This is a genomic window from Streptomyces sp. MJM8645 (genome assembly GCF_001625365.1).
In the GTDB taxonomy this organism is placed as follows: Bacteria; Actinomycetota; Actinomycetes; order Streptomycetales; family Streptomycetaceae; genus Kitasatospora.
The window spans coordinates 6656123-6771465 of record NZ_LJJF01000001.1; the positions used below are offsets into that span (position 1 = coordinate 6656123).

Consider the following 115343-nt stretch of genomic DNA (forward strand, 5'->3'; position numbering starts at 1 on the left):
CATCTCCCGCTTCTCGCGGCGCAGTTCCTGCTCGGCGTTGCGCACGTTCTTCTCGGCGGTCTCCCGCTCGGCCCGTACGGCTTCCTCGTACGCGGTGAAGTTGCCGCCGTGGAAGCGCAGTTCGCCGCGGTCGAGTTCGGCGATCCGCTCCATCCGGTCGAGCAGGGCGCGGTCGTGGCTGACCAGGAGCAGGCCGCCGCGGAAGTCGTCCAGGGCGTCGTGGAGACGGTGGTGGTTCGAGCAGACGACGAGAGCGCCGGACATGGAGGTGGCCTCACCGGGGGGCAGGGCGCGGCGCAGCAGACAGCCGGCGCCCGGGGGCAGACGGATGGGAGGAGGGCACGACGACGGGGCCACGCCGACGGTGCTTCCACGCACCGGTCGGTGGCCTGCCGGGTCCGGGACTCACCCGGAGATGTCGTCGTCCACCACCACGTCTGGTCTCCTCGGCATACGGACGGTCGAAGTCCGCGCAAGTGTAGCCACCGGCTGCCAGGCACGCACGGCATTTATCCGGCGGCCGCCATCCCTGTGCCACCGGTGATCGTGCTGCGCAGGAAGTCGGTGGGGTCGACTTCCTGTGCTCATGGGCGGGTGGCTTGGGCTGCTTGGGTGGCTTGGGTGCGGCAGTGGGTGAGGGCGCACTTGAGGCGGGGGTCGGGGTTGGTGGTGGTGAGGAGTTCGCCGGCGGTGGTGAGGGTGGTCCAGTAGGCGGTGGGGTCGCCGGTGCGGGGGAGGGGTGGGGTGGTGATGAGGGAGAGGTAGGCGGTGGTGAGGTTGCCGGTGGTGAACCAGCGGTTGAGGCCGTGGTGGTGGCCGGGTCGGATGTCGCCGTGGGCGTTGACGGCGGTGAGGAGGTGGTCGATGACGGTGCGTTGGGTGGGGGTGAGGGTGGCGGGGATGTCGAAGATGCCGAGGGCTTCGAGGAGTTCGCCGGTGTCGGTTTCGGAGTCGGGGCGGGGGTTGGCGAGGAGGGCGTCGTGGCAGTCGTCGAGGCGGCGGGTGGTCTCGGTGTGGGGGATGGCGAGGGCGAGGCAGACGGCTTGGGCGGCGGGTCGGGGTTGGTGGCCGAGGCGGGCGAGGAGGGCGTAGGTGGCGGCGGGGGTGGCGCCGCGGGAGAGGGTGTGTTTGGCGAGGTTGGTGAGGTGCATGGGTGGTGCGGCTTTCAGACGGTGGCGGGGGTGACGGGCGACGAAGGTGCGGGGCGGCGGGTTGTGAGCATGGCGGGTGCCTCAAGAAGGATTGTGCGGGGGAGTCCTGGTGGGGAGAAGGGCCGGGCTTGATCAGCCGATCGGGACCGGGGCGCCCTGAAGGAGAAGGGGGATGCCGTCGCCATGCTCCCAGGAGTCCCAGGCGTCTTCGACCGCTTGACCAGCGGTCGGGGCCGCGTCTGCACTCGTCGTCGTCGCCGTCCGCAGCGGCGAGTTCGGCGACGTCTGAAACCGCAGGCCCGGACCGCTCACCGGTCCGGGCCTGCGCGCCGTCACGAGCCGGCGGTGGCCGCCTCCAGCGTGGTGGCCATCACCGGGCTGGTGAAGGTGTTCGTCGCATCCCCCGTGGAGGGGTGGTAGGAGCCCCACTTGAGGTAGTTGCGGTCACCGTCCCAGGTGGTGCCCTTGAAGGTGTCCGAGCCGGTGGTGAAGGTCTGCTTCACGCCGTCGAACCAGAAGTCGATGGTGCCGTCGGTGCGGCCCAGGCGGATCTTCAGCGCGTACGAGTGCCACGTGTTGTTGGTCGTCTGCGCGGTCCACAGGGAGTGCGCGACGTGGTCGGTGTCCCACTCCTGGAGGCGGACGCGCCCGTTGACGATGTCGATCTCGATCGGGTGGTTGGCCGTGCCGGTGCTCGGCGAGCACTTGAGCTGGAAGACGTACCGGCTGTTGGTGTCCTTGATGTCCACCTTGGACGACCAGCCGAGGTAGAAGGTGTCGCCCTCCTTCAGGTCCGGGCTGAGCGTCTCGCAGCGCTCCTCGCCGGCGGCTTGGAAGGCCCGCCACACGCTGCCCTTGACGGAGTCCTTGACGACGCCGAAGTTGCCGGCCGCGCACTGGACCGCCTTGAACGAGGACGGGCCGGTGCTGGTGCTCGGCGTCCACAGGACCTTGCCCGCGTCGGCGGCGGAGGCCTGGCCGCCGCAGGTGAGCGCGAACGTGGCGAGGGCGGCGGCCGCGGCGGCGGTCTTGCGGCGCTGGGTCAGAAGGGACATGCCTCTCCCGGGGGGATGAGTGGCGCGGGGCGGGGGACGGGTGTACGCGGCGATTCGACCACCGCCCGGCCCGTCCGGCCAGACGGAACGGCCGACGGAAGAGCCTTTTCGGACACTTCCGCCGGCCGTCCTGTCGACCTGAACCCGAACCCGGGCCCGTCCGTTACGGGTTGCGCGGCCCCTCAGCACCCTCGGAGCCCTCGTCGTAGGAGGAGGTGCCCTCGTCCAGCAGCGGCTCCTGCGTCTTGAGGTGCGCGGGGGCCAGCGCCCGCAGCGTGTGGTAGCCGGTGATGACGACCAGGGTGCCCAGCGCGATGCCGCTGAGGCTGAAGGTGTCGGTGAACTTCAGGGTGACGTTGCCGATGCCGATGATGATGCCCGCGGCGGCCGGCACCAGGTTCAGCGGGTTGCGCAGATCCACCTTGGACTTGATCCAGATCTGCGCGCCGAGCAGGCCGATCATGCCGTACAGGATGACGGTGATGCCGCCGAGCACCCCGCCGGGGATCGCGGCCACGACGGCGCCGAACTTCGGGCAGACGCCGAACAGCAGCGCGAAGCCGGCCGCGGCCCAGTAGGCGGCGGTGGAGTAGACCCGGGTGGCGGCCATGACGCCGATGTTCTCGGAGTAGGTGGTGTTCGGCGGGCCGCCGAGCGCGGTGGAGAGCATGGAGCCGACGCCGTCGGCGGAGATCGCGACGCCGAGCTTGTCGTCCAGCGTCTGGCCGGTCATCTCGCCCACGGCCTTGACGTGCCCGGCGTTCTCCGCGACGAGCGCGATCACCACGGGCAGGGCGACCAGGATCGCGGACCACTGGAAGGAGGGGCCGTGGAAGTCGGGCAGGCCGATCCAGTCCGCCTTGCCGACGCCCGACAGGTCCAGGCGCCAGTGGTCGGTGAGGTGGCCGCCCGCGTCCACCGAGTGGATCTTGCCGAAGACCCGGTCGAACAGCCAGGAGATCCCGTACCCGAAGAGCAGCCCGAGGAAGATCGCCACGCGCGACCAGAAGCCCCGCAGGCACACCACGGCCAGACCGGTGAACAGCATCACCAGCAGCGCCGTCCACTGGTCCTGCGGCCAGTAGGTCGACGCGGTGACGGGGGCGAGGTTGAAGCCGATCAGCATGACGACCGCGCCGGTCACGATCGGCGGCATCGCCGCGTGGATGATCCGCGCCCCGAACCGCTGGACCGCGAGGCCCACCAGGAACAGTGCCGCGCCCACCACGAACACCGCACCGGTCACGGTCGCGCTGGTGCCGCCCTGCGCCCGGATCACCGCGGCCACGCCCACGAAGGACAGCGAGCAGCCGAGGTAGCTGGGCACCCGGCCGCGGGTGGCCAGCAGGAAGATGATCGTCGAGACGCCGGACATCATGATCGCCAGGTTGGGGTTGAGCCCCATCAGCACGGGCGCCACGAAGCTCGCGCCGAACATGGCCACCACGTGCTGGGCGCCGAGCCCTGCCGTGCGGGGCCAGGAGAGCCGTTCGTCGGGGCGGACGACCGCCCCCGGCGCGGGCGTACGCCCGTCACCGTGCAGCTTCCAGCGCACGCCGAGATCCATGGTGGGGGTTCGCTTTCTCTGTACTTCCGGTGAACTGTCCGCACCATTCTCCCGGTCACCGGGCCTGCCGCGCGCACCCGGCCCGGCCTTGACCTGCGCACTCACGCGGCCCGGGGGCGGCGCAGCCGGCTCACAGCAGCTCGGCCCGGGCGGCCTGGATGCCCGCCTGGAACCGGGTCCGGGCCCCGAAGCGGTCCATCAGCTCCCGCACCCAGCGCTGCACCGTCCGGGTGGACACCCCCAGCTGGCGGGCGATCGACTCGTCGGTGAGCCCCGCCGCGAGCAGCGGGAGCAGTTGGCGGTGCCGGTCCTCCGGATTCTCCTCCGGCAGGGCGGGCAGCCGCATCGCCTGCGCCCAGTACAGCTCGAACAGTCCGGCGAGCGCGTCCAGCAGGGTGGAGGGCCGGATCAGCAGCACGCTCTGCAACTCGGTGCCCGCGCTGACCGGCAGCAGCGCCCAGCGGTCGTCCAACAGCGCCAGCTTCAGCGGCAGTTCGGTGTGCACCCGGGCCTGCTCCCCGGCCGTGGCGAAGGAGTGGATCTCCGCCAGGCGCTCCGGATCGCGCAGCACCCGGCTGTGGTACACCACCCTGGTCGTCACCCCCCGTGCCAGCAGGGCCAGTTCGGTCTGCGGATCGCTGCGCCGGATGTACGGGGGCCGGTCCAGGACCCGCAGCCGCTCGCGCACCCCGAACTGGAGGGTGCGCCACAGCTCGGCGACCGATCTGCGCCCGCAGATCACCTCGACCGGCGCGTCGGAGCCGGTGCCGTCCCGGCCCTGCCGGTAGGTGCGCATCAGCTCGCCCATCCGGCCCCGGGCGCGCCGCAGTTCGACCTCGCGCCGCAGCAGCAGCTCCTCCACCGCCACGTCGGGCGGCACCGCCGCCCAGGCCCCGGCCGCGCAGGCCTCCACCAGCCCCTGCGCGGCCAGCGAGACCAGTGCCGCGAGCACGATCGAGGCCTGGAGGTTCATCTGGGCGGCCAGCCACTGCGGGTCGGCGGCCTGGACGCCGAGCAGCCGCAGGTAGAGCTGCTCCTCGACCGCGCCGAGGCCGAGTCCGCCGAGCATGCCCGTCCCCGACACTGCGTCCTCCTCGTCCTGCACCGCCAGTGGACGAGCCGACTGTGCGCCACTCGGTGCCCGAAATCAAGGGATTGATCGGGCGACATGTTCCCGCCATGTCGGGTTCCTGCCCACGCGGCTCCCTTCCCGGCCCGCCCGCGGCGCCCGCAAGCTGGGCGGCACCCCCTCAACTCCCAGTGAAGGAGCCCCCCATGGCCCTTTCCCGCACCGGCCGGCTCGTGCTCGCCGCCCTGCTGGCCCTCCCGGCCGCCGCGGCCGCGACCCCCGCGACGGCCACCCCCGCCACCCACGCCGCCGCGCACGGCTACGGCTCCGCGCACCGGTTCGGCCACGGCGCCCGCTACGACGGCGGAGTCTGGGGCGGCTACGTCGCCCAGGGCAGCGGCTTCCAGAGCGTCTCCGGCTCCTGGACCATGCCCGCCGTGCAGTGCAACACCGCCAACGACCTGTTCGCCCCCTGGGTCGGGATCGACGGCTACGGCTCGCAGACCGTCGAGCAGACCGGTGTCCAGGCCGACTGCTCCAGCGGCTCCCCGGTCTACTCGGCCTGGTACGAGATGTACCCGGCCCCGCCGCAGTACTTCAGCGACCCGGTGGACGCCGGTGACAGCTTCACCGCCTCGGTGGTCAACAGCGGCGGTTCCAGCTACGCCCTGCAGATCACCGACAACACCAAGGGCTGGACCGAGACCACCACCCAGCAGCTCGACGGCCAGAACGTCAGCGCCGAGGCCGTGATCGAGTCCCCGAGCCAGAGCTACCCCTCCTTCAGCCGCCTGGACTTCTCCGGCGTCACGGTCAACGGCCAGGTCTTCGACGGCTACTCCCCGCAGGCCATCGACAGCGGCCCCTACACCGAGACCCCGCTCAGCAACGGCTCCTTCGCGATAGTCCCCGCCTGACCCGCCCCGCCTGACCCGCCCGGCCTGACCCGCCCGGCCTGACCCGTTCCACTCGACCCGCCTGCGAGCCCGTCTGCGAGCCCGCCCCGGCCCCCGCCTTCCCGTGGGGGCCGGGGCGGGCTCGTGTCCCAGAGGGACTCATGTCCCAATGGGACATTTCCGGGTGTACGGTGGCTCCCGTGACCACCGAGAAGGCCGAGCACACTACCGAGGGACGGCGTGACCGCAAGGCGCGCCGCACCCGCGAGTCACTGGCCGCCGCCGCCCTCCAGCTGGTGCTGGACCGCGGCCTGGCCGCCGTCTCCGTCGAGGACGTCACCGACCGGGCCGACGTCTCCCGCCGCACCTTCAGCCGGTACTTCGCCTCCCGCGAGGACGCCGTGCTGGACTGCCTGCGCGCCGACTTCGGCCGGATCAACGCGGCGCTGGCGGCCCGCCCCGCCGCCGAGACCCCGGTGGCCGCCTACCGCGCGGCGCTGCGGATCTGGCTGGGCGACGAGCGGGACCCGGCCTGGCACCGGCGCCCCGGTGTGCGGGAGCTGTTCGGCCTGATCGCCGCCGAGCCCTCGCTGACCGCCGCCTACCGGCGGATCTGCGTCGACGAGGAGGAGGCCTCCATCCGGATCGCCGCCGCCCGCCTCGGCCTGGACGCGGAGTACGACCTGCGCCCGGCCGTCGCCGTCGGCCTCGGCGTGGCGGCCCTCCAGGCCGCCTCCCGCGCCTGGGTCCGCCACCCCGTCGGCGCCGACGAGCCGGATCTGCCCGACCTCGTGGAACGGGCCTTCGACCTGCTCGCCGCCGAACCGCCCCCCGACGGCCCGGCGGCCTGAACCACCGCGCCCACCCGGCGCACCCGCACGAAAGGACGTACGCCATGACCGGCACCGACCACCCCCAGGAGTTCACCGGCAAGGCCGCACTGGTCACCGGTGGCGCCTCCGGCATCGGCCTCGCCGTGGCCCGCCGCCTGGCGGCCGGCGGCGCGGCCGTCGCCGTCGCCGACTTCGACCTGGAGGGCGCCCGCAGGGCCGCCGCCGAACTGGAGGCCGCCGGCGCCCGGGCCCTGGCGATCGGGACGGACGTCACCGACCCGGAGTCGGTGCGGGCCGCCGTCCAGGCCGCCGTGGACGGCCTCGGCGCCCTGCACCTGGCCGTCAACAACGCCGGCATCAGCGGCGCGAAGGCCCCCACCGGCGCGTACGAGCCCGAGCAGTGGCGCCGGGTCCTGGCCACCAACCTCGACGGCGTCTTCTACTCGCTGCGCTACGAGATCCCCGCCATCCTGGCGGCCGGCGGCGGCGCCGTCGTCAACATGGCCTCGATCCTGGGCACCAACGGCTTCGCCGGCTCGCCCGCCTACGCGGCCGCCAAGCACGGCGTGGTCGGCCTGACCAAGACCGCCGCCCTGGAGTACGCCGCGCAGGGCGTGCGGATCAACGCCGTCGGTCCGGGCTTCATCGACACCCCGCTGCTGAGCGCGGCCGACGAGGAGGCCCGTCAGGCGCTGGTCGCCCTGCACCCGGCCGGCCGGCTCGGCCGCGCCGAGGAGGTCGCCGAACTGACCGCCTTCCTGCTCTCCGACCGGGCCTCCTTCATCCATGGCAGCTACCACCTGGTCGACGGCGCCTACGCGGCCCGCTGACCGGCCCGCTGCCCAGGCCCGTCCGGTGGCCGGGGCAGCGCAACCGGGGGGACAGTCGAGTCCGGGGGCAGAGAGAGGGAGTCCGAAACCCATGAAGGCAGTCCAGTACCGCAGCGTCGGCGCCGCCCCCGAGGTGGTCACCGTCCCCGATCCGGAGCCCGGCCCCGGCCAGGTCCTGCTCAAGGTCACCGCGGCGGGGGTGTGCCACTCCGACATCGCCGTGATGAGCATGCCCGCCGAGCGGCTGTCCTTCCCCCTGCCGCTCACCCTCGGGCACGAGGGCGTCGGCACCGTGGCCGCGCTCGGCGCGGGCGTGACCGGCCTGGCCGAGGGCGAAGCGGTCGCCGTCTACGGGCCGTGGGGCTGCGGCAACTGCGCCAAGTGCGCGGAGGGCAAGGAGAACTACTGCCTGCGCGCCGCCGAACTGGGCATCCGCCCGCCCGGCCTGGGCGCCCCCGGGGCGATGGCCGAGTACATGGTGGTGGACAGCCCCCGGCACCTGGTGCCGCTCGGCGGCCTCGACCCGGTCCGGGCCGTGCCGCTGACGGACGCCGGCCTGACCCCGTATCACGCCATCAAGCGTTCGCTCGGCAAGCTGACGCCCGGCAGCACCGCCGTGGTGATCGGCACCGGGGGCCTGGGCCACGTCGCGATCCAGCTGCTGCGCGCGATGACCGCGGCCCGGGTGATCGCCCTGGACGTGACGGAGGAGAAGCTCGCGCTGGCCCGCAGCGTCGGCGCGCACGAGACGGTCCGCTCCGACGCCTCCGCGCCCGCCCGGGTGCGCGAACTCACCGGCGGCATCGGCGCCCAGGTGGTGCTGGACTTCGTCGGCGCCCCGCCCACGGCAGCCGCGGCCGGCGCGATGGTGGCGGTGGAGGGCGACGTGACGATCGTCGGCCTCGGCGGCGGCACCCTGGCCGTCGGCTTCGGCGCCCTGCCGTACGAGGTCTCGGTGTCCTCCCCGTACTGGGGCACCCGCGCCGAGCTGATCGAGGTCCTCGACCTCGCCCGGGTCGGCGCGGTGGACGTGCACGTCGAGACCTACGGGATCGACGAGGCGCCGCTCGCCTACGAGCGTCTGCACAGCGGCCGGATCAACGGGCGCGCCGTCATCCTCCCCAACGGCTGACGGCTGACGGCTGACGGCTGGGGCCCCGGTCCCGCCGCCCCTGGTCGGGGGCGGCGGGACCGGGGCCGTCAGTACGGTGCAGCGGTCAGGACCGTCAGAACTGGACGTCGGTGCAGGAGTAGAAGGCGTTTCCGGTGTCGGCGACGTCCCAGACCGCCACCACCACCTGGTGGCCGGTGCGACCGCTGGGGAGGGTCGCGGTGTGGGTGGTGGTGGCGGCGGGCTGGCGGCCGTTGTAGGGGACGGTCAGGAAGGGGGTGAGGTCCAGGCTGCCCCGGGTGATCGGCTGGCTCGCGTCGTAACCGGGCTTGGTGAGGTAGTACCTGAAGTTCGTGGTGGAGTGCCGGGCCTCGATGTACCAGGTGAAGGTGAGCTGCTGGCCCGCCGTCACCCGGGTGGTCGGCCAGGTGCCGTTGCGCGGGTCGTCCAGCGGGGCCCAACGGGCGTCCCCGCCGGCGCAGATGGTGCCGTCGGCCGGGCCCCGGCCGGGGAAGCCCTTCGGGCCCTCGACGCTCTGCGGTTCCCACTGGATGTCGCCGCAGTCCCACGGCACCCCGCCCGCTCCGCAGAGCGCGGACCGGCTGGGCGGCAGGTTGATGTAGCCGTGCGACTGGGCGGGCAGGGCCAGCACGAGCGGGAGCGCGATCGCGGCTGCGGCCGCGACGGTGAGATGACGTTTGCGCATGGTGCTCCTCCGTGGGGGTGGATGGAGTGTGCGCCCGACGTAGGGCGCGCGCGTGGGGGCGCGGCCGAAGATCGTGGCATGCCTGCGTCAGGTCGGTGCTGACACCGTAGAAGCCCCCGTCCGGGCCGTCAATGGTCTGAACCATTGCCGGGTCATTGCCAGGCCATTGCCGTGCCCCGCGCCCTCGCGCCCGCAGGTCAGGGAATCAGGACGATCTTGCCGCTGACGGTCCCGGACTCCGCCAGTCGCAGGGCCTCGGCCGCCCGGGCGAGCGGGAGCCGGGCGGCGATCCGGGCGGTGACGTCGCCGCGGGCGACGGCGGCGAACACCTGGGCGAGGTCGGACCGGAGGCGGGCGCGGAAGCGGTCCCGGCCGAGGGCGCGGCCCGCCCAGATGTTGTAGAAGTGGGCGCGGCGGCCGTTGGGCAGGGTGTTCCAGAGCCAGGTGCGGGCGAGGATCTTCAGCACCGGCCACTGCTTGGAGCCGGTGTCGTCGCGGGTGGAGGCGCTGCCGTAGGCGACGAGCGTGCCGCCGGGGGCGAGCAGGTGCCAGGAGTCGATCACGCTGCGCCCGCCGACGTGGTCGAACACGGCGTCCACCCCGCCGGGCGCCAGCTCCCGGACCCGGGCCGTCACGTCCTCCGTGCGGTAGTCGACCGGGGTCACGCCGAGCTCCCGCAGGGCGTCGTGGTGCCGCGCGGACGCCGTGCCGATCACCTGCACGCCGGCCGCGCGTGCCAGCTGGACCAGGACGGAGCCCACCCCGCCGGAGGCGCCGTGCACCAGGATCCGCTGCCCGGCGCGCACCCGTGCCCGGCGGTGCAGCAGCTGCCAGGCCGTGATGCCGTTGACCACCACGGTCTCCGCCTCGGCCGCGGTGAGGCCGTCCGGGACGGGCACGGCGTCGGCGGCGTCGACCGCCACGTGGCTGGCCCACCCGCCGACCTTCATCAGCGTGGCCACCCGCTGCCCGGCCAGCCCCGGGTCGACGCCCTCGCCGGTGGCCAGCACCCGGCCGACCAGGTCGTAGCCGGGGACGAACGGGAACGGCGGCTGGTCGTAGTACCGGCCGCGGCGCATCTGCTGCTCGGCGAACGAGACGCCGCTCGCCTCCATGGCGATCAGGACCTGCCCCCGGCCGGCCTGCGGCACGGCTCCGTGCCGGATCTCCAGGCCCTCCGGCGCCACGATGCCCGGCAGTACGACCTGGACGAGGCGTTCGGTGTCCATGACGCCCTCCTTCTCGATAGATGTTATTGCCTTCGTTAGAAGTTATAACGGCAGGCGTCGGTGAGAGTCAAGAGGGAGAGTGATAGCCTCTAACGAGATGGTGATGTCATCGTCGTGAGGTCTGGAGGCGGCCATGGGTGCGTCGGATGTGAGGACTCCCCGGGAGCGCTACCGCGCCCAGGTGCAGGAGGAGATCAAGGAGCGCGCCTGGGAGCAGATCGCCACCGCCGGGGCCTCCGCGCTGTCCCTCAACGCCATCGCCAAGCGGATGGGCATGAGCGGCCCGGCCCTCTACCGGTACTTCGCCAGTCGCGACGAGCTGATCACCGAACTCGTCCGGGACGCCTACCGGAGCCTCGCCGACGCCTTCCAGGCCCGGGCCGCCGCGGGTGCTGACCTGGCCGGACTGGCGCAGGCCCTGCGCCAGTGGGCCCTGGACGACCCCCAGCGGTACCTGCTCGTCTACGGCACCCCCGTGCCCGGCTACCGGGCGCCCGAGGACACCACCCGGATCTCCGTCGAGATCATGGCCGTCCTGCTCGACGCCTGCACCGCCGAGCTGTCACCGGCGGAGCAGTCACCGGCCGTGTCGCCGTCCCTGTTCGACGCCCACCTCGCCGAACACCGGGCCTGGGCCGGGGAGCACCCGGCCCCGCCGGCGGTCCTCCACCTCGCCCTCGCCGTCTGGACCAGGCTGCACGGCGTGCTCTCCCTCGAACTCGCCGGCCACTTCACCGGCATGGGATTCGACCCCGCCCAGCTCTACGCCGCCGAGCTCCGCTCGCTCACCGGCCGCTGACGGCGCGGCGCAGGCCCGTGTTCACGGACAGGGCCCCGGGCGGCCGTGTGGCGCGCCCGGGGCCTGTCGGAGGTCAGGCTCGGAGGTCAGGCGTCGGAGTAGCTGAGGTCACCCACCGTCCAACTGCTCACGTCCTCGATGGCGATCCGGTACATGCCGCCGGTGTGGGGCAGTCCGAAGTCGCCCTGGAGGATCCGCGCCCGGTGCAGGTGCAGGTGCGTCGGCCGTGCGGGCACGCTGGCGGAGGGCGGGGAGAAGAGGGCGGCGAACGGCTTCAAGTGCTGTGAGGTGTGCAGGACTTCCGACACCCGCTCGAACCAGAGGGCCATCGGTGCGAGCCGGCCGGTGATGACCGCTCCGGGGACCACCACGGTCAAGGACATCTGGTTGCTGTGCTCGGACTCCACCATGGCGGCGATGTCAACGAGGAGCTCATCAGAGTTCGACATGCACCCAGACTATTGCGCCGCCGCCGGCTTCGGTGGCGTCGTGCACGGTTCGGTGCAGGCCGGGCGCGTGACCGTGCGCGCGGCCTGTCCTACGGCCTACGCACGGTCCGGCGTCCTGGGGAAGGTCTCGTGGATCTTTCCGGGGCCCGGGCCCTGGTGTCCCGGGAGGGAGCCCCGGGTCAGAGCTTCCACATCTCGGCGTACGGAGGGGTGAGTCGCTCCTGGCGGGAGCCGAAGTCGACGAGGACCGCGATGTCGCTGCCGTCCTCGACGTCGACGACCCGGCCGAGGCCGTGCTTGTCGTGGGTGACCCGGTCGCCCGCGGCGAACCGCTTGCGGGGCACCTCGGCCGGGGCTTTGAAGGGACTGGTGGGCAGGTGGCGCCGGACTGCCGGTGATTTCGTCATCCCGATCAGTATGCTCCGAAAAACCGGGGAGCGGACCCTTCCGGAGGGCCGGAACCCCGCCGGGTGACAGGGCAGGACCAGCCGGCCCCGGCTCGGCGGACCCGCCCGGCCCGAAAAATTTACCCGCCCGACCGGGCCCCGCCACCGACCTCCCAACTGCCCTGGCGGCGCCACCCGTTGCCGATCCCGTCGGCGGGTGAGCCGCCCCCGTGGGGGAGGGGTCGGAAAGACCGGCTGCGGAACATCCACCGCGACGAGCCAGGGCCTGCTACAGTCGATTTAGTTGCAGTAGTGGTTCCCATGAACTTTGTGTGCGCCTGCTGATGTATTGCAGGCGCATTTTTTGTTTTCCGGCTCTTTCCCCGGCGGGTGCTCATCGCGGCGACTCGACGTCCGCACGGTGCGGACTTCGTACGTCTCTCGAAGGAGATTTTTTTATGGCTACTGGTACCGTGAAGTGGTTCAACGCGGAAAAGGGCTTCGGCTTCATCGAGCAGGAGGACGGCGGCGCTGACGTCTTCGCCCACTACTCGAACATCAACGCCCAGGGCTTCCGTGAGCTGCTCGAGGGCCAGAAGGTCGAGTTCGACGTCACGCAGGGCCAGAAGGGCCCGCAGGCCGAGAACATTCGCCCGCTGTAGTTCTCTGCCACGGCACTCGCCTGGTAGCGAGGGGCCCGCACCGTGCACTACGCCCGGTGCGGGCCCCTCGGCCGTTCCACCCCCCATCGCCTCCGGCCGTCCTGGCCGCCAGGCCGCCCCGGCCGTACCGGGCCCTGTGGATCCGCCTTCGGCCGTCGTCCGCCGTCCCGCGCGGGCCGTGTTGCGCCGACCGCGCACCGGCGCCCGCCCACCGGTGGCTGCACCGTCCATGCCTCGCCCGGCCGCATCGTCCGCGCCCCGCCCGGCACATCTCCGGCCCGTTTCTTGTGATCTCCGCGCGCCCGCGCAGCGGAGCCGACCTCGCGACGTGCCGTCCTGAGGAAGGTTCCGTATGAACCGCTCGAACCGCCCGTCGCACCGCAGCCCGCACCGCCGGACCGGAGGCCCGAACCGGGCCCAGGGCCGCTCCTCCCAGCAGGAGTTCGAACTCCCGGCCAGCACCACCCCCGCCCTGCCCGCCGTCGAGTCGTTCGACGAACTGGACATGCCCGCGGCCCTGTTGAAGACGCTGACCCGCCAGGGCGTCACCTCGCCGTTCCCCATCCAGGCCACCACGCTGCCGAACTCGCTGGCCGGCCGCGACGTGCTCGGCCGGGGCCGCACGGGCTCCGGCAAGACCATCGCCTTCGGTCTGGCCGTGCTGGCCCGCACCGCCGCCCGTGCCGCCGGCCGCAAGACCGAGCCGGGCAGCCCGCTGGCCCTGGTGCTGGTCCCCACCCGGGAGCTCGCGCAGCAGGTCACCGAGGCGCTCACCCCGTACGCGCACTCGGTGCGGCTGCGGATGGCGACCGTGGTGGGCGGGATGTCGATCGGCCGCCAGTCCCAGGTGCTGCACCGGGGCGCCGAGGTCGTCGTCGCCACCCCGGGCCGGCTGAAGGACCTGATCGAGCGCGGCCACTGCCGACTGGACGACGTCGACATCGCAGTCCTGGACGAGGCCGACCAGATGGCCGACCTCGGCTTCCTGCCGCAGGTCACCGAGCTCCTCGAACAGGTCGCCGAAGGCTGCCAGACGCTGCTCTTCTCCGCGACCCTGGACCGCAACGTCGACCGCCTGGTGCGCCGCTTCCTCAAGGACCCGGTCACCCACTCGGTGGATCCGTCGGCCGGAGCGGTGACCACCATGGAGCACCACGTGCTGCATGTGCAGAACCACGACAAGAACACCCTGATCGTCCGCATCGCGGCCCGGGACGGCGGGGTGATCATGTTCACCGACACCCGGGACCGGGCCGACGCGCTGGTCGAGGACCTGCTCGCCAACGGGGTGAAGGCCGCGGCCCTGCACGGCGGCAAGTCCCAGCCCCAGCGCACCCGGACCCTGGAGCAGTTCCGCACCGGCCAGGTCACCGCGCTGATCGCCACCAACGTCGCCGCGCGGGGGATCCACGTGGACGGCCTCGACCTGGTCGTCAACCTGGACCCGCCGGTCGACCACAAGGACTACCTCCACCGGGGCGGCCGCACCGCCCGGGCCGGCGAGTCCGGCACCGTCGTCACCCTCGTCCTGCCCAGCCAGCGCCGCCAGATGGCCCGGCTGGCGGCCACCGCCGGGATCGCCCCCACGGCCACCCGCGTCCACTCCGACGACGACGAACTCGCCCGGCTCACCGGCGCCCGTGTCCCGACCGGCATCCCCGTGACGATCCCCGACCCGGTCGTCGAGCGTCCCCGCCGCTCCGCCCGGGGCGCCGTCGGTGGTGGCCGCCGCCGTCCTGCCGGCGCTGCCGCCGCCCGTCATCCGCGCTCCGTGAAGTCCGCCGCGCGGTCCTGACCCGGTTCGCGCCGGTCCCGGTGCGAACCGGCCCGGTACGACGGCCCCGTGCTCCCCGCCCCGACGGGCGGTGGAGCACGGGGCCGCTCGCGTTCAGGCCCGGGGCGGGCCGCCTTCCTCGGCGAGGAGGAAGTCGAGGGCCGGCCGGGTCTGGTCCCTGAGCAGATGGCCGACCTCGGGGAGGAAGGTGACCGAGACCCGGGGTGCGGCCCGCTGGAGCCGGCGGCGGGTGCCGTGGGAGTCGATGAGCCGGTCGCGGCCACCGATGGTGACCTGCACCGGCATCTCCAGGCCCGCCAGGTCGCCGTCGGTGACGACCGGCAGCCTCTCCCGGCGCGGCCGGAAGTGCTGGTGGATGAGCAGCACGTACTCGCCGAAGGCGCGTTCCTTGGCCGTGGGCGGGACGGGGGTGGGGGCGGGGCCCAGGGCCAGTCTCAGCATCGTGCGCCGCCCCCAGTCCCCGAACGGCAGCACGAACAGCGCGGCGACCAGCACCCCCCGCTTCTGGCGGCCGATCCCGCAGGGGCAGCGCAGCGCCAGCCGGTCCACCCGCTGCGGGCGGCGGATCGCGTAGTCGAGTGCCAGCAGCCCGCCCAACGACGTCCCCACGAAGGCGGCGCGCTCGACGTGCAGCGCGTCCAGCACGTCGTCGAGCCACAGCGCGTGCGCGTCGGAGTGCAGTTCGGGGCGCACGGGGGCGCTCAGACCGGGCTCGCCGATCACGTCGACGGCGTAGACGCGGAAGTGCCGGGCCCACAGGGCCACGTCGTCCGCCCACATCGCCGCGTTCGCCCCGGAGCCGTGCAGCAGGACCAGGGGCGCCACGTCCTCGGGGCCGCAGGCCAGGACGAAGGTCGAACCCTGACGGGTGGGGACGTGCAGCCGTTCGGCGGGCACGGGCCAGCGGTCCAGGAGGGCGGTGTACTCCCGGGCGAGGACGCGGGCGCCCTCGTCGGAGGTGTAGATGGTCATGCCGTACTCCACTCGCTCGATAGGGTGGTATCTATCCTTAAACTACTGCGAGGAGTGAAGTAAAGGTAATTTTAGGGAGTGATGGGGAGTGCTGCCTCAAGCGGAAACGACTCCGGCCCGGCCGCCGTGGGGGCGACCGGGCCGGGAGGCGGGAAGGCTCAGGAACGCTTGGGCGGCAGCACGGCCAGTGCGAGGAGGAGCACCAGGACGCCGCCGCAGGCGTTCCAGAAGCCGTTCTCCAGATTGCCGATCCCGAGCGAGGTCGGCTTCAGCTCCCGCCCCTTCTGGTACACCCAGAGCACGCCGGTGACCACCGCGACCACGGCGGCCAGGAGCAGGCCCGGGCGTGAGCGCACCAGCAGCGCCAGCACCGCGATCGCCGCGGCGACGGCCAGCAGCAGGAACATCGACATGCCGGTCGACGTGGTGCGGGTGGGTGACATGCCCCGGAACAGGTCGGCGACCGGTACGGACCTCGGATCGCTCTTGGCGTACCAGGGTTGGAACGAACTGAGCACCAGCCCTGCCGCGCCGGCCAGGGCCAACAAGCTTGCTACGGCGGTTCGCATGGGACGGGACCCCCACTTTCCTCTTGGTCGTATGCCTCATGGCCGGCCGATCGTCATCACGATCGGCGCCCCCGCCTGGAGCATGCCATGGACGACCGGCCGGTCGGTGCCCAACAGCCGGATCAACGCCACAAGTTAGGCGACGGACGGGTGCGGCGCGCGAGCCCTCGGAACGCCGGGGCGGCAGCCGACGGGTCAGAAGATCGAGCAGCCGGAGAGGGTGGTCAGGGCGTCCAGGGCGGTGACCGCGGCCACCGAGTTGCCGGCCTGGTCCAGCCGGGGGCCCCAGGCGCAGACCGCGGCCCGCCCGGGCAGTATGGCGAGGACGCCGCCGCCCACGCCGCTCTTGCCCGGCAGCCCGACCCGGAAGGCGAACTCGCCCGCCGCGTCGTAGGTGCCGCAGGTGAGCAGGACGGCGTTGACGCGCTTGGCCTCGCTGCGCGACATCAGCCGGGTGCCGTCGGTGCGCACCCCGTAGCGGGCCAGGAAGGAGCCGGCCAGGACCAGGTCCCGGCAGCTGGCGGACACCGCGCAGTGCGCGTAGTAGTGGTCGAGGACGGTCTCGACCGGGTTCTCCAGATTGCCGTGGCTGGCGATGAAGTGGGCCAGGGCGGCGTTGCGGTGGCCGTGTTCGGCCTCGGACGCGGCCACGACCGGATCGGTGTCGAGCAGCGGGTTGCCGGACTCCCGGCGGAGGAACTCGCGGACCGCCCCGGCGGCGTCGCCCGTCATGGTCTGCAGGCGGTCGGTCACCACGAGCGCGCCGGCGTTGATGAACGGGTTGCGCGGGATGCCGTGCTCGCTCTCCAGCTGCACCAGCGAGTTGAAGGGATTGCCGGACGGCTCCCGCCCCACCCCGCGCCAAACCGTGTCCCCGCCGTGGGCCAGGGCCAGCGCCAGGGTGAACAGCTTCGAGACGCTCTGGACGGAGAACGGCTGCTCCCAGTCCCCGATCCCGTACAGCTCGCCGTCGACGGTGGCCACCGCCATGCCGAAGGCGTCCGGGTCGACCGTGGCGAGGGCCGGGATGTAGTCGGCGACATGCCCTTGGTCGCCCGTCGCCCGCGCGGCCGCCGCCGCGGCATCCAGCAGCAGCCGGTAGTCGAGCTTCTCTCCGGCGGGCATACCGTTCAACGCTGTTCCTCCATGAGCACGATCAGGACCACGACCTGGTCCGATACAGGATTATCCGTGCTCCGGGGTGTGCGAAGGATCGTCGGTGGCGGCGTGGGGCCGCTTCACGGCGGGCCGCTTTGCGACCCAAAAGGCAATCAAGTCATATTCTTGACCGGGTTCATCCGTCAGGGGGCGGAGGTGGGGGCCTGGACGGGCGGGCCGGTGAGGAGGGTGCCGGTGTCGGAGTAGGGCCAGCCGTTCGGGACGCAGCCGTGCAGGCCCTTGATCTGCTGCATCATCACCGGTGCCGGCTCGCCCGCGCCCGGGCAGTCGACGTGGCCGTTGCCGAGGACGTGGCCGACCTCGTGGTTGACGGCGAGCGCGTGGTAGAGCTCGGGCTTGCCGACGTAGAACTCCGACAGCTCCGTCCAGCGCTTGAGGTTGATGACGACCTGGTGGCCCACACCGCAGTTCACCGTGCCGCCGGTGTCCAGGCCGTACTGGCCGCAGATCCGGTCGGTGGTCTCCGGGGTGGCCAGGTAGACGGTGAAGTCCACCGGGTCGGCGGGCATGCGCTGGAAGGACGCGGTGCCACCGGCGGCCCAGCCGTGCTGGACGTTCCCGAGGACGGCGTCGACCTCGGCGGCGAACTGCCCGGGGCTCTCGGCGATCCCGTTCTCCGCCCGCACCTTGTAGCGGTACAGGTGCTCGCCGGTGCCGAAGCGGGGCGAGCCGCCGGCGGCCGTGGTGAACTCCATCGGCTTCGGCCCGTCGCCCGGGGCCCACGGGTGCCACCACAGCAGGCCGCCGGTCACGGCGCCGGCCACCACCAGGGCGAGCGCGCCGTGCCAGAGCCTCAGGCGCCGGAATCCGGTGAACTTCCTCATCGGCTGCCCCCGGTTGCGAGGCGCGCCCTCGCTCCGGTGGTCGGGTCGGGTCCGGTGGACCCGCCGGGTATGGAGGTGTGGGGCGTCGGGGTGGGCATGGCGGTGACAGGCTCCTGGGCGGGTTCGGTCGGGATCAGACGAGTCTAGGCGGCGTTCGAACAAGTTTCGGACGAGTCCAGACGGGTTCGGACGGGGTTCGGTCGCGGAAAGGAAGGGCGTTATGGGGAGGAACGGGCGAAAGCGGACCACCGGTTCAGCCGGTCGATGACGGCCCGTCGGTCGCGCGGCCCGATCGGTTCCCGGAACCACTCGAAGGTGCCACCCGTGCGGCGTGTCCCTCGGCGTCGGCGGCGCTTTCCGCTGTCGTGGTGCACGTTGATCATCGGCCGCGTCCGAGCGGGCCCGGCCGGGCTTCCCCACCCCACCTCACCCCACCTCACCCCACCGGAGGCACCGCCATGTCCATCACCACCGTCCTCACCGTCGACGGCATGAGCTGCGGCCACTGCGAGAAGACGGTCAGCGCCGGGCTGGCCGCCCTTCCCGGCGTCACCGAGGTCAGCGCCGACGCGCCGACCGGCCGCGTCACCGTGGCGTCCGCGCAACCGCTCGACGACGCCGTGCTCCGTGGCGCGGTCGGCGGGGCCGGTTTCACCTTCGTCGGCCGGGGCTGACCCGCCCCCGGCAACCGACCGAGCGGGAGGGCCGGCCCCGGGCCGGTCCGGCAGATCCGCCGGACCGGCCCCGGGCACCCGGGCCGTAGACCGGCGTCAGCCCATGCTCTTCGCGCCGTCCAGGGCCTCGCGGATGATGTCGGCGTGGCCCGCGTGCTGGGCGCTCTCGGTGGCGATGTGCATCAGCACCCGGCGGGCCGACCATTCGGCGCCGGCCTCGAACCAGGGGGCCTTCGGCAGCGGCTGGGTGGCGCCCAGGTCGGGGAGGGTGGCGACCAGGTCGTCGGTGCGGCGGGCCACCTCGGCGTACTCGGCCAGGACGCCGGCCAGCGTCTCGCCGGGCAGCAGGCGGAACTCGTCGGCGCGGCGGGCGAAGTCGGCCTCGGTGAAGCTGCTGAAGTCGGGCATCGCGGACGGGCCTTCCACGATGAAGTCCACCCAGAACCGCTCGACCGTGCTCACGTGCTTGATCAGGCCGCCCAGGCACAGTGCGCTGACGGTGGTCCGCAGGCCGGCCTGCTCGTCGGTGAGGTCGCGGGTGGTGAAGCGCAGGAAGTGCCGCTGCTTGGCCAGGGCCGCCAGCAGGTCGGCGCGCTCGCCGGTGGCGGTGCTGTTGTTCGGGGTCGTGGTCATGGTGGTGGCCTTCCGTTCGGTTCCTGCTCCTTCGGACAAGGTCCACGCTAAACGCGATAGCGGCCACTTTCTGTCCTGAATTCCGGGATGATGGGAGTCATGGCGAACACCAGCACCCGGACGCTGCGACTGCTCTCCCTGCTCCAGACCCACCGTTACTGGCCCGGCGAGGAACTGGCCGACCGGCTCGGGGTCTCGATCCGCACCCTGCGCCGCGACATCGACCGACTGCGTGAACTCGGCTACCCCGTGGAGGCGCAGCGCGGCGTCGACGGCGGCTACCAGCTCGCCGCGGGCGCCGCGCTGCCCCCGCTGGTGATCGACGACGAGGAGGCGGTCGCCCTGGCCGTGGGCCTCCAGGCCGCGGCGGAGAGCCCGGTGGAGGGCATCGCCGAGGCCTCGGTACGGGTGCTGGCCAAGGTGGTGCAGGTGATGCCCGCCCGGCTGCGGCGCCGGGTCGAGGCGCTGCGCGCGGTGACCGTACCCGTCGGCGGGGGCGCCCCGGCCGGGTCGGGCGTCGACCCGGACCGGCTCACCGTGGTCGCGCTGGCCTGCCGGGACACCGAGCGGCTGCGCTTCTCCTACACCGCCGCCGACGGTCGGCACGCCGAACGGCAGGTCGAACCGCACCGGCTGGTCTGCCTGCACCGCCGCTGGTACCTGGTCGCCTACGACCTCGACCGGCAGGACTGGCGCACCTTCCGGCTCGACCGGCTGAGCGCGCCGCAGGGCGGCGGCGTCCGGTTCGGGCCCCGTTCGCTGCCCGCCGCCGACGCCGCCGAGTTCGTCCGGGCCGGTCTCAACGGCGTGCCGCGCCCGTACCGGGTGACGGCGCTGGTGGACGCCCCGGCCGCGACCGTCCGCGCACGGGTCGGCCGGTGGGGCACCGTCGAGGAGGTCGACGCCGGGCGCTGCCACCTGGAGATGACCGCCGACTCCCTGGACTGGCCGGCCATGGCGCTCGGCTCGCTGGGCGCGGACTTCCGCGTCCTCGGCCCGCCCGAACTGCTCGACCTCGTCGGGGAGTGGGGCGCGCGGTTCTCCCGGGCCGCGCGGGGCGGCGCGGGGGAGTAGGGAGCCGGAGCAGGACGTCGGAGCAGGGCGTCGGAGCAGGGCGTCGGAGCAGGACACCGGAGCAGGACGTCGGAGCAGGACGTCGGAGCAGGGCGTCGGAGCGGGACGTCGGGCGGGCCGACTTCTCGTGCGGGTGGTGCTGCGGGTGCGGCGGGTCGGTCCCACAGCGGGCAGGCCTGCGGGCCGTGCGCCGCGAGAGTCCTCACGGCGGGATCGCCTCGACGGCCGCGCGCAGCCGCCCCAGCACGCCCGCCAACGCGTCCAGCGGCGGCGTGGCCAGCGCCAGCCGGACGGCCCGGGGGCGGTGCGGGCCGGTGGCGAAGGCGTCCGCCGTGGACACCAGGATCCCCTCGCCCGCGAGGACGGCCGCGACCTGGTCGGGCCGCTGGTGCTCCGCCAGGCCGAGCCACACCAGGTACGAGGCCGGGTGCGCCGTGACGTCCAGGCCGGCCAGGGCGGTGGCGGCGATGCGCTGGCGGGCGGCGGCGTCTGCGCGGCGGTGCCGCTCCAGGCGGGCGACCGTGCCGTCCGCGAGCCAGCCGGTGGCCAGCGCCGTCACCAGCCCGGGCGCACCCCAGGCCGCGGCGCGCAGGCTGCTGGTCGCGGCCCGCAGCAGGCGCCCGGGCAGCACGGCGAAGCCGAACCGCAGGCCCGGGGCCACGTTCTTGGACAACCCGGCGACGTAGCAGGTGTGTTCGGGCGCCAGCGCGTGCAGCGGCGCGGGCGGCGAGGTCTCCAGGAAGGCGTATGTGCCGTCCTCGATCAGCACGCAGCCGCGGGCGGTGGCGATCGCGGCCAGCCGGTCGCGCTGCGCCCGGTCGAGCACCCAGCCGAGCGGGTTGTGGACGGTGGGCATGGTGTACACCGCGCGGACCGGCCGGGCGCGGCACAGCCGCTCCAGCGCGTCGAGGTCCGGTCCCGTCGCGGTGACCGGGACGGGCGCCAGGTCGAGGCCGTGGGCGGCGGCGAGCAGCTTCACCCCCGGGTAGCTGAGCGCGTCGACGGCGAGGACGTCGCCGGGCCGGGTGAGCGTGCGCAGCACGCAGTCGAGCGCCTGCTGCGCCCCGCTGGTCAGCAGCACGTTCTCCGGGGCGGTGTCGACGCCGCGCCCCAGCAGGTACCGGGCCACCACCGCCCGGTCGTGCCGGTGGCCGCCTGGCGGGTGCTGGCGCAGCAGCGCCTCGGCGTCGCCGGAGGAGGCGAGTGTGCGCAGGGCCTGCCGGAGCAGGTCCCCCTGCCCGGGGGCCAGCGGCTGGTTGAACGACAGGTCCGCGACCCGGGGCACCGGGAGGGCGCGCGAGGGCTCGATCCCGTCGTAGCCGGAGCGCGTCCGGACGAAGGTCCCCCGGCCCTGTTCCCCCACCACCAGCCCGGCGGCGGCGAGTTCGGTGTAGACGCGGGTGGCGGTGGCTAGGGCGATCCGCCGCTCGCGGGCGAGCGCCCGGTGGGTCGGCAGCCGGGTGCCGGCCGGGAGCGCGCCGGAGCGGATGGCCGCCGCGTACTCGTCGACGATGGCCTTGTAGGAGGGCGGTCGCATGCGGCACCTGCCGTCGTGGGGCGATGAGGGTCCAGGGTGTATCCAGGACAATAACTGGATTGTCCTGGAGGGTTGTTCCTAGCCTCGGTGCCGTCCGCAACCGGGCGGGCGCCGTGGGGGCGCCCGCCATCGCGCGGGCGTCCGCCGGGTTGCGGGCGTCCGCGCCCAGGCGAAACGGAGCACCCGGCATGACCGTCCGCAGCGAGCGGGACCAGCACGTCGTCACCCTGACCATCGACCGGGAGCAGAAGCTCAACGCCCTCGACTACCTGACCATCGACGCGCTGCTCGCCGAACTCGACCGCGTCGACGCCGACGACACCGTCCGAGCGGTCGTGCTGACCGGCGCCGGGCAGCGGGCGTTCAGCGCGGGCGCCGACATCCCGTCGCTGGCCGGGAGCATCGCGGGCGGGCCCGAGCGGGCGCTGCGCGAGGTCGTCCGGCGCGGCCACGCGCTGACCCGGCGGATCGAGGAGTTCCCGAAGCCGATCGTCGTCGCCGTCAACGGCCTCGCCTACGGGGGAGGGTGCGAGCTCACCGAGGCCGCCCCGCTGGCCGTCGCCGCCGAGCACGCGACCTTCGCCAAGCCGGAGATCTCGCTCGGCTTCCCGCCGCCGTTCGGCGGCTCCCAGCGGCTGCCGCGGCACGTCGGACGCAAGCGCGCCCTGGAGCTGATCCTGACCGGCGACCCGATCCCGGCCGCCCGCGCCGCCGAGATCGGACTGGTCAATGCCGTCGTCCCGGCCGGCGAACTGCTCGACGCGGCACGGGGCCTGGTCGACCGGATCGTCCGGCACGCGCCGACCGCGGTGTCCGCCTGCCTGCGGGCCGTCACCCGCGGCATCAACCTGCCGATCGACGAGGGCCTCGCCGTCGAGGCGGCCTGCTTCGCGGCCACCGTGCCCACGGACGGGGTGCGGGAGGGGCTCCGGCGCTTCCTGGACCGCCCGGCCGCCGGCTGAGACCGGCTCGCGCCCCTGGTGCCGGTGGTTCCGGGCTGGACTCGGCGTTCTTCGGCCAGGACGACGGCAACGCGGACGGCCGGGCCATCCGATCGGATGACCCGGCCGTCGCGGCTCACGGGCGCGGCTGGCAGTCGCGGCTCACAAGGGGGGTGCTCAGCGCTTATTGGGGGCGTGCGCGCTCACCAGGACACCGGGTAGCGGACGGGGTGCCCGCCGATCCGGCCGGGGAGGAGGCCGATCGCCACCAGGATGCCGGTCGAGAGGACCAGCAGCGGCAGGAACGGCAGGGCGGGCGGGGCCTGGAGCACCACGACCACGGCGCTCGCGACGGCCGGGGAGTGGGAGAGGTGGGTGAGCATCATCGCGCCCAGTGCGAGACCGGCGGCTATCGCGGCTCCCCAGGCGGTGCTGCCGGTGACCGCGAGGGTGGCGTAGCCGATCAGGGCGGACAGCAGTTGGCCGCCGACGACGTTGCGCGGCTGGGAGATCGGAAGCCCGGGGGCGCCGTGCACCAGGGCGGCGCTGGCCGCCACCGGCGGGATCAGCAGCGGTTGGTGGACCACCATGCCGATTCCGGCCAGCAGGAGCAGGGCGCCGACGGCGAAGACGGAGGCCCGCAGGGCGTGCAACGGGTGCGGCCTGGTGGTGTCTGCGGGCTGTGAGGTGGGCATGCGTGGGCGACTCCGGATGGGTGACGGGGGACCACGGGATGATAGGCGCACTGTCGCTCGAAAGGTGGGATGTTTCGTCTGTTGGACAACCACTGAACACTCCGTGGACGGACAGGCAGGCGGACGGACAGGCAGGCGGACGGGCGGCTTCGGTGGGGCGGTCAGAGCGACGGGGGCTGTATGAGCGTCGCCGGGAGGTAGCCGGAGGAGAGGCCGAGCTGCCAGCCGTGTGCCTGGACGGCGAGTGCGGCCAGGGCGATCGGGATGACCGGGAGCAGGCTGCGCGGGGCCGCGTCCGGAGCGCTGCTCTCGCGGTGCTGGTCGAGGCGGGCGGCGAGGGCCCGCTCGAAGGTGCTCTGGTCGTCGTCGAGCAGGACGCGCAGCAACTGCTGGTCCGGCGTGAGCCGACCGGCGGCGTCCAGCGCCCGGGCGGCCGCGGTGCGCTCCTCGGCGTCCGGTTTGCGCAGGGGCACGGGGCCGGGGGCGACCCAGGGTGAGACGGCGGTCGGTACGACGTAGAGGTAGGAGCAGAGCGCGTCCAACTCGGCGAGGCTCGCCGGATCGGAGGTCGAGTCCAGGTCCGAGTAGGGCAGGCCCTTGCGGACCGAGGGCCCGTAGTCGTCCTTCAGCAGTGGGCCGAGCATGCGGTGGCGCTCCTGGATCAGGCCGCTGATCACGCACATCGCGAAGGCGTCGACCCAGGTGGCGGCCGTGGGGGCGAAGTCGACGGTGTCGCCGAAGCTGGTCTCTTCGCTGGTCAGCGTCTCGCCGATGAACGGGAAGGGGACCTCGAAGTCGCCGCGGGGGAAGCAGCCGAGGGCCAGCACGCCGAGGGAGCACTCGGCCGCGGTCTCCAGGATGACCCGGGCGGGGTAGCCGCTGAGCGGCCGGCCCCCCAGGGTGAGCGCGCCGATGTGGTCGAGGAGCTCCTCGCCCATCGTCCGGATCTCCTTGATGGCCAGGCGGCCGTAGTGGATCCGGTACCAACTGGCGAGGGCCCGGTCCTCGATGCCCTCCAGGGCCTGGGTGATCCGCTGGGGTGCGACCTGGTGGCGCGTGACGTCGACGTCCACGATCCGATGCCGCCTTTCCTTGATCGTCTGTTGACGGAACGGCACGCTAGCACCGGCCACCGACAGTCGATCACCCGTACGGGGGAGGGGTGGCGGCCCGGCCGCCGCCCCTCGTCCGGGCAGGTCAGAACGCCGAGTTGGCGCACCAGTGCGCGAGCAGTTCCTCGTCCCCATGCACGTCGAGGCGGGCGGAGGCCAGGTCGAGCCGGCCGTACAGGAGCAGCAGCAGATCGGCGGCGCTCGCGCGGACCGTCGCGTCGGCCTCCGGGCCCGGGCCGTCCGCGTCGAGCCCGAAGCCGTCGGGCCGCAGACGGATCAGCCAGTCGCCGCCCGCGGCGGTGGCGTTGCCGTCGGTGGCGTTGCCGTCGGTGCGGGTGAAGCGGATGGTGCGGTCCGCGCCGCGCAGTTCGGCGATCCCCGGGGCGAAGAAGGCGGCGAAGGGCAGGTTGGTGAGGAATTCGGACACACCGTCGGTGGCCAGCTCCGGGTCGAGCACCGGGGTGCGCCCGAGGGCGAGTTCCGCGTCGGCGCGGTGCACCAGGGTCTCGAACAGCATCCGCCGCACCCAGAAGCGGGCGTGCTGGTCGGCGCCCCAGGCCCACATCGGGGCGTCGAGGTCGGTCTCCGCGAACGCGGCGCCGGCCTCGGCCGCGGCCTCCGCCAGCCAGGCGGGGTAGCCGTCCGGCCCGGCGGGCAGCCGCAGGTCGACCTCGCGGCTGCGGGGCGGCTGCTGGATCCGCTGCCGGAGCAGGACGGTGAACCAGCGCTGCACGCTGCCGGTGTGGCGGGTGAGGTCGGTCAGTGTCCAGCCGGGGCAGGTGGGCACCGGGGTGGTCGGGTCGGCGTCCTGGAGGGCGGCGACGAGGCGGGCGGTCTCCGCGGCGACGGCGGCGCCGTGGTCGATGGTGGTCATGAGGGTGCTCGCTCGGTGTCGGGGTGGCGGGGAGAAACGGTCGGACCAGGGGAAACGGTCGGACGAGGGAGAAACGGTCAGGCGAGGGGCTTGTCGACGACGGCCTTGGCGTGGCTGAAGGTGTCGAGGGAGTACTCGCCGTGGTAGCGGCCCATGCCGCTCTCGCCGACGCCGCCGAACGGCAGCTCGGGCATGGCGAGGTGGGAGACCGGCAGTCCGAAGGTGAGCGCGCCGGAGGAGGTCTCCTCGGTCAGCCGCTGCTTGGTGTGCGCGGACTCGGTGAAGGCGTAGAGGGCGAGCGGCTTGTCGCGCTCGTTGATGAAGGCGATCGCCGCGTCGAGGTCGGGCACGGCGACGATGGGCAGGATCGGGCCGAAGATCTCCGCCCGCATCACGGGGGCCTCGGGGGAGACGTCGGCGAGGACGGTCGGGGCGAGGTAGCGGTCGGCGCGGTCGTGGGTGCCGCCGGTGACGGTCCGACCGTCGCCGAGCAGCGCGGTGAGCCGGTCGAAGTGGCGCTCGTTGACGATCCGGCCGTACTCGCCGCCGGCCGCCGGGTCGTCGCCGTACAGCTCTCGGACGGCGTCGGCGAGGTGGGCCTCCAGCGCGGGCGCGCTCTCGCCGATGGCGAGGACGTAGTCGGGGGCGACGCAGGTCTGGCCGGCGTTGAGGAACTTGCCCCGGGCGATCCGCCGGGCGGTGACCGCGAGGTCGACGTCGGGTTCGACCACCACCGGGCTCTTGCCGCCGAGTTCCAGGGTGACCGGGGTCAGGTGCCGGGCGGCGGCCGTCATGACGATCCGGCCGACGGCGCCGTTGCCGGTGTAGAAGATGTGGTCGAAGCGCTGCTCCAGCAGCGCGGTGGTCTCCGGGACGGCGCCCTCGACGACCGCGACGGCCGCCGGGTCGAGGTAGCGCGGGAGCAGCCGGGCGAGCGCGGCGGAGGTCGCGGGGGCGAGCTCGCTGGGCTTGAGGACGGCCGCGTTCCCGGCGGCCAGTGCGCCGACCAGCGGGGACAGGGCGAGCTGGAGCGGGTAGTTCCAGGGCGCGATGATCAGGACCACGCCGAGCGGGTCGCGCACCACGCGGGCCGCGGCGGGCTGGAAGAACTCGGGTACGGCGGCGGGCTTCGGCCGCAGCCACTGCTCCAGGTGGGCGACGGTGTGGTCGAGCTCGTTGAGCGTGAAGCCGATCTCGGTGCGGTAGGCCTCGGCGGTGCTCTTGCCGAGGTCCTCGTGCAGGGCCTGGAGGAACGCCTCGGACTGCTCGGTGAGCAGCGAGCGCAGCGCCGCCAGCTGGGCCTGGCGCCAGGCGAGCGGCTTGGTCCGGCCGGTGTCGAAGGCGGCGCGCAGGCGGGCGACCGTGGCGGCGGCGGTCTCCGGGGCTTCCGGGACGGCTTCCGGCGTGGCGGCGGGGGTGTGGTTCATGAGGGTCTCGCGGTCCTTCCAGCTGGCTTGAGGACGTCGATGGTTTATGACCTCAAGCATTCTTGGACGGTAAACCTCAATGGTTGAGGATGTCAAGCAATGTGCCTATGCTCGACACCGTGCACCAGAACCCCCACCCGGACCCACCGGCCACGCCGATCGAGCTGATGGATCAGCTCGCCCGGGTGGCCGCGGCCTACTACCGCCACTTCGCCTCCGCCGCGGCCGGGCACGGGCTGACCCTGATGCAGGGTAAGACCCTCAGCCTGCTCACCCGGCCGCGCTCCATGCGCGCCCTCGCCGGTCTGCTGTCCTGTGACGCCTCCAACGTCACCGGAATCGTCGACCGGCTGGAGGGCCGCGACCTGGTCCGCCGCGAGCCCGACCCCGCCGACCGCCGGGTCAAGAGCATCGCCCTGACCGACCGGGGCGAGCAGACCGTCCGGCTGATCCGGGCCGACCTGATGTCCGGACTGACCGCGCTGGAACAGCTCTCCGGCCAGGACCGGGCCGCCCTGGGCGCGCTGCTGGACCGGGCGTTCCCCGAGACGGCGGCCCCGCCGGCCTGAGGCCGGGCCGCCGGTCCGAGGCGGGGCCGCCGGTCCGAGGCGGGGCCGGAGTCAGGTCAGAGCTTCTCGGCCTCGTGGACCTGGTGGAGGTGGATGAGGACGTCGTGGGCCCGCCCGAGGGCGACGGAGGGCAGCGGGTCCTTCGTGAACGTGGACCCGGCCTCGTAGACGGGTCGGGCGGTGTCCAGCCAGTCGCGGACCACGCGCGGGGCGGTGCGCAGGTCGACGTAGTAGTCCTGGCGGCGGACCTGGTCCAGGGTGTACTCGTTCATGCCAGGCGTGGCCGCGGGCACGGTGTTCTTCTCCCAGTCGGTGCCGAGGGCGGCGCCCATGGTGAGGAAGGAGCCCCGGTCGAAGGTGAACCCGATGTTCAGGTACTCCGGGCCGAGGGTGTCGCGTAGGATCGCGCCCTGCGTCTTGGGGTACATCTCGGGATCGCTGGCCAGGTAGCCGACGTGCCCGTTGTGGGCCGAGAGCAGCATCCGGTCGCCGGTGTGGCGCTGCCACCACGCGGTGTTGTCGGCCATGGCCTGGTCGCGGAGGACCTCCGCGGCGTTCACCGAGGCCTTGTCGGTGAGTTCGAAGGTGGCGAAGGCGAAGGTCTGGGCGATGATGCGGGCGTGCTGCACGGCCCAGTCGTACTCCTCGCCGCCGGCGCCCTTGGCGGCGGTGACCAGGTCCAGCGCCTGCTGCGCCTTGGCGGCGTTCTCCTTCCGCTCGGCCACCGGCCGGTTCATCAGGTAGGCGACGGTGTCGTCGAGCGGGCGCAGGCCCGCGTACAGCCCGTCGACGCGCGCCAGGGCCGCGGGGTCGGTCTTGCGCAGGTAGGCGTCGACCCGGGCGAAGACCTCCTCGCCGAGCTTGGGGGCGCCGACGTCGTCGCCCATGAAGTGGACCGGGCGCTCCGGGTGCTGGCGGTTGTACTCGCGCATCCAGCTGATCAGGTCCACGAACTCCTGGCGCTCCCACGGTGATTTGCCCAGCTCGTCCTTGACGATCTGCCGGGCGTCGCCCTTGCCGTCCTGGAGGTACTTGTCGATCTTCAGGCCCGCCGACCAGCTCATCTCCAGGGCGAAGGTGGTGAAGCCCTTCTCCTGGACCAGGTAGCGGAAGACCCGCTCCTTCATGGTGAAGAACTCGTGCGAGCCGTGCGTGGCCTCGCCGAGGCCCACCACCTTGGCGTCCCCGACCATCGCGCCGAGCGCCCGCAGGTCGCTGGTGCTGCCGCCGGGCTCGGTCGACCGCAGCGGGTGCGCGGACCGCTCCAACGCGCGGACCACCGTGCCCCGCTGGCCGTCCGCCGCAGGGGCGGCGGAGGCCACCGGGGCCAGCAGGGCGGTGGTGGCGGCCGCCACCGTCGCCGCGATCAGCCCGCGCCGGCCGATCATCCGCTTGTTCGCCGTGGTCATGATCTCTCCTCAGTTTCCTTGTCCCGAAAGCTCGGTGAGATGATCATCGTCCGCGGCGGGGGTGCGGCGCGCTGGGGCCGACCGCCGGGTTCTTCGGGGGGATAACCCCCGACCTGCGTCGATGCGGGCTCCGCCCGGTGGGTCAGAGCGCCGCGGCGCGGTGCGTCGGGCGGCCGTCCAGGACGGTGAGCAGCACGGGGACGTCCGGCAGTTCGGTGGCGGGGGTGGTGAGCGGGTCGGCGGCCAGGGCGGTGAGGTCGGCGCGGTGCCCGACGGCGATCCGGCCGGCCTGCTGCTCCTCCCCGGCCGCGTGCGCGGCGTTGACGGTCATCGCCCGCAGCGCCTCCAGCGCGGTGAGCGCCTGCCCGGGGTGGTGCGGCGGCTGGGTCAGGTCGCGGCTCGGGCGGCGGTGGCGGGCGCCGGCCAGCACGCCGAGCGGCGGGTAGGGGGCGATCGGCCAGTCCGAGCCGAGCACGACGGTGGCGCCCGCGTCCCACAGGTCGCGGCAGCGCCAGGCGCGGTCGGCGCGCTCCTCGCCGAGGCGGCGGGACCAGTTGTCGGTGTGGTCGGCCCGGGTGAAGTCGCAGCAGTGGGTGGGCTGCATGGAGGCGGTCACGCCCAGCTCGGCGAAGCGCCGTACGACGGAGTCCGGGACGGTCTCGATGTGTTCGATCCGGTGCCGGACGGTTCGCGCCCCGGCAGCGGCCGTCCCCGGGGCCTGCGCCGAGGCCGCGGCCACGGCGTCGAGCGCGTGGCGGACGGCGGCGTCGCCGATGGCGTGGGTGGCGGTCGGCACGCCGGCGCGGTGCAGGTGCGCGATGACGCGGGTGTACTCCGCCGGGTCGGGCCAGAACGCGTGGGTGGACTCGCCGTGGCAGTCCGGGCGTTCCAGCCAGGCGGTGCCGTTGTCGATGGTGCCGTCCATGAACAGCTTGACGCCGTCGACCCGCCAGAGCCGGCCGCCCCGGTGCTGCTGCTCGACGAGGGCGCGCAGCCCGTCCGCGTCCACCCCGGGCTGGCACCAGGGGGCGACCCGCAGCCGCAGCGGCAGGTCGCCCGCCTCGTCGAGTTCGGTGTAGAGGTCGAGGCTGTCGCCGTTCGCGTCCATCGCGTGGCCGCCGGTGAGGCCGGCGGCGGCCATGGCGGCGAGCGCGGCGGCCAGGCGGGCGCGGCGTTCGGCCCGGGTGGGCTGGGGGGCGGCGCGTTCGACCAGTTCGCAGGCGGCGTCCTCCAGCAGCAGGCCGGTGGGGCGCCCGGTCGCGTCGCAGACCACCTCAGCGGCCTGGGCGAAGCTGCGCGGGCCGTCGACGCCGGCGAGTTCCAGGGCGCGCGGGCTGGCCAGCATGGAGTGGGCGTCGAAGAGTTGGAGCAGCGCCGGGACGCCGTCGAGGACGGGCGCGAGTGCGGCGGACTCCACCGGCCGGTCGCCGAAGACGTTCGGGTCCAGGCCCCAGGCGTGCAGCCAGGCGCCGGGGGCGAGGGTGCGGACCTCGGCGGCGAGGGCGGCGCGGACCCCGGCGAGGTCGGTGCAGCCGGAGAGGTCGAGGCCGTGGGTGAGTTCGGCGCCGGTGACCGGGTGCAGGTGCCCGTCGACCAGCCCGGGGGTGACGACGGCGCCCTTCAGGTCGACCACCGTGGTGGCGGCGTCGGCGAGCCGGCGGATCTCCCGGTCGTCGCCGAGGGCGGCGATCCGGCCGTCGGCGACGGCCAGGGCGGTCTGCGGGAGGGGGCCGCCGGTCGCCGGGTCGAGCAGGCGGGCGGACAGGAGGACGAGGGAGGTGCGCACATCGGCTCCAACGGTGCTGCGGGGCGGGGGAGTTGAGGGGTGGAGTGGTCAGTCTTTCCAGGTGAGGGAGCCATCGGGCAGGCCGAGTTCGCGTTCGGCGGTGGCCACGGCGAGCCGGGTGACGGCGGAAGGGTGGTCGCGCAGGCCGGTGTTGGCGTGGGCGGCGAGGCCGTCGATCACGACCAGGATCTGAAGAGCCGTCACGTCGACGTCATCGGTGCGGAATTCACCCTGGGTGACGCCCGCTTCGATGACGCCGCCGAGTCGTCCGCGCCAGCCGGCCTGCTGCTCCAGGACCCGGTCGCGCAGGACGGGCCGGTAGCGGCTGAGGTGGCGGGCGTTGATCCAGAGCCGGCTCATGTCGTCGTAGGCCGGCCCGGTGGCGCGGGCGAAGAACCGTGCGAGGTGGTGCAGCGGCGACCCGTCGTGCGGGTCGGCGGGCAGCAGCGTCTCCAGTTCGGCGGTGGCGGCGCTGCCGAAGGCCTCGGCGACGAGGTCCTCGACGGCGGGGAAGTAGTGGCTGATCAGACCGGGTCTGACGTCGAGCTGCTCGGCGATCCTGCGCAGCGTGATGCACTCCAGGCCCTCGGTGAGGGCGACGGCGGCGGCTGCCTCGACGATCTCCGCCCGCCGGTCGTCGGCGGATTTGCGGACCCGTTTGCGCTGAACGCTTGACGTCATGTGCCGGATGCTATTGAGTGTGCGACCAATAAGCAAGTAGGTGGGCACGACACCCCCACGGAGGGCCCCCAATGGCGTCCACGCTCCCGGACCACCCCCACCCCGACACCCGCGCCGCCGCGCCGCTCCAGCAGGAGCGGGCCGGCCGGGTCGAGGTCCACGGCATCGACCACATCCCCGAGACCGAACGGCGCGGCCGCGCCCGCGAACTCTTCCCCGTCTGGGCGGCGGCCAGCGTCAACTACCTCAACCTGGTCGTCGGCGGCGCCCTCGTCCTGGCCGGGCTCGACCTGCCCCAGGCGTTCGCGGTGGTCGTCGTCGGCAACCTGTTCTGGCTGGGCACCGGCCTGTTGGCGGTCTCCGGACCGGCCGCGGGCGCGCCCAGCGAGGTCATCACCCGCGCGATGTACGGCGTCCTCGGCAACCGCGTGAACAACGCCGTCACCGGCTGGATGATCTCCGTCTGCTACTTCGCGCTCAACCTCGCCGCGGCCGCCGTCGCCGCGTTCTCGCTCGCCGAGCAGGCCGGGATCACCCCGACCACCCCGATCAAGATCGCCATCGTGGTGGCCATCGTCGTGGTGACGCTCACCATCAGCGTCTACGGCCACGCCGCGATCCTCCGGCTCTACCTGCCGATCACCCTGGCGCTCGCCGCCGCCTTCGCCGTCGTCGGGTACGTGGTGCTCCGGCACGCCGACTTCGGCTACACGCCCGCCGAACCGCTCTCCGGCACCCGCCTGTGGTCCGCCGTCCTGGCCGGCGTCACCCTGATCGCCTCCGGCCCGCTGTCCTACACCACCAGCGCCGACTTCTCCCGCTACCTGCCGCACACCACCTCCCCGCGCGCCGTCCTCGGCTGGACGGCCCTCGGCGGCTTCCTGCCCAGCGTCGCCGTCGGCGGCCTGGGCGTACTCGCCGCCAGCGCCGTCGACATGACGGACCCGCAGGCCGCCCTCCAGCGGATCCTGCCCGGCTGGTTCGACCCGGTCTTCCTGCTCGCCCTGGTCGTCGGCACGATCGCGGTCAACGCGCTCACCGCCTACAGCGCCGGACTCGCCCTGCAAGCCGTCGGCATCCGGATCCGCCGCACGCTCAGCGTGCTCGTCGACGGCACCGTCGCCGTCTGCCTCACGCTGTACGCGCTGCTGGTCTCCAACTTCCTCGACACCGTCAGCAACGTGCTCCAGCTGACCGTCGTCCTGCTCGGCCCCAGCACCGCGATCTACGCCACCGACATCCTGCTGCGCCGCAACCGCTACGACGGCCGCGCGCTCACGGACGAGACCCCGGGCAGCCCCTTCTGGTACCGGGCGGGCGTCAACCCGGCCGGTGCGCTCGCCCTCGCGGCCGGGGTGGCCGGCGCCGCGCTGTGCGTGGACACCCTGTACACCGGGCCGGTGGCCGCGCTCGTCGGTGCGGACCTCGCGCTGCCGGTCGGCATGGTCGTCGCGGCGGCGGTGTACGCGGTGCTGATGCGCGGGAAGCTGAACCGCCGGGGCGCCTGAGCGCGGCCGTCCGACGGCCCCCGTCGAACTGCCCTTCCTCCGAAGGGTGCTGAGGACGCCCGGCCGGGACGCTTCCGGGGGGCCGCCGGTTGTCAGTGGCGTCCGTTAGGGTGCGGACCGGCGGCCCGGCCACGCGGGCCGGCGCGAGGTGAGGGGGCGTCATGACGGACGGTACCGAAGGGGCGGGGGGCGAGGAGGGCATCCGGTGGCTCGCGGACGCCGGGCGCTCCGTCGACGGCGTCCTGTTCGCCCGGGGGATACCGCCGCAGGAGCTCGCCCGCCGGATGGGCGCCGATCCGGCCGCCGCGGCCGGGCCGCTCAGCGGCACCGAGGTGTGGGACCTCGACATCGAGGTGTTCCGCCCGAGCGACGACGGCGACGGCGTGATCCGGGTCGGCGAGTCCGGTGAGTGGTCCTTCGCGGTCGAGTACGGCGACTCCACCGGCGGCGAACGGCTCACCGAGATAGCGTGCGACGGGGTCGAGGTGGTCCACTTCCGCCCGATGCCGGACCACCCGCCGGCGCTGCTCGACTACGCCCGCGACGGCGCCGTGCTGTGCGGGTTCGGCCTCGCCGAGGAGCGCTGGCGCTGGGGCCGGGAGCCCGACCTGCTGGTCCCCGAGCTGGTCGCCGCAGGCGTCCTGGAGCCCGACGGGATCACCCGCGGTCCCGGGGGCGAGCCGCCCGCGGCCGTCCGCCGCCGCACCCTCGGCGCGGTCGGGCGGCGGTTCGGGCTGAGCCTGCCCCGGGCCGTCCTCGGCGAACTGCGGCTGCCGACGTACGCGGTGCGGGGCAGGCCGGGGATGGAGCCGCCGGGTCGTTGAGCCGGGGCCGGCCCCGGGCCCGCCCCGGCCGCGCGCTGGACGTTTTGGACGCCCCGGACGCGTGTTCAGCCGGAGCGTGGCCCGGTCCGGGCGGCCCGGGCCTCCAGGTAGCGCCGCTCGGCGAGGCTGGCGGTGGCCTTCGCGGCGCGCCGGTAGTGCTCGTGGGCGCCGGCCGGGTCGCCGGCCTTCTCCAGCAGGTGCGCCCGGACGGACAGCAGCCGGTGGTGCCCGGCCATCCGCCCGTCACCGTCCAGGGCGGACAGCAGGGCCAGCCCGGCGGCCGGGCCGTCGGTCTCGGCGAGCGCGATCGCCCGGTTGAGGGTGATCATCGGGTTGGGCGCGATCCGTTCCAGGATCAGGTAGAGGGCGTGCACCTGGGGCCAGTCGGTCTCCTCGGCGGTGGCCGCGTCGGCGTGCGTGGCCGCGATGGCGGCCTGCAACTGGTAGGGCCCCAGGGTCGGGCCGGCCAGCGCCGCCTCGGCCAGTCCGACGCCCTCGTCGATCAGCGCCCGGTCCCAGGCCTTGCGGTCCTGCTCGTCCAGCGGCACCAGGTCGCCGGCCGGGGTGGTCCGGGCCTCCCGGCGGGCGTGGGTCAGCAGCATCAGCGCGAGCAACCCGGTCACCTCGTCGTCCCCGGGCAGCTGCGCGTGCACCGTCCTGGTCAACCGGATCGCCTCGCGCGCGAGGTCGGGGCGGTGCAACTCCGGTCCGGAGGTGGCGGTGTAGCCCTCGTTGAAGATCAGGTAGAGCACGTGCAGCACGACTCGCAGCCGTTCCTCGCGCTCCGCGCCGTCCGGCAGGGCGAACGAGCTGCCGGCGGCCCTGATGCGCTGCTTGGCCCGGCTGATCCTGGCCGCCATGGTGGCCTCCGGCACCAGGAACGCGCGGGCGATCTCGGCGGTGGTCAGACCGCCGACCGCCCGCAGCGTCAGGGCGGTCCGGGAGGCCGCGGTGAGCGTCGGATGGCAGCACAGGAACAGCAGGACGAGCGTGTCGTCGGTGTCCGGCACCTCCGGCGGCACCGCCTCGGCGGCCGTCGCCGACTCCCGTTCGCGGCGCGCGCGGTCGCGGCGCAACTGGTCGATGAGCCGCCGGGCCGCGACGGTCACCAGCCAGCCGTGCGGATTGTCCGGCACCCCCTCGGACGGCCACTGCACGGTGGCGGCGAGAACGGCCTCCTGGACGGCGTCCTCGCACCCTTCGAACCGGCCGTACCGGCGAACCAAGGTGCCGAGGACCTGCGGCGTGAGCGCACGCAGCAGGTCCTCGAAGTCCGGTGCTGTCATGCCTCCAAGTGTCCGTCGGCGAACATCACCTGCCGCACCTCGACCCCCAGGCCCTCGATCGCGGTGTCCGGGATCAGCGCCGCCAGCGCGATCGCCCGCTCCTTGTCCTCGCAATCGATCAGGTAGAAGCCGCCCAGGTACTCCTTGGCCTCCAGGAACGGGCCGTCGGTCACCACCGGCTGGCCGTTGCGCACGGTCACCACGGCGGCCTGGGTCGGATCGACCAGTGCCTGGGTGGTGATCAGCTCTCCGGACGCCTTCAGCGCCTCGATGAACTCGCCGTGGCCGTGGCCGATCGCCGCCTTCTCCTCGTCGGTCAGCGCGTCCATCACGGCCGGGTTGATGTGCAGGCTGATCAGGAACTTCATCTCGTGCTCCTCGTGGTTCGCGGGCCCGGCTGGGCTCCTCGACCGGTGGTCGGAGCCGTCGCCGCGGTCTTGACGTCCTCCGCCGGAAGATCGGATGAATCTTCGCGGCCGCAGCGCCACCTCGCACCTCGCACCCCGCCCGCATCGGGAGGGCCGGGGGCCGGGGACCCCGCCCCGCCGTCACCCGGGAGTGTGGTGGCCACGTCACATCGGGCGCCGCTACTGTGACCCGGTGGCGGAGCGTCACATGGAGCGGGTGGGCCGTCCCGGCCCGGTCCCGTCGGGAGGGGCAGTCATGAAAAGCACTCGTCGTGTGTTCGGATCGGTGCTCGCGGCTGCCGCCCTGGCCGCCTGCGCCCCGTCGACGTCACCCGCCGCGGCCTCGATCGCCGCGCCGGCCGCCTCGGGGTCCGAGGGAGCGAGGGGAGCCGCGCCGGCCGCGGTGGCGAGCGGGAAGACGGCCTGGACCGGCCAGTTCCGCGGTTACGGGACGGACCAGTGGAAGCACGCCTGGGGCGCGGCCGACCAGGGGACGTGGGGCGGTTCGGACTTGAGCGCGGTCGACGACGCGGCCGCTCCCGGGGGCGGCTCGGCGCTCCAGGTCGTCTACGGGGCCGGGTCCTCCTCCAACCAGTGCGCCGACTGCCCGAACCCGGGCGGCGGCCAGTTCTACACGGATCTGACCAGCCTGGGCCTGTCCGCCCTGGCCCAGGGCAAGACGCTGGACCTGAAGTACTCCCTCAAGTTCCCGGCCGGCCGGGACTGGGGCAAGGCGGGGAAGCTGCCCGGACTGTACGGCGGCAGGATCGGTGAGGAGTCGGGCGGCAACCACGGCGCAGGCTGGTCGACGCGCTACATGTGGCGCGGCGCCAAGGGCGTGCCGGACAACGGCGAGGTCTACCTCTACACCCCGACCAACTCCGGCCCGACCGGCTACGGGGTGGACGAGGGGCTCGGCGACTGGCGGTTCCAGGCCGACGGCGCGTGGCACAGCGTCGAGCAGCTGGTCGACCGCGGCACCGGGGACGTCACCGTCTGGTACGACGGCCGCCAGGTCTACGCGGCGCGCGGGGTGGCCTCGGGCATCGGCGGGATCCCCTTCGGCGGCGTGTTCTTCTCCACCTTCTACGGCGGCCACGACACCAGTTGGGGCCCGGCGAGCACCCAGCGCGCCTACTTCGCGGACTTCTCGCTGTCCTCCGGCGTCCAGCACTGACCCGTCAGCCGACTGTCACCGTCACGGTGAAGGCCCGCTGGCCGGGCGGGCAGGCCAGTGCCTCGCCGCAGGTGGTGCGGTGGGCGGAGAGGCGGGCCGTGCCGGGGGAGGCGGCGAGGAAGCCGGCGGTGACCTGACCGCAGCCGCCGCCCGGCCGGCAGGAGGGGGCGGGGGTGGTCGCGGTGGCGGTCGGACGCAGCGTCCGCGGGCTGTCGCCGGCGGCCGGGGACCAGTAGGTGCTGTGCAGCTCGACCCGGATGACGGTGCCGGGTGCCACCCGGACGGTCGTGCCGTCGGCGTGCTCGTCGAGCACCAGGGCGGGCGGGCCCGGCGCGGCGGGGCCGGGGTTCGACGAGCAGCCGGCCGCCAGGGCGAGCAGGGCGGCTGCCGCGAGCTTTCGCACCGTCACGGCTCTCCTCCTTCACAGGGCGCGATGTTGTCGGGGCGCGGTGTCCTTGGGGCGCAGTGTCCTTGGGACGCGGTGCCGCCGGGGCGGGCCGTGGTGGCCCGCCCCGGCGGCGTCAGGGGCGTGGACGGGCGGCCGTCAGGAGACGGTCACGTCGTCGTAGTAGGTGTAGGTCGGGTCGCCCGGGTAGTTGTCGTCCACGTTGGTGAGGGTGAGCGTGTAGCTGTGGCCCGGGGTGACGGTGCCGGAGGCGGACTTCCAGCCGAGGCCGCTGGTGCAGGTCTTGGCGAGCACCGTGGCCGTGGTATTGGTGGTGTTGTCCTTGAGGGTGGCGGTCGCCCAGTCGTAGGTGACGGTGTCCGGGCAGGTGACGTCGTACCAGAAGGCGACCTTGCTGCTGCCGGTCGGGGCGGTGAAGGTCTGGCTGGCCGTGGACGTGGTGGTGGGGCCGGTGGAGCCGAGCATGGCGCCGTAGCCGCCGGTGTGCTTGGCGGCGCTGGAGGCGGCGGCGCTGCCGGTGGAGGCCCAGCCGCTCAGGGTGCCGGTCTCGAAGCCGCCGTTGGTGAGGCCGCCGCCGCCCGTGGAGGTGACGGTCCAGCCGAAGGCGGCGGAGCCGGAGGCGCCGGTGGCGTCCTTGGCGGTGACCGTGACGCTCGCCGTGCCGGCGGTGGTCGGGGTGCCGCTGATCAGGCCGGAGGCGGAGATGGACAGGCCGGCCGGCAGGCCGCTCGCCGTGTAGGTGAGGGTCTGGCCGGAGGCGCTGTCGGTCGCCGCGATCTGCAGGCTGACGGCCTTGCCGGTGGTGCCGGTCTGGGCGCCCGGGTTGGTGACGGTGACGGTGTTGCCGGTCGTGCCGCCGACGATCGGGTGGGACATCTCGCAGCCGCCCGCACCGCTGTTGAAGTCGTTCGCCCAGGTCGACTGCATGGCGAAGCTGCCGGTGGTGAAGCCGACGTTCGCCGAGGCGCCCTGGCCGCTGCTGACCCAGGCGCACTTGTCGCCGTTCTCGGCGCCGCTGCTGTCGGTCCAGCCGCCGGCCGGGTTCTGGTCGGTGATGGTCTCGGCGTACTCGTGGCCCTCGACGATGGTGACGCCGTCCAGGGTGCCGGCCGTCCCCGCGTTGACGAAGCTCTGGCCGCAGCCGGAGCCCGCGTCGGTCACGTACGGCAGGTTGGTGAAGGCCAGTTCGCCGTACGGGGAGGAGACGGCGCCGCCGGTGAGCGTGGTGTCGCCGGTGTAGTCGTGCCAGGCGCAGAAGTTGCCGGACGCGGTGTTGAAGCCGTCGGGGGTGGTGCCGGTGGGGGAGACGACGACGTACTGGTCGTTCCGGTTGGCCGCGGCCGTGGTGTTGCCGAAGTGGCCGGACGCCTTGACCGCCTCGGCGCCGATCTGGTTGCCGGTCGCGGAGGCGGGCGCCGCGGCGGAGGTGTCCACCCAGACGCCGGCGAGCGCGCCGCCGGTGGGGTAGGCGACGTGCGCGGAGTTGCCCGGGCAGGTCTGGGAGCCGGCGGCGACGCCCTCGCAGTACTGCGTCATGACGCCGGACCAGAGCTCGCTGCCCGCGCCGATGCCCTTGAACAGCTGCTGGAGGCGCGGGGCCATGCCCTTGGCGTCGCCGCTGAGCGTGGTGTTGCCGTTGGTGTCGGTGCCGGAGCTGCCCCACTGGGAGCCCCAGAACACCAGGTAGACGTGCTCCGGTCCGGTGGTCACGCCGATGCTCGGACTGCCCGCCCCGCCACCGTAGTTGAGGTTGTTGGCGGAGGTGGCGTTCGGTGCGGCCTGGTGGCCGCGCAGCGGGACGGCGCCGTGCCGGTACGGGTGGTTCGCCGACGCCGCGGGGTGCGCGGCGTCGTCGGGCTGCGCCTGGGCGGGTGCCGCGGTGAAGCCGGCCGCCGCGAGGGCGAGCGCGGCGACGCCGGTGAGCGCCGCCCGTCCGGCGAGACGGAACGTGGGGGTTCGGCCCATGTGAGGGTTGCCTCTCTCATGCCGACCGCCCGGGCACCGGTGGGTGACGGGTGGTCGCGAAGGACAGGGAGAGGCCGGAGGCGGTGGAACGCCTGGATGACCCGCCGCACAACGGATCACCGGGGGGAAACAGGCCCGCCTCGGCCGCCGAGAAGCAAAGCAGCCGCCGGAGAACGGGGTCAACGAGCCTGACGGTAAAGTGAGTTGCCTTGATTCCCGCGTAATGGAAAAGCCCCCAGACGGAGGGGGTGGCGGTTCGGGTTCCCCAGGTCCGCACACTGTATGCGGGTTTTCGTTAACCGTATGAACGGCCTTGGCCGAAAAGGGATTTGATGGTGAGAAACAGGTAAGACATTAGCCGCCGGGCAGAGGCGCGCGCAAGCGCGAGCCTCCGACGTGCGGAGGCCGCCCCCCTTGTACATGGGGGCGGCCTCCGGCATCACCAGGGGGGGCCGGTGAAACGTCAGTGTTCTTTGGTGAAGCCGGTTCAGGCCGTGAGTGCGGCGTTGCGCAGCCGGGCGGCGGAGCGGGCCAGGAGGAACGCCGCGAGCAGGGCGGGGCAGAAGCCCACCACGCAGGCGGCGAGGACGGCGGTCGCGGTCAGGCCGAACGGGGACACGACGGCGGCGGCGATGCCGGCCAGCGGAGTGACCAGGACGGGGGAGAGCAGCAGCAGGGCTGCCAGCCGCTTCTCCCGGCGGCTCCACTGCGTGGACCGCCACACCCTGCTCGCGGCGATGACGGCGGCGGCCAGTGCGAGCGGGGGCCCGATGGCCGGGACGAACGACAGCGGAACCGGCAGCACCGCGAAGACCAGGGTGCGGGCGGTGCGGCCGCGGCTCTCCGGCTCCGGTCGGGTGCCGCCCTCCTCGTCGAGCGCGGCGTCGGCGATCCGCCGGGGGCTGCCCAGCTGCTCCAGGACCCGCCGGACGGCGGCCTCGTCGGCGGGGTCGCACTCGGCGAGCGAGACCTCGATGTGCTCGCGCAGGTCCGCGAGCAGTTCGCGGCGGCGAGGCTCGGGCAGCGGAGCGGTGTACCGGGCGACCGCGGCCAGGTGGGTGCGGACCAGGGGGTGCTCGATGGGGTTGTTCACGGGTTCTCTCCCGGGGCCAGGACGTGGTCGACGGTTTCGCGGAAGGCGGGCCACAGCGTGGCGAACTCCTCCAGTGCGCTGCGGCCGGTGTCGGTGAGGGTGTAGTACCGGCGGGACGGGCCGCTGGCCGAGTCGCGCAGGAAGGTGTCGGCGAGGCCGGCCCGGCGCAGCCGGGACAGCAGGGGGTAGATGGTGCCCTGGCTGGTCGCCAGCATCGGGAACCGGCCGAGCTCCTGCAGCAGCTCCACCCCGTACCGGGGGCCGTCCCGCAGCAGCGCCAGGACGCAGTACTCCAGTACGCCCTTGCGCAGTTGCGTCGCCACCGGCCCGTCGGCCGCGCCGGCGTCGCCGTCGTGGTGTGTGATGCCAGGTACCATGCGATGCAAGATAGCATGCGACGCCAGGTAGTGGGCGGTCCGGACGAGGGCCACGGGAGCGACCTCACCCGGACGGCGGGTGGCAGCCGGACCGCCGCACGCCCCTCCACCGGCCCTTCCGGCGGGCGCAGTCGCACCACCGCCCCTAGGGTCTGTGGTGCGTTGACCGTGCCGAGCGCCGGGGCGTACGCCGCCCCGCCGTCCGCCGGGGCGCGCCCGGCAACCCGAGAGGTGGACCGCTCCATGCACACCGTCGTCCGCGGCGCCGGCGCTTTCGGCCTGGCCGCGCTGCTGCTCGCCTGTGCCGCCGGCTGCCAGGGCGACGCCCGCTCCGCCGTCGAGCCCGCGCCGACCTCCCCGGCCGGCTCGCCCGGCTCACCCGCCGCGTCCGCGACCGGACTCGCGGCCCAGCATCTCGACTGGCAGGCCTGCCCGGCCCCCAGCCCCGCGCAGGGCAGCGGCACCGCGCCCGCCGGTGACTGGCAGTGCGCCACCCTCAAGGCGCCGCTGGACCACGGCAAGCCGGACGGCGAGACCATCGACCTGGCCATGATCCGGAGCCGGGCGAAGGACGAGAAGCACCGGATCGGCTCGCTGCTGTTCAACTTCGGTGGCCCCGGCGCCTCCGGCGTCGCCACGCTGCCCGCCCTCGCCGCCGACTACGCCTCCCTCAACGCCCGCTACGACCTGGTGAGTTTCGACCCCCGCGGGGTCGGCGCCAGCGCCGGGGTGAGCTGCCTGGACGACAAGGCGATGGACGTCAGCCTGGCAATCGACAACACCCCCGGGACCCCCGACGCGGTGAAGGCGCTGGACACCAGCAACGCGCAGTTCACCGCCGCCTGCGAGCACAACTCCGGTCCGGTGCTGCCCTACGTGGACACCGAGAGTGCCGCCCGCGACCTCGACCTGATGCGGCAGGTGCTCGGCGACCAGAAGCTCTTCTACTTCGGCATCAGCTACGGCACCCAGCTCGGCGGCGTCTACGCGCACCTGTTCCCGCACGAGGTCGGCCGGATCGTCCTGGACTCGGTCGTCGACCCGACGAAGGACCCGCAGCAGTCCGCGCTCGGCCAGGCCAAGGGCTTCCAGCTCGCCTTCGACAACTTCATGAAGGCCTGCGCCGCCGAGGAGGCCGCCGTCTGCCCGACGGGTGCCGGCGGCGTCGAGGGCACGGCGGCGGTCACGGCGCTGCTGCAGAAGCTGGAGCAGTCCCCGCTGCCCACCACCGGCGGGCGGCAGCTCACCGAGACCCTGGCCGTCACCGGCATCGCCGCCGCCCTGTACAGCGAGGAGACCTGGCCCGTCCTGGCCGCCGGGCTCACCGAGGCGTTGCAGCAGGGCACCGGCAACACACTGCTCCAGCTCTCCGACGCGATGTTCGGGCGCGACCCGCAGGGGCGCTACACCAACCTGAGCGCCGCCAACCGGGCGATCAACTGCGTGGACGCCCGGCAGCGCTACTCCGACCAGGACGTCGAACAGCAGCTGCCGCAGTTCCGCGACGCCTCCCCGGTGTTCGGCCCCTACTCCGCCTGGGGCCTGACGAGCTGCACCGGCTGGCCGGTGCCGGGCAAGGCCGACCACCCGGACGTCTCGGCCGCCGGCGCGGCCCCGATCGTGGTGGTCGGCACCACCGGCGACCCGGCCACCCCGGTCGAGGGCGCCCACGCGATGGCGCAGCAGCTCGGCCCGGGCGTCGGCGTCAACGTCACCCTCCAGGGCGAGGGCCACGGCGGCTACAACACCGGCGACCCGTGCCTGAAGCAGGCCGTGGACGCCTACCTGCTGGATGGCACGGTGCCGGCCGACGGGAAGACCTGCAGCTGAGAAGTGGCCCACCGCAATGGTGATCGATTGGCCCTGGAAAGCGGTCCACTCGGCGTCTAGGCTCTTCACCGTGACCACCAAAGTCGATTTCTACTTCGATCCGATCTGCCCGTTCGCCTGGATCACCTCCCGGTGGATCCGTGAGGTCGAGCGCCACCGCGAGCTCGACCTCACCTTCCGGGTGATGAGCCTGTCCGTCCTCAACGAGGGCCGCACCGACCTGCCCGAGCGCTACCAGCGCCTGATGACCACCGGCTGGGGCCCCGTCCGGGTCTGCATCGCCGCCGCCGAACAGCACGGCGAGCACGTGCTGCGCGACCTGTACACCGAACTCGGCACTCGCCTGCACGACCAGGACCGGCCCGCCGACGACGCCGTCATCCGGGAGGCCCTGGTCGCGGCCGGACTGCCGGAGGAGCTCGCCGCCGCGGCCGACAGCACGGCGTACGACGTCGCGCTGCGCAAGAGCCACCACGAGGGCATGGACCCGGTCGGCGAGGAGGTCGGCACGCCGACCATCCACGTCGACGGCGTCGCCTTCTTCGGCCCGGTGCTGAGCGCCATCCCGCGCGGCGAGGACGCCGTCCGGGTCTTCGACGGGGTGCGGCTGCTGGCCGGCTACCCGAACTTCTTCGAGCTCAAGCGGACCCGGACCGGCTCGCTCGACTTCTCCTGACGGCGCCGCCGGCCCCCGCGCCGGGGCCGGCCGGTTCGTCCTGGACCTCCCGTCCGGGCCCTTCTCGCCCCACCATGGAGGGGAAGGCCCGGCGGCGGAGAGGTGGTGGGCGCGGATGATCACCCGAATCCGGCTGCGCGCCGCCCGCCACCCCGCGACCCCGCCGCCCCCGGGCGGGGGCCCCGAGCGGCCCCGCACCCCCGGCGGCCCGCCGCCGCCCAAGCCGCCCCCGCCCGCGATGCGCCGCTGGCTGCTGCCCGTCGCCGTCCTGGTGACCCTGCTGCTGCTCATCCTGTTCTCGCGCTCCGGCTCGACCGGCGCCAACTACGGCTACACCGACTTCCTCAACCGGGTCGGCGCCGGCCAGGTGCAGACCGTGGACATCACCGACACCGGCGGGGTCACCGGCACCCTCAAGGACGGCACGCACTTCACCAGCCAGATCCCGACCGCCCTGGACACCTCCCAGCTCAGCGGCGAGCTGGCCGGCCAGCACGTCGACATCACCGCCAGCCACAGCGGCGGCAGCTCGATCTGGTCGACGCTGCTGCTGTTCCTGCCGCTGCTGCTCTTCGGCGGGCTGTTCCTCTGGTCCGGCCGGATGGCCGCCCGCTCGCTCGGCGGCGGCCTGAGCGCCATCGGCCGCTCCCGCGCCAAGATCATCGAGGCCGAGCGGCCCGCCACCCGCTTCGCCGACGTCGCCGGGTACGAGGGCGTCAAGCAGGAGGTCAGCGAGGTGGTCGACTTCCTGCGCAGCCCCGAACGCTACGCCGCCGCCGGCGCCAAGGGCCCGCGCGGGGTGATCATGGTCGGCCCGCCCGGCACCGGGAAGACCCTGCTCGCCCGGGCCGTCGCCGGAGAGGCCGAGGTGCCCTTCCTCTCCGTGACCGGCTCCGGCTTCGTCGAGATGTTCGTCGGCGTCGGCGCCTCCCGCGTCCGCGACCTCTTCGACGAGGCCCGCAAACGCGCGCCGTCCATCATCTTCATCGACGAGATCGACGCCGTCGGCGGCCGCCGCGCGGGCGGCACCCGGCTCGGCGGCAACGACGAGCGCGAGCAGACCCTCAACCAGCTGCTCTCCGAGATGGACGGCTTCGACCCGACCACCGGCATCGTCGTCATCGCGGCCACCAACCGCCCGGACGCCCTCGACCCGGCCCTGCTGCGCCCCGGCCGGTTCGACCGCCAGGTCACCGTCCCGCTGCCCAACCAGGCGGAACGGGCCGCGATCCTCGCCGTCCACGTCCGCGGCAAGACCCTCGCCCCCGATGCCGACCTGAACCGCATCGCCCGCGGCACACCCGGCTTCTCCGGCGCCGACCTCGCCAACCTGGTCAACGAGGCCGCCATCAACGCCGTCCGCGCCGACCGCGCCACCCTCACCGCCGACGACCTCGACACCGCCCGTGACCGCGTCCTGCTCGGCCGCCGGGACTCCTCCAACGCGCTGCTGCCCGAGGAGCGCCACGCCGTCGCCGTCCACGAGTCCGGGCACGCCCTGACCGCCGCGCTGTGCGAACACGCCGACCCCGTCGCCAAGGTGACCATCCTCCCGGCCGGCGTCTCCCTCGGCGCGACCGAACAACTCCCCGAAGCGGAACGCCACCTGTACACCGAGGGCTACCTGATCGACCTGATCACCGTCCAGCTCGGCGGGCGGGCGGCCGAGCTGGTGGTCTTCGGGGAGGGCTCCACCGGCGCCGCCAACGACCTCGCCCACGCCACCGGCGTCGCCACCCGGATGGTCCGCGAATTCGGCCTCTCCCCGGAACTCGGCCCGGTCGGCTACTCCAGCGGCTCCCCGAACTACCTCGGCGACGGCCCCGAGGACCTGTTCCGCCGCCCGTACTCCGAGCAGACCCAGCGCGCCGTCGACGAGGCGGTGGCCCGTCTGCTGCGCCGCGCCGAACGCCGTGCCGTCGACCTGCTCCGCGAACACCGCCACCACCTCGACGAACTGGCCGCCCTGCTGGTCGCCCAGGAGACCGTCGACGGCGCCGTCGTCCTCGACATCCTGCGGCACCCCGCGTAGGCGCTCGCCCCGGCCTGCCGCAGCACCGCCACCACCTCGTCGAACGCGCGGAACCCGCTGGTAGCGTCCAGGGCGGGCACCCACCGTGTCACCTTCACCCGGGAGTCGATATGACCGAACCCCTGTCCGCCGACCTCCAGCGGGAGATCGCCCGCACCCTGCGGGTGGCCCCCGTCCCCAGCCCCGAGCAGGAGGCGAAGCGCCGGGCCGACTTCCTCGCCGACCAGCTCCGGGCGGCCGGCGCCCGCACGCTGGTGCTCGGCATCAGCGGCGGCGTCGACTCCACCACCGCCGGGCGGCTCTGCCAGCTCGCCGTCGACCGGCTGCGCGCCGCCGGACACCAGGCCGAGTTCTGCGCCATGCGGCTGCCCTACGGCACCCAGGCGGACGAGGCGGACGCCCGCCGCGCACTCGACTTCATCCGGCCGGACCGGACCCTGACCGTCGACATCAGGCCCGCGACCGACGCCGCCCTCGACGCGCTGACGTCCGCCGGCCTCACCTTCGCCGACCGCTCCCACGAGGACTTCGTCCGCGGCAACGTCAAGGCCCGCCAGCGGATGGTGGCCCAGTACGCGGTCGCGGGTGCCACCGGCGGCCTGGTCGTCGGCACCGACCACGCCGCCGAGGCGGCCGTCGGCTTCTTCACCAAGTACGGTGACGGCGCCGCCGACGTGATGCCGCTAGACGGGCTGACGAAGCGTCAGGTCCGCTCCCTGGCCGAGGCCTTGGGGGCCCCGGCGGACCTCGTCCACAAGACCCCCACCGCCGACCTGGAGACCCTCGCCCCCGGCCGCCCCGACGAGGACGCCCTCGGCGTCCCCTACGAGGCCCTGGACGACTTCCTGGAGGAGCGGCCGGTGAGCGAGGACGTCTTCCGCACCGTCCTCGGCCACTACCGCCGCACCGAGCACAAGCGCCGCCCGCCCGTCACCCCGGCGTAGCAGCCGAACCGGCCTGACGGTGCGCGGTGCGCGCACCGTCGGAGCGGCGGGCCCTACTGCGCCGCGATCCAGTCCGTGACCAGCGTGTCCAGCACTCCCAGCGGCAGGCTGCCGTGCCCGATCAGCTCGTGGTGGAACTCCCGGATGTCGAACCGGCCGCCCAGCGCCGCCTGCGCGCGCTCGCGGTGCCGGACGATCTCCCGGCGGCCGATCAGGTACGCGGTCGCCTGGCCCGGCCAGGCCAGGTAGCGGTCGATCTCGTTGCGGACGTTGGCCTCGGTGGTGGCCGTGTTGTCCCGCATGAAGGCGATCGCCCGCTCCCGGGACCAGCCGTAGTGGTGCAGCCCGGTGTCCACGACCAGGCGCACGGCCCGCAGGGCGTCGAGCGACAGCATGCCGAAGCGGGAGAGGTCCGAGCTGTACAGCCCCATCTCGTCCGCGAGCCGCTCGGTGTACAGGCCCCAGCCCTCGACGTGGGCGGTCAGCTGGCCGCTCGGCCGGCGCCGGAACTCCGGCAGGTGGTGCAGCGTCTGGGCGACGGCGATCTGCAGGTGGTGCCCGGGCACGCTCTCGTGGAAGGCGATCGCCTCGTACTCGTACCTGAACCTGGTCTGCGGGCGCAGCGTGTTGATCCAGTGGGTGCCGGGCAGGCCGCCCGGGCCCGGCGGCTGGTAGTAGGCCAGCGGCCCGGTCTCCGCCTCGATCGGGTCGATCTCCCGGGTCACGCAGTCGGCGATCGGGTAGGCCCGGAAGTAGTCGGCCGAGGCGCGGCGGGCGCGCTCCAGCGCCTCGTCGACCAGGGTGATGATCTCCTCGGCGCTGCCGAAGCGCAGCGCGCGGTCCTCCCGCAGCGCGGCCAGCACGGCGTCGGGGTCGGTGATGCCGAGCACCCTGCCGCCCAGCTCGGCGAACTCCTCGCGCAGCCCCGCCAGGGTGTCCAGGCCGATCCGGTGGACCTCCTCCGGGGTGAGCCCGGGCCGGGTGTAGCGGGTGACGGCGTCGGCGTAGCCCTCGGTGCCGCCGGGCACGTGGCAGACCCCGGCCCGGTCTTCCGGCCGGGCGTCCGCGGCCAGCCGCTGGGCCAGGCCGGCCCGGTAGCGGGCCACGGCCGGGCGCACGCCGTCGCGGACGATCACCCGGCCCCGGTCGAACTCCGGGCGGCCCTGCAGCGCGCGCAGCAGCTGGTCGTCGTCCGGGTTGGCGACCAGGTAGGCGTCGAGCTGGTCGAGGGCGGCGTCGACGCCGCTGCGCAGCGGCGTGCGGCCCTCGGCGGCGGCGTCCAGGTGGAGCTGCAGGGCGGCGTCGAAGTAGCCCGGCAGGCCGGCCAGCCGCTCCAGGTAGGCGTCGGCGCCCTCCTGGTCGACGGAGGTCATGGCGAGCGAGGTGAAGGCCTCGTTCTGCGGTGCGGTGATGGTCGCCGAGATGCTGAAGTCGCCCAGTCCGTGGGTGATCCGGCCGGTGCCGTTGTCGATCAGCCGCCCGAGCACGCGGTGGGTGACCAGGTCCTCGCCGGCCAGCGCGTCCACCGGGATCGCGGCCAGTCGCGCTCCGAAGCCCGCCAGCGCGTCCCGGTGGCGCAGCGCGGCCGCGCGGGACGGGTCGGGCACCTCGTGGGCGTAGCCCTCGACCCCGCTCAGCGTCGCGTCGAACGGGGCGTGGGCGTTCTCGGCGGCGAAGTACTCCTCGGCCAGGGCGGCGAGTGCGGTGGGGGCGGCGAGTGCGGTGGGTTCGTCGTGGTGCGGCTGGTCGGTCATGGGCGCTCCCCGGTCCGGTGTGGTCAGAGTGACGAGGGTTGCCTGGGCGCCCCGGTGGCGCCGATTATTCGGAGTCGGTGGCGGCGCGGTCAATACGCGGCGCGGGGAAAGGGGTTCTCCCCGGCGCCCGGTGGCGCCGCCGCCGACGCCCCGTCAGCGGTAGCCCTCCGGCGCGGCCGGTTTGCCCGCGTCCTGCACCTCGACCAGGTAGCGCCAGCAGTCCGGCCGGCTGCCGTCGCGGTCGGTGAAGCCGTACTCCAGGGACAACTGCCCGCTGGACACCGACCCGCCGTTCCAGCGGGAGACCTCGGGGTCGGTGGCGAGGGCGGCGACCGCCCGGCCGACGAAGTACGGGCTCTCGGAGATGCCGAAGTGCGGCTCCCGGGCCAGGGCGTCGCGCCAGTTCTCCTCGGTGACGCCGAAGTGCTCCAGCATGATCTCCGAGCGCATCCAGCCGGGGGTGAGCGCCAGGGCGGTGGCGCCGCGCGGGCCCAGCTCGTGGCCGAGCGCGAAGGCCATCCGCAGCACGGAGGCCTTGGCGAGGTCGTAGAAGAACGAGTTCCGGTAGGTGTCGCGGTTGTACTCGGTGGTTCCGTCGGTCATCTCGACGACCAGGCCGCCCGGGCGGCGCAGCAGCAGCGGGAGGGCGTGGTGGCTGGTGACGGCGTGCGTCTCCACCGCGAGGCGGAGCAGCCGCAGGCCGTCGTCCAGGTCGTGCTCCCAGACCGGGACGTTCCAGCCGAACAGGTTCTCGCCGCCCCAGATGTCGTTGACCAGGACGTCCAGCCGGCCCTGCTCGGCGTCGATCCGTTGCACCAGGGCGGCCACCTGGGACGGGACCAGGTGGTCGGTCGGCACTGCGATGCCCCGGCCGCCGGCCGCGGTGACCAAGTCCGCGGTGTCCTCGATGGTCTCCGGCCGGCCGTACTCCGAGCGCTGCTCGCGGGTGCTTCGCCCGGTGACGTACACCGTCGCCCCGGCGGCGCCCAGCTCCACCGCGATGCCCCGCCCGGCGCCCCGGGTCGCCCCCGCGACCAGGGCGATCCGACCGTCCAGCGCCCGTGCTGCCCGTGTTTCCCCTGCTGCCTGTGCCATCCGCAAGCTCCCTGTCCGCATGTCCGCCGACGACTGTGCCGACGCCCGTGGAACGGACGTCGGCACCAGCCTTGCGCAGGGGTCTGACAATCGGGCCCGGCCGGCGGCCGGAGCGCGCGGGTCAGCCGGCCTTGGCGGCCTTGGCAGCCTTGGCGGCCTGCGCCGCGGCGTCCTTCTCCTGCTTCTCCTTGATCCGGACGGCCTCCTTGCGGACGTCCACCTGGTTGGCGCGCTCGTGCTGCAGCCAGAGCGGGTTCTCGGCCTTGAGGGCCTCGATCTGCTCGGTGGTGAGCGCCTCGGTCACGCCGCCGCGGGCCAGGCCGGCGATGGAGACGCCGAGCTTGGCGGCGACCACCGGGCGAGGGTGCGGGCCGTTCTGGCGCAGCTCCTGGAGCCACTGCGGCGGGTCGGCCTGAAGCGCGCTGAGCTCCTCGCGGGAGACCACACCCTCCTGGAAGCCGGTCGGCGCCGCGTCGAGGTAGATCCCCAGCTTCTTGGCGGCGGTGGCCGGCTTCATGGTCTGGCTGGTCTTCTGCTTGAGCGATGTCATGGTGACAAGGGTAAGGGAGTGCGCGGGCGCTCCCGGTCACGGTCGGTAGCCTTGCCCTGTGACAGACATGCAGGTGAACCCGTCCTTCCGGCTCGCGTACGTCCCGGGCGTGACCCCCGGCAAATGGGTCCGGGTGTGGTCCGAGCGGCTCCCGGACGTGCGGCTCGACCTTCTCGCCGTCCCGGCCGGAGACGGCGAGGGGACGCTGCGCGAGGGCACCGCGGACGCCGGGCTCGTCCGGCTGCCCGTCGACCGGGACGTGCTCAGCGCGATCCCGCTCTACGCCGAGACCACCGTCGTGGTCTTCCCCAAGGACCACTGGCTCGCGGCCGCCGAGGAGGTCGCGCTCGGCGACCTCGCCGAGGAGGTGGTGTTCCACCCGCTCGACGACACCCTCGGCTGGCCGGGCGGGCTGCCCGGCCGCCCGGCGATCGAGCGCCCGGCCAGCACCGCCGACGCCATCGAGCTGGTCGCGGCCAACGTCGGCGTGCTGCTGGTGCCGCAGTCGCTGGCCCGGCTGCACCACCGCAAGGACCTCACCTTCCGGCCGGTCGCCGAGGCGCCGCAGTCCCAGGTGGCGCTCGCCTGGCCGGAGGACCGCACGACGGAGCTGGTCGAGGAGTTCATCGGCATCGTCCGGGGCCGCACGGTCAACAGCTCGCGCGGGCGCGGCGCCCAGCCGGCGGCCGAGCCCCAGAAGGCCGCGGCGCCGCGCAAGTCCCAGCCGCAGAAGGGCGGCCAGCAGAAGTCCGGCCAGCAGAAGTCCGGTCAGCAGAAGTCCGGTCAGCAGAAGGGCGGCCAGCAGAAGGGCCGGCCGAAGCCCGCGGCGGGCGGCCGGGGTGCGGCCGCGGCCAAGCGCGGCAAGCCGAAGCGCCGCTCGTAGGTCCTGTCCGGCCGGGGACCCGGGTTCGTCCGGGTGCTGGCCGGGGCCCGGCGGGGCGCGTACCGTCGGGCCCGGGCGCTGCCCGCCCCGTCCGGCCGAGGGGTTGAAGGAGCGGGGCCATGTGGCACGACCTGGTGATCGTCCAGATTCCGATCGTGGAGAAGATCCTCCGCACGATCGCGGTCTACGCGCTGATCCTGATCCTGTTCCGGATCGCGGGGAAGCGCGGGCTGGCGGGCCTGAACACCTTCGACATGGTGGTCATCTTCCTGCTGTCCAACGTGGTGCAGAACGCGATCATCGGCAATGACAACAGCCTGCTCGGCGGCGCCATCGGTGCGGTCACCCTGATCGCGGTGAACGCCGCCGTCACCCGCTGGCTGGCCCACGACCCGCGTGCCGCCCGGCTGTTGGAGGGCACCCCGACCACCGTGGTGCGCGACGGCAAGCTCGTCCCGGGCGCGCTGCGCGGGCTGGCGCTGCGCGCGTCCGAGATCGAGCACGCCGTCCGCGTCCAGAACGGCGACACGATCCGCGACGTCGCGGTCGGGCGGCTGGAGCCCGACGGCCAGCTGGTGATCACCCTCAAGCCCGCCGAGCAGAGCGCCACCCGCGGCGACGTCGAGGACCTGCACCGCCGGCTGGAGGCCATCGAGCGGCTGCTCACCACCCTGGCGGCCGACCGGCGCGGCGAGGACTGACCCGGCGGCCACCCCAGAGGTCTGGGATGGGAACGGCCGCACCCGGCCCGGCAGGATTGGCGTAGACCACTTCCGTCCACACTCGCCGGGCCTCCGTCCGGCCGGAGGATCGAATGCTGCGCAGACTCTCCTGGATCCCGGCCCTGACGGCCGTCCTGCTCGCCCTGGTGGCCGGGCCGGCGGCCGGGACGGCATCCGCCGCGACCGAACGCGAATTCCTCCAGGGCTACGGGCAGTTGGTGCCGCTGCCGGCTCCGGTGACGCCGGCGCAGCAGTGCGTCGAGCGGCGGCTGTTCCTGGACGCCGGCACGTACGCCTGGAGCTTCAGCACGCCGGGCGGCAACGTGCCGTCCCAGGACGTCCAGCTCTCCTCGGGCTGGTTCCGTTGGACGATCTGCGTGTACCCGCGGGCGTCCGTCTACGGCGCGACCACCTGGCTCGACCCGGAGACCCCCGGCCAGCCGCACCTGGAGCGGACCACCAGCTTCGACGTCACCTTCACCTACACCTACACGTGGGACTCCATGCTCTACCGCTGGCAGGGCATCCCCCGCCCGCCGCGCACCATGTGACGCATCGTCAGGCGGGCTCCCGCCCGCCGCCGGCGCGGGGCGGGAGCCCCGGTCACCAGGCCCGGCGGGCGAGGGTGGCCGTGAAGGGGCGGGGGGACAGCGAGGAGCTGCGGGCGGGGCGGACCGGGCGGCCGGGGGTGGGGGTGACGGTCCAGCGGGCCGCGATGGTGGCGATGGCGAGGGCGGCCTCGGTGGTGCCGAACACGTCGCCGATGCAGCGGCGGGCGCCGAGGCCGAAGGGGGCGTAGGTACCGGGGGAGGGGCGGGTGATGGTGAGCCAGCGGTCGGGGTCGAAGCGGGCGGGGCAGGCGAAGACGTCGGCGCGGCGGTGCAGCAGGTACGGGCTGAACAGGATGGTCGCGCCGGCCGGGACGCGGTGGCCGCCGAGTTCGGCGTCGGCGGCGGCGACGCGGCTGAGGATCCACACCGGCGGGTAGAGCCGCAGCGTCTCGGTGACCACCCTGGCGGTGAGCGGCAGGGCGGGCAGGTCCTCGTGGCGGGCGGGGCGGCCGTCGAGCACGGTGTCCAGCTCGGCGTGCAGGCGGTCGCGGATGGCCGGGTGGGCGGCGAGCAGGGTCCAGGCCCAGGAGAGGGTGGCGGCGGTGGTCTCCATGCCGGCGAGCAGGAAGGTGACCACCTGGTCGTGGATCTCGGCGTCGGTGAGCCCCCGCCCGTCCTCGTCGCGGGCGCTGAGCAGCGTGGACAGCAGGTCGTTGTGGTCGGTGCCGGCGGCGCGGTAGTCGGCGATCAGCCGGCGGGTGACCTCCTTCAGGTCCTGTTGGGCGCGGCGGAAGCGGCGGTTGCCCGGGGTGGGGATGCGGTCGGTGCCGGGCAGCGGCATCATGACGCGCCGGCCGACGCCGCGGGTGATGACGTCCATGCTGTCGTGGACGGGCAGCGAGCCGGCCCGCTCGTGGGCGGCGAACAGGCAGCGGGCGGTCACCGCGGTGGTGAGGCGGTACATCGCGGCGGGGACGTCGACCACGTCGCCGTCGCTCCAGGAGGCGGTGGTGCCGGCGATCTCCTCGGCCATCATCGCGGCGTAGCCGGGCAGCCGGTCGCGGTGGAACGCGGGTTGCAGCATGCGGCGTTGGCGCCGGTGCGCGGCGGCCGGGCAGGTGGCCAGGCCGTCGCCGAAGACCTCGCGGGCCTTGTCGAGGACGAGCCCGCCCTTGTCGTAGGTGCGGTCCTCGGTGAGCAGTTGGCGGACCAGCTCGGGGTGGCAGGCGACGTACGCGTCCAGCGGGCCGAGCCGCAGCCGGACGAGGTCGCCGTGGGCGGGCAGGCCGGCGACGAACTCCAGCGGCCGGCGGACGAACGCGGGGACGTGGCCGAGCAAGGGGAGGGCGCCGGGGGCGGTGGCCGAGGTGTACTGGGTGGGCACGGGCGTCACCTTGGGGTGGGGGGTGGACCGGATCGGTTCGTGATCCGGCCTTTCCCCGGGGCCGTCGGCGAAACGATCTCCGACCGGCGGGTGGGGTGAACGCGGGGGCGCATGCCGAACGCCCGTGCGCCGTCGGGGGCCGACGGCGGGAGCCGGGGGTGGGGTATCCCTCGGCGCCGCCCCGCGCCTACACTGCGAACTCTTGCGCGACTACCGGTCAGTAGGGATTGGGGAGTTCGGATGACCGACGAGCGGGCCCACGGGTTCACCGACGACGCCCTCGGCGCGCACGACGCCGTGGCCCTGGCCGCCCTCGTCCGCGCCGGCGAGGTGGCCCCCGCCGAACTGGCCGCGGCCGCCGCCGCCCGCGCCGCCCGGGTCGACCGGACGCTCACCCCCGTCGCCCACCCGTCCTACGACCGGCCCCGGCTCGGCCCGGACGGCACCGACGGCCCGCTGTACGGCGTCCCCACCTTCCTCAAGGACAACGTCGACCTGCGCGGCCTGCCGACCGGCATGGGCAGCGAGGCCTTCCAGGCCCGCCCGGCCCGGCGCAACTCCCGCTTCACCGACCAGTTCCTCGCCACCGGCCTGGCCGTCCTCGGCAAGACCCGGCTGCCCGAGTTCGGCCTCAACGCCTCCACCGAGTTCGCCACCGCCCAGCCGGTGCGCAACCCGTGGAAGCCCTCGCACTCGGCCGGCGCCTCCTCCGGCGGCTCGGCCGCGCTGGTCGCCGCCGGAGTGGTGCCGATCGCGCACGCCAACGACGGCGGCGGATCGATCCGCATCCCGGCCGCCTGCTGCGGACTGGTCGGACTCAAGCCCACCCGGGGCCGCCTGGTCACCAACGCCCAGGGCGGCAAACTGCCGATCGACCTCGTCACCGACGGCGTGCTCACCCGCTCCGTCCGCGACACCGCCGCCTTCTACGCCGCCGCCGAGTGTCACCACCGCAACCCCGCGCTGCCCCCGCTCGGCCTGGTCGAAGGCCCGGGGCGGCGCCGGCTGCGGATCGGACTGGTCGTGGACTCGCCGCTCGCCGGCACCGACGAGCCCACCCGCACCGCCGTCGAGCAGACCGCCGCCCGGCTGGCCGCACTGGGCCACCACGTCGAGGAGACCACTCTGCCGTTCGGCGAGGAGTTCTCCCGCGACTTCGTCCTCTACTGGGGCTACATCGCCTTCGCCATCGCGGTCAGCGGCCGGCTGATGCTGGACCGCAGCTTCCGGATCAACCGGCTCGACGGCCTGACCACCGGGCTGCGCCGGCTCTACCAGCGGGAGTTCCTGCACACCCCGGCCGTGCTGCGCCGGCTGCGCGGCGCCGAAGCCGCGTACGCGGGCCTCTTCCGCACCCACGACGTGATCCTCTCGCCGGTCCTCGCGCACGCCGCCCCGCCGATCGGCCACCTCAGCCCGAACGTGGCCTTCGACGAGCTGATCGAGCGCCTCCAGCGCTACGTGGCCTTCACCCCGGTCAACAACGTGACCGGCGGTCCCGGCATCGCCCTGCCCACCGGCGCCGCGCCGAGCGGCCTGCCGATCGGCGTGCACCTCTCGGCCGCGTACGGGCAGGAGCGGCTGCTGCTGGAGCTGGCCTTCGAGCTGGAGGCGGACCGGCCCTGGCGGCGGATCCAGGACTGACCGGGCCTGCGGCGGGACTGGCCCGGCCTTCGACGGGGCGGATGCCCGAGCGGCCGCTCCAGGACCGGCCGGCCCCGGCCGGCCCGGCCCTCAGGCGGGCACCACCGCCCGCGCCGCCTGCACCTCGCGGTGCAGCCGGCCCAGCGCGCAGTCGGGCCGGAGGTCGTCCGGCCCGGCCTCGGGCAGCGGCCCGCCGCTGCGCAGCGCCCCGGCCAGGTCGGACAGCTCCCGGACGACGGCGCCGACCTCGGCCGGGGACGGCGCCGGAGCGCCGTGCTCGACCCGGACCCGGGTGGCGGTCGTGGTGTCCACGATCCGCTCGACCGCGATCACCAGCGGCCACCAGGCCTCGGCCCGGGCCCCGACCGGCGGCGGTTCGGTGAGCGCCCGCTGGAACTCGCTGCGCACGGCGGACAGGTCCCGGTAGAGCCGCCGCCGGTACCGGGCGCGGGCCGGCTGGTCGGCCCCGGGCCCGGTGGTGAAGGCCAGCGAGACGTACGCGGCGGAGTCCGCGACGGCGTCGGCCAGCCGCTCCCCGATCCGGGTGTGCCAGGACTCCGGCCACAGCAGGTAGCCGGTCAGCAGCGCGATGCCGCAGCCGATCAGCGAGTCGTACAGCCGGGGCAGCACCAGGTGGAAGCCCCGGTGGTTGAGCAGGTCGGAGAGCAGCAGGATCACCGGGGTGATCGCCGCGGTCTGGAACGCGTACCCCTTCGCCGACAGCACCGGGATCAGGGCCGCCAGCGCCGCCATCACCGGCACGTCCCACCAGCCGTGCGGCACCTCGGCCAGCACCGGGATGGCGATCAGCAGCCCGGCGGCGGTGCCGAGCGCGCGCAGCACCGCCCGGGAGAACACCGAGCCGAAGTCGGGCTTCAGCACGAAGGTGACGGTCAGTGACACCCAGTACGAGCGGGGCACCGCGATCACCGACACCAGGATCTGGGCGAGGCCGATGCACAGGGCCAGCCGCAGCCCGTACCGCCAGGACGCGCCGGACAGCAGCAGCGCGTGGGCGGCCCGGCGGGTGCGGACCCGCAGCGCGGCGGGCCGGCCGAGCGGGTCGCCGTCGGCGTACGGGTCGGGTGCGGGCTCGTGCGCGACGGCCCGGGCGTGGCCGATCGCGGCGACCAGGGCGCGGGTGGACGGCCCGGCCGGATCGGGCAGTCCGGGCGGCGGGGTCGATCCGGAGCGGCCCCGCTCGACGGCCGCGGCCAGCTCGCGCACCGCCGCCGGGTAGGCGGGCGGCAGCGGACCGTACTCGCGCGGGCGCAGCTGCGCCGCCGAGGCGGCCTCCACCACCGGGATGGCGGCGTTGAGCTGGGCGAGCAGCCGGACCAGGGTGGGGGAGCGGCCGTGCCGGCGGGCCCGGCGGGCGAGCAGCAGGTCGTAGGACTGGTTCAGCGACTGGGTGAGCGCCTGCCGCGCGTCGTCGGCTCCGGGGGTGCCGGCGGCCTCCAGGAAGGCGGCGACCGACCGGTAGGTGCCGGCCACGGCGGAGCGCTCCGGCGCGCCGCCGCGCAGCGGCCAGGCGAGCAGGGTGAGGCCGAGCACCAACAGGCCGCCGAGCAGCAGCAGTCCGGGCGGCGCCCACCAGGGGGAGGGCAGCGGCAGTCCGGCGCCGACCACCGCGTTGAGCAGCAGGAGCAGTCCGGACACCGAGGCGACCGCGCCGATCGAGGAGATCATGCCGGAGACCAGGGCGACGGCGGTCAGCACGGCGACGGCCGTCCAGCCCGCACCGTACACCAGGGTGCCGAGCAGGACCCCGAGGGCGCCGAACAGCTGCGGCACGGCGATGTTGAACACCCGCATCCGGTAGGCGTCCGCGGTGTCCCCGATGACCCCGGACAGCGCGCCCATCGACACCAGCGCGCCGTACCCGGGGCGGCCGGTGGCCGTGCCGACCGCGAGCGGCGCGGCCAGCGCCACCGAGGCCCGGGCGGCGGCGGCCCAGGGGACCGGCGCGGCCTTGGGGCGCAGGCTCGCGGTCAGCCAGCCCGGCGGGGTGAGCCGGGTGGCGGCGGGGCGGTGTGCCATAGGCCCAACGTACGGCGCGAAGGTCAGGGCGCAACGCTGGGGAACTCGTTTTGGTTCACGCCCGGGTATGTCAATTCTCGAAACATACTCCGGCTTATGTCACTCTCCGAAACATAAAGCGAACCCCAAGGGGCCATCTGAACTGCAGGGATTTCCCTATTGGTAACCAGCCGTCGAGGGTTGACACCATTAGTTGGTCTAGTCCAACGTATGAGGGGCGCGGTTCGGCCAGGGCTGAGGCAGGGTGAGGGGCCTTGCCGGACCGGCGAGTTGGCCCTCTGACGTGGCGGAACCTTGCACGGCCGGGGCCCGGGCGAGGTGGAGCGCATGCGGACGGCATGCGGTCCGCGGGCTGAATTCCACGCACGGCCGGTGACGGGCCGTCGGCTCGCCGTGCCCGCACTGTGCGTCCAGGAAGCGCTGCGTCGACTACGAACCATGGAGTGACTGCCCATGCCGAGCCCTGACGGATATCTGCACCGAGCCGCCTCGGCGCGCCCCTACTTCAGCGAGGACGGGGAGAGCTACCTCGCGCGCACGGCGCTGCGCGAAGTCCGCAAGGAGCGTCCGCTGCGGGTGCTCTCCGAGGAGGACTTCGCGTTCTGGCAGACCTACGGCTACATCGTGGTCAAGGAGGCCATCCCGGCCGAGGCCGCACGGCGCCTGCTCGACTTCGCCTGGGACTTCCAGGGCCTCTCGCCCGACCGCCCCGAGGACTGGTACCGCGAATGCGACCACCGCGACGAACTCGACCGGGAACTGCACATCTACGGCTTCGTCGAGGCCTACCACCACCAGCTGATCTGGGACAGCAGACAGGCCCGACGGGTCTACGACGCCTTCGTCGACGTCTGGGACTGCGAGGAGCTCTGGGTCACCCTCGACCGGCTCAACCTCAACCCGCCGAACATCCGCAACCGCGACCGCGCGCTGATCGAGCCCACCGACCGGGGCTTCGACATCGAACTGCACTGGGACGTCGACACCACCCAGGGCATGCTGCCCCAGCGCGTCCAGGGCATCATCGCGCTCGACGACACCCGGCCCGACCACGGCGGCTTCCAGTGCAACCCGGAGCTGTTCCGCCGCTTCAACGAGTGGCAGGCCGCCCAGGCCGCCGACCGCGACCCGATCCGCCCGGACGTCGACCGCACCGAGTTCCCGGTGGTGCGGCCCGAGTTGAAGGCCGGCGACCTGCTGATCTGGAACGGCCTGCTCGCCCACGGCGTCGCCCGCAACACCTCCGAGAACGGCGTCCGCGCCGTGCAGTACCTGTCGATGATGCCCGCGCTGGAGGAGGCCGCGCAGCTGCGCCGCTCCCGGGTGGAGTCCTGGCGCACCCTCGCCACCCCGGACTGGAACCGCACCCTGGTCGGCGACGCGACCCGCCACGAGTCGCTGCGCTACGGGCCCGCCGAACTCACCGAACTCGGCGAGCGGTTGCTCGGCCTGCGCTCCTGGCACGGCCCGGAGTCCACGGACGACCGGCCCGCCCCGCAGCCCGCCGAGTCCACGGGGGAGCCGGCATGCGCGCCGTCTGCCTGACCCTGCCCACCAACCGCGAGTGCGCGGCCACCATCGCGGCGATCGGCGCCGAAGCCGCCTACGCCGCACGGCGGTTCGGCGTCCGGGTGCACCTGCTGATCCTGGACTCCGCCGATCCGGCCACCTACCGGCGGCACGCCGAGGCCGTCGCCGCGCTGCCCGCCGCCGGGTCCGGTGCTGCGCCCGGTGTCGGCTCTGGTGCCGCTTTCGAGGCCGGGGAGGTGGTCGTCCACCACCTCGACGAGGCCGCCCAACGCGCCTTCCTGCGCGACGTGATCGAGCGCTCCGGCGCCGCCGGCCCCGACGGGCCGCTCGGCGACAAACTGCTCGACCTGATGCTCCCCGACGCCGTCTCCTACGGCGCCTGCACCAACCGGGCGTTCCTGCTCGCCGGTGCGCTCGGCTGCGCCTCCGTGCACCGCCGCGACTCCGACAGCGCGTACCAACTGCTCGACGGCGAACCGGTGTTCCCGATCGAGCGCGAGCTCGCCACGCTCGGCCTCAAGGCGGCCGACGCGGCCGCCGCCGTCACCAAGGTCACCCTCGACCCGGTGCACGCCGACAAGCCCGTCGCCCTGGTCGGCGGCTCCTTCATCGGTGAACTCTCCGTCGACATCGGCGAGATCCGCGAACTCGACCCGGACGCCTACCACCAGGTCGTCGCGCTCTGGGCGCCCACCGGCGCGAGCGAGCAGGAACGCCGCGAACTCGTCGCCGACTCCTTCACCGGCGGCGGCACCGACCCGTTCCGCCGCGACCGCGCCGTGCTCGACCTGCCCGACATCTGGCGGATCGACATGTGCAACGTCGCCCTCGACCACGAGGTCTACGACCGCGTCCCGCTGCCGCCCGCCACCGCCACCATCGGCAGCGACTACTTCCTGCTGCACCTCGTCCGCGACGCCACCCTGCCCGGCGTCGTCCACAACCGGCACATCGTCAACTACTACACCCCGGAACGTCGCACCGGCACGGGCTTCACTGCCTACCAGCTGCGCTACGCCAAGTTCCTGCTCTCCATGCTCTACCTCTACCCGGTCTACTCCGAGATGGAGGCGGCCCGCGGGGCCCTCCTCGACGAGGCGCACCACATCCGCGCCGACGTCATCGCCGACTCCGCCCGCCGCAGCGCCGCGACGGACCGCGCGGAGAACCACCGACGGCTCGACGCGCTGGACCACTGCTACCGGCAACTCGGCGGGAAGTACGCCGAGTTCGCCGACCACCTGGCGCCCCAGCGGGCGCGTCTGCTCGACGAAGCGCAGGCGGACATCGAGGACTTCGCGCTGCTGATCGACGCGTGGGGTCCGCTCATGCGGGCGAGCAAGGCCACGCCCGCCGACCGGCTGCCGCGGTAGCCGCACCGGGAGCCATTCGTGAAACGTCAGACCATCGCCCACCGCGCCCCGGCGCACCACACCACCGCCCACACCGGCGTCGCGCCCGACCCGGCCGCGCACGACCGGACGGCGCTCCGCGCCGCCCTCGCCGCCGCCACCGACGACCGGATCATCTACGACCTCGACGGCATCGAGCGCCAGTACACCGACCTGATCGGCGAACTACCCGACGTCACCGTCCGGTTCGCCATGAAGGCCTGCCCGGTGGACGAGGTGCTCAGCCGCCTCGCCGCCCTCGGCTCCGGCTTCGACGCGGCCAGCCCCCAGGAGATCGCCCAGGCCCTGCGCACCGGGGTGAGCCCCGACCGCATCCACTACGGCAACACCATCAAGTCCGACCGCAACATCGCCGAGGCCTACCGGCTGGGCGTGCGCGACTTCGCCACCGACAGCCTGGAGGACGTCGCCGCCATCGCCGAACACGCCCCCGGCTCCCGGGTGTTCTGCCGGGTCGCCACCTCGGGCGACGGCGCCCTGTGGGGCCTGAGCCGCAAGTTCGGCTGCTCGCCCGAGGACGCCCTGCGCGTCCTGGACGCCGCCCGCTCGGCCGGCCTCACCCCGTCCGGACTCTCCGTGCACGTCGGCTCCCAGCAGATGACCGCCGAAGCCTGGGGCGCCGCCGTGGACTCGCTCGCCGCCGTCCTGGAGGCGCTCAACTGGCGCGGCATCACCCCGCAGCGGATCAACCTCGGCGGCGGCCTGCCCGCCCTCGGCGTCCTGGACCGGCACGGCCGCCCGCTCGACCCGCCGCTGGACAAGATGTTCGCGGTCATCCGCGAGGGCATGGACCGGCTGCGCACCGTCAACGCCGCGCCGCTGGAGTTCCTGCTGGAGCCCGGCCGGCACCTCGTCGCCGACCACGGCGCCATCCGCGCCCACGTCGCCCGGCTCTCCTCCCGGCACCAGCTCGACGGCACCCGCGAGGACTGGCTCTTCCTGAGCTGCGGCAAGTTCAACGGCCTGTACGAGATGGACGAGCTCCAGTACCGGCTCGAATTCCCCACCCACCCCGGCGGCCAGTTCGTCAACGCCGTCGTCGCCGGCCCGACCTGCGACAGCGACGACGCGTACGCCCAGGAGGACGGCCTGGTCCGCGTCCCGCGCGCGATCGCCTCCGGCGAACCGGTCTGGATCCACTCCTGCGGCGCCTACGCCACCGCCTACACCACCCAGGGGTTCAACGGCTTCGAGCCGCTGCCCTACACCTGCATCGGCGGAGCCGGCGGCCCGGACGGAGACAGCGGCAGATGACCGACCTGAGCATCCGGCTGCTCCAGGAGGAGGACTGGGACGGCGTCGTCGCGCTGGAGGAGCGCGCCTACGCCGCCAGCGGCCTGTCCGAAGGCCGCGAGGCGCTGCGCTCCCGCCACCGCGCCTCGCCCGACACCTGCTTCGTCCTGGAGCACGCCGGCGGCCTCGGCGGCTACCTGCTGGCCCTGCCCTACCCGCTGTTCCAGTGCCCCGACCTCAGCCGGGCCGAGGCCGGCGGCGTCCGCGCGACCAACATGCACCTCCACGACCTGGTCGTCGCCGAGGACCTGCGCGGCCGCGGCCTGGCCCACCGGATGCTGCGCGGCCTGGAGGAGACCGCCCGGGCCCGCGGCTACCGCACCATGTCCCTGGTCGCCGTCCGCGGCTCGCAGGTGGTGTGGGCCCCGCTGGGCTACCGCGCCCGCCCCGAGATCGGACTGCCCGGGAGCTACGGCCCCGAGGCGCTCTACATGGCGATGCCGCTGAGCCCGGCCGCCGCCCCGGCCCCGGTCGCCGTCCCGGTCGTCGTCCAGGCGTTGACCCCCTCCACCGACCCGTCCCTCGGGTTCCCACCCAGAGCCGAAGTGGGCTGATGCACATGTCCCCCGTTCGCGACGACTTCCGCCGGTCCCAACTGGCCATCGCCGCACTGTTCTTCCTGCTCGGATTCCAGTACGCGACCTGGGTCTCCCGGATCCCCGCACTGAAGGCCCGGCTCGACCTCGGCGAGGCCCAGATCGGCCTGCTGCTGATGACCTGCGGGGTCGGCGCGGCGGTGTCCTTCCCGCTGGTCGCGGTGCTGATGCGGCGGTTCGGCTCCCGCCTGCTGTCCGTGCTCTCCGCGCTCGCCCTCGGCGTCGTCCTGGTCGCCCTGTCCGTGGTGCCCGACTACCCGCTCACCCTGCTGGTGCTGTTCTGCGACGGCGTCGCCGTGGGCTGCCTGAACGTCGCGATGAACGCCCAGGGCGCGGCGCTGGAGGCCCGCTACGCGCGGACCACCATGTCCCGCCTGCACGCCACCTTCAGCGCCGGCTCGCTGCTCGCCGCGCTGCTCGCCTCCGGCGTCACCGCCTTCACCGGCACGCTCGCCGTGCACTTCGGGGTCGCCGCCGCGCTGCTCGCGGTGCTGGTCGTGGCCGCCCGGCCCGGACTGCTCACGGACGACGCGCCGGCCGCGGCGCAGGACGGGCCGGACCAGGAGCAACCGGACCAGGAGCAGGCGTCGGCCGCGAAGAAGGACCGCCGCCGCTTCGCCCTCCCGGCCGCGGCGACCCTCTGGATGGGCCTGGCGATGGTGTTCGGCACCGTCACCGAGGGCGCCATGAACGACTGGTCCGCGCTCTACCTCAAGGACGTCGTGAACGCCGGTGCCGGGCTCGCCCCGCTGGGCATCGCCGTCGTCTCGGTGATGATGGTGCTCGCCCGGATCTTCGCGGACGGCTGGCGCACCCGCTTCGGCGACGGCCGGATCGTGCGGACCGGCAGCCTGCTGGCCGGCGCCGGACTGGCCCTCGCCCTGCTCGTCGGCGGCGTCGTGCCGACCCTGATCGGCTTCGCCTGCGTCGGCCTCGGCGTCGCGGCGGTCACCCCGTGCGTCTACGTCGCCGCGGCCCGCCAGGGCTCGGACGCGCTCTCCCTGGTCGCCGCGATGGGCACCACCGGGCTGCTCGCCGGGCCCGCCGTGATCGGCTTCATCGCCGACGCCACCAGCCTGGTGTGGGGCATGGCCGCCGTCGCCGTCTCCGCCGCGGTCGTCTCGCTCTGCGCCACCCGGATCGGCTGGCCCGCCCCGGAGCCCCACCCCGAGCCCCTCGACGGCCGACTCGCCCCGGACGCCGGCTAGCTCCCCCCGCAGACCTCGCCCGGAACGCCGCGCCTCCCCCGTCGCGGCGTTCCGGGCGAGCCGTGTTCCGGGCGAGCCGTGTTCCGGATGGTGGACCGGGTCAGCCCGGCAGGTCCGCGCCCCCGGCGGCGACGTGCCGGGCGAGGCGCTCGCGCAGGGCGGTCAGCCGGGCGATCTCGGCGTCCAGGGCGGCGAGCCGGGCGGTGACCACCGGGGCGAAGGTCTCCAGGCCGGGGGAGTCCGAGCAGCGGCGCGGCGGCTCCTCAGTGAGCAGGTCCAGGCGGTGCGGGCGGCTGGCCAGGTCGTCGACGGTCAGCCCGACGGCCAGCAGCCGGCGGATCGCCCGCACCCGGGCGACCTCGGTCGGCCCGTACTCGCGCTGGCCCGAGGCGGACCGGGGCGGCGGCGGCAGCAGCCCCCGCTGCTCGTAGAAGCGCAGTGCCCTGGGCGTGGTGCCCGCCGCTGCCGCCGCGTCCCCGATCCGCATGGCCGTTCCTCCTCGGTGCTATGCGAGGTCGACGATCGTCGCCCCGAAGGTGTCCCCGTCGAACAACCTCCGCAACGCCTGCGGCGCCTGGTCGATGCCCGCCACCCGCGTCGACGGGAAGACGATCTCGCCGGTGCGCAGCCAGCCGCCGAACCGCTGCCGCCACTCGGCCTCCAGGTCCGGGTGGTCCACGCCGGTGAAGCCGCGCAGGGTCAGGCCCAGCATGATCGCCCGGAAGCTGTCCACCAGAGCCGGCGAACTGCCGCCCCGCCGCTCCGGTGCCAACTGCCCGGACAGCGCGCCGACCAGGGCGAACCGGGCCCCCGGCCGGGCCGCGTCGACGGCGGCCGTCAGCTGCTCCCCGCCGACCAGGTCCAGCAGCACGTCGACGCCCTCCGGCGCGGCCTCGGCCAGCTGCGCGGCGAACGGCCGCTCGCCGCGCACCAGTACCGCGTCGTAGCCGAGTTCGGCGGTGAGCCGCTTCGCCTTGGCGGGGGAGCCGGTGGTGCCGATCACCCGGGAGGCGCCCAGCAGCCGGGCGACCTGCCCGGCCAGCGTGCCGACCGCGCCCGCCGCGCCGGTCACCAGCACCACGTCCCCCGGGCGTACCCCGGCGCTGCGGGTCAGCCCGCCGTAGGCGGCCGTGCCGGGGGAGAGCAGCGCCACCGGGTCCGGGAACCCCGGGTCGACCGGAGTGAACCCTGCGGCGTCCGCGACCACGAGGTCCCGCCACCCCCGCAGGTGGGTGACCAGGTCGCCCGGCCGAAGGTGCCCGCCCGCCGGAGCGGCCAGCACCTCCCCGAGGGCCGGCCCGTACAGCGCGTCCCCGGGCCCGATCGCCGGCAACGGCGCCCCCGTGAGCTCGCCCCCGATCAGCGTGCGCAGGCCCGGGAAGACCAGGAAGGCCCGATTGCGGACGACCACCTCGCCCGTCCCCGGCGCCGGCAACGGCTCCTCCACCACCGCGAAGTCCCCGGGCCCGGGCAACCCGCCCGGCTCGGTGACCAACCGGACGACCCGGGCCGTCGTGGGCAGCGTCATCGCAGCACTCCTCCAGAACCGACGCGGCGGCCGATCCGCCGCAGGTGCCCGGACGCTAACCCCTGACCCGTGCGTCAGGGGCAACCCGGCCGGCCCGGGAGGGTGTCCGACGGGGTGTGGGTGTGGGGGTCTTCTAGAGTCGCCTGCGGAACGACCGTATGACCATGCGACTGTGAGCCGCACCGAGAGGGACGAGCACCATGAGTGAGCAGGCCGTCGAGCCCTACCAGCCCGTCGACGAGGACTGGCAGACCGCGCTGGCCGTCGTCGCCCACCCGGACGACATGGAGTACGGCGCCGCCGCGGCCGTCGCGCGGTGGACGTCGCAGGGCAAGAAGGTCGTCTACGTGATGGTCACCAGCGGCGAGGCCGGGATCGACTCGATGAACCCCGAGGAGTGCGGGCCGCTGCGGGAGGCGGAACAGATCGCCTCGGCGCGGGTGGTCGGCGTCGACGTGGTCGAGTTCCTCGGGCATCCGGACGGGACGGTGGAGTACGGGCTGCCGCTGCGCCGCGACATCGCCCGGGCGGTGCGCCGGCACCGGCCGGACATCGTGATCACCAGCAACTTCCGGGAGACCTACGGCGGGACCGTCCCCAACCAGGCCGACCACATCGCGGTCGGGCGGGCCGCCCTGGACGCGGCTCGGGACGCCGGCAACCGGTGGGTGTTCCGGGAGCTGCTGGCCGAGGGCCACGAGCCGTGGAACGGCGTCCGGCAGGTGTGGGCGGCGGCCTCGCCGGAGTCGGGTCACGCGGTGGACACCACCGAGCACTTCGACCTGGGCGTGGCCTCGCTGGAGGAGCACAAGGCGTACCTGGCCGGGCTGGGCGGGGCGATGGCGGACGCGCGCGAGTTCCTGGAGGGGGCCGGGCGGGGAGCGGGCGGCCGGCTCGGGGTGCGGTTCGCGGCGTCGTTCGAGGTGTTCCCGCTGCGCTGAGCCGCGCGGCCACCCGGATGGGCCGGCTGCCCGGCTGCGCGGCCTGGCTGCCCGGTTACCCGGTGTCGGTGCCGGCGTACACGGAGGCGAGCACCAAGGCGGTCTGCCCGGTCACCGGGATGCCGCAGTTGTCGAGCAGCACGAGCAGCGCCACCGCGAGGTACCCGTAGTGGTCCAGCAGTGGCGCGAGCCCGGCGAGCCCGGCGAGCGTTCCGGGCAGCGGGGCCGTGGGGGCGGTCACCGCTGCTCACCACCTCGCCCGGGTGGGGGCGGGGCGGCGGGGGAGTCGGTCAGCGGTCCGCTGGGCGGTGCTCGATGTTGCAGTCGGGGCCGGGGTAGACCAGGCCTTCGTGGCCGTCCTCGAAACGGACCATGTACGGCGGTTCGCCGTCGGTGCCGCGCACCTCGACGATCTCGCCCTTCTGGTCCGTCATGCCCACCGACCTGCTGTGGATGTGGAGCTGGTCACCTACCGCTGCGTGCATGGTCTGCTCCTCGGGTCGTGGCGGCCGCCTCCGCGGCCGTTCCGCCTTCCACTGTGCTGCGGCGGCGGCGGGCTCGCAACGGCGCGGGCGGGCGGGACGCGGGAGCGGGGCGGGACCCGAGGGGCGTGCGGGGACCGGTCTCAGCCGGCGGGCGGCTGCTCCGCGAGGTAGCCGCGGACCAGCCGCTTGCACTCGGCGATCAGTGCCGGATCGCCCTGCGGATCGCCGCGGAAGGCCAGCTTGAGCACCGCGTCGGCGGCCTCCAGGGCGACCCGCAGGGCGAGGGTGAGCGCCGCCGGGTCGCCGGTGGCGAACACCTCGCCGCCGAGCGCCTGGAGGCGCAGCGCGACGGCGGTGTTGTTGTCCACGCTCGGGTCGAGCAGGTGCCGGTCGTCCCGCAGCCCGGCGGGGGCGGTCGCGTCGGCGAGGCCGAAGTCGAGCTGGCCGAAGCCGGGCACCGCGCGCTTCATCGCGACGAACTCCTCCACCGCGAGGTCGGTGAACCCGGCCGGGCCGAGGGGCGCGGCGGTCGCCAGCCGGTGGTCGAGCCGCTGGAGGTAGCGGTCGAGGTTGCGGCCGGCGAGGGCGGCCAGCAGGTCCTCCTTGCCGGCGAAGAACTGGTACAGGGTGCCGATCGGTACCTGGGCGCGCTGGGCGACCTCCTTGGTGGTGAGCGCGGTGGCGCCGACCTCGTCGAGCAGCCCGGCGCAGGCGTCGAGGATCCGGCCGTACCGCTCCTGGCTGCGCTGCTGGACCGGACGGCGCCTGGTCACGGGGCCCCGCCCGGCGCTCTCGTGACTCCTGGTGTCGCCGCTCATGACGTCACTGTGCCGCATCCGCTGTGCCAGCGGCGAATCACCGGGGCGCAATGGGTCCGGAGTTTCGGGTGGGGAACGGGTCGATTGGTGGCTGGAGCTGAACGTCACGGTGGCGGGAAGGTGTCCAGGAGTCGGCGGTGGTCTTGTGGTGGACACGATCAACGGTTCATACTCCTCAGCGGACTACCTTGCGTGATCAACTCGTGCCCTTTCGTGGTGAACGTGTGTCAGCTGTGGCGACGATGGACGAACCCGGCGCCACCCGAGGTCTGGATGATCCCGTGCGTTTCATAGAACCCGAACCTGTTCAGGTCCGATCCGCCGTGCCCGACTGTGCGACCCGTCATCCGGAAGGAGGGGGCCGGTTCGGTGACGCAGACTTCCGGAGGGCGTGAAGCCCTAGACACCGAGCAACACCGCCAGTTCCTGGAGTCCGGATACCTGGTCCTGCCCGGCCTGGTGCCGGAGCCGCTCGGGGCCAGGCTCGCCCCCGAGGTGGACCGCTGGGTGGACGAGGGCCTACGGGCCCGCTCGATCGCCGCCTGCACCGACCCCGCCCGGCACGGCCCGCCCCCGGTGCTGGAGCTGGAACTGCCGGCCCACGGCGAACTCCTCACCCACCCACCGCTGTTGCGGACGCTGTCCGGTCTGATGGGGCCGTCCTTCGTCTTCCACCACCTGCACAGCGACCGCCAGGCCCCGGGGATCCCCGGCAAGGCCTGGCACCACGACTGCGAGCCCAACGACCGCGCCGACCCGTCGCTGCTGATGGTCCACGCGCTGCACTACCTCGGCGGCCTGGACGAGAAGGTCGGCAGCCTGGCCGTCCTGCCCGGCTCGCACCGGCGTACCGTCGGGAAGACCGCGTACGCCCACCACGGCACCGCCGAACTGCCCGGCGAGGTGGTCATCGACCGGCTGCCGCCCGGCTCCACGGTGCTGCTCAACTCGGCGCTGTTCCACACCCGCAGACCGGCGCCGGACGGCCCGGGCAGGCCCCGGTACTTCATCGACGCGTCCTACTGCCAGGTGGGGGCGCGCTGGCGCCCGGTGAAGCCGCACTGGCGGCTGATGCTCACCCGGGCCCGTGAACTCGGCCTGGCGGAGGGCCGGTGGCCGGAGCTGTTCGCGGAACGGCACTTCACCGAGTACGTCGGAACCGCCTGACCGGAACTGTCCGGCGAGAACCGTCCGGCGAGAACCGTCTGATCGGAACAGCCTGATCGGAACTGTCTGAGGAGCACCGCGTGGAGATCGTCACCGCCGTCGCCTACGCCGAGGTCCACCACGCCTACCTGCGGGACCACCCGGTGGAGCGCACCCACGAGGCGAACAGCAACCGGGACGGCGAGGAGAACGTCGAACGCGCCGGCCGGATCCCCGGCGGCTGGTGGCGCGTCCGGCTCTCGCGCTCGGACGTCCTCGGCGTCGTCCTGCCCTGGCACCTGAGCGAGGGCGGCGCGCGTGAACTCGTGCCCCGCTCCGGCCTGACGGTGGCCGAGGCGGCCGAGCGCATCCGCTCCGACGAGGCCGCCTGGTCGGCCGCGAACCCGGTCTGCGCCGCCAAGCTCCGGTTGCTGCGGTGGGCCCCGTTCACCCCCGTCTACCTGAGCACCGGTGCGGTCGAGCACTCCGACTACACGGACCTGCTGGTTCGGGAGGGACTGATCCACATCGACGGCCTGCACCGCATGCTGGCCTGGGAGCTGGCCGGACGCCTGCCCGACCGGCCCCGCCTGGACGCGTTCCTCGCGGGTGACCCCCGGCTCGCGGACCCGCACGCGACCGGGTCGGTCCGCGCCGGGCGGGCGGCCCGGACGGGAGGCGAGCCGGAGTGACCTTCGCGACGCAGCACGTCCGGTCCACGCCGTCCACACCGTCCACGCCGTCCAACCAGGCCGCGTCGCCCACCCGGTCGCTCTCCGGGTTCCTGTTACGGCTCGCCCGGGAGCACCCGGACCGGACCGCCCTGACCGACGGCGACCGCACCCTCGACTACCGCACCCTCGACGCCGCGGCGGGCCGGATCGCGGCCCGGATGGCCGCGTCCGGCACCGGCCCGGGCGACCGGGTCGCCCTGCTCGGGCCCCGGGACGCCCGCATGCTGGTGCTGCTGCACGGCGTGCTGCGCTCGGGCGCGGCCGCGGTGATGGCCGACCCGGACTGGTCGGCGGCCGACCTCGCCCGGCGGCTGGCGGCCGTCCGGATCGGCCGGGTGCTCAGCACCGAGGCGGCCTTCCCCGGGCCGGAGGGCCATCCGGCCGAGGTGGTGGACGTCGACCGGCTGGCCGGGCCCGAGGGCCTGCCCGACGCACCGGGCAGCGCGCTAGGTACGACCGGTGGCCTCGTGCCCGGCGGGGCCGGTGACCTCATGCTCTGCGGGGCCGAGGAGCTGATGCTCGGTGCGGCCGAGGACCCCGCGTACCTGTCCTTCACCTCGGGGTCGAGCGGCGAGCCCAAGGCGGTGGCCGTCACCCACGCCAACGCGGTGCACTACGCGCGGGCGCTGGCCGACCGGCTGGGTTTCACCGCGGCCGACGCCCCGTGCGTCGCGCACGTCACCACGCTGGCCGCCGACCTCGGCCACACCGCCTGGCTGCTGGCCCTCGCGGTCGGCGGTTCGGTGCACGTGGTGCCGGACGGCGAGGTGCGCGACCCGGAGGCGTTCTGGGCGTCGCTGCGGCGCGCCGGGGTGTCCGTGCTGAAGACCACCCCCTCGCACCTGACCGTCCTGCTGGAGGGCCGGCCCGGCGACGCCCCGCCCCTGCACACCGTGCTGCTCGGCGGTGAGGCGCTGCCGCGCCCGCTCGCGGCCGCCCTGCTCGACACCGGCGTCACCGCCCGGCTCGTCAACCACTACGGCCCGACCGAGACGACCGTCGGCGCCACCTGCTTCCTCGCCGCCACCGCCCGCCAGCTGCCGGCCGAGGAGCCGACCGTCCCGATCGGCACCGGGATCGGCGAGGTGCGGCTCGCCCTGCTGGACGGCGACGGGCGGCCGGTGCCCGACGGCGCGGTGGGGGAGCTGCTGATCGGCGGCCGGGGCGTCAGCGCCGGCTACTTCGGCCGGCCCGCCGAGACGGCGCGCGGCTTCGTCCGCCACGACGGTGAACGCATGTACCGCACCGGCGACTTGTGCCGCCGCCGGGCGGACGGGAGCCTGGTCTTCCTCGGCCGGGTGGACCGCCAGGTCAAGATCCGGGGCTACCGGGTCGACCTCGCCGAGATCGAGCGGGCGATGGACGACTTCCCGGGCGTCGCCCGGTCCGCGGTGCTGGTCCGGGAGACCGCCGTGGGGAACCAACTCCTGGCCGCCGTACGGTTGTCGGCCGACGGCGCCGGGCTGGCCGGGATCGGCTCCTACCTGCGCGACCGACTGCCCGGCTACTCCGTGCCGCAGCCGATCCTGACCCTGCCGGAGTTCCCGGTCGGGCCGAACGGCAAGCTCGACCGGGAGCGGCTGGCCGAGCTGGTCGCCGAACTGGTCGAGGCCCGGGCGGAGTCGGGGCCGCCGTCGGACGGGGACGCGCTGGCCCGGTCGATCGCCGGGTTCTGGGCGGCCGCACTGGGCCTGCCCGGGGTCGGGCCGCACACCGACGTGCTGGACCTCGGCGGGGACTCCATCCTCGCCATGCGCACCGTCGCCTTCCTGCGCCGGTCGGGCCTGCGCGTCCACTACGACGACTTCTACCGGCACCCGACCGCGCACGGCCTGGCCGCGGCCGCGGCCGCCGCAGCCGTTCCGGTTCCGGCCGCCGCTCCGGCCGGGCGGGCCGGAAGCGGCGACCAGGGGAGTCAACTCGCGCCCGCCCAAAGGTGGTTGTACCGCCAGAAGGCCGTCGACGACCTGCGGCACTGGAACCAGTCCGTCCTGCTGCGCTGCCGGACGGCCGTCGACCCGGCCGTGCTCTCGGCCGCTCTCGCGGCCGTCCTGGAACGCCACCCGGCGCTGCGGCGGCCCGTCTCGCCGGAGGGCTACGACGCACCCCGGCCGGTGGCCGACCTCGACCCGCTGTCCTTCTCCCGGATCCCGCGCGGGACGGCCCCGATCGCCGAGACCATCGCCGGGGTCTGCACCGAACTCCACCGCAGCCTCGACCCGTTGGCCGGCCGGCTGCTGCGCGCCCACCTGTTCACCGGCCCGCCCGGTACCGACGACCGGCTCGCCCTGATCGCGCACCACCTGGTGGTCGACGGGCTGTCCTGGCGCATCCTGCTGGACGACCTCGCCCACGCCTACCGGGCGGTGCTCGACCAGAAGCCGGCCGACCTGCCGCCGACCCCGGACTTCTACCAGTGGGCCGCCGCCGCGCCGCCGCCCCCGGCGTCGGTGCCGCCTCCCGCAGCGTCCGTGCCGGCGTCCGCGCCGGAGTCCGTGGTCCGCGCGCAGCCGGCGGCCGTCGGCTGGACGCTCGACGAGGACGGCACCGCCCGGCTGGTCGGCCGCCACGGCGGCGGGACGGGCCTGGAGGCCTTCCTGCTGGCCGCCTTCGCCGACGCCGTCACCGGCTGGAGCGGCCACCCGCGGCTGCCCGTCGAGGTGGAGACCCACGGCCGGGACGCCGCCGGCGATCCGGGCGAATTCCTGGACACCGTCGGCTGGTTCACCGCCGTCAAACGGCTGGTGGTCGAGGCGTCGGCCGGACCCGAGGGCGCCGCGCAGCGCCTGCGCGAGGCCCCCGTCCAGGCGATGGACGCACCCGGCACCCGCCCCGCCGCCGGGTTCAACTTCCTCGGCACCTTCCGGCTGCCCGACGAGCCCGCACTGGACTGGACCGTCGCGGACGAGCAGGCCGGAGTGGCCCGCTGCACCGGCGGAGACCCGCTGTACGACCTGCGGCTCACCGCCCGCATCGTGGAGAACCGACTGGTCGCCGACCTGGTGTACGGGTGGCCCGGCCTGCCGCACCCCGCCGCCGAGCGGATCGTCGCCGCGTTCGCCGGGACGGTGGCCACCGAGGCCGGTGCCGAGGCCGGTGTCGAGGCCGGTGTCGGTGCCGGTACCGCCGCCCGGCCCGTCCGGGCGCCGCTGTCGACCTCCGGCCAGCTGCTCCACCCCGGCACCCGGGCACCCGCCGTACCGGCGGCCCGTACCATGGTGCGCGAACCCGCCCGGGTGCTGCTCACCGGCGCCACCGGCTACCTGGGGCGGCACCTGCTCGACGCCTTCGTCCAGCGGGGCGCCCACGTCACCTGCCTGGTCCGGGCCGAGCACGACGCCGGTGCCGTCCGGCGGTTGGGCGCGGGCGTCGGCGCGGGCGCGGGCGCCGACGACGGCCGGATCCAGGTCGTCGCCGGGGACATCGACCGGGAGGGGCTGGGCCTGTCCCCGGCCGGACTGGCGCGGGCCCGGGGCGCGCAGCTCGTCGTGCACGCCGCCGCGGACGTCCGGCTGGTGGCCTCGCCCGACGACCTGGAGCGGACCAACCACACCGCGGTTCGGCGGCTGCTCGACTGGATCGACGAGCACGCCCCGGCGGCCCGCGTCCACCACGTCTCCACGCTCGCCGTCGCGGGCGGCGTGGACGGCCCGCCCCGCCGCTTCAGCGAGGCCGACCTGCGGATCGGCCAGCACTTCCGCACCCCGTACGAGCGGACCAAGTTCGCCGCCGAGCAGACCGTCCGCGCCTGGGCGGCCACCGGGCGGGCCGCCTACCTGTACCGCAGCGGCCACATCGCGGCGCACAGCCGGACCGGCGCCTTCCAGGCCAACATCGGCGACAACCGGATCTACCAGCTGATCCGCGGCTACCTGCTGGCCGGCGCCGCCCCGCGCCGGCCGCGCACCACCTACGCGTTCTCCTACGTCGACACCGTGGCCGCCGGGATCGCCGCGATCGCGCTGGACCCGTACGCCGCGCCCGGCGCCTACCACGTCGAGAGCCCGCACGAGACGCCGCACGACGAACTCGTCCGCTGGCTCGCCGGCCACGGCCACCCCGTCCGGCTCACCGACGACGAGGCCTTCGCGGCGGCGATCGCCCGGGCCGAACGCGACCACCCGACGGCGGCGGGGTTGGCCGCCGCGTGGTCCCTCCAGGAGGAGCGCAACGTCCTCGTGGACCGCGCGTACACCACCTCCGTGCTGGACCGGCTGGGCGTCCGGTTCGCCGAGCCCACCCCGCAGTGGTGGTCGGCCGCGCTCACCCGGGCCGCCGAGGCCGGCTACCTGCCGCCCGTCGCGCCGCCGCACTGACCCCCGTCCGTAGGACCGACCCCCGTCCGCCGTACCGATCCGTCCGCCGCGCCGGCGCCCCGTGAGCCGCGCCCCGTGAGCCGCGCCCCGTGAGCCGCGCCCCCACCGACCCGTACCCCCAGACCCATGGAAGGCGGACCTCGTGTCCCAGCTGTCCCCGGTGCTCAAGCAGGCCACCCCCGTCGTCGCCACCCGCGGCGAAGGGCTCCACCTCTTCGACGCCGACGGCCGCCGCTACCTCGACTTCACCTCCGGCGTGGGGGTGACCAGCACCGGCCACTGCCACCCGCGGGTGGTCGAGGCGGTGCGCGAGCAGGCCGGCCGGCTGATCCACGGCCAGTACACCACCGTGCTGCACGACCCCTTGCTCACCCTCACCGAGCGGCTCGGCGAGGTGCTGCCGCCCGGCCTGGACTCGCTGTTCTACGCCACCGCCGGCAGCGAGGCGGTGGAGGCGGCGCTGCGGCTCGCCCGGCACGCCACCGGCCGGCAGAACGTGATCGTCTTCGAGGGCTCCTTCCACGGCCGCACCATGGGCGCGGCCGCGCTCACCACGGCCGGCAGCCGCTTCCGCGCGGGCATCGGCCCGGTGATGCCCGGTGTCGCGGTGGCGCCGTTCCCCGACGCCTTCCGGCTCGGCCTGAGCCTCGGGCTGAGCGAGGCGCAGGCCGTGGAGCACGCCCTGCGCGGGCTCGACCAGGTGCTCGCGACCGTCAGCGCCCCCGCCGAGACCGCCGCCATGTTCGTCGAACCGGTGCTCGGCGAGGGCGGCTACGTGCCCGCGCCCGCCGGGTTCCTCGCCGGGCTGCGCGAGCGCGCGGACCGGCACGGCATCCTGCTGGTCGTCGACGAGATCCAGACGGGCTTCGGCCGCACCGGCCGGTTCTGGGCCCACCTGCACCACGACGGCGTGGTGCCTGACGTCCTGATCACCGCCAAGGGCCTGGCCAGCGGCTTCCCGCTGTCCGCGATCGCCGCGCCGACCGACCTGATGCGGCGGGCCTGGCCCGGCTCGCAGGGCGGCACCTACGGCGGCAACCCGGTCGCCTGCGCCGCCGCGCTGGCCACGCTGGACGTCATCCGGGACGAGCAACTGGTCGACAACGCCGCCGAACAGGGGTCGCGGCTGCTGGACGGCCTGCGGGCGGTCGCCGCCGGAGCGCCGGGCGTCGCCGACGTCCGGGGCCTCGGGCTGATGATCGGCAACGAGTTCTGCCACCCGGACGGCTCCCCGGACCCGGACACCGCCAAGCGCGCCCAGCAGGCGGCGGCCGACCTCGGCCTGCTGCTGCTGATCTGCGGCGTCCACCTGAACGTGGTCAGGATGATCCCGGCGCTGACCGTCACGGCCGGGCAGGTCGACGAGGCGCTGGCGCTCTGGTCCAAGGCGGTGGCGGCGGCCGCCGCCCAGCGGTAGAGAGGAGTGGTTCCGCACATGTACGACGACACGGTGTCCGAAATCGGCTGGAGCAGCGAGGAGTTGGAGGCTCGGCGGGAGCAGTGGTCGCTCCCGCTCGACGAGGGGGAGCGACAACTGCTCTGGGCGGACGCGCGGGCCGAGCGGTGGGGCGCGGCCGAGCCGGTCCGGGCGAAGCTGCGCGCGCTCGTCCAGGGCGGCGCCCGCTCCGTCGGCGTCGCCCACGTCGTGGGGCTGATGGATCCGACCGCCCCGGAGGAGGAGGTCGCGGCCGCCCTGTCCTTCCTGCTGCGGGACTTCGGCGAGATCGTCCCGCAGAACGGGCGCGGCGACCTCACCCAGGTGCTGCGCGACCAGGACGGCGACGGCAACACCGAACTCGGCTTCCACTGCGACACCTGCGACCTGCTCGTCCTGCTCTGCATCCAACCCGCCTACAACGGTGGAGGATTGACCAAGCTGGCGAGCGCGCGGCACGTCTACGACCTGATCGGGCGGGAACGGCCGGACGCCCTCGCCACCCTCACCGAGGAGTGGACCTTCGACCGGACCGGTCGGGCCGGGCCCCAGGTCGTGGTCTCCCCGATCTTCTACACCCAGAAGGACGGGACCATCGCCTGCTACTACCAGACGCGCACCGTCCGCTCGTCCCCCGATCGCGGTGGCCCGCCGCTGACGGACCGTCAGTGGGACGCGCTCGGCGTGCTCGACGAGGTGCTCTACCGGCCCGAGATCGCCTTCGGCCTCCCGATGGCCGCCGGAGACCTGCTGATCATTCGCAACAGCCGGGTCCTGCACGGGCGTTCGGCCTACGTGGACGAGCCGGCGCCCAACTCCCGGCGGATGCTGCGGATCTGGATGAACACGGAGGACATGTGACCGGGAGCGCGCAGACACCGCACGGGCGGACCGCCGTCGTCACCGGCGGCGGCAGCGGGCTCGGCCGGGCCGTGTCCCTGGCCCTGCTGGGCGCCGGCTGGTCCGTCGCACTGGCCGGGCGGCGCAAGGACGCCCTCCAGGAGACCATCGCCCTCGCCGACGTCGACCCCGCCCGGGTGCTGGCCGTCCCGACCGACATCCGCCAACCGGAGGAGGTCGCGGCCCTGTTCGACGCCGTCCGCGACCGCTTCGGCCGGGTCGACCTGCTGTTCAACAACGCCGGCGCCGCCGCCCCGCGCCGACCCATCACCGAGACCCCGTTCGAGGACTGGAACCGCGTCCTGGACACCATCGTCACCGGCGGCTTCCTCTGCGCCCGCGAGGCCTTCCGGGTGATGAGCGCCCAGTCCCCGCAGGGCGGGCGCATCATCAACAACGGCGCGCCGTCCGCCCACGTCCCGCGGCCCAACTCCATCGCCTACACGGCCGCCAAGCACGCCGTCCTCGGCCTCACCAAGGTGCTCTCCCTGGACGGCCGCGCGTACGGCATCGCGGTCGGCCAGATCGACGTCGGCAACGTCACCCCGGTCGACGGCGGACCGCAGCCCGCCGCCATGCAGGCGGACGGCACGATGGCGGTCGAGGCGACCATCCCGGTGGAACGCTTCACCGAGGCCGTCCTGCTGATGGCCTCGATGCCGCCGGACACCAACGTCCAGTCCCTGACCGTCCTGCCCACCACCATGCCGTACGTCGGGAGGGGCTGAACCGTGCTGGTCAGCGCACGTTCCTTCGACGAGTACCGCGCGATGTTCGCGCTCACCGACGGCGACCTCGCCCCCGGCCGGCGCATCCTGGACTGCCCGGGCGGCGCGGCCGCCTTCACGGCCGAGGCCGGCCGGCGCGGCGTCGACGCGGTGGCCGTCGACCGCGAGTACGCCCACCACCGGGAGGACCTCGGCGTCCTCGTCGAACGGGAGACCCGGCACAAGCGCGACCAACTGGTCGAGAACGCCTCGGACTTCGTCTGGACGTGGCACGGCGACCCGGACAGTCTCACCCGCCTGCGGATCGACAGCGCCCGCGACTTCCGGGCCGACATCGCCGCCCGCCCGGACCGCTACGTCGCCGGCTCACTGCCCGAACTCCCGTTCGCCGACGACTCCTTCGACCTGGTGCTCAGCTCGCACCTGCTCTTCTCCTACGGCAACCGGCTGGACGGGGACTTCCACCTGGCGGCCCTCCTGGAACTCGCCCGGATCGCCCGCCGCGAAGTCCGGCTCTTCCCGGTCATGGTGTACGACACCGGCGTCCGCTACGGGGAGCTGGACGGGCTGCGCCACCACCTGGACGCCCTCGGGATCCCGAGCCGCGTGGAGCGGGTGGAGTACGAATTCCAGCCCGGGGACAACGAGTTGCTCGTGCTGTCGTGCGCCGACTACCGGCCGCTGGCTCGGGCCGGGGCGCCGGGAGCCGGCGCGTCGATGCCGGGCGCTTCGGTGGCGGGCGCGTCGGTGGCGGGCGCTGCCGACCCGGTGCGGTGGCGGCACCGGGAGAACCCCTGACCTCAGGCCCGAGCCCTGGCTCTGGCCCTGGCCCTGGCTCTGACTCTGGCCCTGGCCCTGGCCGACGCCGACTCTGCGTCGGCCAGGGCCAGGGCCCGGCCCCGGGTCACCCGCCGACGGGGGCGGATCCGGCGGCGTCGCCTCCGAGGTGGGCGGCAATCCTCCGCGCGCACTCCAGCGACTCGGTGCGCGAGGTGTCCACCTCCAGGTCGTAGCGCACGCCCTGGTGGACCAATTCCGCCTGCGAAGCGGCCATCCCCAGGATCCGGTTCCCCCGGGCGAGCTCCCGGCCGGTGGCCACCGCCGCCTCGCAGCGGACCCCGACCCACAGCACGTCCAGCCCCACGAGCGCCTTCTCCCACCGGAGTTGGGACTCAGCCCGGCCGAGGAAGACCTCGTCGACGATCACCCGCGCGCCCGCCCCCGCCATGGTCGCGACCCCCGCGATCCACGCCGCCTGCAAGGCCTGGAACTTCGACCCGACGCTCACCCCGCCGTCGGCCGCGAAACCGATGCCCCCGTCCGCATCGTGCAGGGACGCGGGCATCGCCTCGATCAGGGTGTCGACCCCGACCGTCAGCCAGGGCTCCGGCAGCACCGCCTGCAGACACCGGGCGATCCCGGACTTGCCCGAGCTGGAACCACCGTTCAGCACAATCACCTGAGTCGCCATCCCGCCACCGTAGCGATCCCGGTGCCATGTCCCAACCGGATATCGGACGCCCGGCGAGAGCCTGGCCGCGGCCGGGTGGGGCGTGCCGGGAGGGGCCGGGCGGCATGCGGGGAACGGTCACGGTCCGTGTCGACGTGGTGACGGCGCGATCACTCGTGCGGGGGAAAAGCGATGGTTGCGCTTTGAACAGTCGCGGTGGCTGGCCAGACTGGTCCTTCTCCGACCGGCCGGTCGGAGGTGGTGAGCGAGGGGGAGCACGGGCATGGGCGTTTCGTCGTACCGCGGCATGTGTGGCCTCGCCGCCGAGCACCCCGGAGGCCCGGACCTCCTCGCGGGAGTCGCCAGACCGGCGCCGCACGGCGAGGCCGGCGCCCTCCGCCGCGACGTCGGGGCGTGGCTGGTGGCGAGCGGGGTGCTCGGCGGTGACGTCCAAGGGTTCCTGGCACAGGGCCACCTGGACCTGGTGGCGGAGGCGTGGGGCGACGTCCCCCGGGGGCCGAGGCTGGTCGCGGCGGCGAAGTGGCTGGTGCTCACCTGGATCCTCGACGACCGCTTCGACGACCAGTGGATCGGCCGGCCCGTCACGGCGGCCCGGCGGACCGTCCGGGCGCTCACGGACGTCCTGGACGGCGGTTCGGGCGTCGGCTCGGGCAGCGTTCCGGACAGCGTTCCGGGCGGTGGCCCGGATGGTGTCTCGGACGGCGGCTGGGATGGCATCGAGCCGCCCGGCGACGCACTCGTCGAGGCGTTCGCGGTGCTGTGGCGGGAGACGGTCGAGCTGACGCCGCCGCAGTGGCGGGCGCGCTACGCGGCGTACTTCCGCGCGTACCTGGACACCTCGCTCGGCTACCTCGACGAGGCCTCACTCCGCGACACCGCCTTCCGCGACACCGCCTTCCACGACGCGCCCTTCCGCGACACCCCCTTCCACGACCTCGGGACCGCCGCCCCGGCCGGCGCCGTGCAGACCGTCCCCGAGTACCTACGCCGACGGGACCAGGACGGCGCCGTGTCGTGCGCGGCGGGGTGGATCGAACTCGCCCACGGCCTGGACCTCGCCGACGAGGTGTTCCGGCACCCGAGGGTGGCGGACCTGCTGATGCGCTTCAACCACGTCGTCTGCTGGGTCAACGACCTCTACTCCGCCGAGGGGGAGTCCGCCGCCGGGAACGGCAAGAACCTGCTGCGCTCGTTCACCGTCCACGAGGGCCTGGCCCCCCAAGAGGCGTCGGCCCGGCTCGGGGCGCTGTGCGAGGCCGAGTCGACGACGCTGGAGTTCCTGGCGGACGGCATCGCCCGCGACCCGTCGTCGCCCGGCGAGGTCCGGGCCTTCGCCCTCGGGCTGGTCCGCTTCACCCGCGCGCTCATCCACTGGACGGCGACGGCCGCCCGCTACCGTACGGAGTCACCGCGATGATCCCCCGTCCGCCCGGCGGCCTGCCGCTGCTCGGGCACCTGGTGCCGTTCCTGCGCGACCCGCTGGCGTTCCTGCGTTCCCTGCCCCGGTACGGCGGCCTCGTCCAGATCAGACTGGGGCCGGTCTCGGCGGTGGTGGTCTGCGACCTGGAGCTGACCCGGCACGTCCTGCGCGAGGACCGGGTCTTCGACAAGGGCGGGTTCCTGTTCGAACGGGTCCGCGACTTCGCCGGCAACGGCCTGGTGACCTGCCCCCACGCCGACCACCGCCGCCAGCGCCGCTACGTCCAGCCCGCCTTCCGCGCCGACCGGATCGCGCGGTACACGGAGGTGATGGCCCGGGAGGCCCGACGGCTGGCCGGGTCCTGGAGCGACGGGCAGGAGGTCGACATCACCGCCGAGTTGAGCCTGGCCGCCGGGCGCAGCCTGGTCTCGACCCTGTTCACCCGGCTGCCGTTCACCGGCCTCCAGGAGACCGTCGACGACTTCGTCCTGCTCATCGGCGGCTCCTACCGGCGCATGCTGCTGCCCCACCGGCTCAACCGGATCCCGCTGCCGGCCAACCGCCGCTACGACGCCGCCCGCACCCGGCTGGTGCGCCTGGTCGACGAGGTCGTCACCGCCTACCGCGCGGATCCGGAGGACCGGGGCGACCTGGTGTCGACGCTGGTGGCCGCCGACGCGGGCGGGCAGGCGCTCTCCAACGCGGAGGTCACCGACCAGGTGATGACGATCTTCGCCGCCGGCTTCGACACCATCGCCAACTCCACCGTGTGGGCCCTGCACCTGCTCGCCCAACACCCGGACATCGCAGACCGGGTCCGAGCCGAGGTGGACGCGGCCCGCGTCGACGCGACCGGGGTGAACGTAGCCGAGGCGGACAGGGCCGAGGCCGACGCCACCACGGCGGCCGGCACGTCAGCGAGCGTGGCCGGCACGTCGGCGAGCGTGGACGGGCTGGAGCTCACCACCCGGGTCGTCCGCGAGGCCGTCCGGCTGTACTCCCCGGGCTGGCTGCTCACCCGCGTCACCACCACCGACACCGAACTCGGCGCGCACCGCCTGCCCGAGGGCACCTCGGTCATCTACAGCCCCTACCTGCTCCACCGCCAGCCCGCCCTGTTCCCCGAGCCCGACCGCTTCGACCCCGAGCGGTGGGTGGGCGTCCACCCGCAGCGCGGCCCGTTCATCGGCTTCGGCGCGGGACCGCGCCGCTGCGTCGGTGAGCAGTTCGGCATGACCGAGTCCGTCCTGCTGCTCGCCACGATCATGCGGGCCTGGCACCTGGAGCACGTCCCAGGCCGGACCGTCCGCGAGATGCCGCTCGCCACGCTGCGCCCCGGCCCGGTGTGGATGCGCGCGACCCGCCGTGACGGCCTCGTCCGCACCGGGGCCGCCGGGTGAGCACGGCCCTCGTCCTCGGCGGCGGCCTGGCCGGCACGCTGGCGGCCGCCGCCCTGGCGCCGCACGCCCGGAGCGTCACCGTTCTCGAACAGGACGTCCTGCCCGTCCTGCCCGGCCCGCGCCGGGGCCTGCCGCAGGGCGAGTTCAGCCACATCCTGCTCGGCGGCGGCGCGGACGCCGTCGAGGAGGTCCTGCCCGGAACGCTCGACGCCCTGCTCGCCGCCGGCGCCCATTACCGCTCGATCCCCGCCGGCCTGCTGATGCGTCTCGGGCCGGGCTGGCTCCAGGGCTTCGACTCGCCGGCCTACCTGATCGCGTGCAGCCGGCACCTGCTCGACCACGTCGTCCGGCGGCGGCTGCGCGAGCAGGCGAACGTGACGGTCCGCGAACGCACCTCCGTCCTCGGTCTGGTGGGCGGCCCGGGCCGGATCGTCGGGGTCCACATCGAGAACCCGGACGGATCGCGGGAGACCCTGCGGGCCGACCTGGTCGTCGACGCGACCGGCCGCCGCTCCCGCGCCCCGGAGTGGCTGCGCGCCCTGGGGGTCGAGGGCCTGTGCGAGGAGACGGTGGACGCCGGACTCGCCTACGCCGCCCGGGTGTTCGAGACGCCGGGCGGAAACGAGGGCTTCCCGGTGGTGAGCATCGTGCCCGTCCCGGGGCGCGGCCGGCCCGGTCGGGGCGCCACCATCATCCCGATCGAGGACGGGCGCTGGATCGTCACGCTCTCCGGCACCCGGGGCGGCGAACCCGCCCGGGGCGAGCGGGAGTTCCACGACTTCCTGAAGGCGCTGGACCACCCGGTCGTCCACGACCTCGCCCGCGCCGCCCGCCCGCTCGGCCCGATCCGCACCTGCCACGGGACGCTGAACCGCCGGCGCCGCTACGAGTGCTACGAGGGCGGCCAGCTGGCCGGGTTCGCCGCCACCGGCGACGCGGTGGCGGCGCTGAACCCGGTGTACGGGCACGGCATGACGGTCGCCGCCCAGTGTGCCGCCGCCATCCGCGCCGCCGTCGACAGCGAAGGCCTGCACCCGGGGGTGAGCGCACTGATCCAGCGGCGGATCGCCAGGGTCGTCGACACGCCCTGGGACATGGCCAAGGACCAGGACGAGGGCTTCCCGGACGCGCTGTCGAGCCACCCCGCCACCGCCGCCGGGCCCGCCGCCGTGTTCACCCGCTGGTACACCCGCCGGGTGCTGGGCGCGGCCCTCACCGACCCCGCCGTCTCGGCCGCCTACTTCGAGGTGTTCTCCCTCGCCGCGAGACCCGCCCGGCTGGCCAGACCCGCGGTGGCCCTCGGCGCACTGCGACCCCGGCGCGCCCACCCGCCGACCGCCGGCCAGGCGATCGCCCGCTTCCCGGGGGTGGCCGCGCTGGCCGGGCCCTACTGACCGGCCCGGACGGCCGGAACCGCCCAACCCCCCGCTCCCGCGTTCCTGTTCACGCCGTTGCCGTCGACGCCGCCCTCGAACGCCCAGGTCCTGTCCCACCAATATCGGTCGGACAGGCCTGGGGTCCGTCCTCAGGTGGACCCCAGGGCGACCTGACGGCTTCGGTCACCGGGCGGCCGCGGCCATCGCCTCGCGAACGGTGATCAGGCATGGATCGCAGTAACGGTCCGGGCCCACCGAATCCTCGACGCCCGCAGCCGGCGCGACGCGCTGGGCGGGTTCGAGGAAGCGTCCGCACAGGGACGTCGACGAGTCGTTCTTCGTCACCACGTGCCACACCACGGCCGGCGGTGACACCGCCGGGTCGTGCTCGGCCCACATCTCGTACACGGTAGCCTCCCGAATCGCTGGGGCCCGGTCACCCCATGCAACCCCCCTCCCCGGCGGTCGGCCACCGGACGGGGCCCGGTGGGATGGCGCGCGGACGGTCGGGGCGTGCGGGTGGCGGCTGTTCCCTTGTGGTGGTGGCCGGTTGCCCCTGGCGTTTCGGTGTCGCGCCAGTAACATGAGTTCCCCTCACGTTCATGTCAGGAGGCAGTCATGCCGGACCGCTACGACCTGCCGACGGGGTTCCGCTGGGGCGCCGCCACCGCCGCCTACCAGATCGAGGGGGCGGTGGCGGAGGACGGCCGTGGGCCCTCCGTCTGGGACACCTTCGCCGCCCGCCCCGGCGCTGTCCGCGACGGCCACACGGGTGCGGTGGCCTGCGACCACTACCACCGGTACCCCGAGGACATCGCGCTGATGAAGGACCTCGGGCTGGACGGCTACCGCTTCTCCATCTCCTGGCCCCGCGTGCTCCCCACCGGCGCGGGCACAGTCAACCCCGCCGGACTCGCCTTCTACGACCGCCTGGTGGACGCGTTGTTGGAGTCGGGCATCACCCCGCTCCCCACCCTCTTCCACTGGGACCTCCCGCAAGGCCTGGAAGACAACGGCGGCTGGCTGAACCGCGACACCGCGTACCGCTTCGCCGAGTACGCCACCGTCATGGCCGACCGCCTCGGCGACCGCGTCCCCGCCTGGATCACCCTCAACGAGCCCTTCGTCCACACCGTCTTCGGCTACGCCCTCGGCACCCACGCCCCCGGCCGCACCCTGATGCTGGAGGCCCTCCCGGCCGCCCACCACCAACTCCTCGCCCACGGCCTGGCCGCCTCGGTGCTCCACGACCGCGGCCTGGAGGTGATGCTCTCCAACAACCTCACCCCGGTCGAGCCCGCCTCCGCCTCGCCCGCCGACACGGCCGCCGCCGAGGCCTACGACGCCCTGCACAACCGCCTGTTCACCGACCCCGTCCTCCTCGGCCACTACCCCGACCTCTCCGCCCTCGGCGTCCCCGACGACCTCTACGGCGCCCTCCACCCCGGCGACACCGACCTCATCCACACCCCCGGCCTCGACGGCCTCGGCCTCAACTTCTACAACCCCACCCGCATCGCCGCCCCCACCGAACCGGGCCTCCCCTTCGACTTCGTCGACATCCCCGACGTCCCCCACACCGCCTTCGGCTGGCCCGTCGTCCCCGACGCCCTCACCACCCTCCTTCTTCACCTCCGCGACACCTACGGCAAGGCCCTCCCGCCCATCACCATCACCGAGAACGGCTGCTCCGTCACCGAGTCCACCACCCCCGACCAACCCCGCATCGACTTCATGTCCGCCCACCTCGACGCCCTCGCCCAAGCCGCCGCTGAGGGAATCGACATCCGCGGCTACTACACCTGGTCCCTCCTCGACAACTACGAGTGGGCCGAGGGCTACCACCAGCGCTTCGGCCTCATCCACGTCGACTTCGAGACCCAGCGCCGCACCCCGAGGGCCTCGTACGCCTGGTACCGCGACCTGATCGCCGCCCACCGGGCGCGGTGTGCGAAGGAGGGTCGGTGACGTCGGTTCCGTGACGGCGGACCGCGGGCTTCGTGGGGCGCCCGCGGTCCGCTGGTGTGACTACCGCTGGTGTGACTAGCCGCCCGCCGCCGGGGAGCGGGATGCTTCGGCGGCGGCGTCCGGCTGGTAGAAGTCGGTGTGTCCTTCGACGTGGAGGTGGGGCAGGCGGCGGTCCAGCCAGCTGGGCAGCCACCAGTCGCATCACGGCCGGTACCAGCAGCAGTCGGACCAGTGTGGCGTCGATCAGAATGGCCGACCCCATATCCACGCCGTGCTGGACGCCGTGGTGACGTCGGACGGCGCCGATACGACATGTCGCTGGCACTGGCCGGTTCCCCCTGGATCTGCGGTCACGCCGCAACCGATTGCCAGGAAGTGAGTTTTCGTCGGTGGCCCGTGGTGGTATGGACACCCAGTGCGCTTGATCACGGAGCGCGTTGGGGGTGGGAATGGAAGACCTGTCACAGAGACAGGACCGGCGGGTGAGCGTGGTGACCGTCTCGCAGTACGCCGTCCCGGGCGCGCTCGTGCCGCCAAACCGGTTCGACCGGCGCACGCCGCTGCAGCAGGTCTGGTTCTGGGAGCCCGACGAGTGGGAACGCTTCACCTGCGAGTGGGTGCGCATGCGGGCGTTGGATGAGGGCTACCTGGGCACCGAGATCATCGGTGGCAGTAACGACCGGGGCGCCGACGTGGTGGCGTTCTTCACCGAGCGGCGTCTCAACGGGGAGTGGCACTGCTTCCAGTGCAAGCTCTACCACGAGGAGTTGGTACTCGCCGACGCGCTGCCGGAGATGGTCAAGCCCTTCGTCGCGGCGGTGGAGACCACTAGGACATTGCCGACGCGCTACACCTTCGTCGCTCCCAGGATTCACCCGAGACTCAAAGACCTGGTGCTGACGCCCGACGAGCTCAAGTCCCGCTTCCTGGCGTACCTAGGTGGCCGCTCCCAGAGCGTGGCGAAGCTGCCCGCGCAGCTCCTCAGCGCTGTCGTCAAGCTCGCCGAGGCCACCGAGTTCTCCATGTTCTGGACCGTCAACCTGGACGAAATGCTGGAGGTCTACAGCAAGTCCCCGCTGTTTGCCGCCCGTTTCAACTACCCGCCTTCCGGAGAACCCGCGAAACTCCCCGTGCCGCCCGAGCCTGCCGCTGACGAGGCCCGGTTCCTGGAACAACTGGTCGATGTGTACCGGGAGCGGTTCGGGCAGCAGATCGTGACGGTGGACGACGCTTTCGACCACACCAGGTCAGGAAGCCACCTGCGGCGCCAGCGCGAGGCTTTCTACGCGGCGGAGGCGCTGCGCTTGTACGCCCGCGACAGTGTCCCGGGCGACTCCTACACGGAGCTGCAGGACGACGTGCTCGCCAACCTGGTGGAGGTGGCGGAAGACGACCACGCATCGGGTTGGCACCGGCTGCGGGCGGTCGTCACCCAGGCTGGGAACCTGCAGGTGTCGGGATCAGTCATCGCGTCGTACTTCCAGCAGGTCCAGCGCAAGGGAATGTGCCACCAGTTCGCGAACGACGACAAGTTGACATGGTGCGACGGAGGAGAGTGGTGAACGTCCTCAACGGCCCGGTGGAGGTGGGCATGCGGGCCTTGGCTTTGCTCTCCGAGGCCCACCCGGAGGCGCTCGACCTCGCCGCGCTCGTCGTGCTCGACCACGCGGTCCTGCACAGCGAGCGGTTCGGTGGGCCACCCAGCCTGCTGCCCGAACTGCCCGCTCAGCCGGGCGAACTCGGTCGCAAACGCGAACTCCTCCATGAGGGCCTGGCCGTCCTGATGCGCGCCGGCCTGGCGTCGATCGATGCCACGACCGAAGGCTTGGTTTACCGGGCGACCGCCCGCGGCTCCAGCTTCTTGGGGATCTTCGAAGCGCCATACGTCGGCCGACTGTGCGAGAGGGCGACCTGGGCGGTGGAACAGCTCGCCCCGCACACAGACCCGCTGGCGTCCACGCGGGCCATCACACAGACCTGGCGCGAGCAGTTCGCCGCGAGCGCGCACCACCCCGGGGACGGACATGAATGACCTAACGCTGACGCACCTCACCTACGCCGGTTCCAGCCTCCCAGACGCGCAAGTTGCCTTCTCCCCGACCTTCACCTTGGTCTGTGGGGACTCCAATACGGGCAAGTCCTTCATCGTCGACTCCATCGACTACATGCTTGGCGGGCACACCACGCCTGCGATCCCGCACGCAGAGGGCTACAGCCAGATCCTGCTCGGGCTCCTCCTGCCGGACGGCAGCCCGCTCACCCTTGTTCGGGCACCAGGCAGCAACAACGTGCACGTCCACGAAGCCGACCTGAGGGGCCTCGTCCATGCCGCCCCCGACGCGGTGCTGTCCGTCCGACGGACGAAGAACCGTCGCGACGTCTCCCACTACGTGCTGGACCGGCTCGGCCTGGCGGACGCCTACATCCGTACCAACGAGGCGGGGAACACCGAGCACCTCAGGCTCGCCGATCTCACCCACCTGGCGATCGTCACCGATGGACGGATGGTTGACCAGACGCCGCCCTCGCAGCGGGTTCGGGGCAATGCCGCGAAGACCGCCGCCAGGTCCGTGATGAAGCTCGTCCTCACCGGCGAGGACGAGCCGCCGGCGAGCAAGGTGCCCAACGCCGCCCAACGCCGCATCCAGAAGGGCAAGATCGCTTTGCTCGATCAACTGGTGATCGACCTGTCGGCCAAGCAGACCACCGAGGAGAACGGGGACCAGCTCCGGGCACGCCAGGCCCGGTTGGCCATCACCCTGGAGACGGTCACGGCTTCGCTGCGCGAGGCGACAGAGCGGCAGAGTCGGATCGCGGCCGAGCGGACGCAGCACACCGAAGCCGAGGAAGGACTGGCGGTGCGGCTTGGCGAGGTTCGCGACCTGCTGGGGCGTTTTGACATTCTCCGGCAGCAGTACGAGTCGGACCTCGCTCGACTGGAGATGGTCGGTGAAGCAGGCAACCTACTCGGCTACTTCCGGGCCGGACGCTGCGTGTTCTGTGGGGCGGAGCCCGAGCGCCAGGAACCCGCACACGACAATCACGAGACCACCCACCTGCACGAGGCCGTCACTGCGGAGAGTGCCAAGACCCGGGCCCTCCTGGCGGACCTCCGGCTCACCATCGCCGACCTGGAGGAACAGCGGGACGATCTGCTCCGCCGGCAGGAGCGGATGCATATCCGAGGAACCGAACTCGATCGCACGATCCGGATGATCGAGGAGCAACTCCTCCCGGCGAAGGGCGAGCTCGACCAAGTCCTGACGGAGCGGTCGGAGATCGAGCGCAACCTCGAAGTGCTGGCGCGCATCGGTGAACTCGACGAACATCGCGCAGAACTAGTCGCCGCCGGAGCTGTGGCCGCCAAACGCGCCGACTCGCTGATTCCCGGCCGGACGGTACGGGTCTTCGACTCCGCACTCCAGCGGATCCTCGAACGCTGGAACGTACCAGGGACCGAGCACGCAGGATATGACCCTTACGGCGGCGACGTCCGCGCGGGCGGCCAGGCCCGTGCTGACCACGGCCGGGGGATGCAGGCACTGCTGCGCTCCGCGTTCTCCGCAGCGCTTGCCGAGTACTGCATCGACCGTAGGCTCCCGCACCTGGGGTTCCTCGTGCTGGACTCACCATTGGTGACCTACGGGCAGCTCCGTGACGAGGACGAGGCACGCCTGGCCCCGGAGGTCAACGACAGCTTCTACCGGCACTTCCTCCATTCACCGGGACAGACGATCATCGTTGAGAACACGCCACCGCCCCCCGACGTCGTCGAGCAGGCCCATGTCGTGATGTTCCGTCGGACTGGTGACGGCCGGCACGGATTCTTCCCGACAAGGCCAGGACTCTCCTGAGTCTCACGACTGCTTTCCTCCTGAGGTGCTGGGGGTCAAGGGGTTCAGTTCCGCCGCGTCGGCGGCCGGGGCGCCTCTGCTTCACATTCCTGCTGGGGACGCTGCGAGGCGCAGGCCGGGCGGCAGCGGGGCTGCAGAGGGTCGCGACTACAATGACAGCCTGTTCGATGGGCCGAGGGCTACCACCAGCGCTTCGGCCTCATCCACGTCGACTTCGCGACGCAGCAGCGCACCCCCAAGGCCTCGTACGCCTGGTACCGAGACCTGATTGCCACTCACTGGCTTTATCGGGCTGGGTAGTTGAGATCGATGGCGGCCGTGGCACATGGTGGGACCGGTCCAGGTTGATGAGTGCGCTGGTCGAGCGCGGGCAGGTGGCCGCGCTCGGCCATAGGGTGTGAAGACAGGGTGTTCGATGGTTGAGAAGGCCGTCACCAGCGGTTTGAGCTGAATCGGATTTTGTAGAGGCCTTGAAGCCAGGCGTGATCGCCGTGTTGGCCCAGTTGTGGGCCTGTTTCTGCTCGACGCTGCTGGCATCGCGTGGTACAGGTCGATCAGGTCCGGATCGAGGCCCAGCGGGTCGGGGCTGAGAGAGTGGGCGGTGGCCGGGTCGTAGTACCGGAAGACGTTGCAGTGCGGGCCGGTCTCGGCGTCGTGGAACTGCCTGGGGAAGCACAGCGGGCAGTCGATGCTCTCGACCGCGTCAGGCAGCGGGTGGCCGCACAGCGCGGTGCGCTGCTGCCAGGCCAGGGCGCCGTGCTCGTCGACCAGTTCGGTCGGGGCGCCGACTACGTCGGTGACGATGGCGTGGAAGCGGCGGTCGATCTCGTGCTGCGGGGCGTCGGCAATGGGCAGCAGCCAGTCGGTCTGGGTGAGCGGGCGCTGCCGCGTGAGGGTCCACTCGGCCCCGGCGGCGTGTTGGTGCGCGCACGATCGTCGAGTCGACCGCGACCACGCGGTCCAAGTCGCCCTCGGCTTCGGCCAGCGCGAGCAGCGCGGTGAGCGCGCGCTCCCACGTACCGTCCAGTGCCGACCTCCATGGCCGGTTGTGACGCCCTTCCACGACCCCGAACCGCTCCTGCAGCTCCGTTTACGGCGTCCCGGTCCGGTACTTGAACACGATCGCGTCGATCACCTCCCGATGATCACGCCACCGTCCGCCCGCGCCGAGGCGTAGGGTACGGCCCCAACGGCTCTGCCCGCGCCTATTGCGCATCAACCAACAATCGAATGATCCGCAGGGAACGGCCTACCCCAGAGCCCCAGGCTCCAAGGGGACCCACCTCGTCATCGAGTCCCAGGCCTGCAGGACATCCGCCAGGACATCCACCGAGGCCTCGGACTCGGGCCCGACGGTGCTCGCCGTGATGAGCAGCATTCCGCCGTACTGCTCCACCAGCGCGATGAACGCCTCGGTCGCCGGAGCGCTCCAGGCCTGCCCGGGCGTTACCACCGCAACCTCGCCGGGGCCGGTGAGTGCCCAGGCGCGCCCGTCGGAGGACCTGGGCGGCAGCCCGGACCACACCGGTCGCAGGTCGATCAGCTGGGCGCCATCCGACCGGGGCCCGCACGCCGCCGTCGCTGTCCAGCGGTCCCCGCTGCGGACCAATTGAGCGATCTCGAAAGACGGGTTGACCACGAGGGCGGGAACGCAAAGCGGGCCGAATCCCTCCCCCATGGGCACTCCGGCGGTGAATGCCGTCCACCTCATGCCCGCGTCTTTGGCTATCTGGGTCAGGGCTGACTCGTTCCAGTGCGGATACCGGCACAGTCCGAAGTGGAACAGCCGCGCGTTGGCCGCTATGAAGGTGTCGTCCACATAGAGCGCAGGAACACCGTCGCCCAGGGGGTACCCGCAGTCCTGGCAGTCGCCGGCCCAGAGCAACTGCATGAGCGAACGGGCTTCCTCCTCTCCGAGTCTGTCCAGGCAGACCTGGCTGAAGGCCAGGTGCCGCAGTCCGGACGAGCCCTCCTCTGCCTCCAGGACCACCCAGTCCGAGGGGCAGCCACGCTCCTGCGCCCGGCTCCACCATTTCTTCCCCAGCCGGACGTCGCCGAAGGAGTACGCCGTCACACCGGCCATCAGACAGCCGATCGGATCACCCAGCTCCCCCTGCTCAACCGCTGCGGCGTAGGCACGCGACACGTAGGCATTCGCCGTCTCGTGGTCCTTCCTATGTAGGAGGACGCCGGCGTACGAGAGGGCGGCGAGCGGGATCTTGCCGTCGGCAGCAACTCTCAGGGCTTCGACGGCTTCGTCCGACTGCCATTTCGACCTCAGCCAGTCCGAGTAGTGCAGCGCACTCCCGGGATCTCCGGCCTCGGTACCGCGCTTCCAGAGCGCCACCGCCTCGTCCTGGTCGCCTAGTTTCTCGTGAACCAGGCCGAGGGCTCCGATCGACATCCGCTCCCCACTCTGGATCGCGCGCTCGTACCACTCCCGGGCCGCTTCCAGATCCCCCCGCATGAAGGAGACGGCACCCATATTGTGTGCCCCCATGGAGTCGCCCAGAGCGGCAGCGCGCTCGAAGCAGCGGGCGGCGCCGTCATAGTCTTCCTCCTCTGCCAGCAGCGCCCCCAGATTGATCAGGCCGTCTGGATCGTTTGCCTCCGCGAGGGGACGGAGCACCTCCTTGGCCACCTCCGGCCGGCCCGCCGCCTTGGCGACGGTCGACACCAGCACCCGGCGCGTATCGTCCACGACGCGCAGCGTCTCTTCCCACACCTGTTCCGGGAGTTCGTTCGGACGGGCCCGGCGCGCAGCATCGGACACCAGGTAGTCGAACGGCTTCCACGTTCCGCCCCGGCCCGGCACCAGGGGACTGGTCACGCCCAGCACGATCCGGGACGCCCACTTCCATGCGTCCGCCATGTCCTCCGGACGCAGCGCTGGACCGCCCGCCAGGTCGAGGAAGTACTCGTGGAGGCGTTCCAGTGAATCCGGTGGCAGCGCACTGTCCACACCCGTGCGGGCAAGGGCGACTGCAGCCTCGACGAGCGCGGCCCCCCGGGGGTTGCCCCGTACCCGGGAGGCGGCCTTCCACCGCTTGAGGACCTGCGGCCCCGCCGCCAGGTACTCCGCCACCCCGTGCGCCCGGTTGGCGCTCAAGGCCGCGACGACGCGCGGGTCCTGGCGTGCCGACGCGGCCTGCCGCTCGTCGTCGGTCCAGATCCGGTCCAGCGTGAGGTGGTGTGCAGCGCGGATCACCCTGCCCGGCGAGGACGGCAGACGCGGTCCGGTGCCCTGCCAGAGTGACGGCCCGTCCTCCTCATCCGTGTAGTGCTCGTAGAACTCGGTGCGCAGCGTCGCGAGCACGACCGTGCCCCGGCGGACAAGCTGGTCGAGAAGGGACGGCGTCAGCCCGCCGGACCGCAGGTAGGTGTGTAGGTCGTCGAGCCACACGACGTTCTCGTAGTCGTTTCCGGAGGACACGCGCAGGAAGGCCAGGTCGGCGTCGGGATCCGGCTTGCAGACCGACCGGTCCGGGAGATTGCGGACCATGCCTTCGAACAGGGCCCGCGACTTGCCCGCCGCCGAATCCCCGGTCAGGAGCAGCATGCCGCCGGTCTCCGCCAGCGCTTCGAGTCGGGCGTCAAGTTGGGCGTCGACGTTGCGCGGCACGTACTGCACCACTTCCGGATGGCCGGCGGCGTCCGACGCGCGATGGACGCCGAAGGAGATCGGATCGGCGTCGGCGATCCGGAGCCAGTCGCCTTGGCGAGAGGTGGCGGCCTCGCGCACCGTGTGCGCTACCGACCTGTCAATCTCCACCACTTCCGGCCGCAGCCCTACGGCTGCCTCCATCGCCTGCTGGAACTCGGGGTCGGCCACCACGACCGATATTGGAACGGCTTCCACCCGTGCGTGTGCCCACCGTCCCGGGTCCCCGGAGACCACGCCGATCAGGAATTCTCCGGCGAAGAGCGCGGCACCCGACATCCCCTGCCAGGGCGATGTGCCGGGAGTGCTGGCCGTCGGCGGCGGTGTGTGGGAGCTGTCCAGGATGTAGCGGCCGCGTAGGATCGACGAGCCCGGCTTCAGCGTGCCGACGATCTGCTCGGTGTCCGGCCTCGCCCCGTCCCGCAGTGAGATGAGCGGGTACCCCACGGCTTCGCAGTTCTCCCACGCGGCCAGGCCCGCCGTCCGGCCCCAGCGGACGTCGGAGATCCGGCACGTCGTGGCGTCCCTGACCAGGTCGTCGTCCGCTTCGAGTAGGGCCGCGTCGCACGCCTCGTCGTAACGGCGCCACCTGAGGCGGCAGTTGCGCGTCCCCGCCCCTCCGGGGACGGCGACGCGAGCGGCCCCGTTGTCCCCGTCGAACAGGTGCGCCGAGGTGAGCACCAGGCGGGAGTCCAACAGGAAGCCGCTGCCCTGCCGCGCTCCCTGGACGATGGCGATGCGTTCGACGGACCGGACGCTCATCCGCCGCGCAGCCCGGACGGATGCTCGAAGTCACCCAGGTCGACAGCGGCCTGACTGCCGATCTCGATCGGCCCGCCGAGGGCCGAGTCCGTCGGCTTCAACTTCACGGACACCTTGTGGACGGCGTTCTGCGCGACCCCCACCTGGGCGTCGCCGGAGACCACCCATGCCTTGAACCCCGCCTTGGCCGTCGCGTCGCGTCGCAGCTCGACCGAGAAGTCCAGCGTGATCTCGTTGACCTCGAACTTGATGCGCTGACCGTCCGCAGCGTCCGCGGCGGCCATCAATTGGTCCCGCAGACCTTGCACGGCCTCGGTGAGTTCCACGTTCTCCAACGGATCGCGCATGTCTCCGACTCCCCCGTCCGGCCCGCCGTCAACCGCTATCCTTATCACATCGCCCCTGGCGCGAACGGGTGATCCGAACAACGCCGCCGAACGCACCGGAGTGCGGTGGGGCGTGTCGAGCACCATCGATGCGCCCATGACACGGCCCACCGCACAGCTACCGGCGCCAGCTCAGCGCTCGTGGCCCTGCGGCTTCAGTGGCGTCAGCGGCCACTCCGGGGCGGGCAGGCGGGCGCGGGCGTAGCCATGGACTTCGCCGAAGCGGGTGCCGGACTGCCAGTCGGCGCGGGTCTGGGCGATCCCCTCGTTGGTGCGGCCGATGAAGTTCCACCACGTGGCGATCTGATGATCGTGACTCTGGTTCTGGGGTTGCGATGGCGAACCTGTGGTCGGTGTGGCCGGGTGGGGTGATCGGTGCGGCGGCCCCTGAGGGCCAGGCCCTTGCGGGCTATATGGCACTCGGCTCTGGATTTGGGCCGCCGGCTCGCCTTGAAATGAGCCCTGCTCGCATTTGTGGCTCGTGTTGTTTAAAGGGATTCATCCATGACGGACCGTCGCGACCCGCCGCCCGGATTCCGCTGGGGCGTGTCCACCGCCGCCTACCAGATCGAGGGCGGGATGGACGAGGATAGCCGCGGCTGGTCGGTGTGGGACACCTTCTGCGACCGGGCCGGCGCAGTAAGGGGCGGCGACACCGGCCGGGTGGCGTGCGACCCCTATCGCCGGTGGCCCGAGGACGTGGGGTTGATGCGCGGCCTGGGGCTCGACGGGTACCGGTTTTCGATCGCCTGGTCGCGCGTGCAGCCGGCCGGCCGGGGCGAGGTCAACGGTGCCGGGCTCGACTTCTACGAGCGGCTGGTGGACGGGCTGTTGGAGGCCGGCATTGCTCCGCTGCACGCGCTCTACCACTGGGACCTGCTGCAGGCGCGACCGCCTGTCTTCGCCGTGGTCGTGCACGGGTTCACGCGCTTCCCGCCTCCCTGCAGCCAACCGTTCAACTTTGGCGGCGGTGATCCTATACGCCTGGGTTGCCACCATTAGAGGACGGGCCTGACGACGAGCCGCGAGGAGTCACCGATGGTTACCAGGCCACTGCTGAAGCGCAGGCCGGCAGGCACGGGGAAGACGATTTTCGCCGAGTCTTCGACCAATGGCTGCTGCGGCGCGAGGTCGGGTCGTACCGGCTTGTCGCAGGCTGCTGACCTGGCAGACCACCGCCATGGATAGAATGACAGCCTGTTCGACGGGCTGAGGGCTACCACCAGCGCTTCGGCCTCATCCACGTCGACTTCGACACCCAGCAGCGCACCCCGAAGGCCTCCTACACCTGGTACCGCGACCTGATTGCCGCACACCGGGCGCGGCGCCAAAAGTAGTCGGTCGCCAGGGCCGGAAGAAGCGGTTCGGGCTGGCGGGTCCGTGGGGTCAGGGCGCTCGTCCGCCCTGACTCCACGGCCTACGGCGGCTCGGGTGTGGTCAACGGGCTGCGGCCGATGAGTGCGTTCATCGCATTGAGGGCCGCTCGCCTGCGCTGGGGCTTCCTCGACCATACGGCCGGGCAGACCACCCCGAAGAAGAACAGCAGGCCAACTGCCAAGCCCGGCGCGGCAGAGATGACGGCGATGGTCGTGTTGCCCAGGAGACCCGCCACCGTCGGGCCCGCGGTCGTAGCGGTCATGGCCGTCGGAGCCAGCCAGCGGGACGGGCGCCCGGGTGCGCTGCCGCCCGGCGGGTTCGCCGATGCAGTGGACGCGGGGCCACCGGTACCCCGTCCATGTGTGCCTTTGACCATGCTTCTCCTTCTGGCGGCGGTGGCACCACGCCTCGCCGCCATGGAGCGACCGGTGCCTGGCGACGATGATAGCGCACGACTTTGGAAAAGCTTGGGTGAGTTCCTTGGGTGATCTTGGTTGTTCTTGGAAAATGATGGACCATGCACTAGCCTGGGAGCATGGCCGCATCAGTGGAGGAACTCGAACAGCGCCTCACGGCTCTGCGTGCCCGACTGAGGGAGTCGCGACGTGCCGGCGATTCGACCGCTGGCGCGCGGATCCGCAAGGAACTACGTGAGATTGAAGCGAAGTGGGAAGCCGCACTGGACGCGGAGGAGTCCCTCCAGGGGTCGCCTGCCGTGACGCCGCCGGTGCGGGACGAGCAACGGCCGCCCAGTCTGCCCGGCCGTGGAGCCGTCCCGGTGCGCGAGCAGGTCTACCAGTCACTGACGATCCTTGGCGCGCCCGCCGCGCCGAAGCTCATCTCCTCGGTGTACGAGGCCTTCTTCTCTGAGTCGCTGGTCGCCACCAAGCTTGCCTCCCTGCGGCGTGATGAGGAGCGTTCCTTCACCGCGCAGGGCTACTCCCGCCCCTACTACATCTGCGCTGCGATCAACCACGACCGCCTCACCGCGGCCCGTGGCCTGCTCGCGGTCTCGGTCTGGTCGCTGGAGCAGCGCCTGATCACTCCGCTCAGCCCGCGTGCCGACTTCCTTCGGCACGCGATCGGGACGGCCGAGCAGATCCAGCGCCTCGACAACGCGGGCAATCCGCCGTCCGAGGCGGCATGGCGGCTGCTGCGCCGCTTCGCGCTCACGATTCCGGGTGCCTACAGCGAGGCCCTGCGGCCCGACCCGGAGCGGGTGCTCTCCGCCGCGCGAGCCGAGGCGGAGGTCCACCAGGGCGAGGGGAGCCGGGAGCGGATCGACGCCGCTCGCCGCGCACGCGAACAACTCAGCGACGTGCAGCAGCTTTTCGGTGCGAGGGAACTCCATGACGCCCTCCGCAGCGGGGGAGGGGTCCTGTAGTCGCGGGGTCCCGCATTCGCATCGGAACCTCAGGAGATCGGCGCCACCCCGGAACGAAGAGAGGCCATGCCTTCCCACTCATCCGAGCCGCCCGACCGGTTGGCTCAACTTCGCGGCGCGCGGCCGCCGTTGGCGTACACCGCCCGTAAGATCACTGCGCTGACGGCGAATCCGGCCTGTGCCCGGCGGTCCGTCCTGGACGCCTCAGGGGTCGACAAGACCGCTCTGGCCCGGCGGCTGGGCCATGAACCGCGCTTCGGCCAGTCGCCGTTCGCCATCGCACGGGAGGAGGCCTTCAAGGCCACCGTGCGCTGGGGCTCGTACGCCGAACTGATCCGGCTGTTGCGGGAGGACCTCGGCGTACCGGTCGACGAGGCCAAGCTCCAGGACCTCGGCGAGGTCGGGGGGATCACCTCGCTCGAAGTCCGGGAACGGGAGACCCGCGGTGTCATCGAGCGGATCGCCGCCGGTGACGAGGAGCGGTTGATCCTGCAGAACCCGGTGCTCACCGTGGAGGTGGCCGGCCGACTGGCCTACCTGGAACCCGATGCCCTGACCCACCGGATCGACGGCAGGTTTCACGTCGTGGCGATCAGGTCGTTCCCCGTGATCGACGGTCAGGCCGATCCGACCGCCGTCGCCCAGACCGCGAAGCAGGCCTCCGTTCATGTGCTGGCGTTGCGGCGCGCGTTCGCGGCCGCAGGGCTGGATGCGGAGCAGATCGCCGGCACCTTCCTGCTGGTCTGCCCCAAGGACTTTTCCAACCGGCCATGCCTCAGCCGAATCGACCTGCGTCAGGAACTCGCCGCCCTCGACTTCCAGCTGAACCGGCTGCGGCGCGCCGAGGACCTGGCGCGCGGTCTTCCGGCGACGGCGACCCTCGACATCGACCGGGACCCGGCTGTGCTCCACGAGTCGGTGGAGCAGCTGCCCGCCTCCTACGTCCCCGACTGCCTCTCCTTCTGCGAGATGGCCCACCACTGCCGCGACGAGGCCGACGCCCACGGATACCCCGCCCGGCTGGGCAGCACCGTACGGAACGCCCTGGCGGGCATCGACTCCACCAGCACGGCCCTCGCCTACCTCGACAGCGGTCTGCCGCCCGGCGCGGAGAACGCCGAGACCGTCGAACTGCTCATCGCCGCCGACTGGCTCTTCCGGCTGCGCACCGAGGAGACCGCATGAGCATGTTTGCCACGGTCGCGACGCTCCGCGCGACCCAGACCGGCAGGGCCCAGCCCCTGGCCACGGTCCGGCACCACCACCTGGACGACCACCCGTTCGTCCTGGTGCCGCTGACCCTCGCCGGGGAGGCCTGTGCGCCGCTGGCCGCACTGGCGGGCACCGACCCGGACCACCCGACCCTGCTGACCGTCCGCCGGCCCAGGGACCGGGTCCAGCGGTTCCGGTTCGCGGAGGAGCTGGCGGCCCTTCTGCTTCCCTACTTCGAGGAGTGCTTGGCGGAGGCCGAGACCTACACCGTCGGCAAGGGCGAGAAGGCGGAGGAGCGCCAACAGGCGCGCCGCGCACCGCAACTGCTCGTCCCCAACGGTGAAGGCATCGCCTACCTCCGACGGCTCGGCCGGCTCACCCGGCTGCGCAGCACCGACGGACCGCACGCCGTTCATCCCGACGTGCCGAAGCTCGGCAAGTGGCTGACGTGGTTCGAGGGTCGGGCGGAGTTCCCGGGGTCGAGTGCCATGCTCGCCGTCAGCCGGGTGCTCACCGCGCACTGGGCGACCGGCCAGAGTTCCGCCGAGGACTCCCACCTGGCGGCCGTCGTCGCCTGGATCGATCCGCCCGACGGCCGTACGGGGGCGGAAGCCGCCCGGGAGACCGAGAACCCGCTGCTCTGGCCGCCTGCTGGACCTGCCACGGACGCCGGGTTCGACGCGCTCCTCGACGACCTCCTCACCCGCCACGCGGAAGCCGAGGGACGGGTGCGGGTGCGGTTCGGCGAGCGCATCGACCGCGCCCTGTGCGAGCAGTTGCGGCCGACGTGGGACCTGGTCTGGCGGGGTGTCGGCCTGGCGCGCGCCCTGCCCGAAGGGGGACACGTCGAGGAACGGTGGACCAGCGACCGTCGGCGGTTCTCCGACTACGCGGCCTACCTGGAGGAGCACGGCCACCCGCAGGGCAAGCGCGACCGCGCGGTGGGCGCGGCCCGGCGGCTGGGCCTGCTGGAGGACGACACGTCCCGCTACCAGACCCAGCGGGCCTACGACGACCCGCTGGTGATGGCGGAGTACGAGTTGAGCGGAGAAGCGTTCAGCGGCACCGTCGTCGCCCGGGACGAGGACCGGTTCGAGCCCGGTAAGAGGACCCCGCGCTGGCGTCCGACGATCACCGTGCGCAGCGAGCGCCCGGTACGGCTCACCGTCGGAACCAAGGTGAAGTCGCCCGGCCGCCTGAAGCAGCCGGCCGAGATCATCGACCTCACCCCGCACGAGGAGGTCCACCTGGTGACCCTCGAACTCTCCGGCGGCTTCGCGAACAAGCGCAGGCCGCCCGCACCGGAAGGCACCCTCGCCGAGACCGGCGAGACGGTGACCTACACGACGCTCGGCGTCGACTCGAGGCCGGCGAAACTGCCCGCCGAGGAGAACACCCCGTGGACCCACGGAGGCCCGCCGGTGCCCTACGAACCGACCGACGAGGACGCCGAGGAGGAGTGGGCGTGAACGACACCACGACGGTGGCGGCGGCGATCCCGGCCGCGCGCACCCCCGCCGACGAGGCGACGGGCCCGGGGGTCCGGGCCGACCGTGCGGTGGCCGGGATCCTGGCCGACCTCGACCGGCCCACCGGGCGGGGCGTGGTGGTGGACTCCCCGCCCGGCGCCGGCAAGTCCACCCTGGTGAAGCGCGCCGCCGGGCACCTCACCGGCGCCGGCAACCAGGTGATGATCGTCGCGCAGACCAACGAGCAGGTCGACGACCTGGTGGACAACATCGCGAGGGAGTACCCGGAACTTCCGGTGGGCCGCCTGCACGCGACGGGCTTCGCCCTGCCGGAGCGCGTGACCCGGCGCCCCAACGTCTCCGGCGACACCGGGATCGACGCCCTGCGTCACCTGCCGGTCGTGGTCTCGACGGCCGCCAAGTGGCGGCACGTGGACGCGGAGAAGTCCGGCACCTGGCGGTGGGCGATCATCGACGAGGCCTACCAGATGCGTTCGGACGCCCTGCTCGCGGCGGCGCCGCTGTTCGACGCGCCCGACTCCCAGGTGCTGTTCGTGGGGGACCCCGGCCAGCTCGACCCGTTCGCGACCGTGGACACCGACCGGTGGCAGGGCCTCAGCTGGGATCCGCTGCGCAACGCCGTCGACGTCACGCTCGCCCACGAACCCGACCTGCTCCGGCACCAACTGCCGATCTCCTGGCGGCTGCCCGAGATGGCCGCGCCCCTGGTGGCGGAGGCCTTCTACCCGTACTACCCCTTCGAGTCCGGCACCACGGCGAGCGACCGCGTGCTGACCTACGGGAGCCTGCCCCATCGGCCGGTGGCGGAGGACCCGGTGCTGGCCCGGGCCGCCGACTCCGGCTGGGGCTACCTCGAACTCCCGGGACGTCACACCCTCGACCACGACCCCCAGATGGCCCAGGCACTCGCCTCGACCGCGTCCCGGCTGCTCGAACGGGGCGCGCTGGTCAACGGTGAACCGTTGGTGCAGGCCCGGATCGCGATCGGCGCGGCGCGGACTGTCCAGGTGGACGCGGTGCGGGCAAGGCTGCGGAACGGGGCCTCACCGAGATCACCGTGGACACCGCCAACCGGCTCCAGGGCCGGGAGTTCGACGTGACCCTGGTCTGGCACCCGCTCTCCGGCCGCCCGGACGCCTCCGCCTTCCACATGGAGACCGGCCGGCTGTGCGTCCTGCTCTCCCGGCACCGGTTCGCCTGCATCGTGGTGGCCCGCGCCGGCATCACCGACCTCCTCGACCGGCACCCCCGAAGCAGTCCGATCCACCTGGACGTCCCACCCAAGTTCCCGGATGGCTGGCGCGCCCACCAGGTGGTCATGACGCACCTGGAACGCGCTGAGCACCGGTCCGGGCCGCGTTGAGAAGCAGTGTGCGTCCACGTACTGTGACGCCCGACGGGGAGGAGGGGAGAGCCGTTGCGCAGGGTGCCGCCGGAGATGTTCCGGTTCACGACGGGGGAGAGGGCCGAACTCTACGGTGCGATCCTCCAGGCCTTCGGAGCGGCCAACGAGCGGTTGGAGACCGCGCTCGGGCTGGACGAGGTCCGCACCCGGCTGCGGACGGTGGGCTGGCTCGACGCGGTCCATGACGACGACCTCCAGGAGGCGCTGCGCAAGCTCAGGGAGTGGCAGCTGCTGGACGTCGTCCAGAACCACGCGGAGAACTACCGCACCGCCGAGGAGTACGAGCGCCGCAACCTCCAGTACTCGCTGACCCGGCGTGGTGAGGCCGCGTTCGCCGGGGTCGAGCACGCCCTGTCGGTGCTCGCCTCGACGGGGGCGCTCCAGACGGCGGTGCTGGAGGCGATCACGGACCGGCTCGACGAGCTGTACGTCCTGCTGGGCGACTCCACATCCTCGGACCGTCGGGTCTTCACCACGCTGCAGGAGCTGGAGGGCCACCTGGAGGCGCTGCTGGCCAACACCAAGGCGTTCAACGGCGAGTTGCAGCGCCTGCTGCGCGCCGATGGAGTGGACCTGGCGACCTTCCGCGAGGTGAAGGCCGCGACGGTGGCCTATCTCCAGGAGTTCCTCGTCAACCTCGACCAGCGGGGCCAGGCGGTCGCCACCGCCGTCGAGCGCGTCGAGCGGTGCGGAGTGAGCCTGCTGCACGCGCGGGCGCTGCGGGGTGCCGAGCTGCCGCCGGTCGCCGACGGCGATCCCGCGCCGGCTTGGCTGGAGCGGCGCCGGGCGCGCTGGGAGGGGCTCCGGTCCTGGTTCCGGCCGGCCGACGGGGCGCGGCCCCGCGTGGAGCAACTGCACGACGTGGCGCGGCGGGCGATCGTGACGCTCCTCCAGGTTCTCGACCGGATCACCGAGTCACGGCGCCGCTCCACCAGTGCCGTCCAGGACTTCCGGGAGCTGGCCCGCTGGTTCGCCGCCGCGCCCGGCGAGGACAACCTGCACCGCCTGTGGTCGGCCGCCTTCGGCCTCGGCCCGGCCCGGCACGCCCATCTCGCGCACCCCGATCCGGAGTCGGTGCCGTCGTCGGGCAGCTGGGCCGATACCCCGCCGGTGGAGGTCTCGGCGCTGCTGCGCACCAGCGGCCGCACCGAGCGGTTCACCCGCACCGGGAAGGTGCGCGACATCGGAGGCATCAAGGCGGCCCGGGCCGAGCGGGCCCGGAAGGAGCGGGCCGAACTCGAAGCGGCCTGGGACGTCCTGGGAACCGACGGCCCGGTGCGGCTCTCCGACCTCCGCGTGCTGGACCACACCGTCTTCGAGCGGCTGCTCGACCTCCTCGGCCGGGCGCTGGCCGTACGACCGGACGCCGGCGGGGCACGTCGGGCGGTCACCTCGGACGGCCGCGTGGAGATCGTGCTCCGGCCTTCTCCCGAGGGCGGACGGGCCGTCCTGCGGACCTCCCACGGCCGGTTCGAAGGGCCCGACTACCTGGTGGAGATCCGGAGCCCGAGCGCACTGCGGGCGGTCATCCGGGAGGACAGCGCATGAACACCACCAGGAGCGGCACATGAGCACTCTCGCCAACCAGCTGGTCCTGGCCGAGCGGCAGGATATAGCCCGAGGAATCAGACTGCTCCTCGGCCTGCCGCTGATCACCGAGCGCGGTGACCCGCCCGCCTTCGAGCTGATCCGCCGCCGTCAGGACCCGCTGACGAAGTGGTTCGACTACAACTGCGGCTGGCAGCTGGTGGTGGAGCCGCGTCTGGGGTACGCGCGCCTGCTCAAGATCCGGGAGGTGCCCGACGCCTCGCGCCCCGCCCGTCGGCTGCGGTCCGGCAAGGCCCCGTTCGACCGCCGCCGTTACACGCTGCTGTGCGTCGTCGCGGCCGAGCTGCTTCCGGTGCCGGTCACGACGGTCGGCCTGCTCGCCGACCGGGTCGTCCACGCCTGTGCCACCGACGAGGCACTGCCGCCCTTCGACACGGCGAGCAAGTCCGAGCGCATGGCGTTCGTGGACGTGCTCAAGCTGTTGGAGGCCTACGGCGCGCTCCTCACCGTGGACGGCGTCACGGAGAGCTTCGTCGACTCGGCGAAGGCCAAGGTCCTCTACCGAGTGGACGCCACCGTCCTGATGCGCCTGCTCGCCGCGCCCGTCGGCCCGTCCCGGCTGGCCGTTCCGGCGCAGGACGTGCCGCTGCGCTTCGAGGAACTCCTGCGGGGCACGGTGCGCGAGAGCCGGTACGGCGGGGCCGACGCCTCCGACGCGCAGCGCAACCTCCGGCTCCGGCACTCGGTGCTCCGGCGGCTCCTCGACGATCCCGTCCTGCACCACGACGAACTCGGCGCCGACGAACTGGCCTACCTGGCCTCGCCGACGGGGCGCCAGATTGTCAAGCGCGCCGCCGAGCAGGGTGGCTTCGTGCTGGAGGAACGGGCCGACGGCCTGCTGTTCGTGGACCCGGAGGCCATCGCCACCGACAGCCGTTTCCCGGACGACTCCGCGACGGCCCGCGTCGCCGCCCTGCTCCTGCTGGAACCGCTGACGGCCGCCCCGGACGGGCTGACACCGGAACAGCTCGAGGCCGAGGCGAACACGCTGCTGCGGCGCTTCCCGCGGTGGGCGAAGGGCTACCAGTCCGAGGACGGTGCCCAGCGGCTCACGGCCGATGCCCTTCGTGTCCTCGACGACTTCGGCCTGGCCCGCCGGATCGGCGACCGCACCGTTCCCCGGCCCGCGGCGTTCCGGTACCGCACCACCGTGACCGACGGTCCCGCAACCTGACCAGGGAAGACCTCCGATGACCGTGACACAGCCACCGCAGAGCCCCGTGCCCCCGGCGACGGCCGCAGCCGTGCGATGGCGGCCCGCCAGGGCCGGCATCCTCAACGTCTGGCGCTACTACGACGAGACCTTCACCTTCCACAAGGGCCGGCTGCTCCTGCGGGGGCAGAACGGCACCGGCAAGTCGAAGGCACTGGAGGTGCTCCTGCCGTTCCTGTTCGACGCGAGCCTGCGACCCAACCGGCTGTCCACCTTCGGCGGTTCCGAGCGCACCATGCACTGGAACCTGATGGGGGAGGGCGCCACGGGCAAGACCCGCGTCGGGTACGTGTGGCTGGAGTTCGTCCGCGGTGACGGCGATCCCGGGTGGTTCACCTGCGGCGCCAGGCTCCAGGCCAGTACGCACACCACCGGTGTCACCGTCGACTACTTCACCACCGGCGCGCGGGTCGACCGCCCCGGAGGTCTCTCCCTGGTCAACGACGCGGGCCAGCCGCTCACTCGCGCCGCCCTGGCCGATGCCCTGCACGGCCAAGGCGAGTTGCACGGGTCACCCACCGACTACCGCAACACGGTCCGCAGCACGCTCTTCCCGGGGCTGAGCGAGCAGCGCTTCGACGCCCTGATCACCGCGCTGCTCCAGCTCCGCACCCCCAAGCTCTCGGAGCGCCTGGATCCGTCGCTGCTGTCCTCCCTGCTCTCGCGGGCGCTGCCCCCGCTCGGCCAGGGCGAGATCACCGAACTGGCCGAGGGTTTCGAGCGCCTCGACCGCCAGCGCGAGCACCTGAAGACACTGGACGACGAGGTGGCCGCGGCCACCGCCGTCGCGAACCAGCAACGCGGCTACGCCCAGCGCGTCCTGCGTGCCGGAGCGGCCGGTCTCATCTCCGCGACGACCGAGATGGACAACCTCGCCCGCATCGCGAGGGAAAGCGGGGAGGCACACGCGGGAGCCGTGCGTGAGCGCGACGAGAGCAACCGGACGCAACAGGAACTCGAACACGGGCGGCAGGAGATCGAGGGCGCCATCGAGGGGCTGCTCGACTCCGAGGTCTACCGGCAGGGGCAGGAGCTCGACCAGCTCCGTCGTAGGAGCGAGCAGGCCGACCAGACCGCCGCCCGGGCCCGTACCGCCGCCGACCGGAAGGTTCGGGCGGCCAGCGAGGACGCGGGGCGTGCCGACGATGCGCGGCTGCGTTCCGAACAGCGGGCCGAACACACCCGGGCCGCTCGCGAGGAGGCACGCGGCGCGGCGCGGCGAGCAGCCATGGAGTCCGTCTGCGCCGAGGTGCAGACGGTGCTCGGCACCGCACCGGGTCCGTCGGGAGAGAACGAGGAGCAGGGGCGTACGGCGCGCCGTCTGCTGCGCGGTGCGGTCGTCTCGCGGCACCACCAGATCGCCGACGTCCGAGCCGCCGTTGAGCGCCACGAGCGGTCCCTCGCGGGCCGGACGACGGCGGAGCAGCACCTCGATTCGGCGCGCGAACGACTGACCGGGGCGACCGCGAAGCGCGAGGGGAACGCCCGCGCCTACCAGGCCGCCGTCGACGCCCACGCCGTCCTGTTGCGTCGTTGGGCGAGGGAGGACTGCGTGGAACTCTCGATCGACGACGCCGAGGAACTCGCGTCCCGTGCCGCCGTCGAGACTGATGTCCTCGTGTTGGTCGAGGCCGCGGCCCGGGCGGCGGAGAGCTCCATCACCGCCGACGAGACGACCGCCCGCGCCGGCCGGGACGACGCCTGCGCCGGGCGTGACCGGGTCCTCCGGGAACTGGAACGCATCGCGGCCGCGGCCGATCTCCCGCCGGTGCCACCACGGACTCGCACGGCCGACCGGTCGGTCCTGCCTGGGGCCCCACTGTGGCGTCTGCTGGCCTTCCGGCCGGACGTTCCGCCCGCCGATCAGGTCGGCGTCGAAGCGGCCCTCGAGGCGGCCAGCCTGCTCGACGCCTGGATGACCCCCGACGGCGGTCTCGTCGTCGCAGGGCACGACGTCCTGGCCGATCCGGCAGCGGCCACGCCCGCACCGGGCCCCTCGCTGCTCGACGTCCTGGCTCCGGAACCCGACGGCCCGGTGTCGCCCGCCCGGGTGCGGCGGCTGCTTGCCGGTATCGCCTACGGCCCCGCACTGACGACGGACCACCCGGCCGTCGTGGGCGCCGACGGAAGCTGGCGGCTGGCGATGGCGGTCGGCTCCTGGGCCAAGGAGGAGTCCAGCCACATCGGCGCCGCGGCCCGGGAACGCGCCAGGCAGCGGCGGATCGCGGAACTCACCACCGAACTGGCTGAGGCCGACACCGCCGTCGTCGGCTACGAGACGCGGCTGCACGCCCTCGCCGACCGCCGGACGCGCCTCGAAGCCGACCTCCGCTCCCGGCCGCACCACCGGGACGTGGAGGAGGCCAAGGGCGTCTGGGACCGGGCCGAGTCCGAGGTGGGCGCTCGGGAGGACGCCGTGCGGGAGGCCGTCGAACAGCTCGCGCGGCAGGAGAAGGCGGTCGCGGAAGCGCTGCGCGTTCTCGCCGTCGCCTCCGCCGAGCATGCCCTGCCGACCGAACGCGCCGCCCTGGACAAGACCGCTGCGGCCGTCGAAGCGCTGCGCGAACAGGCCGACGTCTGGCTCGACGCCCATCTCGCCTGGACAGCCGCCGACCACGCCTGGCACTCCGCGCGCGGCCATGCCGAGGCATCGAGGGGGGCTGCGACCGAGGGCCTGGCGGAGGCCGAGACTGCCGAGGCCGCCGCCCGTGGGCTCCGCTCCACGCTCCGGGCGGTCGAGAGCACCGTCGGTGAGGACTACCGCGAAGTGGCCGCCCGCATCAGTGACTTCCGGAAGTCCCTCGACCGCGTTCGCCGCGACCTCGAATCCGGCACCCAGGCACTTCTCACGCTCGAAGGCCGCATCGGCGCGCTCGGCGCCACCGCGGCCCAGGACGAGGCCCTGCACGACAGGGCCGTCGAGGCCCGAAACGAGGCCGCCCATGGCTTCCGGCGCCTGTGCGTCCTCGGATTCCCCGAGGACGCGGGCCTCGGGCTCGTCCTCACCTCCGCGGACGGCACCCGTGCCACCCTCGAAGCGGCGCGCGAGACCGCTGCCGCGTGGCCCAACCTGCCGCACAACGCCAGGAACCTCGGTGACTCCCTGAACCGTCTCTCCGAGGCCGTCCACCGAGCCCGCCAGAGCCTCAGCAGCCGCGCCGACCTCGAGCTCGAAGCGGAGGAGGACGTCCAGGTCCTCACCGCCACCGTCGACGGCATCCGGGTCGGCGCGACCGGCCTCCTCGCCATCCTCACCGGTGAGCGTGACCGCGGTCAGGACGACATCACCGCAGCCGAACGCGGCCTCTTCGACCGGACCCTCACCGGCGACACGCGCCGCCACCTCGCCTCCCGGATCCGTCAGGCCGGTGAACTCGTCGAGCGGATGAACGGTCACCTCGAAGGGATCCGCACTGCCTCACGGGTGGCCGTCCGTCTGGTGTGGCAGATCCACCCCGACCTGCCCGCCGGTACCCGGACGGCCCGTGAGCTGCTGCTCAAGGACCCGGCGCGGATCACCGAAGCCGACCGTGAGGCCCTCCACGCCTTCTTCCGGGGCCGTATCGAGGAAGCGAAGACCCGCAACACGGCGGCGACCTGGGAGGAGCAGCTCGCCGAGGTCCTCGACTACACGGCCTGGCACCAGTTCGTCGTCAAACTGGACCGCGCCAACGGCTCCGGGTGGCAGCTGCTCACCAAGAAGCTCCACGGCGCGCTCTCGGGCGGTGAGAAGGCCATCGCCCTCCACCTGCCGCTGTTCGCCGCCGTGGCCGCCCATTACGAGGCGGTGCCGGAGTCTCCGCGGCTGATCCTGCTCGACGAGGTCTTCGTCGGCGTCGACACCGTCAACCGCGGGCAGGTCTTCGGCCTCCTCGCGGCACTCGACCTCGACCTGGTGCTCACCTCGGACCACGAATGGTGCACCTACCGGGAGCTCTCCGGCATCGCCGTCCACCAGTTGATCACCGGAGGTGACGGCGACGACGCCGTCACCAGTGCCCGTTTCACCTGGACGGGCACCGACCTGTTGCCCGACGAAGCCGACACGGAAGAACAGGCATGACGGACCGCCACCCCCTCGACCTCCCCGAGCTCCGACCCCTGTGGTCGGCCGTTCACGGCCGTCTCTCGACCGGTCGCCCCGTCAGCCGGGTACGGTCCGGACCACTCGACGAGGCGGGCCGGGAGGCACTGGCCGACCTCCTCGGACTCGACCGGCTCCCCGGCGCCGAACCGACGATCCCTCTCGCCGGGCTCGACAGTGCCGTGCTGGACGCCTGCGGCCGACCCGTCCGGGACGTGGTGACCGCGATCCTCGGCCCGATCCACGACCGGGCCGCCGAGCGCCACCACAGGACCGGCCAACGCGAGGCCCTGTGGGCGTGGTTGGCCGGCCACGAGGTGGTCACCGTCCAGCCGGCCCTGCTGGACTGGGTCGGCCACCTGCGGGCCGGCGGCCTCGTCGACGGCTCACCCGAGCGGACCCGGGGCCTCATCGCCGCGGCGCTGACCGTCCTCGCCGCGTTCCCGGCCGGTGGTGAGCCACTACCGGTCCTCGCCGCGCGCCTCCTCGACGGCGACTCCCACGCCCTGGACGACGGGACCCGGCTCTCCTCCCTGGTCCTGCGGGCACTGGCGGTGCTGTACGGCACTGACATGCCCGAAACGGCCGAAGGGCGGCGCGCACTGTGGAGTCGAGCCGGCGTGGCCGACGACGAGCTGTCGGCCACCGTGCTCGCCGTCGGTCTCCGCCCCGGGGGAGAGGGCCCGGTGGCCGAGATCTCCCGGATCTGCGCCGGAGCGGGCCACCCCGTCAGCCTCACCCTCGCCCAACTGCGCTCACCCGGCGAATTCACCGGTCCCACCGGACCCGTGCACATCACCGAGAACCCCAGCGTGCTCGCCCTGAGCCTGCGCCGCTTCGGCCCCCACTGCCCGCCGCTGGTCTGCACCTCGGGCTGGCCCAACACCGCCGTGATCCACCTGCTGCGCCGACTCGCCGACGACGGCGCGTCCCTGCGCTACCACGGCGACTTCGACGGCGAGGGCATCCGCATCGCGGCGCACGTCCTCGCCAAGACCGGAGCCGTCCCCTGGCGGATGGCAGCCGACGACTACCGGGCCGCGGTGTCGCGGGTTCCCCTGGGCCCCGATCCGGGTCGCCTCACGCCCGCTCCATGGGACCGGACGCTCGTCGACTCCATGGCCGAACTGCGCACCGCAGTGGTCGAAGAGGTGGTCGCCGACCTTCTCCTCGACGATTTGGCAGACCACCGACACGGATAGAATGACAGCCCGTTCGACAGGCCGAGGGCTACCACCAGCGCTTCGGCCTCATCCACGTCGACTTCGCCACCCAGAAGCGCACCCCGAGGGCCTCGTATGCGTGGTATCAAGATCTGATCGCTGCCCACCGGGCCCCATCGTCCAAGGTAGTTGCCCTCCAGCGGGTGCGGGATGTACGGCTGTCTGGCAGCGGTCGAGTGGCGACCTGGATGGTGCGCCTGTAGCAGCTGCTCACGCCACGTACGGATTGAGTATCGAGCGGGCGGTGACAAGCCACCGCCCGCTCAGAACTCAATCGCGAATGCTGCGGATGTGGACGGCGATCCGTCGTCCGTTCTCGTCGCAAGTGACAGTGATTCCGGCTGGGCTGCCGGTGAGTGCCTTACCCAAGGCTGTGAAGGGGCTCAGTTGGGTGGTCCCTTCGTCGAAGGGCCTTCCAGAGGTGATCTCGTACTCCTGCTCCTCGCCCTCGCCGTCGAAAAACAGGGTCACCACGCGGCCGGGACTGACGACGTCAGCCGGTGCGGTGCGGTCGCCGGTGAGGTAGTCCTTGAGGACGGTCGCACGGGCTTCCAGGTCGGCTTGCTGGTCCCGCTCGCGTCGGAGCTGATCTGCTCGTGTACGCGGCCCGGCCCGGTGGTCGGACGAGGCCTGTTGCTCCAGCCTCGTACGGATCTGCCCCAGCTCGTGGTCGATGCGCTGCCCCACACGCCCTGACAGCAACTCCTGTCGGGCCGTAACCCGCGAGCCGGGGGCAGGAACCTCGGGTGCGGGTGCCAGGCCCGCGACTGTGGGCGGTGGTACGGAGCCGGTCCGGTCCGAGGTCTGTTGGCCGGGGATGCGGAACGCCTCATGCAGTTGCTCCGGAGGGCCGACCTCGTGTTCGACGGCATCCTTGAGCCGGGCCTCGGCGCCTGCCCGGTTGCGGTACCAGTCCGTACCCCAGATCCGGTGCAGCTTCCATCCCAGGCCGGAGAGCACGGACTCGCGGAGGCGGTCCCGGTCCCGTGCCACCTTCGACGAGTGGTACATCGCACCGTCGCACTCGATGCCGAGTGCGTACCGCCCCGGCCGTCGGGGGTCGCGGATGCCCAGGTCGATCCGGTAGCCGGCTACGCCGACCTGGGGCCGCACGGTGTAGCCCCAGCTTCGCAGTGCCTCCAGGACCGACTCCTCGAACGGGCTCTCAGGAGGTGCTTCCTCCCCCTCCAGTTCTTGGGCCAGCACGGACGGGCCGTGCTTGGCGTACTTCAGGTAGCGGGAGAAGTAGCGGAAGCTCTCGCCTCCGGTTTCGCCGATCTCGTCGGGGTCGAAGGAGGCGACGACCTCGAATCGGTACCGTGCTCGGGTCACGGCGACATTCAGACGACGCCAGCCGCCGGCCCGGTTCATCGGGCCGAAGTTGCGGGAGACCTTGCCGCCGGGCTGCTGCGGGCCGTAACCGACCGACATGATGATGACGTCGCGTTCGTCGCCCTGGACGGTCTCCAGGTTCTTGATGAAGAAACCGTCCAGACGGTCCTCTGAGAAGTGCTCGTCCAGGTCGGGGCGGCCGTGCCGGGCGTCGTCGACGGCCTCGCGGATGGCGTCCGCCTGGGCCTGGGAGAGGGCGACCACGCCGAGCGAGCGGTCGGAACGGGTGTCGAAGTGGTGGATCACCCGGCGGGCCACCTCCCTGGCCTCCAACGGGTTGTTACGAGCACTGGCTCCGGGCTGGTAGCAGCCGTCCGTCGCTCTCAGGAAGGCCACACCGACATCGGGGCCGTCGGCCAGCGCGCCCGGGAAGGTGGTCATCGACTTGTCGTAGAACTCGTGGTTACTGAAGGCGATCAGGTGCTCGTGGCGGCTGCGGTAGTGCCAGCGCAGTGAGAGGTTCTTGAGCATCCCGCTGCCCTTGGCCAGCGTGAGCAGGGACTCGTAGCTGGTCGGCTTGTCCTCGGCCTCGCCTGGGACTGCGTCGTCCTCCTCTTCGTCCTCGCCTGCGGAGAAGAATGCGGTCGGCGGTAGCTGCTTCTCGTCGCCGGCGACGATCAGCGAACGGCCGCGGTAGATGCAGTTGACGGCATCCTGCGGCAGGACCTGGGACGCCTCGTCGAAGATGACCACGTCGAACATGAAGTCCGGCGGGAGCAGCCTGCTGACCATCAACGGGCTCATCATGAAGCAGGGTTTGACGAGCCGTACGGCTCTGTCAGCCTCGCTGAGCAGCGTACGTACCGGCTTGTGACGGGTCTTCCTGCGGCCCTCGGTGTTCAGCAGTCTGGTGCCCGCGTCCTGCAGGACGCCAGGCCGACGGGCGTCGCAGGCTCGTGCCACCCGGATTTGTGCGTGTTCGAGCAGGAGCCGGTCGACCCTTCGGAACTCCGTCACCCGGTCGTCACGGTCCTGGGACCGGGTCCAGAGCAGTCGGCCGTCGTTCTCGATGACGCGGTCCGCCCATGAGCGGAGGGCCGCCTTCTCGACGACGGCGCGGAAGTCGTCCCGTCCCACGCCCGCCTTGACGGCGCGCATCACGAGGTCGCCGAGGCGTCGAGCATCGAGCACGCGCCGACCGCGCAGATACGCTGCCCACTCGTCCGGTCCACCACGGTCACCGTCCAACTGGGCGAGCAGGGTCTCGGCCGACGCGAGGTCCCGCGTCAGGGCGAGTCGCAACTGCTGCTCCCGCTCGGCGATGAACAACCCGGTCAGCTGGGTGCTCGCGCGGGACCAACCGGCCACGGCGTCCTCCAGCTCGGCATCCCGCCTGGCGGCGTGGAGCGGCTTCGTGCTTTCGACCGGGAAGACCTGGCTGGTGACGAGGCCACAGGCCGTTCGCAGCTCGGCGACCCAGGCGACGGCTGCGCGGAGGGCCGACGGATCGGTTGCGCGTCCATGGTAGAGGTCCTCAAGGAGCTGCAGGTCCTGTGCGGCAGGAGCCTCGAATTGCTCGTTCGCCGCGACGGCGGCAGACACCCGCTTCAGGGCATCCAGTGCGCCGCGCAGGGTCCAGTCGGTGCGGCCCGACACCGAGCCTACGGTCCGCAGGACGTCCATCGCCGTTTGGAGCAGCGGCAGTTGGTCCCGACTCCACTGGGCGGCCGAGGTGATCGGCTCGTCCTCCAGCGTGTAGGGAGCGCCGACGGCCGGCGGGGGGACCAATGTGTCCCGCCACCGGGTGAGGACCTCCGCGGCCTGCGACGCGGCGGTCCGCGCGGCCGCACGAGGACTTCCGCCGTGCGCGAGTTCTCCTCGTAGGGCCTCCGGGTTCGTCACCTGCGGAGCGAGATCCAGGATCTCCTGGGCGCGGCCGAGCAGGTCTGCGGCGGCGTCGAAGTCGGTGTCCTCGCCCTTCCAGAGGTGTGCCAGCGCGGGGCTCTCCAGTCGGGCTTCCTGCGAGAGTGCCCTGTGGGCCCTCTGCCATTCGACCGCGCCGGGCAGCGCGGCGATGACGTTCTTGGTGCACTTGCCCTGACCGGGAAGGAGTGTGCGGACGAGTCGACGGTCGGTCCGGCGAGCAGCTGAGAACCGGCCGGCGAAGGTCTGGTGAACGGTGGCGAAGCGTTGTGCGACCTCCGCCAACGACGCCTCCTCCAGCACATGGTCGGTGAAGACCTGCTGGGCCTTGCCCCGTGCCGCTCGCAGGCTGCCGATCGCCTCGGACAACCGGGACAGGGCCGTCCGGGCAGCGCTGAGCCCCTCCGGGGTCAGCCAGCAGGCCGGCGGCTTCTGCGTGGGCGGGGCAGCCGAGAATTCGGCCAGCCGAGCCAGTCGGAGGGCGTCCTCGCAGGTGACCGGTTCCGGGACGCCGTACATCCTGGCCGCACCGGTGGAGAGCTGGCAGGCTTGGTCCAGCGCGTCGGCGTCGGTCGCCAGTTGATCGATCAGTGCTTTCGCCTGATCGGCTGTGAGAACCAGCAGATCGAGGGTGGAGGATGGGAGGTTCGAGGGCGCGGACCACTCGGTCGCCTCGGCACGAGAACCGGTCGATGCGAGATCCATCCAGTTGGCGCCGAGCGCGACCATCGCTCGTTCCTCCGCCTCAACGGCGTGGGTGTACCGCCCGATGAACGACTCGACCGTGGAGCTGAGGTGAGGGAATTCCAGTCCGAGCCAGGCGATGGGAAGCAAGGGACGCTTCTCGCCGATGCGCAGTGCCGCGACCAGACAGGCCGCGTCGTGCAGGCCCTCCCACCCCATGGCGTCGAGCAGGGCTGCGTGCGGGGCGAGAGTGCGGCGGATGCCGTCGAGCTCCTCCAATGCCCGGTCCAAGGCCTCCAGTTCGCCACGAACGCCGGTCAGATCACGCCAGACGAAGGCCTCGCCCTCGACAGCGGGACGCCAGGACCGGGCGATCCAGCCGGCGGCCTCGGTGATCTGGTGCAGAACCTCCTCCGACAGCCCGCCCGCGTCGAAGGACGGCTCCGGACGCAGCGGATGGATGTTCTCCAGCAGGGCGATGCGGCCGAGAACCGTGTGGAGGGACGCACCGAGGCCGGTGCGGCGCTCGTTCATCGCCGCGGCGTAGCCGGAGAGTTCTTCGCGGAGGTCCTTCGCCGCGGAGCGTTCGCCGCTTCTGGGGCCGGGGAACGAGCGCGGAGGGGCTTCGAGTGCCCTGCCGAGTTCCTGGGCGACCTGCTTCCGACCCATGGTGTTGCTGTGCAGGGCCAGCACGTAGTCGCCGAGACCCACGTCCTTGAGCCGATTGCGTACGACGTCGAGAGCTGCCGCCTTCTCGCTGACGAAGAGGACGGTTCGCCCCTGGTCGAGGAGCCCGGCGATGATGTTGGTGATCGTCTGGCTCTTGCCGGTGCCGGGCGGCCCGTCCATCACGAAGCTCCGGCCTTCGACCGCAGCGGCCACACACTGGCGCTGCGACGAATCGGAGTCCAGGATGAGGGGAGTCTGCTCGGGAGGCTGGAGCTGGTCGATCCGGTCGAGTGGAACCGGGTCGAAGTCGAAGGTGGCGGCGGGAAGGTTCGAGCTTCCACCCAGGCCGATCGCACGAACCAAGTGGCTCTTCAGGATGCGGGCCCGGTTGTCCTTGAGGTCGCGGTACATGGCCTCCTTGCTGGAGTTGAAGGCGTCGAGCACGACCCGGTCATGGACCGACCACCCCTCGCGCTTCGAGGCCTTCCGGCGAGCCTGCTCCAGCAGCTCCGGAACATCGGGGAGGTCGACCTGTTCCGGGCTCGGCCAGTCGAGTCCGACTTCCTCCATCTTGATTGCCAGGGCCGGGTTGAACGTCACTTCCTCGTCGCCGTTGATTTCCAGCAGGTAGGAGTCGCCCTTCCACCGGCGGAGCGTGACGGGAACCAGCACCAGCGGTGAGGCGACGCTGTCCGCTGACGGTGCCGGCCGCCACTCGAGGAAGCCGACGCCCAGGTGGAGCACCCAGAGGCCGTAGTCGTTGAACTTCTCCTTCGCGACGGTCACCAGCCGTCGCAGATGGCGATCTTGCTCGGCCTGCGTCGTCTTCGACGTGACGAGTTCCAGTCGCTGGACGGGGCGCCTGGCACCGACCCGGGAGGCCGGGGTGTCGATCGGCCGGCTCCCGGCCAGAGTTGCCGCTTGTCGTACTGGTTTGTCGAGCGGTACGGGCAGGCCCGACTGTGCCGCCCCGGAGTCAGGCTCGGGATCGTTGACCGGCGCGAAGATGCATCCGTCGGGCAGCCGGTCGAGGATGGCGGACATTCCCGGAGCGGTGATGTCCATACCAGCCTGGCTCTTGGTGCGACGGTAACTCACCAGCCGGTTGCGGAAGCCGAGATCGATGAGGGCCTTCTGCCAGTGGTCGAGCAGTCCTTCCAACGGGTCGGTGCCACTCCGACTTCCGGGGCGTCGGTGTTCCAAGCCGGACAACTCCGTTCTGTCATAAGCAGGGGAGCGCAGGTGAGCGCGCTGAACGAGCCTAGTGCGTGGTGCGGTGCCGGTGGCGTTCGTGGCCGATCTGAGACCCGGCGTTCGGGGCCCAACTGCCGGCGGATCACCTGTCCTCGCCGGTGGAGCTGTGGCGCACGTGATCGACTGCGGCAGGGGAGTCCGGTTCGGTTGCCGGGACGGCTCAGAACAGTTGAAGTTGGCCTTCCTCCTCCGGATCCGTTTCGACCGCGAGGCCTGGGGCGGGGGCCAGCGAGGGATCCACTGCGGCGGCTGCGTCCCCCGAGTCGTCCTGCTCAGGATCCTGCTCTCCGCCCTCGGCCTGCATCGGTAGCACGTACTCCTGCGCGAGGCCTGCCAGGTGCAGGGGCAGCGGCATCGAGATCGGGTCGGTGTACTCGGGCGCGTGGCGCAGCTGGTGCATGGCCAGCGCCAGAGCCTCGGGGCGATCGCCGGCCGCTGAACCATTCGATCGACAGCCGAGGACGGCAATCTCCACTAGCGCGGGGTTCCAAGCCTGCTTGCCGACCTCATTCACCAGGTTTCCCTTGCTGTTCCGGCGCAGCGCGAGCCGATCGAGGGTGACGGCCGTCTTGGTGAACGTGACTGGTTTGCGGGTGGTGCTGTAGAAGACCCGATGATCGAGCGGACGGTGGACTCCGGCAGGCAGCTCCTCGCCCCAGAGCCCGGCGTAGATACCGTTGTCACCGCCGTCCTCGGCCAGCCCCCAGCCCTGTGGTGTCTCGCGCCCGGCTCCCCCTCTGATCCTGACCAGGCGAAGCCCGGGGTCGAGTCCCCGCGGACCAGCTGCCCCGTCCTCCACCGCATCCGGTTCCACGCGCCCGTCCTGCAGCCACGGCCAGTGCATCCGGCTGTTCTGGGAGTGGGTGATCAGGACGGTGCGGCCGCCGGTAGTCCGCAGGGAGAAGAGCATCCGCTGGATGAAGGAGGCGGTCTCGCGACGCTGTTGGGCGAGGTTCGCTCGCCATGACGTCCGATTCGGGACTGCCGGGTCGCCGGCGTCGTCCGGTGCACTTCGCGGTGCCGGGAGGAGAGGCTGCGGAGGATGGCCGTCTGTCGGATCGATCTCCGCCTTCCGGACCAGCTTGAGCAGCAGCTCCGGATAGGGAATCCAGTCCTGCACCGTCGGGTCGTCGTCCCAGCCCTGCACCTGCGCCAGTCCCACGTGCTCTGCCGCCGGTGTGACCAGCACCGCCACCGGGAGGTGTTTCGGCAGCAGGGTCGGTCCGTCCTTCCGGCGCTTGACCATCCACAGGGCTGCGTACCGCAGGTCTGCCGGCAGATCGACGTCGTTCGACAACTGCGGCAGAGCGCGCACTCCCAGTTGGCGCAGCCCGTCCTCCCACGCCGAGCGCAGCCGGTGGGGCAGACTGCCTCCACTCTCCTGCTGTGCTCCGAGAGCACGGGGGACGGTGTCCGGAACCACGGTGAACTGAGTGAGCACCCCGGAGTCGGCACACCCGAGGCGCATGGCGAACTTGGGGTCGGTGTCAGCGGGCCTGAAGACGCTCGGGTGCGCGATCTCGACGAGCGCCAGTGCTGGTGTCCCGGGTACCGCGCCGTCCGCCAGCAGATGATCGCGGATCGCCGACCGCCGGGAACTCACGCCCTGGGCGAGGCGGGCTCCACGCCTGGGCACGGACGGGTCGAGTTGAAGGGGATCGGCCAGTCCCCCGGTCAACGGCAGGCAACGGAGTTGGACGGTCAGCTCCGGTGCCTGCCACTCGAGGACGACGGGGCTGCCTGGGCCCGCCGCTTCGAAGACGGCCTCCACCTGGTCCGCACTTCCCACGGGGGCGCCGCCGTCACCGCAGAGCCCCAGTGTGCCGATCAGGGCTTCTGTAGCGCTCTTTCGCAACTCATTGCTCTGCCACAACAACCGGATCTCCACGGTCGGGACACCGTCGGTACCGGTTCGGCGGCGGGCATCGACAGCAAGGGCCACCCGTCGGAGCTGGGCGGTGCCCTCCCGGTACTGGTCCGTGATGCTCTTGGGCCGGGCGTTGGCGGGTTGGGCTGAGCGGGTGCCGCAGCTTTTGAGGTCCGGCACGCGGATCAGTCCATCGGGCAACGCCTGCTCGGCCCAGGCGATGATCGCCGACCGTTGCTGCGGCATCAAACCGGTTCCCACGGCGTGAGCGCCCATTCGGGTGCTGTGGACGACAGCGGCCTGGATGCCTGAGCCGTCCTCGGCGAGCCACGGTTCCGGCTCGGCGAGCAGCTTGTCCGGAGCGGGAAAGGCGGAGTCCAGGGAGAGTCCCTTCAGCAGCCCCGCAGGGTCGTTGCCGAGCCAGTCGAAGGCCTGCGCCTGCCGATCGCGTGCCAGCCTGGCCACCGACCAGCGGCTACTGAGCGGGAGGCCGGGAAGCCACGGCAAGGCTGGGCGTAGGTAAACCGAGGTCGCGCCCTGATAGCGCAGGTTGAGTCGGCCGGTATCGGTGCGGGGACGCGTGGCCCACCGGCGGACGCCCAGGTGGA

93 protein-coding genes and 5 pseudogenes (2 of these 98 running past the window's edge) are annotated in these 115343 nt (G+C 72.9%); 54 read left to right on the plus strand and 44 right to left on the minus strand.

Annotated features, from left to right (window positions below; genetic code table 11):
* From A6F73_RS28250 to A6F73_RS28270, 5 genes and pseudogenes are all read right to left on the minus strand, one after another.
* Window positions 1-231, minus strand: a pseudogene (locus A6F73_RS28250) (ATP-binding cassette domain-containing protein); its annotated part reaches 864 nt to the left of the window's first position; the annotation flags it as partial.
* Between the two features lie 353 nt (window positions 232-584).
* Window positions 585-1151 (minus strand): hypothetical protein, encoded by a 567-nt coding sequence (locus A6F73_RS28255; RefSeq protein WP_063350347.1) that lies wholly within the window; start codon window positions 1149-1151, stop codon window positions 585-587.
* Between the two features lie 332 nt (window positions 1152-1483).
* A complete protein-coding gene (locus A6F73_RS28260) occupies window positions 1484-2206 on the minus strand; it encodes a heparin lyase I family protein (protein WP_063350348.1) in 723 nt (240 codons plus the stop codon).
* Between the two features lie 163 nt (window positions 2207-2369).
* The gene (locus A6F73_RS28265; RefSeq protein WP_063350349.1) at window positions 2370-3773 is read right to left on the minus strand and encodes a solute carrier family 23 protein; all 1404 of its coding nucleotides are present in this window, start codon (window positions 3771-3773) and stop codon (window positions 2370-2372) included.
* Between the two features lie 130 nt (window positions 3774-3903).
* Window positions 3904-4857 carry a helix-turn-helix transcriptional regulator gene (locus tag A6F73_RS28270; RefSeq protein WP_244293531.1) on the minus strand — a complete coding sequence of 318 codons (954 nt, stop codon included), beginning with the start codon at window positions 4855-4857 and terminating at the stop codon, window positions 3904-3906.
* Window positions 4858-5048: 191 nt separating this feature from the next.
* Here A6F73_RS28270 and A6F73_RS28275 point away from each other — a divergent pair, with 191 nt between their 5' ends.
* From A6F73_RS28275 to A6F73_RS28290, 4 genes are all read left to right on the plus strand, one after another.
* A complete protein-coding gene (locus tag A6F73_RS28275) occupies window positions 5049-5759 on the plus strand; it encodes a G1 family glutamic endopeptidase (RefSeq protein ID WP_063350351.1) in 711 nt (236 codons plus the stop codon).
* Between the two features lie 179 nt (window positions 5760-5938).
* Complete coding sequence (locus A6F73_RS28280; protein WP_063350352.1) at window positions 5939-6589, plus strand: TetR family transcriptional regulator; 651 nt, start codon at window positions 5939-5941, stop codon at window positions 6587-6589.
* A 44-nt stretch (window positions 6590-6633) separates the two neighbouring features.
* Window positions 6634-7401 (plus strand): SDR family NAD(P)-dependent oxidoreductase, encoded by a 768-nt coding sequence (locus tag A6F73_RS28285; protein ID WP_063350353.1) that lies wholly within the window; start codon window positions 6634-6636, stop codon window positions 7399-7401.
* Between the two features lie 91 nt (window positions 7402-7492).
* Window positions 7493-8533: an NAD(P)-dependent alcohol dehydrogenase gene (locus tag A6F73_RS28290; RefSeq protein ID WP_063350354.1), complete on the plus strand. Its 1041-nt coding sequence runs from the start codon at window positions 7493-7495 to the stop codon at window positions 8531-8533.
* A gap of 94 nt (window positions 8534-8627) precedes the next feature.
* On the opposite strand, the gene A6F73_RS28295 is transcribed toward A6F73_RS28290, so the two are convergent.
* On the minus strand, window positions 8628-9218 hold the full coding sequence (locus A6F73_RS28295) for a lytic polysaccharide monooxygenase (RefSeq protein WP_063350355.1): 591 nt from the start codon (window positions 9216-9218) through the stop codon (window positions 8628-8630).
* Between the two features lie 197 nt (window positions 9219-9415).
* Window positions 9416-10447, minus strand: coding sequence for a medium chain dehydrogenase/reductase family protein (locus tag A6F73_RS28300; protein WP_063350356.1), 1032 nt, complete (start codon window positions 10445-10447; stop codon window positions 9416-9418).
* 133 nt (window positions 10448-10580) lie between these two features.
* Between A6F73_RS28300 and A6F73_RS28305 the strand changes: the two genes are divergently transcribed.
* Window positions 10581-11246 carry a TetR/AcrR family transcriptional regulator gene (locus A6F73_RS28305; RefSeq protein WP_063350357.1) on the plus strand — a complete coding sequence of 222 codons (666 nt, stop codon included), beginning with the start codon at window positions 10581-10583 and terminating at the stop codon, window positions 11244-11246.
* An 86-nt stretch (window positions 11247-11332) separates the two neighbouring features.
* On the opposite strand, the gene A6F73_RS28310 is transcribed toward A6F73_RS28305, so the two are convergent.
* Window positions 11333-11695 carry a hypothetical protein gene (locus A6F73_RS28310; protein WP_063350358.1) on the minus strand — a complete coding sequence of 121 codons (363 nt, stop codon included), beginning with the start codon at window positions 11693-11695 and terminating at the stop codon, window positions 11333-11335.
* A gap of 179 nt (window positions 11696-11874) precedes the next feature.
* Entirely contained in the window at window positions 11875-12102 is a 228-nt protein-coding gene (locus tag A6F73_RS28315) for a hypothetical protein (RefSeq protein WP_063350359.1), read from the minus strand.
* 437 nt (window positions 12103-12539) lie between these two features.
* On the opposite strand from A6F73_RS28315, the gene A6F73_RS28320 reads away from it, so the two are divergent.
* Together A6F73_RS28320 and A6F73_RS28325 are read left to right on the plus strand one after the other, a co-directional pair.
* Entirely contained in the window at window positions 12540-12743 is a 204-nt protein-coding gene (locus tag A6F73_RS28320; protein ID WP_063350360.1) for a cold-shock protein, read from the plus strand.
* A gap of 352 nt (window positions 12744-13095) precedes the next feature.
* Window positions 13096-14538, plus strand: a complete 1443-nt coding sequence (locus tag A6F73_RS28325; RefSeq protein ID WP_063350361.1) for a DEAD/DEAH box helicase — start codon at window positions 13096-13098, stop codon at window positions 14536-14538.
* A 93-nt stretch (window positions 14539-14631) separates the two neighbouring features.
* Here A6F73_RS28325 and A6F73_RS28330 read toward each other — a convergent pair whose 3' ends face one another.
* From A6F73_RS28330 to A6F73_RS28345, 4 genes are all read right to left on the minus strand, one after another.
* A complete protein-coding gene (locus A6F73_RS28330; RefSeq protein WP_063351619.1) occupies window positions 14632-15510 on the minus strand; it encodes an alpha/beta fold hydrolase in 879 nt (292 codons plus the stop codon).
* Between the two features lie 158 nt (window positions 15511-15668).
* Window positions 15669-16079: a hypothetical protein gene (locus A6F73_RS28335; RefSeq protein ID WP_159398558.1), complete on the minus strand. Its 411-nt coding sequence runs from the start codon at window positions 16077-16079 to the stop codon at window positions 15669-15671.
* Window positions 16080-16274: 195 nt separating this feature from the next.
* Entirely contained in the window at window positions 16275-17204 is a 930-nt protein-coding gene (locus tag A6F73_RS28340; protein WP_063350363.1) for a glutaminase, read from the minus strand.
* Window positions 17205-17380: 176 nt separating this feature from the next.
* A complete protein-coding gene (locus tag A6F73_RS28345; protein ID WP_063350364.1) occupies window positions 17381-18082 on the minus strand; it encodes a DUF3152 domain-containing protein in 702 nt (233 codons plus the stop codon).
* 458 nt (window positions 18083-18540) lie between these two features.
* Here A6F73_RS28345 and A6F73_RS28350 point away from each other — a divergent pair, with 458 nt between their 5' ends.
* Window positions 18541-18756, plus strand: coding sequence for a heavy-metal-associated domain-containing protein (locus A6F73_RS28350; protein ID WP_063350365.1), 216 nt, complete (start codon window positions 18541-18543; stop codon window positions 18754-18756).
* Window positions 18757-18852: 96 nt separating this feature from the next.
* Here the strand turns inward: A6F73_RS28350 and A6F73_RS28355 are convergent, their stop codons facing one another.
* A complete protein-coding gene (locus tag A6F73_RS28355) occupies window positions 18853-19389 on the minus strand; it encodes a DinB family protein (protein WP_063350366.1) in 537 nt (178 codons plus the stop codon).
* Between the two features lie 99 nt (window positions 19390-19488).
* Here A6F73_RS28355 and A6F73_RS28360 point away from each other — a divergent pair, with 99 nt between their 5' ends.
* Window positions 19489-20463, plus strand: a complete 975-nt coding sequence (locus A6F73_RS28360) for a YafY family protein (protein ID WP_063350367.1) — start codon at window positions 19489-19491, stop codon at window positions 20461-20463.
* A 202-nt stretch (window positions 20464-20665) separates the two neighbouring features.
* Here the strand turns inward: A6F73_RS28360 and A6F73_RS28365 are convergent, their stop codons facing one another.
* A complete protein-coding gene (locus A6F73_RS28365; RefSeq protein WP_063350368.1) occupies window positions 20666-22000 on the minus strand; it encodes a PLP-dependent aminotransferase family protein in 1335 nt (444 codons plus the stop codon).
* 188 nt (window positions 22001-22188) lie between these two features.
* On the opposite strand from A6F73_RS28365, the gene A6F73_RS28370 reads away from it, so the two are divergent.
* Window positions 22189-22962, plus strand: coding sequence for an enoyl-CoA hydratase-related protein (locus A6F73_RS28370; protein WP_063350369.1), 774 nt, complete (start codon window positions 22189-22191; stop codon window positions 22960-22962).
* Between the two features lie 182 nt (window positions 22963-23144).
* Here the strand turns inward: A6F73_RS28370 and A6F73_RS28375 are convergent, their stop codons facing one another.
* From A6F73_RS28375 to A6F73_RS28390, 4 genes are all read right to left on the minus strand, one after another.
* Window positions 23145-23636, minus strand: a complete 492-nt coding sequence (locus tag A6F73_RS28375; protein WP_063350370.1) for an HPP family protein — start codon at window positions 23634-23636, stop codon at window positions 23145-23147.
* A 161-nt stretch (window positions 23637-23797) separates the two neighbouring features.
* Entirely contained in the window at window positions 23798-24709 is a 912-nt protein-coding gene (locus tag A6F73_RS28380; protein WP_063350371.1) for an immunity 49 family protein, read from the minus strand.
* A gap of 124 nt (window positions 24710-24833) precedes the next feature.
* On the minus strand, window positions 24834-25622 hold the full coding sequence (locus A6F73_RS28385; RefSeq protein WP_063350372.1) for a maleylpyruvate isomerase family mycothiol-dependent enzyme: 789 nt from the start codon (window positions 25620-25622) through the stop codon (window positions 24834-24836).
* Window positions 25623-25699: 77 nt separating this feature from the next.
* The gene (locus tag A6F73_RS28390; protein ID WP_063350373.1) at window positions 25700-27049 is read right to left on the minus strand and encodes an aldehyde dehydrogenase family protein; all 1350 of its coding nucleotides are present in this window, start codon (window positions 27047-27049) and stop codon (window positions 25700-25702) included.
* Window positions 27050-27168: 119 nt separating this feature from the next.
* Here A6F73_RS28390 and A6F73_RS28395 point away from each other — a divergent pair, with 119 nt between their 5' ends.
* On the plus strand, window positions 27169-27618 hold the full coding sequence (locus A6F73_RS28395; protein WP_244293532.1) for a MarR family transcriptional regulator: 450 nt from the start codon (window positions 27169-27171) through the stop codon (window positions 27616-27618).
* Window positions 27619-27674: 56 nt separating this feature from the next.
* On the opposite strand, the gene A6F73_RS28400 is transcribed toward A6F73_RS28395, so the two are convergent.
* From A6F73_RS28400 to A6F73_RS28410, 3 genes are all read right to left on the minus strand, one after another.
* Window positions 27675-29027, minus strand: a complete 1353-nt coding sequence (locus A6F73_RS28400; RefSeq protein ID WP_079136089.1) for an erythromycin esterase family protein — start codon at window positions 29025-29027, stop codon at window positions 27675-27677.
* A 142-nt stretch (window positions 29028-29169) separates the two neighbouring features.
* Window positions 29170-30813: an amidohydrolase gene (locus A6F73_RS28405; protein ID WP_063350375.1), complete on the minus strand. Its 1644-nt coding sequence runs from the start codon at window positions 30811-30813 to the stop codon at window positions 29170-29172.
* A 48-nt stretch (window positions 30814-30861) separates the two neighbouring features.
* Window positions 30862-31494 (minus strand): TetR family transcriptional regulator C-terminal domain-containing protein, encoded by a 633-nt coding sequence (locus A6F73_RS28410; protein ID WP_063350376.1) that lies wholly within the window; start codon window positions 31492-31494, stop codon window positions 30862-30864.
* A 71-nt stretch (window positions 31495-31565) separates the two neighbouring features.
* Between A6F73_RS28410 and A6F73_RS28415 the strand changes: the two genes are divergently transcribed.
* Window positions 31566-33002, plus strand: coding sequence for a cytosine permease (locus A6F73_RS28415; RefSeq protein ID WP_063350377.1), 1437 nt, complete (start codon window positions 31566-31568; stop codon window positions 33000-33002).
* 161 nt (window positions 33003-33163) lie between these two features.
* Window positions 33164-33826, plus strand: a complete 663-nt coding sequence (locus A6F73_RS28420; protein WP_063350378.1) for a DUF6461 domain-containing protein — start codon at window positions 33164-33166, stop codon at window positions 33824-33826.
* Window positions 33827-33891: 65 nt separating this feature from the next.
* On the opposite strand, the gene A6F73_RS28425 is transcribed toward A6F73_RS28420, so the two are convergent.
* Both A6F73_RS28425 and A6F73_RS28430 read right to left on the minus strand, forming a co-directional pair.
* Entirely contained in the window at window positions 33892-35112 is a 1221-nt protein-coding gene (locus tag A6F73_RS28425; protein WP_063350379.1) for a sigma-70 family RNA polymerase sigma factor, read from the minus strand.
* Window positions 35109-35480 (minus strand): YciI family protein, encoded by a 372-nt coding sequence (locus tag A6F73_RS28430; RefSeq protein ID WP_063350380.1) that lies wholly within the window; start codon window positions 35478-35480, stop codon window positions 35109-35111. The genes A6F73_RS28425 and A6F73_RS28430 overlap by 4 nt, the downstream gene beginning before the upstream one ends.
* A 295-nt stretch (window positions 35481-35775) precedes the next feature.
* Here A6F73_RS28430 and A6F73_RS28435 point away from each other — a divergent pair, with 295 nt between their 5' ends.
* A complete protein-coding gene (locus tag A6F73_RS28435; RefSeq protein ID WP_208869126.1) occupies window positions 35776-36696 on the plus strand; it encodes a polysaccharide lyase in 921 nt (306 codons plus the stop codon).
* Window positions 36697-36700: 4 nt separating this feature from the next.
* On the opposite strand, the gene A6F73_RS28440 is transcribed toward A6F73_RS28435, so the two are convergent.
* From A6F73_RS28440 to A6F73_RS28455, 4 genes are all read right to left on the minus strand, one after another.
* Window positions 36701-37105, minus strand: coding sequence for a hypothetical protein (locus A6F73_RS28440; protein WP_063350381.1), 405 nt, complete (start codon window positions 37103-37105; stop codon window positions 36701-36703).
* A 135-nt stretch (window positions 37106-37240) separates the two neighbouring features.
* Window positions 37241-39067 carry a putative Ig domain-containing protein gene (locus A6F73_RS42605; RefSeq protein WP_063350382.1) on the minus strand — a complete coding sequence of 609 codons (1827 nt, stop codon included), beginning with the start codon at window positions 39065-39067 and terminating at the stop codon, window positions 37241-37243.
* Between the two features lie 487 nt (window positions 39068-39554).
* Complete coding sequence (locus A6F73_RS28450) at window positions 39555-40160, minus strand: hypothetical protein (RefSeq protein WP_063350383.1); 606 nt, start codon at window positions 40158-40160, stop codon at window positions 39555-39557.
* Window positions 40157-40537 carry a PadR family transcriptional regulator gene (locus A6F73_RS28455; protein WP_063351622.1) on the minus strand — a complete coding sequence of 127 codons (381 nt, stop codon included), beginning with the start codon at window positions 40535-40537 and terminating at the stop codon, window positions 40157-40159. The genes A6F73_RS28450 and A6F73_RS28455 overlap by 4 nt, the downstream gene beginning before the upstream one ends.
* Before the next feature lie 243 nt (window positions 40538-40780).
* Here A6F73_RS28455 and A6F73_RS28460 point away from each other — a divergent pair, with 243 nt between their 5' ends.
* The 4 genes from A6F73_RS28460 to nadE all read left to right on the plus strand — a co-directional run bounded on the left by A6F73_RS28460 (window position 40781) and on the right by nadE (window position 46019).
* Window positions 40781-42367, plus strand: coding sequence for an alpha/beta hydrolase (locus A6F73_RS28460; protein ID WP_063350384.1), 1587 nt, complete (start codon window positions 40781-40783; stop codon window positions 42365-42367).
* Window positions 42368-42383: 16 nt separating this feature from the next.
* Entirely contained in the window at window positions 42384-43043 is a 660-nt protein-coding gene (locus A6F73_RS28465) for a DsbA family protein (protein WP_063350385.1), read from the plus strand.
* A gap of 115 nt (window positions 43044-43158) precedes the next feature.
* On the plus strand, window positions 43159-45075 hold the full coding sequence (gene ftsH, locus A6F73_RS28470; RefSeq protein WP_063350386.1) for an ATP-dependent zinc metalloprotease FtsH: 1917 nt from the start codon (window positions 43159-43161) through the stop codon (window positions 45073-45075).
* Window positions 45076-45185: 110 nt separating this feature from the next.
* Window positions 45186-46019: an ammonia-dependent NAD(+) synthetase gene (gene nadE, locus A6F73_RS28475; RefSeq protein ID WP_063350387.1), complete on the plus strand. Its 834-nt coding sequence runs from the start codon at window positions 45186-45188 to the stop codon at window positions 46017-46019.
* 53 nt (window positions 46020-46072) lie between these two features.
* Here nadE and A6F73_RS28480 read toward each other — a convergent pair whose 3' ends face one another.
* The 3 genes from A6F73_RS28480 to A6F73_RS28490 all read right to left on the minus strand — a co-directional run bounded on the left by A6F73_RS28480 (window position 46073) and on the right by A6F73_RS28490 (window position 49418).
* Window positions 46073-47773, minus strand: a complete 1701-nt coding sequence (locus A6F73_RS28480) for a DUF885 domain-containing protein (protein WP_063350388.1) — start codon at window positions 47771-47773, stop codon at window positions 46073-46075.
* A 153-nt stretch (window positions 47774-47926) separates the two neighbouring features.
* On the minus strand, window positions 47927-48868 hold the full coding sequence (locus tag A6F73_RS28485) for an SDR family oxidoreductase (RefSeq protein WP_063350389.1): 942 nt from the start codon (window positions 48866-48868) through the stop codon (window positions 47927-47929).
* A gap of 121 nt (window positions 48869-48989) precedes the next feature.
* Window positions 48990-49418, minus strand: coding sequence for a DUF5997 family protein (locus tag A6F73_RS28490; RefSeq protein ID WP_063350390.1), 429 nt, complete (start codon window positions 49416-49418; stop codon window positions 48990-48992).
* Window positions 49419-49476: 58 nt separating this feature from the next.
* Between A6F73_RS28490 and A6F73_RS28495 the strand changes: the two genes are divergently transcribed.
* The 3 genes from A6F73_RS28495 (at window position 49477) to A6F73_RS28505 (ending at window position 51574) form a co-directional block, all read left to right on the plus strand.
* On the plus strand, window positions 49477-50301 hold the full coding sequence (locus A6F73_RS28495) for a LysR family substrate-binding domain-containing protein (protein ID WP_063350391.1): 825 nt from the start codon (window positions 49477-49479) through the stop codon (window positions 50299-50301).
* A gap of 119 nt (window positions 50302-50420) precedes the next feature.
* Window positions 50421-51002 (plus strand): YetF domain-containing protein, encoded by a 582-nt coding sequence (locus tag A6F73_RS28500; protein ID WP_063350392.1) that lies wholly within the window; start codon window positions 50421-50423, stop codon window positions 51000-51002.
* A gap of 113 nt (window positions 51003-51115) precedes the next feature.
* Window positions 51116-51574 (plus strand): hypothetical protein, encoded by a 459-nt coding sequence (locus tag A6F73_RS28505; RefSeq protein WP_063350393.1) that lies wholly within the window; start codon window positions 51116-51118, stop codon window positions 51572-51574.
* Between the two features lie 52 nt (window positions 51575-51626).
* Here A6F73_RS28505 and A6F73_RS28510 read toward each other — a convergent pair whose 3' ends face one another.
* Window positions 51627-52958, minus strand: coding sequence for a cytochrome P450 (locus tag A6F73_RS28510; RefSeq protein ID WP_063350394.1), 1332 nt, complete (start codon window positions 52956-52958; stop codon window positions 51627-51629).
* A gap of 240 nt (window positions 52959-53198) precedes the next feature.
* Here A6F73_RS28510 and A6F73_RS28515 point away from each other — a divergent pair, with 240 nt between their 5' ends.
* Window positions 53199-54602: an amidase gene (locus A6F73_RS28515; protein ID WP_063350395.1), complete on the plus strand. Its 1404-nt coding sequence runs from the start codon at window positions 53199-53201 to the stop codon at window positions 54600-54602.
* 90 nt (window positions 54603-54692) lie between these two features.
* Here the strand turns inward: A6F73_RS28515 and A6F73_RS28520 are convergent, their stop codons facing one another.
* The gene (locus A6F73_RS28520) at window positions 54693-56642 is read right to left on the minus strand and encodes an FUSC family protein (protein ID WP_063350396.1); all 1950 of its coding nucleotides are present in this window, start codon (window positions 56640-56642) and stop codon (window positions 54693-54695) included.
* 453 nt (window positions 56643-57095) lie between these two features.
* On the opposite strand from A6F73_RS28520, the gene A6F73_RS28525 reads away from it, so the two are divergent.
* From A6F73_RS28525 to A6F73_RS28545, 5 genes are all read left to right on the plus strand, one after another.
* A complete protein-coding gene (locus tag A6F73_RS28525) occupies window positions 57096-58187 on the plus strand; it encodes a YbiU family protein (RefSeq protein WP_063350397.1) in 1092 nt (363 codons plus the stop codon).
* The gene (locus A6F73_RS28530; protein ID WP_063350398.1) at window positions 58169-59545 is read left to right on the plus strand and encodes a DUF6271 family protein; all 1377 of its coding nucleotides are present in this window, start codon (window positions 58169-58171) and stop codon (window positions 59543-59545) included. The genes A6F73_RS28525 and A6F73_RS28530 overlap by 19 nt, the downstream gene beginning before the upstream one ends.
* Window positions 59546-59695: 150 nt before the next feature.
* Window positions 59696-60838 (plus strand): type III PLP-dependent enzyme, encoded by a 1143-nt coding sequence (locus A6F73_RS28535; RefSeq protein WP_244293730.1) that lies wholly within the window; start codon window positions 59696-59698, stop codon window positions 60836-60838.
* Window positions 60835-61431 carry a GNAT family N-acetyltransferase gene (locus A6F73_RS28540; RefSeq protein WP_063350399.1) on the plus strand — a complete coding sequence of 199 codons (597 nt, stop codon included), beginning with the start codon at window positions 60835-60837 and terminating at the stop codon, window positions 61429-61431. The genes A6F73_RS28535 and A6F73_RS28540 overlap by 4 nt, the downstream gene beginning before the upstream one ends.
* A gap of 5 nt (window positions 61432-61436) precedes the next feature.
* Window positions 61437-62681: an MFS transporter gene (locus A6F73_RS28545; protein WP_063351624.1), complete on the plus strand. Its 1245-nt coding sequence runs from the start codon at window positions 61437-61439 to the stop codon at window positions 62679-62681.
* Between the two features lie 100 nt (window positions 62682-62781).
* Here the strand turns inward: A6F73_RS28545 and A6F73_RS28550 are convergent, their stop codons facing one another.
* Window positions 62782-63168 carry a MerR family transcriptional regulator gene (locus A6F73_RS28550; RefSeq protein WP_063350400.1) on the minus strand — a complete coding sequence of 129 codons (387 nt, stop codon included), beginning with the start codon at window positions 63166-63168 and terminating at the stop codon, window positions 62782-62784.
* A gap of 18 nt (window positions 63169-63186) precedes the next feature.
* Entirely contained in the window at window positions 63187-64209 is a 1023-nt protein-coding gene (locus tag A6F73_RS28555) for an NADP-dependent oxidoreductase (RefSeq protein ID WP_063350401.1), read from the minus strand.
* A gap of 200 nt (window positions 64210-64409) precedes the next feature.
* Here A6F73_RS28555 and A6F73_RS28560 point away from each other — a divergent pair, with 200 nt between their 5' ends.
* Window positions 64410-65150, plus strand: a complete 741-nt coding sequence (locus A6F73_RS28560; protein WP_063350402.1) for a PIG-L family deacetylase — start codon at window positions 64410-64412, stop codon at window positions 65148-65150.
* A 55-nt stretch (window positions 65151-65205) separates the two neighbouring features.
* On the opposite strand, the gene A6F73_RS28565 is transcribed toward A6F73_RS28560, so the two are convergent.
* The 3 genes from A6F73_RS28565 to A6F73_RS28575 all read right to left on the minus strand — a co-directional run bounded on the left by A6F73_RS28565 (window position 65206) and on the right by A6F73_RS28575 (window position 66453).
* Window positions 65206-65391 (minus strand): hypothetical protein, encoded by a 186-nt coding sequence (locus tag A6F73_RS28565; protein ID WP_063350403.1) that lies wholly within the window; start codon window positions 65389-65391, stop codon window positions 65206-65208.
* Window positions 65392-65440: 49 nt separating this feature from the next.
* Complete coding sequence (locus A6F73_RS28570) at window positions 65441-65635, minus strand: DUF1918 domain-containing protein (RefSeq protein ID WP_063350404.1); 195 nt, start codon at window positions 65633-65635, stop codon at window positions 65441-65443.
* Window positions 65636-65775: 140 nt separating this feature from the next.
* A complete protein-coding gene (locus A6F73_RS28575; protein WP_063350405.1) occupies window positions 65776-66453 on the minus strand; it encodes a TetR/AcrR family transcriptional regulator in 678 nt (225 codons plus the stop codon).
* A gap of 369 nt (window positions 66454-66822) precedes the next feature.
* Here A6F73_RS28575 and A6F73_RS28580 point away from each other — a divergent pair, with 369 nt between their 5' ends.
* From A6F73_RS28580 to A6F73_RS28610, 7 genes are all read left to right on the plus strand, one after another.
* Window positions 66823-67620: a phytanoyl-CoA dioxygenase gene (locus tag A6F73_RS28580; protein ID WP_244293533.1), complete on the plus strand. Its 798-nt coding sequence runs from the start codon at window positions 66823-66825 to the stop codon at window positions 67618-67620.
* 80 nt (window positions 67621-67700) lie between these two features.
* Window positions 67701-68291: a DUF6309 family protein gene (locus tag A6F73_RS28585; protein ID WP_079136091.1), complete on the plus strand. Its 591-nt coding sequence runs from the start codon at window positions 67701-67703 to the stop codon at window positions 68289-68291.
* On the plus strand, window positions 68288-72649 hold the full coding sequence (locus A6F73_RS28590; protein ID WP_079136093.1) for a non-ribosomal peptide synthetase: 4362 nt from the start codon (window positions 68288-68290) through the stop codon (window positions 72647-72649). The genes A6F73_RS28585 and A6F73_RS28590 overlap by 4 nt, the downstream gene beginning before the upstream one ends.
* 142 nt (window positions 72650-72791) lie before the next feature.
* Window positions 72792-74066, plus strand: coding sequence for an aminotransferase class III-fold pyridoxal phosphate-dependent enzyme (locus A6F73_RS28595; RefSeq protein ID WP_063350406.1), 1275 nt, complete (start codon window positions 72792-72794; stop codon window positions 74064-74066).
* Between the two features lie 18 nt (window positions 74067-74084).
* Window positions 74085-74945, plus strand: coding sequence for a TauD/TfdA family dioxygenase (locus A6F73_RS28600; RefSeq protein ID WP_063350407.1), 861 nt, complete (start codon window positions 74085-74087; stop codon window positions 74943-74945).
* A complete protein-coding gene (locus A6F73_RS28605) occupies window positions 74942-75712 on the plus strand; it encodes an SDR family oxidoreductase (RefSeq protein ID WP_063350408.1) in 771 nt (256 codons plus the stop codon). Before A6F73_RS28600 ends, A6F73_RS28605 begins: the two co-directional genes overlap by 4 nt.
* 3 nt (window positions 75713-75715) lie before the next feature.
* Window positions 75716-76510, plus strand: a complete 795-nt coding sequence (locus A6F73_RS28610; protein WP_063350409.1) for a methyltransferase domain-containing protein — start codon at window positions 75716-75718, stop codon at window positions 76508-76510.
* 106 nt (window positions 76511-76616) lie between these two features.
* Here A6F73_RS28610 and cpt read toward each other — a convergent pair whose 3' ends face one another.
* Window positions 76617-77183: a chloramphenicol phosphotransferase CPT gene (gene cpt / locus A6F73_RS28615; protein ID WP_063350410.1), complete on the minus strand. Its 567-nt coding sequence runs from the start codon at window positions 77181-77183 to the stop codon at window positions 76617-76619.
* Between the two features lie 262 nt (window positions 77184-77445).
* Between cpt and A6F73_RS28620 the strand changes: the two genes are divergently transcribed.
* From A6F73_RS28620 to A6F73_RS28630, 3 genes are read left to right on the plus strand one after another with little or no spacing between them, the layout of a single operon-like run.
* Window positions 77446-78600 carry a terpene synthase family protein gene (locus A6F73_RS28620; protein WP_063350411.1) on the plus strand — a complete coding sequence of 385 codons (1155 nt, stop codon included), beginning with the start codon at window positions 77446-77448 and terminating at the stop codon, window positions 78598-78600.
* Window positions 78597-80003 carry a cytochrome P450 gene (locus tag A6F73_RS28625; protein ID WP_063350412.1) on the plus strand — a complete coding sequence of 469 codons (1407 nt, stop codon included), beginning with the start codon at window positions 78597-78599 and terminating at the stop codon, window positions 80001-80003. Before A6F73_RS28620 ends, A6F73_RS28625 begins: the two co-directional genes overlap by 4 nt.
* Window positions 80000-81397: an FAD-binding protein gene (locus tag A6F73_RS28630; RefSeq protein ID WP_063350413.1), complete on the plus strand. Its 1398-nt coding sequence runs from the start codon at window positions 80000-80002 to the stop codon at window positions 81395-81397. The genes A6F73_RS28625 and A6F73_RS28630 overlap by 4 nt, the downstream gene beginning before the upstream one ends.
* Before the next feature lie 165 nt (window positions 81398-81562).
* Here A6F73_RS28630 and A6F73_RS28635 read toward each other — a convergent pair whose 3' ends face one another.
* Entirely contained in the window at window positions 81563-81787 is a 225-nt protein-coding gene (locus tag A6F73_RS28635) for a hypothetical protein (RefSeq protein WP_063350414.1), read from the minus strand.
* 210 nt (window positions 81788-81997) lie between these two features.
* Between A6F73_RS28635 and A6F73_RS28640 the strand changes: the two genes are divergently transcribed.
* From A6F73_RS28640 to A6F73_RS39620, 5 genes are all read left to right on the plus strand, one after another.
* Window positions 81998-83347 carry a GH1 family beta-glucosidase gene (locus tag A6F73_RS28640; RefSeq protein WP_063350415.1) on the plus strand — a complete coding sequence of 450 codons (1350 nt, stop codon included), beginning with the start codon at window positions 81998-82000 and terminating at the stop codon, window positions 83345-83347.
* A 482-nt stretch (window positions 83348-83829) separates the two neighbouring features.
* Window positions 83830-84909, plus strand: coding sequence for an ABC-three component system protein (locus tag A6F73_RS28645; protein ID WP_159398559.1), 1080 nt, complete (start codon window positions 83830-83832; stop codon window positions 84907-84909).
* Window positions 84906-85379 (plus strand): ABC-three component system middle component 2, encoded by a 474-nt coding sequence (locus tag A6F73_RS28650; RefSeq protein ID WP_107452973.1) that lies wholly within the window; start codon window positions 84906-84908, stop codon window positions 85377-85379. Before A6F73_RS28645 ends, A6F73_RS28650 begins: the two co-directional genes overlap by 4 nt.
* On the plus strand, window positions 85372-87201 hold the full coding sequence (locus A6F73_RS28655; RefSeq protein WP_063350417.1) for a hypothetical protein: 1830 nt from the start codon (window positions 85372-85374) through the stop codon (window positions 87199-87201). Before A6F73_RS28650 ends, A6F73_RS28655 begins: the two co-directional genes overlap by 8 nt.
* Window positions 87202-87402: 201 nt before the next feature.
* Entirely contained in the window at window positions 87403-87501 is a 99-nt protein-coding gene (locus A6F73_RS39620; protein ID WP_244293731.1) for a hypothetical protein, read from the plus strand.
* A gap of 949 nt (window positions 87502-88450) precedes the next feature.
* Here the strand turns inward: A6F73_RS39620 and A6F73_RS28660 are convergent.
* On the minus strand, window positions 88451-91624 hold the full coding sequence (locus A6F73_RS28660; protein WP_063350418.1) for a trypsin-like peptidase domain-containing protein: 3174 nt from the start codon (window positions 91622-91624) through the stop codon (window positions 88451-88453).
* Window positions 91621-91971, minus strand: coding sequence for a trypco2 family protein (locus tag A6F73_RS28665; protein ID WP_063350419.1), 351 nt, complete (start codon window positions 91969-91971; stop codon window positions 91621-91623). The genes A6F73_RS28660 and A6F73_RS28665 overlap by 4 nt, the downstream gene beginning before the upstream one ends.
* Window positions 91972-92514: 543 nt before the next feature.
* On the opposite strand from A6F73_RS28665, the pseudogene A6F73_RS28670 reads away from it, so the two are divergent.
* From A6F73_RS28670 to A6F73_RS40720, 11 genes and pseudogenes are all read left to right on the plus strand, one after another.
* Window positions 92515-92898: pseudogene (locus A6F73_RS28670) on the plus strand (family 1 glycosylhydrolase); the annotation flags it as partial.
* Between the two features lie 320 nt (window positions 92899-93218).
* Window positions 93219-93347: pseudogene (locus tag A6F73_RS39630) on the plus strand (family 1 glycosylhydrolase); the annotation flags it as partial.
* 575 nt (window positions 93348-93922) lie between these two features.
* Window positions 93923-94771 carry a hypothetical protein gene (locus A6F73_RS28680; RefSeq protein ID WP_063350422.1) on the plus strand — a complete coding sequence of 283 codons (849 nt, stop codon included), beginning with the start codon at window positions 93923-93925 and terminating at the stop codon, window positions 94769-94771.
* 66 nt (window positions 94772-94837) lie between these two features.
* Window positions 94838-95956, plus strand: a complete 1119-nt coding sequence (locus A6F73_RS28685; RefSeq protein WP_063350423.1) for a hypothetical protein — start codon at window positions 94838-94840, stop codon at window positions 95954-95956.
* Window positions 95953-97452 carry a hypothetical protein gene (locus tag A6F73_RS28690; protein ID WP_063350424.1) on the plus strand — a complete coding sequence of 500 codons (1500 nt, stop codon included), beginning with the start codon at window positions 95953-95955 and terminating at the stop codon, window positions 97450-97452. The genes A6F73_RS28685 and A6F73_RS28690 overlap by 4 nt, the downstream gene beginning before the upstream one ends.
* A gap of 89 nt (window positions 97453-97541) precedes the next feature.
* Window positions 97542-98836: pseudogene (locus A6F73_RS28695) on the plus strand (AAA family ATPase).
* Window positions 98837-98911: 75 nt separating this feature from the next.
* Entirely contained in the window at window positions 98912-100426 is a 1515-nt protein-coding gene (locus A6F73_RS28700; protein WP_208869213.1) for a TIGR02677 family protein, read from the plus strand.
* A gap of 19 nt (window positions 100427-100445) precedes the next feature.
* On the plus strand, window positions 100446-101660 hold the full coding sequence (locus A6F73_RS28705) for a TIGR02678 family protein (RefSeq protein ID WP_063350426.1): 1215 nt from the start codon (window positions 100446-100448) through the stop codon (window positions 101658-101660).
* Between the two features lie 16 nt (window positions 101661-101676).
* Window positions 101677-105762 carry a TIGR02680 family protein gene (locus A6F73_RS28710; protein WP_063350427.1) on the plus strand — a complete coding sequence of 1362 codons (4086 nt, stop codon included), beginning with the start codon at window positions 101677-101679 and terminating at the stop codon, window positions 105760-105762.
* Window positions 105759-106985, plus strand: coding sequence for a TIGR02679 family protein (locus tag A6F73_RS28715; RefSeq protein ID WP_063350428.1), 1227 nt, complete (start codon window positions 105759-105761; stop codon window positions 106983-106985). The genes A6F73_RS28710 and A6F73_RS28715 overlap by 4 nt, the downstream gene beginning before the upstream one ends.
* A 29-nt stretch (window positions 106986-107014) precedes the next feature.
* Window positions 107015-107209: pseudogene (locus tag A6F73_RS40720) on the plus strand (family 1 glycosylhydrolase); the annotation flags it as partial.
* Between the two features lie 67 nt (window positions 107210-107276).
* Here the strand turns inward: A6F73_RS40720 and A6F73_RS28720 are convergent.
* Window positions 107277-112775, minus strand: a complete 5499-nt coding sequence (locus A6F73_RS28720; protein ID WP_063350429.1) for a DUF4011 domain-containing protein — start codon at window positions 112773-112775, stop codon at window positions 107277-107279.
* A gap of 253 nt (window positions 112776-113028) precedes the next feature.
* Window positions 113029-115343: the 3' portion of a DUF3962 domain-containing protein gene (locus A6F73_RS28725; RefSeq protein ID WP_244293534.1), read on the minus strand. The gene runs 751 nt beyond the window's last position; 2315 of the gene's 3066 nt are visible here — the last part of the coding sequence; its start codon lies off the right edge, out of view — the gene reads right to left on this strand; its stop codon occupies window positions 113029-113031.

What these genes read in the sequence shown, in the direction of transcription:
- A6F73_RS28255 (WP_063350347.1), bottom strand. Translation starts at nt 1,151, where the DNA reads ATGCACCTCACCAACCTCGCCAAACACACCCTCTCCCGCGGCGCCACC.
- A6F73_RS28260 (WP_063350348.1), bottom strand. Translation starts at nt 2,206, where the DNA reads ATGTCCCTTCTGACCCAGCGCCGCAAGACCGCCGCCGCGGCCGCCGCC.
- A6F73_RS28265 (WP_063350349.1), bottom strand. Translation starts at nt 3,773, where the DNA reads ATGGATCTCGGCGTGCGCTGGAAGCTGCACGGTGACGGGCGTACGCCC.
- A6F73_RS28275 (WP_063350351.1), top strand. Translation starts at nt 5,049, where the DNA reads ATGGCCCTTTCCCGCACCGGCCGGCTCGTGCTCGCCGCCCTGCTGGCC.
- A6F73_RS28285 (WP_063350353.1), top strand. Translation starts at nt 6,634, where the DNA reads ATGACCGGCACCGACCACCCCCAGGAGTTCACCGGCAAGGCCGCACTG.
- A6F73_RS28290 (WP_063350354.1), top strand. Translation starts at nt 7,493, where the DNA reads ATGAAGGCAGTCCAGTACCGCAGCGTCGGCGCCGCCCCCGAGGTGGTC.
- A6F73_RS28295 (WP_063350355.1), bottom strand. Translation starts at nt 9,218, where the DNA reads ATGCGCAAACGTCATCTCACCGTCGCGGCCGCAGCCGCGATCGCGCTC.
- A6F73_RS28300 (WP_063350356.1), bottom strand. Translation starts at nt 10,447, where the DNA reads ATGGACACCGAACGCCTCGTCCAGGTCGTACTGCCGGGCATCGTGGCG.
- A6F73_RS28305 (WP_063350357.1), top strand. Translation starts at nt 10,581, where the DNA reads ATGGGTGCGTCGGATGTGAGGACTCCCCGGGAGCGCTACCGCGCCCAG.
- A6F73_RS28310 (WP_063350358.1), bottom strand. Translation starts at nt 11,695, where the DNA reads ATGTCGAACTCTGATGAGCTCCTCGTTGACATCGCCGCCATGGTGGAG.
- A6F73_RS28315 (WP_063350359.1), bottom strand. Translation starts at nt 12,102, where the DNA reads ATGACGAAATCACCGGCAGTCCGGCGCCACCTGCCCACCAGTCCCTTC.
- A6F73_RS28320 (WP_063350360.1), top strand. Translation starts at nt 12,540, where the DNA reads ATGGCTACTGGTACCGTGAAGTGGTTCAACGCGGAAAAGGGCTTCGGC.
- A6F73_RS28325 (WP_063350361.1), top strand. Translation starts at nt 13,096, where the DNA reads ATGAACCGCTCGAACCGCCCGTCGCACCGCAGCCCGCACCGCCGGACC.
- A6F73_RS28330 (WP_063351619.1), bottom strand. Translation starts at nt 15,510, where the DNA reads ATGACCATCTACACCTCCGACGAGGGCGCCCGCGTCCTCGCCCGGGAG.
- A6F73_RS28335 (WP_159398558.1), bottom strand. Translation starts at nt 16,079, where the DNA reads ATGCGAACCGCCGTAGCAAGCTTGTTGGCCCTGGCCGGCGCGGCAGGG.
- A6F73_RS28340 (WP_063350363.1), bottom strand. Translation starts at nt 17,204, where the DNA reads ATGCCCGCCGGAGAGAAGCTCGACTACCGGCTGCTGCTGGATGCCGCG.
- A6F73_RS28345 (WP_063350364.1), bottom strand. Translation starts at nt 18,082, where the DNA reads ATGAGGAAGTTCACCGGATTCCGGCGCCTGAGGCTCTGGCACGGCGCG.
- A6F73_RS28350 (WP_063350365.1), top strand. Translation starts at nt 18,541, where the DNA reads ATGTCCATCACCACCGTCCTCACCGTCGACGGCATGAGCTGCGGCCAC.
- A6F73_RS28355 (WP_063350366.1), bottom strand. Translation starts at nt 19,389, where the DNA reads ATGACCACGACCCCGAACAACAGCACCGCCACCGGCGAGCGCGCCGAC.
- A6F73_RS28360 (WP_063350367.1), top strand. Translation starts at nt 19,489, where the DNA reads ATGGCGAACACCAGCACCCGGACGCTGCGACTGCTCTCCCTGCTCCAG.
- A6F73_RS28365 (WP_063350368.1), bottom strand. Translation starts at nt 22,000, where the DNA reads ATGCGACCGCCCTCCTACAAGGCCATCGTCGACGAGTACGCGGCGGCC.
- A6F73_RS28370 (WP_063350369.1), top strand. Translation starts at nt 22,189, where the DNA reads ATGACCGTCCGCAGCGAGCGGGACCAGCACGTCGTCACCCTGACCATC.
- A6F73_RS28375 (WP_063350370.1), bottom strand. Translation starts at nt 23,636, where the DNA reads ATGCCCACCTCACAGCCCGCAGACACCACCAGGCCGCACCCGTTGCAC.
- A6F73_RS28385 (WP_063350372.1), bottom strand. Translation starts at nt 25,622, where the DNA reads ATGACCACCATCGACCACGGCGCCGCCGTCGCCGCGGAGACCGCCCGC.
- A6F73_RS28390 (WP_063350373.1), bottom strand. Translation starts at nt 27,049, where the DNA reads ATGAACCACACCCCCGCCGCCACGCCGGAAGCCGTCCCGGAAGCCCCG.
- A6F73_RS28400 (WP_079136089.1), bottom strand. Translation starts at nt 29,027, where the DNA reads ATGACCACGGCGAACAAGCGGATGATCGGCCGGCGCGGGCTGATCGCG.
- A6F73_RS28410 (WP_063350376.1), bottom strand. Translation starts at nt 31,494, where the DNA reads ATGACGTCAAGCGTTCAGCGCAAACGGGTCCGCAAATCCGCCGACGAC.
- A6F73_RS28415 (WP_063350377.1), top strand. Translation starts at nt 31,566, where the DNA reads ATGGCGTCCACGCTCCCGGACCACCCCCACCCCGACACCCGCGCCGCC.
- A6F73_RS28420 (WP_063350378.1), top strand. Translation starts at nt 33,164, where the DNA reads ATGACGGACGGTACCGAAGGGGCGGGGGGCGAGGAGGGCATCCGGTGG.
- A6F73_RS28425 (WP_063350379.1), bottom strand. Translation starts at nt 35,112, where the DNA reads ATGACAGCACCGGACTTCGAGGACCTGCTGCGTGCGCTCACGCCGCAG.
- A6F73_RS28430 (WP_063350380.1), bottom strand. Translation starts at nt 35,480, where the DNA reads ATGAAGTTCCTGATCAGCCTGCACATCAACCCGGCCGTGATGGACGCG.
- A6F73_RS28435 (WP_208869126.1), top strand. Translation starts at nt 35,776, where the DNA reads ATGAAAAGCACTCGTCGTGTGTTCGGATCGGTGCTCGCGGCTGCCGCC.
- A6F73_RS42605 (WP_063350382.1), bottom strand. Translation starts at nt 39,067, where the DNA reads ATGGGCCGAACCCCCACGTTCCGTCTCGCCGGACGGGCGGCGCTCACC.
- A6F73_RS28455 (WP_063351622.1), bottom strand. Translation starts at nt 40,537, where the DNA reads ATGGTACCTGGCATCACACACCACGACGGCGACGCCGGCGCGGCCGAC.
- A6F73_RS28460 (WP_063350384.1), top strand. Translation starts at nt 40,781, where the DNA reads ATGCACACCGTCGTCCGCGGCGCCGGCGCTTTCGGCCTGGCCGCGCTG.
- A6F73_RS28465 (WP_063350385.1), top strand. Translation starts at nt 42,384, where the DNA reads ATGGTGATCGATTGGCCCTGGAAAGCGGTCCACTCGGCGTCTAGGCTC.
- ftsH (WP_063350386.1), top strand. Translation starts at nt 43,159, where the DNA reads ATGATCACCCGAATCCGGCTGCGCGCCGCCCGCCACCCCGCGACCCCG.
- nadE (WP_063350387.1), top strand. Translation starts at nt 45,186, where the DNA reads ATGACCGAACCCCTGTCCGCCGACCTCCAGCGGGAGATCGCCCGCACC.
- A6F73_RS28480 (WP_063350388.1), bottom strand. Translation starts at nt 47,773, where the DNA reads ATGACCGACCAGCCGCACCACGACGAACCCACCGCACTCGCCGCCCCC.
- A6F73_RS28485 (WP_063350389.1), bottom strand. Translation starts at nt 48,868, where the DNA reads ATGGCACAGGCAGCAGGGGAAACACGGGCAGCACGGGCGCTGGACGGT.
- A6F73_RS28490 (WP_063350390.1), bottom strand. Translation starts at nt 49,418, where the DNA reads ATGACATCGCTCAAGCAGAAGACCAGCCAGACCATGAAGCCGGCCACC.
- A6F73_RS28500 (WP_063350392.1), top strand. Translation starts at nt 50,421, where the DNA reads ATGTGGCACGACCTGGTGATCGTCCAGATTCCGATCGTGGAGAAGATC.
- A6F73_RS28505 (WP_063350393.1), top strand. Translation starts at nt 51,116, where the DNA reads ATGCTGCGCAGACTCTCCTGGATCCCGGCCCTGACGGCCGTCCTGCTC.
- A6F73_RS28515 (WP_063350395.1), top strand. Translation starts at nt 53,199, where the DNA reads ATGACCGACGAGCGGGCCCACGGGTTCACCGACGACGCCCTCGGCGCG.
- A6F73_RS28520 (WP_063350396.1), bottom strand. Translation starts at nt 56,642, where the DNA reads ATGGCACACCGCCCCGCCGCCACCCGGCTCACCCCGCCGGGCTGGCTG.
- A6F73_RS28525 (WP_063350397.1), top strand. Translation starts at nt 57,096, where the DNA reads ATGCCGAGCCCTGACGGATATCTGCACCGAGCCGCCTCGGCGCGCCCC.
- A6F73_RS28530 (WP_063350398.1), top strand. Translation starts at nt 58,169, where the DNA reads ATGCGCGCCGTCTGCCTGACCCTGCCCACCAACCGCGAGTGCGCGGCC.
- A6F73_RS28540 (WP_063350399.1), top strand. Translation starts at nt 60,835, where the DNA reads ATGACCGACCTGAGCATCCGGCTGCTCCAGGAGGAGGACTGGGACGGC.
- A6F73_RS28545 (WP_063351624.1), top strand. Translation starts at nt 61,437, where the DNA reads ATGTCCCCCGTTCGCGACGACTTCCGCCGGTCCCAACTGGCCATCGCC.
- A6F73_RS28550 (WP_063350400.1), bottom strand. Translation starts at nt 63,168, where the DNA reads ATGCGGATCGGGGACGCGGCGGCAGCGGCGGGCACCACGCCCAGGGCA.
- A6F73_RS28555 (WP_063350401.1), bottom strand. Translation starts at nt 64,209, where the DNA reads ATGACGCTGCCCACGACGGCCCGGGTCGTCCGGTTGGTCACCGAGCCG.
- A6F73_RS28560 (WP_063350402.1), top strand. Translation starts at nt 64,410, where the DNA reads ATGAGTGAGCAGGCCGTCGAGCCCTACCAGCCCGTCGACGAGGACTGG.
- A6F73_RS28570 (WP_063350404.1), bottom strand. Translation starts at nt 65,635, where the DNA reads ATGCACGCAGCGGTAGGTGACCAGCTCCACATCCACAGCAGGTCGGTG.
- A6F73_RS28575 (WP_063350405.1), bottom strand. Translation starts at nt 66,453, where the DNA reads ATGAGCGGCGACACCAGGAGTCACGAGAGCGCCGGGCGGGGCCCCGTG.
- A6F73_RS28600 (WP_063350407.1), top strand. Translation starts at nt 74,085, where the DNA reads ATGTACGACGACACGGTGTCCGAAATCGGCTGGAGCAGCGAGGAGTTG.
- cpt (WP_063350410.1), bottom strand. Translation starts at nt 77,183, where the DNA reads ATGGCGACTCAGGTGATTGTGCTGAACGGTGGTTCCAGCTCGGGCAAG.
- A6F73_RS28620 (WP_063350411.1), top strand. Translation starts at nt 77,446, where the DNA reads ATGGGCGTTTCGTCGTACCGCGGCATGTGTGGCCTCGCCGCCGAGCAC.
- A6F73_RS28625 (WP_063350412.1), top strand. Translation starts at nt 78,597, where the DNA reads ATGATCCCCCGTCCGCCCGGCGGCCTGCCGCTGCTCGGGCACCTGGTG.
- A6F73_RS28640 (WP_063350415.1), top strand. Translation starts at nt 81,998, where the DNA reads ATGCCGGACCGCTACGACCTGCCGACGGGGTTCCGCTGGGGCGCCGCC.
- A6F73_RS28655 (WP_063350417.1), top strand. Translation starts at nt 85,372, where the DNA reads ATGAATGACCTAACGCTGACGCACCTCACCTACGCCGGTTCCAGCCTC.
- A6F73_RS28660 (WP_063350418.1), bottom strand. Translation starts at nt 91,624, where the DNA reads ATGAGCGTCCGGTCCGTCGAACGCATCGCCATCGTCCAGGGAGCGCGG.
- A6F73_RS28665 (WP_063350419.1), bottom strand. Translation starts at nt 91,971, where the DNA reads ATGCGCGATCCGTTGGAGAACGTGGAACTCACCGAGGCCGTGCAAGGT.
- A6F73_RS28680 (WP_063350422.1), top strand. Translation starts at nt 93,923, where the DNA reads ATGGCCGCATCAGTGGAGGAACTCGAACAGCGCCTCACGGCTCTGCGT.
- A6F73_RS28685 (WP_063350423.1), top strand. Translation starts at nt 94,838, where the DNA reads ATGCCTTCCCACTCATCCGAGCCGCCCGACCGGTTGGCTCAACTTCGC.
- A6F73_RS28690 (WP_063350424.1), top strand. Translation starts at nt 95,953, where the DNA reads ATGAGCATGTTTGCCACGGTCGCGACGCTCCGCGCGACCCAGACCGGC.
- A6F73_RS28700 (WP_208869213.1), top strand. Translation starts at nt 98,912, where the DNA reads ATGTTCCGGTTCACGACGGGGGAGAGGGCCGAACTCTACGGTGCGATC.
- A6F73_RS28705 (WP_063350426.1), top strand. Translation starts at nt 100,446, where the DNA reads ATGAGCACTCTCGCCAACCAGCTGGTCCTGGCCGAGCGGCAGGATATA.
- A6F73_RS28710 (WP_063350427.1), top strand. Translation starts at nt 101,677, where the DNA reads ATGACCGTGACACAGCCACCGCAGAGCCCCGTGCCCCCGGCGACGGCC.
- A6F73_RS28715 (WP_063350428.1), top strand. Translation starts at nt 105,759, where the DNA reads ATGACGGACCGCCACCCCCTCGACCTCCCCGAGCTCCGACCCCTGTGG.